At 64.8% G+C, this 87,138-nt stretch carries 81 protein-coding genes and 3 pseudogenes (1 of these 84 cut by a window edge); 44 read left to right on the plus strand and 40 right to left on the minus strand.

Annotated features, from left to right (window positions below; translation table 11 throughout):
- Both EPN59_RS19745 and EPN59_RS15900 read left to right on the plus strand, forming a co-directional pair.
- Positions 1-188, plus strand: a pseudogene (locus EPN59_RS19745) (tetratricopeptide repeat protein); its annotated part reaches 187 nt to the left of the window's first position; the annotation flags it as partial.
- Between the two features lie 195 nt (positions 189-383).
- Positions 384-1,757, plus strand: coding sequence for a tetratricopeptide repeat protein (locus tag EPN59_RS15900; protein WP_293046362.1), 1,374 nt, complete (start codon positions 384-386; stop codon positions 1,755-1,757).
- A 250-nt stretch (positions 1,758-2,007) separates the two neighbouring features.
- Here the strand turns inward: EPN59_RS15900 and EPN59_RS15905 are convergent, their stop codons facing one another.
- From EPN59_RS15905 to EPN59_RS15985, 17 genes are all read right to left on the minus strand, one after another.
- Positions 2,008-2,763: a class I SAM-dependent methyltransferase gene (locus tag EPN59_RS15905; protein ID WP_293034307.1), complete on the minus strand. Its 756-nt coding sequence runs from the start codon at positions 2,761-2,763 to the stop codon at positions 2,008-2,010.
- A gap of 95 nt (positions 2,764-2,858) precedes the next feature.
- Positions 2,859-3,914, minus strand: a complete 1,056-nt coding sequence (pseI, locus tag EPN59_RS15910) for a pseudaminic acid synthase (RefSeq protein ID WP_293034306.1) — start codon at positions 3,912-3,914, stop codon at positions 2,859-2,861.
- Between the two features lie 26 nt (positions 3,915-3,940).
- A complete protein-coding gene (locus EPN59_RS15915; protein ID WP_293034305.1) occupies positions 3,941-4,615 on the minus strand; it encodes an HAD family hydrolase in 675 nt (224 codons plus the stop codon).
- The gene (locus EPN59_RS15920) at positions 4,593-6,509 is read right to left on the minus strand and encodes an NAD-dependent epimerase/dehydratase family protein (RefSeq protein WP_293034304.1); all 1,917 of its coding nucleotides are present in this window, start codon (positions 6,507-6,509) and stop codon (positions 4,593-4,595) included. Before EPN59_RS15920 ends, EPN59_RS15915 begins: the two co-directional genes overlap by 23 nt.
- Positions 6,499-7,068 carry a GNAT family N-acetyltransferase gene (locus EPN59_RS15925; RefSeq protein WP_293034303.1) on the minus strand — a complete coding sequence of 190 codons (570 nt, stop codon included), beginning with the start codon at positions 7,066-7,068 and terminating at the stop codon, positions 6,499-6,501. The genes EPN59_RS15920 and EPN59_RS15925 overlap by 11 nt, the downstream gene beginning before the upstream one ends.
- On the minus strand, positions 7,065-7,946 hold the full coding sequence (locus tag EPN59_RS15930; RefSeq protein WP_293034302.1) for a class I SAM-dependent methyltransferase: 882 nt from the start codon (positions 7,944-7,946) through the stop codon (positions 7,065-7,067). The genes EPN59_RS15925 and EPN59_RS15930 overlap by 4 nt, the downstream gene beginning before the upstream one ends.
- Entirely contained in the window at positions 7,946-8,665 is a 720-nt protein-coding gene (gene pseF, locus EPN59_RS15935) for a pseudaminic acid cytidylyltransferase (protein WP_293034301.1), read from the minus strand. Before pseF ends, EPN59_RS15930 begins: the two co-directional genes overlap by 1 nt.
- 64 nt (positions 8,666-8,729) lie before the next feature.
- Positions 8,730-10,772, minus strand: coding sequence for a class I SAM-dependent methyltransferase (locus EPN59_RS15940; RefSeq protein WP_293034300.1), 2,043 nt, complete (start codon positions 10,770-10,772; stop codon positions 8,730-8,732).
- On the minus strand, positions 10,769-12,058 hold the full coding sequence (locus EPN59_RS15945; RefSeq protein WP_293034299.1) for a class I SAM-dependent methyltransferase: 1,290 nt from the start codon (positions 12,056-12,058) through the stop codon (positions 10,769-10,771). The genes EPN59_RS15940 and EPN59_RS15945 overlap by 4 nt, the downstream gene beginning before the upstream one ends.
- 115 nt (positions 12,059-12,173) lie before the next feature.
- Complete coding sequence (gene pseC / locus EPN59_RS15950; protein WP_293034298.1) at positions 12,174-13,340, minus strand: UDP-4-amino-4,6-dideoxy-N-acetyl-beta-L-altrosamine transaminase; 1,167 nt, start codon at positions 13,338-13,340, stop codon at positions 12,174-12,176.
- Complete coding sequence (gene pseB, locus EPN59_RS15955) at positions 13,337-14,332, minus strand: UDP-N-acetylglucosamine 4,6-dehydratase (inverting) (RefSeq protein ID WP_293034297.1); 996 nt, start codon at positions 14,330-14,332, stop codon at positions 13,337-13,339. The genes pseC and pseB overlap by 4 nt, the downstream gene beginning before the upstream one ends.
- 388 nt (positions 14,333-14,720) lie before the next feature.
- A complete protein-coding gene (locus EPN59_RS15960; RefSeq protein WP_293034296.1) occupies positions 14,721-15,575 on the minus strand; it encodes a hypothetical protein in 855 nt (284 codons plus the stop codon).
- Positions 15,572-18,271: a tetratricopeptide repeat protein gene (locus EPN59_RS15965; protein WP_293034295.1), complete on the minus strand. Its 2,700-nt coding sequence runs from the start codon at positions 18,269-18,271 to the stop codon at positions 15,572-15,574. The genes EPN59_RS15960 and EPN59_RS15965 overlap by 4 nt, the downstream gene beginning before the upstream one ends.
- Positions 18,268-20,838, minus strand: coding sequence for a tetratricopeptide repeat protein (locus EPN59_RS15970; protein ID WP_293034294.1), 2,571 nt, complete (start codon positions 20,836-20,838; stop codon positions 18,268-18,270). The genes EPN59_RS15965 and EPN59_RS15970 overlap by 4 nt, the downstream gene beginning before the upstream one ends.
- A 166-nt stretch (positions 20,839-21,004) precedes the next feature.
- Entirely contained in the window at positions 21,005-21,304 is a 300-nt protein-coding gene (gene fliT, locus EPN59_RS15975) for a flagellar protein FliT (protein WP_293034293.1), read from the minus strand.
- Positions 21,305-21,321: 17 nt separating this feature from the next.
- Positions 21,322-23,202 (minus strand): flagellar filament capping protein FliD, encoded by a 1,881-nt coding sequence (gene fliD, locus EPN59_RS15980; protein WP_293034292.1) that lies wholly within the window; start codon positions 23,200-23,202, stop codon positions 21,322-21,324.
- A gap of 201 nt (positions 23,203-23,403) precedes the next feature.
- On the minus strand, positions 23,404-24,897 hold the full coding sequence (locus EPN59_RS15985) for a flagellin (protein WP_293034291.1): 1,494 nt from the start codon (positions 24,895-24,897) through the stop codon (positions 23,404-23,406).
- A 256-nt stretch (positions 24,898-25,153) separates the two neighbouring features.
- On the opposite strand from EPN59_RS15985, the gene EPN59_RS15990 reads away from it, so the two are divergent.
- Together EPN59_RS15990 and rpsU are read left to right on the plus strand one after the other, a co-directional pair.
- Positions 25,154-26,095: an aldo/keto reductase gene (locus tag EPN59_RS15990; RefSeq protein ID WP_293034290.1), complete on the plus strand. Its 942-nt coding sequence runs from the start codon at positions 25,154-25,156 to the stop codon at positions 26,093-26,095.
- 300 nt (positions 26,096-26,395) lie between these two features.
- Positions 26,396-26,608: a 30S ribosomal protein S21 gene (rpsU, locus tag EPN59_RS15995; protein WP_124151438.1), complete on the plus strand. Its 213-nt coding sequence runs from the start codon at positions 26,396-26,398 to the stop codon at positions 26,606-26,608.
- Between the two features lie 112 nt (positions 26,609-26,720).
- Here rpsU and EPN59_RS16000 read toward each other — a convergent pair whose 3' ends face one another.
- Entirely contained in the window at positions 26,721-27,344 is a 624-nt protein-coding gene (locus tag EPN59_RS16000; RefSeq protein ID WP_293034335.1) for a DNA-3-methyladenine glycosylase I, read from the minus strand.
- A gap of 177 nt (positions 27,345-27,521) precedes the next feature.
- Here EPN59_RS16000 and EPN59_RS16005 point away from each other — a divergent pair, with 177 nt between their 5' ends.
- Together EPN59_RS16005 and EPN59_RS16010 are read left to right on the plus strand one after the other, a co-directional pair.
- Positions 27,522-28,406 carry a BadF/BadG/BcrA/BcrD ATPase family protein gene (locus tag EPN59_RS16005; RefSeq protein WP_293034289.1) on the plus strand — a complete coding sequence of 295 codons (885 nt, stop codon included), beginning with the start codon at positions 27,522-27,524 and terminating at the stop codon, positions 28,404-28,406.
- Between the two features lie 162 nt (positions 28,407-28,568).
- Positions 28,569-29,390, plus strand: coding sequence for a Cof-type HAD-IIB family hydrolase (locus EPN59_RS16010; protein WP_293034288.1), 822 nt, complete (start codon positions 28,569-28,571; stop codon positions 29,388-29,390).
- A 10-nt stretch (positions 29,391-29,400) separates the two neighbouring features.
- On the opposite strand, the gene EPN59_RS16015 is transcribed toward EPN59_RS16010, so the two are convergent.
- Complete coding sequence (locus EPN59_RS16015) at positions 29,401-30,075, minus strand: histidine phosphatase family protein (RefSeq protein ID WP_293034287.1); 675 nt, start codon at positions 30,073-30,075, stop codon at positions 29,401-29,403.
- A 218-nt stretch (positions 30,076-30,293) separates the two neighbouring features.
- On the minus strand, positions 30,294-31,007 hold the full coding sequence (gene aqpZ / locus EPN59_RS16020; protein ID WP_293034334.1) for an aquaporin Z: 714 nt from the start codon (positions 31,005-31,007) through the stop codon (positions 30,294-30,296).
- A gap of 287 nt (positions 31,008-31,294) precedes the next feature.
- On the opposite strand from aqpZ, the gene EPN59_RS16025 reads away from it, so the two are divergent.
- Entirely contained in the window at positions 31,295-31,591 is a 297-nt protein-coding gene (locus EPN59_RS16025; RefSeq protein WP_293034286.1) for an H-NS histone family protein, read from the plus strand.
- Between the two features lie 269 nt (positions 31,592-31,860).
- Here EPN59_RS16025 and EPN59_RS16030 read toward each other — a convergent pair whose 3' ends face one another.
- Positions 31,861-32,925: a glycosyltransferase family 4 protein gene (locus EPN59_RS16030; RefSeq protein WP_293034285.1), complete on the minus strand. Its 1,065-nt coding sequence runs from the start codon at positions 32,923-32,925 to the stop codon at positions 31,861-31,863.
- A gap of 588 nt (positions 32,926-33,513) precedes the next feature.
- Here EPN59_RS16030 and flhD point away from each other — a divergent pair.
- From flhD to EPN59_RS16130, 20 genes and pseudogenes are all read left to right on the plus strand, one after another.
- Entirely contained in the window at positions 33,514-33,828 is a 315-nt protein-coding gene (gene flhD, locus EPN59_RS16035; protein ID WP_293034284.1) for a flagellar transcriptional regulator FlhD, read from the plus strand.
- Between the two features lie 107 nt (positions 33,829-33,935).
- Positions 33,936-34,556, plus strand: a complete 621-nt coding sequence (gene flhC / locus EPN59_RS16040) for a flagellar transcriptional regulator FlhC (protein WP_293034283.1) — start codon at positions 33,936-33,938, stop codon at positions 34,554-34,556.
- Between the two features lie 183 nt (positions 34,557-34,739).
- Positions 34,740-35,600 carry a flagellar motor stator protein MotA gene (motA, locus tag EPN59_RS16045; protein WP_293034282.1) on the plus strand — a complete coding sequence of 287 codons (861 nt, stop codon included), beginning with the start codon at positions 34,740-34,742 and terminating at the stop codon, positions 35,598-35,600.
- Between the two features lie 33 nt (positions 35,601-35,633).
- A pseudogene (gene motB / locus EPN59_RS16050) lies at positions 35,634-36,581 on the plus strand (flagellar motor protein MotB); the annotation flags it as partial.
- Positions 36,582-36,858: 277 nt separating this feature from the next.
- Positions 36,859-37,233 carry a response regulator gene (locus tag EPN59_RS16055; RefSeq protein ID WP_293034281.1) on the plus strand — a complete coding sequence of 125 codons (375 nt, stop codon included), beginning with the start codon at positions 36,859-36,861 and terminating at the stop codon, positions 37,231-37,233.
- A gap of 64 nt (positions 37,234-37,297) precedes the next feature.
- Positions 37,298-39,598 carry a chemotaxis protein CheA gene (gene cheA / locus EPN59_RS16060; RefSeq protein ID WP_293046366.1) on the plus strand — a complete coding sequence of 767 codons (2,301 nt, stop codon included), beginning with the start codon at positions 37,298-37,300 and terminating at the stop codon, positions 39,596-39,598.
- A 74-nt stretch (positions 39,599-39,672) separates the two neighbouring features.
- Complete coding sequence (cheW, locus tag EPN59_RS16065) at positions 39,673-40,206, plus strand: chemotaxis protein CheW (protein WP_293035499.1); 534 nt, start codon at positions 39,673-39,675, stop codon at positions 40,204-40,206.
- A 159-nt stretch (positions 40,207-40,365) separates the two neighbouring features.
- A complete protein-coding gene (locus EPN59_RS16070; RefSeq protein WP_293035446.1) occupies positions 40,366-42,180 on the plus strand; it encodes a methyl-accepting chemotaxis protein in 1,815 nt (604 codons plus the stop codon).
- 160 nt (positions 42,181-42,340) lie between these two features.
- A complete protein-coding gene (locus EPN59_RS16075) occupies positions 42,341-43,306 on the plus strand; it encodes a CheR family methyltransferase (protein WP_293035448.1) in 966 nt (321 codons plus the stop codon).
- On the plus strand, positions 43,303-44,076 hold the full coding sequence (gene cheD / locus EPN59_RS16080; RefSeq protein WP_293035450.1) for a chemoreceptor glutamine deamidase CheD: 774 nt from the start codon (positions 43,303-43,305) through the stop codon (positions 44,074-44,076). The genes EPN59_RS16075 and cheD overlap by 4 nt, the downstream gene beginning before the upstream one ends.
- A gap of 5 nt (positions 44,077-44,081) precedes the next feature.
- The gene (locus tag EPN59_RS16085; protein WP_293035451.1) at positions 44,082-45,179 is read left to right on the plus strand and encodes a chemotaxis response regulator protein-glutamate methylesterase; all 1,098 of its coding nucleotides are present in this window, start codon (positions 44,082-44,084) and stop codon (positions 45,177-45,179) included.
- A 122-nt stretch (positions 45,180-45,301) separates the two neighbouring features.
- Complete coding sequence (gene cheY, locus EPN59_RS16090) at positions 45,302-45,697, plus strand: chemotaxis response regulator CheY (RefSeq protein WP_293035452.1); 396 nt, start codon at positions 45,302-45,304, stop codon at positions 45,695-45,697.
- 94 nt (positions 45,698-45,791) lie between these two features.
- Positions 45,792-46,484, plus strand: a complete 693-nt coding sequence (gene cheZ / locus EPN59_RS16095; protein ID WP_293035500.1) for a protein phosphatase CheZ — start codon at positions 45,792-45,794, stop codon at positions 46,482-46,484.
- Positions 46,485-46,760: 276 nt separating this feature from the next.
- Positions 46,761-48,053, plus strand: a complete 1,293-nt coding sequence (flhB, locus tag EPN59_RS16100) for a flagellar biosynthesis protein FlhB (RefSeq protein WP_293035453.1) — start codon at positions 46,761-46,763, stop codon at positions 48,051-48,053.
- On the plus strand, positions 48,050-50,146 hold the full coding sequence (gene flhA / locus EPN59_RS16105) for a flagellar biosynthesis protein FlhA (RefSeq protein WP_293035454.1): 2,097 nt from the start codon (positions 48,050-48,052) through the stop codon (positions 50,144-50,146). Before flhB ends, flhA begins: the two co-directional genes overlap by 4 nt.
- Before the next feature lie 170 nt (positions 50,147-50,316).
- Complete coding sequence (locus EPN59_RS16110) at positions 50,317-50,568, plus strand: type II toxin-antitoxin system prevent-host-death family antitoxin (RefSeq protein ID WP_293035456.1); 252 nt, start codon at positions 50,317-50,319, stop codon at positions 50,566-50,568.
- Positions 50,568-50,879 carry a type II toxin-antitoxin system RelE/ParE family toxin gene (locus tag EPN59_RS16115; RefSeq protein ID WP_293035458.1) on the plus strand — a complete coding sequence of 104 codons (312 nt, stop codon included), beginning with the start codon at positions 50,568-50,570 and terminating at the stop codon, positions 50,877-50,879. Before EPN59_RS16110 ends, EPN59_RS16115 begins: the two co-directional genes overlap by 1 nt.
- A gap of 308 nt (positions 50,880-51,187) precedes the next feature.
- Positions 51,188-53,182 (plus strand): flagellar biosynthesis protein FlhF, encoded by a 1,995-nt coding sequence (gene flhF / locus EPN59_RS16120; RefSeq protein ID WP_293035460.1) that lies wholly within the window; start codon positions 51,188-51,190, stop codon positions 53,180-53,182.
- Positions 53,175-54,143 carry an AAA family ATPase gene (locus EPN59_RS16125; RefSeq protein WP_293035462.1) on the plus strand — a complete coding sequence of 323 codons (969 nt, stop codon included), beginning with the start codon at positions 53,175-53,177 and terminating at the stop codon, positions 54,141-54,143. The genes flhF and EPN59_RS16125 overlap by 8 nt, the downstream gene beginning before the upstream one ends.
- Before the next feature lie 49 nt (positions 54,144-54,192).
- Positions 54,193-54,924 (plus strand): RNA polymerase sigma factor FliA, encoded by a 732-nt coding sequence (locus EPN59_RS16130; protein WP_293035464.1) that lies wholly within the window; start codon positions 54,193-54,195, stop codon positions 54,922-54,924.
- Between the two features lie 9 nt (positions 54,925-54,933).
- Here the strand turns inward: EPN59_RS16130 and EPN59_RS16135 are convergent, their stop codons facing one another.
- From EPN59_RS16135 to flgA, 5 genes are all read right to left on the minus strand, one after another.
- Complete coding sequence (locus EPN59_RS16135) at positions 54,934-55,311, minus strand: type II toxin-antitoxin system VapC family toxin (RefSeq protein WP_293035466.1); 378 nt, start codon at positions 55,309-55,311, stop codon at positions 54,934-54,936.
- Positions 55,311-55,547 (minus strand): type II toxin-antitoxin system Phd/YefM family antitoxin, encoded by a 237-nt coding sequence (locus tag EPN59_RS16140; protein WP_293035468.1) that lies wholly within the window; start codon positions 55,545-55,547, stop codon positions 55,311-55,313. Before EPN59_RS16140 ends, EPN59_RS16135 begins: the two co-directional genes overlap by 1 nt.
- Positions 55,548-55,687: 140 nt before the next feature.
- Entirely contained in the window at positions 55,688-56,137 is a 450-nt protein-coding gene (locus tag EPN59_RS16145) for a flagellar protein FlgN (RefSeq protein WP_293035470.1), read from the minus strand.
- Positions 56,138-56,168: 31 nt separating this feature from the next.
- Positions 56,169-56,522 carry a flagellar biosynthesis anti-sigma factor FlgM gene (flgM, locus tag EPN59_RS16150; RefSeq protein WP_293035472.1) on the minus strand — a complete coding sequence of 118 codons (354 nt, stop codon included), beginning with the start codon at positions 56,520-56,522 and terminating at the stop codon, positions 56,169-56,171.
- Positions 56,523-56,621: 99 nt separating this feature from the next.
- Entirely contained in the window at positions 56,622-58,025 is a 1,404-nt protein-coding gene (gene flgA, locus EPN59_RS16155) for a flagellar basal body P-ring formation chaperone FlgA (RefSeq protein WP_293035474.1), read from the minus strand.
- Positions 58,026-58,228: 203 nt separating this feature from the next.
- Here flgA and EPN59_RS16165 point away from each other — a divergent pair, with 203 nt between their 5' ends.
- The 12 genes and pseudogenes from EPN59_RS16165 (at position 58,229) to flgL (ending at position 70,641) form a co-directional block, all read left to right on the plus strand.
- Positions 58,229-58,852: a flagellar basal body protein gene (locus tag EPN59_RS16165; protein ID WP_363928571.1), complete on the plus strand. Its 624-nt coding sequence runs from the start codon at positions 58,229-58,231 to the stop codon at positions 58,850-58,852.
- A gap of 181 nt (positions 58,853-59,033) precedes the next feature.
- Positions 59,034-59,459: a flagellar basal body rod protein FlgC gene (gene flgC / locus EPN59_RS16170; protein WP_293035476.1), complete on the plus strand. Its 426-nt coding sequence runs from the start codon at positions 59,034-59,036 to the stop codon at positions 59,457-59,459.
- A 94-nt stretch (positions 59,460-59,553) separates the two neighbouring features.
- Positions 59,554-60,264 carry a flagellar hook assembly protein FlgD gene (locus tag EPN59_RS16175; protein ID WP_293035478.1) on the plus strand — a complete coding sequence of 237 codons (711 nt, stop codon included), beginning with the start codon at positions 59,554-59,556 and terminating at the stop codon, positions 60,262-60,264.
- A gap of 26 nt (positions 60,265-60,290) precedes the next feature.
- Positions 60,291-61,556, plus strand: a complete 1,266-nt coding sequence (gene flgE / locus EPN59_RS16180) for a flagellar hook protein FlgE (protein WP_293035480.1) — start codon at positions 60,291-60,293, stop codon at positions 61,554-61,556.
- A 35-nt stretch (positions 61,557-61,591) separates the two neighbouring features.
- Entirely contained in the window at positions 61,592-62,350 is a 759-nt protein-coding gene (flgF, locus tag EPN59_RS16185; RefSeq protein ID WP_293035482.1) for a flagellar basal-body rod protein FlgF, read from the plus strand.
- Between the two features lie 46 nt (positions 62,351-62,396).
- Positions 62,397-63,185: a flagellar basal-body rod protein FlgG gene (flgG, locus tag EPN59_RS16190; RefSeq protein WP_293035484.1), complete on the plus strand. Its 789-nt coding sequence runs from the start codon at positions 62,397-62,399 to the stop codon at positions 63,183-63,185.
- Between the two features lie 44 nt (positions 63,186-63,229).
- Positions 63,230-63,898: a flagellar basal body L-ring protein FlgH gene (gene flgH, locus EPN59_RS16195; RefSeq protein ID WP_293035502.1), complete on the plus strand. Its 669-nt coding sequence runs from the start codon at positions 63,230-63,232 to the stop codon at positions 63,896-63,898.
- 122 nt (positions 63,899-64,020) lie between these two features.
- Positions 64,021-65,103, plus strand: a pseudogene (locus EPN59_RS16200) (flagellar basal body P-ring protein FlgI); the annotation flags it as partial.
- Positions 65,104-66,105: a flagellar assembly peptidoglycan hydrolase FlgJ gene (gene flgJ / locus EPN59_RS16205; protein ID WP_293035488.1), complete on the plus strand. Its 1,002-nt coding sequence runs from the start codon at positions 65,104-65,106 to the stop codon at positions 66,103-66,105.
- 266 nt (positions 66,106-66,371) lie between these two features.
- Positions 66,372-67,130, plus strand: coding sequence for a flagellar brake protein (locus EPN59_RS16210; RefSeq protein WP_293035490.1), 759 nt, complete (start codon positions 66,372-66,374; stop codon positions 67,128-67,130).
- Between the two features lie 218 nt (positions 67,131-67,348).
- Positions 67,349-69,361 (plus strand): flagellar hook-associated protein FlgK, encoded by a 2,013-nt coding sequence (gene flgK, locus EPN59_RS16215; protein ID WP_293035492.1) that lies wholly within the window; start codon positions 67,349-67,351, stop codon positions 69,359-69,361.
- 11 nt (positions 69,362-69,372) lie between these two features.
- Positions 69,373-70,641: a flagellar hook-associated protein FlgL gene (gene flgL, locus EPN59_RS16220; protein WP_293035494.1), complete on the plus strand. Its 1,269-nt coding sequence runs from the start codon at positions 69,373-69,375 to the stop codon at positions 70,639-70,641.
- Between the two features lie 92 nt (positions 70,642-70,733).
- Here flgL and fliR read toward each other — a convergent pair whose 3' ends face one another.
- From fliR to fliF, 13 genes are all read right to left on the minus strand, one after another.
- On the minus strand, positions 70,734-71,525 hold the full coding sequence (fliR, locus tag EPN59_RS16225) for a flagellar biosynthetic protein FliR (protein ID WP_293035496.1): 792 nt from the start codon (positions 71,523-71,525) through the stop codon (positions 70,734-70,736).
- 34 nt (positions 71,526-71,559) lie between these two features.
- On the minus strand, positions 71,560-71,829 hold the full coding sequence (gene fliQ / locus EPN59_RS16230) for a flagellar biosynthesis protein FliQ (protein ID WP_293035497.1): 270 nt from the start codon (positions 71,827-71,829) through the stop codon (positions 71,560-71,562).
- A gap of 12 nt (positions 71,830-71,841) precedes the next feature.
- A complete protein-coding gene (gene fliP / locus EPN59_RS16235) occupies positions 71,842-72,699 on the minus strand; it encodes a flagellar type III secretion system pore protein FliP (protein ID WP_293035498.1) in 858 nt (285 codons plus the stop codon).
- Positions 72,700-73,323 (minus strand): flagellar biosynthetic protein FliO, encoded by a 624-nt coding sequence (gene fliO, locus EPN59_RS16240; protein ID WP_293046370.1) that lies wholly within the window; start codon positions 73,321-73,323, stop codon positions 72,700-72,702.
- Entirely contained in the window at positions 73,320-73,787 is a 468-nt protein-coding gene (gene fliN / locus EPN59_RS16245) for a flagellar motor switch protein FliN (RefSeq protein ID WP_293033028.1), read from the minus strand. Before fliN ends, fliO begins: the two co-directional genes overlap by 4 nt.
- The gene (fliM, locus tag EPN59_RS16250) at positions 73,780-74,778 is read right to left on the minus strand and encodes a flagellar motor switch protein FliM (RefSeq protein WP_293033053.1); all 999 of its coding nucleotides are present in this window, start codon (positions 74,776-74,778) and stop codon (positions 73,780-73,782) included. The genes fliN and fliM overlap by 8 nt, the downstream gene beginning before the upstream one ends.
- A gap of 97 nt (positions 74,779-74,875) precedes the next feature.
- Positions 74,876-75,391, minus strand: coding sequence for a flagellar basal body-associated protein FliL (gene fliL / locus EPN59_RS16255; RefSeq protein WP_293033030.1), 516 nt, complete (start codon positions 75,389-75,391; stop codon positions 74,876-74,878).
- A gap of 416 nt (positions 75,392-75,807) precedes the next feature.
- Positions 75,808-77,394 (minus strand): flagellar hook-length control protein FliK, encoded by a 1,587-nt coding sequence (locus tag EPN59_RS16260; RefSeq protein ID WP_293033032.1) that lies wholly within the window; start codon positions 77,392-77,394, stop codon positions 75,808-75,810.
- A 25-nt stretch (positions 77,395-77,419) separates the two neighbouring features.
- Positions 77,420-77,872 (minus strand): flagellar export protein FliJ, encoded by a 453-nt coding sequence (fliJ, locus tag EPN59_RS16265; RefSeq protein WP_293033035.1) that lies wholly within the window; start codon positions 77,870-77,872, stop codon positions 77,420-77,422.
- Complete coding sequence (gene fliI / locus EPN59_RS16270) at positions 77,869-79,536, minus strand: flagellar protein export ATPase FliI (protein WP_293033037.1); 1,668 nt, start codon at positions 79,534-79,536, stop codon at positions 77,869-77,871. Before fliI ends, fliJ begins: the two co-directional genes overlap by 4 nt.
- Positions 79,530-80,222, minus strand: a complete 693-nt coding sequence (gene fliH, locus EPN59_RS16275) for a flagellar assembly protein FliH (RefSeq protein WP_293033039.1) — start codon at positions 80,220-80,222, stop codon at positions 79,530-79,532. The genes fliI and fliH overlap by 7 nt, the downstream gene beginning before the upstream one ends.
- A complete protein-coding gene (gene fliG / locus EPN59_RS16280) occupies positions 80,209-81,204 on the minus strand; it encodes a flagellar motor switch protein FliG (protein ID WP_293033041.1) in 996 nt (331 codons plus the stop codon). Before fliG ends, fliH begins: the two co-directional genes overlap by 14 nt.
- A complete protein-coding gene (gene fliF / locus EPN59_RS16285; protein WP_293033043.1) occupies positions 81,194-82,978 on the minus strand; it encodes a flagellar basal-body MS-ring/collar protein FliF in 1,785 nt (594 codons plus the stop codon). The genes fliG and fliF overlap by 11 nt, the downstream gene beginning before the upstream one ends.
- A 334-nt stretch (positions 82,979-83,312) precedes the next feature.
- Between fliF and fliE the strand changes: the two genes are divergently transcribed.
- The 5 genes from fliE to EPN59_RS16310 all read left to right on the plus strand — a co-directional run bounded on the left by fliE (position 83,313) and on the right by EPN59_RS16310 (position 86,643).
- The gene (fliE, locus tag EPN59_RS16290; RefSeq protein WP_293033045.1) at positions 83,313-83,648 is read left to right on the plus strand and encodes a flagellar hook-basal body complex protein FliE; all 336 of its coding nucleotides are present in this window, start codon (positions 83,313-83,315) and stop codon (positions 83,646-83,648) included.
- 140 nt (positions 83,649-83,788) lie between these two features.
- Positions 83,789-84,235, plus strand: coding sequence for a flagellar export chaperone FliS (gene fliS, locus EPN59_RS16295; protein WP_293033047.1), 447 nt, complete (start codon positions 83,789-83,791; stop codon positions 84,233-84,235).
- Positions 84,232-84,561: a flagellar protein FliT gene (locus tag EPN59_RS16300; protein ID WP_293033049.1), complete on the plus strand. Its 330-nt coding sequence runs from the start codon at positions 84,232-84,234 to the stop codon at positions 84,559-84,561. The genes fliS and EPN59_RS16300 overlap by 4 nt, the downstream gene beginning before the upstream one ends.
- A gap of 76 nt (positions 84,562-84,637) precedes the next feature.
- Complete coding sequence (locus tag EPN59_RS16305; RefSeq protein ID WP_293046373.1) at positions 84,638-86,236, plus strand: flagellar hook-length control protein FliK; 1,599 nt, start codon at positions 84,638-84,640, stop codon at positions 86,234-86,236.
- Positions 86,236-86,643 carry an EscU/YscU/HrcU family type III secretion system export apparatus switch protein gene (locus EPN59_RS16310; protein ID WP_293034336.1) on the plus strand — a complete coding sequence of 136 codons (408 nt, stop codon included), beginning with the start codon at positions 86,236-86,238 and terminating at the stop codon, positions 86,641-86,643. The genes EPN59_RS16305 and EPN59_RS16310 overlap by 1 nt, the downstream gene beginning before the upstream one ends.
- On the opposite strand, the gene EPN59_RS16315 is transcribed toward EPN59_RS16310, so the two are convergent.
- On the minus strand, positions 86,621-87,138 hold a 518-nt coding region (locus EPN59_RS16315), incomplete at its 5' end, for an aldehyde dehydrogenase family protein (protein ID WP_293046376.1). The genes EPN59_RS16310 and EPN59_RS16315 overlap by 23 nt on opposite strands.

The following is an 87,138-nucleotide window of genomic DNA, read 5'->3' on the forward strand; positions in this document are numbered from 1 at the left end:
GGCACGCACTCGCGCTGCGCTCCGACTATCTGGAGGCGCACTACAACCTCGCGCTCACATTGCAGGCGACGAACCGTCTGCACGAGGCTGAAGCCGAATACCAGCAAGCGCTGACGATTCAACCCGCGCACGCCGAGTCGCATCACAATCTCGGCAACGTGATGAAGTCGCTCGGGCGTCTGCACGAGGCAGAGATTGCATATCGGCGGGCGATCGAAATTCGTCCGCACTATCCGCTTGCGCTGAATAATCTCGCGAGCGTATTGAAGCTGCGCGAGCGTTATATCGAGGCCGAACTCGCGTGTCGCTGTGCGCTGACGATTCAGCCGCGGTATCCCGAAGCGCTCAACACGCACGGCACGATCCTCGAAAAGCTCGGGCGCTTGCCCGAAGCCGAAACGGCCTATCGTCATGCGATAGCCATTCGCCCGGATTTCGCCGAAAGCCATTACAACCTCGGGATCGTGTTTCACGCGCTGGAGCGTCTCGATGACGCGGAAGCGAGCTATCGCGAGGCGCTTGCGCTGCGCCCGGAGCGCGTCGAAATACTGAACAATCTCGGCGGCGTGCTACAGGCTCGCGGGTTGCCCGCGCAGGCCGCGGAGCTTTACCGCAGGGCGCTGGCGCTGCGCCCGGAACTGAGCGTGACGCATTACAACCTCGGGACGGTGCTCAAGAGCCTCGATTGCCTCGCCGAAGCCGAAGTCGAATATCGTGCGGCGCTTGCGCTCGATCCGCGTTATGCCGATGCGCGTTTCGGGCTCGCGACGCTGCTGCTGAGTTTTGGGCGGTATGAAGAAGCGTGGGTCGAATACGAGGCGCGTTACGAACCGGAGCGTTTCGTTCATCGCAGGAGCGAGGTGGTGCTACAGCCCTGTCCGCGTTGGCGCGGCGAGTCGTTGCAAGGCCGCTCGCTGCTGGTCTGGCAGGAGGATGGGCTCGGCGATATGGTGCAGTTCGGCCGTTATCTGGCGCGCTTGAAGTCGCTCGGGGTTTCACGTTTGACGGTGGCGTGTTTGCCGCCGCTGCACCGGTTACTGCGTGCCGTGGATGGTGTGGATGAGGTCGTCGTTCATGCAGATGCTCAGGCGCGCGTGGCCGAATTCGATTGCTGGATCAGCCTGATGAGCGTGCCGCTGCGTCTGGGGATGGTCGATCATGCGCAAGACGAGGCGCTTTCGCCGGCGGTGTATCTGAAGCCCGATCCCGTTCTGGTCGAGCACTGGCGTGCGCGTCTCGATGCGTTGCCGCCCGGGTTGCGCGTGGGTCTGGTGTGGAAGGGCAATCCGAAGCATCACAACGATGCACATCGGTCACTGCCTTCGCTTGCCGTGCTTGAACCGCTGTGGCAGGTGCCGGGCGTTCAGTTCGTCAGTTTGCAGAAAGGGCAGGGTGAGGACGAGGCCGCCATGCCGCCAGAGGGACAGCCGCTGCTGCATCTGGGATCTGAAGTGGCCGATCTGGCCGATAGCGCCGCGATCGTCGCGCAGCTCGATCTGGTGATTTGCGTGGATACCGCGATGGCTCATATCGCGGGATCCGTTGGCACGCCGTGCTGGGTGCTGCTGCCCGCGCAGGATATCGACTGGCGCTGGATGCATCAGCGGGAAGATTCGCCCTGGTATCCGGGCGTGCGATTGTTCAGGCAGGGAGCGCAGGGGCAGTGGGCGGCGGCGGTGGAGCAGGTTCGGGCGGTGTTGCGCGGGAGGATGCCGAGGCCTTGCGATTCCGCGCGCGCAAGTCGATTGGAACCATGACCGTAACGTGGCGCCGGGCGGGGCGCTTAGCTTAGGATCGCAGCGTGATTCTCCACTGAGTGCATGTCAATGTCTGAGCGCACAGTTGCCACAGTTGCGATATACACGTTACAGCCTGGGGGCGCCGGCAGTCATCCGCGTTTCAGGCATTGCCGCTTTCGCAGCGGGATTACTGTCCTCTATCTCCGAACATACTCGCTACCCAATCCAGTCGCGCAAGAATGAAGACGATGGATTCCATCATGTAACGTCAATCAATAATGAGGTATGACGTTAGCGGGTTGGACGGGTCGCGTCGCAATGCGTATCTGGACAGTCCCAGCACCTCTCGCACGGCTAACGTCTCTCCCGGGAATTCTGGACAATTCAATTCATCAAATGCCAATACCGTTCCTTTGGTGACGTGCGGCAAAATGGCTTCCAGGCAATCCTTGGTCGGCTTGTAAAGGTCAAAATCAAAATACGCCATGGCTACTACCGTTTCTGGATGTCTCGCCAGATAAGCCGAGATCGTTTCGGTGGCATCGCCTTTGACAAGTTCGTGCTTGGTCTTTTGCGGGATGGGCGCATTTTGCTCGTGAAAATTCAGAATGGCTTCAAGGTGGTCTTCCCATCCAGCGGTCACGGCATAGTCTCCGGTCTTGACCATGCCGCCATCCTGATCCGCTACTCCAGGGAACCCCTCAAACGTATCAAAGCCAATCAGCCTTCGGTTGTAGTTGAAAGGTTCGTGGATTCCGCGCAGCGCCGAGAACAAGGCCATGTTTTGGCCCCACCGGACGCCGAACTCCATAATGACACCATGCACAGGAACGATCAGCTGATACAGCTTCTGCATGAAGTTGATGCGGGCCAATGTCTGGCGCGTCAGAAACAGGCCCAGGTTGTCGAGCAATTCTGAATCCGGCAAAGGCGCCGCACGAAGACTTTCCGCCAAAGCAATCTTTCTGGAAATCTCTGTCTGAGTCGATCCTGAAAGGGTATTAATGGGTTGTTGCGTTTTCATCGTTCAACACTATCCGAATTGTTTTCACCAAGGCCAATTTTGCCGACATTTGCGATGTGAGCGTGATCGGCGTGTCTTTTTCTAAGCGGTGGGTATCAATCCACCATTGCCCAGCGAAGCGCCGTTCCAATTTGTGCATCCACCCGTATTTTTTTTCCCAGCAAACTTTCGTAATGCCGCGGGGCAAGCCCGGCGCCGGGGCGGACGACGCGCAAATTTTCCGTAGTAAAGACATCGCCCGCTTTCATGTCCTTCGCGACATACAACGAACGGCGATGCTCGATCGATTTCATTTCCGCAGGCGTAGGTCCGTAAGTCACCTGCCCCAGTGCTAGCCATGCACGGTGCGTTTCGCTGATCAGGCTCTCCAGTTCCGCGGGTTCGAGCGAAAAGGCACTATCGACGCCGCCGTCTGCGCGGCGCAAAGTGAAGTGCTTTTCAATGACCGTGGCACCCAACGCCACTGCCGCCACCGAAACGCCTACGCCCATGGTGTGATCCGACAAGCCCACCTGACATCCCAGCAATTCCCGCATGTGAGGGATGGTCCGTATATTGGTGTTTTCAGGCGATGCGGGATAAGTGCTGGTGCACTTGAGCAGCACCAGTTCTTTGCAGCCCGCCTCGCGAGCGGTCTGCACGGCCTCGTCCAGTTCCCCCAGCGTAGCCATGCCCGTCGACATGATGATGGGCTTTCCGGTGCGCGCTGCCTTGCGGATCAAGGGGAGGTGATTATTCTCGAATGAAGCAATCTTGAACGCGGGGACTCCGAGCTGATCCAGAAAATCCACGGCGGTTTCGTCGAACGGGGAACTGAAGCAAATCAAGCCATGTGATTTGGCGCGTTCCATGATGGGCGCGTGCCACTCCCAAGGCGTATACGCCTTGCTGTACAGGTCATACAGATTGCTGCCGTTCCACAGGCTTTTTTCGTCGGAGATGTTGAATTCGCCACGTCGGACATTGAGCGTGATCGTATCTGCGGTGTAGGTTTGCAGTTTGATGGCATGCGCGCCGGCACGTGCAGCGGCGTCCACCAGTTCAAATGCCCGCTCAAGAGACTGGTTATGGTTGCCGGACATTTCGGCGATGATGAACGGCGGGTGTTCCACGCCAATCAGGCAGTCTGCAATGCGAATCGTTGAATTCATGATGATGCTCGCCTCGAGATTTTCAATCAACGCCAGTCGATATCTGGCAATACGTCGGGAAGTAGACTGAGATTGTCAATGGTGTGTTGTGCATCGAATCCCGGCTTGGCTAGCATATTGGCGTGCCCGCCTGTTTTCACTCTGACCGTCCTTACCCCGATGGGATTAAGCCCGACGAAATCCTTGGCGGGATTGTCTCCAACATAGATCAAGTCGGTCCAGGCACACCGCTCCCTTTCGAGAATTCTCCGGAAACACAACGTGGACGGCTTTTCATGCCGGACGCCATAGCGATGGGTCAGAAGAACCTTGGCACACTGGTCCTCCAGTTGCAAAGCCTTGACCTTGTTGTATTGGACGATCTTGTGTCCATCCGTTACGAGGTACGGCTTTCTCCCGAGTCTGGCGAGTATGGACCGCGCTTGGGGATAAAGCGAAATCGCAGGCATATGATGCCGGTATACCTGAACGCATCGGAGCACAGCCTTGCGACTGGCAACACCGTTTTCTGCCAGCCATTGATTGAAGACGGCCCCTCTGCCCTTTTCGCCCAGAATCGCGTCCATCCTTCCAAGCGATAACTGATAATCCCAGCCGTACTGTTGCTGCATCCAGCTTGCCACAGCCCTGAAACCGCTGTCTACGAACGATTTCTCTGGATAGAGCGTGTCGTCCAGATCAAAGATCAGAATCGGCGACATATAAATCCTGGGCGACACGAACTTGCCGGAAACGCCCCGGTCGACGATGAAATGGCCAATCGCCAAGATCGGCACCGGCGATCTCCAGCAAAGACCAATGCAGGCCATCCAGCCCCGCAGCCATTCCTGCCGTCGATGCGCCACCGAATCTGGGATTGCACTCGATCACTTGCAGACCACCGGCCTCATCGAGAAACGCCTGCATTACCACCGGTCCGGAAAGTTTCAAGGATTCCAGAATCATGCGGGCCGATGCCTCGATAGCCTCGTCGGAAAAAACCGTGGTGACGCGCGATTCGCCATTGACGACCTGATCCCTCCGCCGCAAAACCAGACCCTTAACCTTGTGCGTCCGATCCAGCCAGGCATCGATGCTGATTTCAATGCCGTGTACCATCGGCTGAAAAATCGGCGCTTCCAGTTCTGTGGCGTGACGTCTCGCTTCTTCCCTGGTCAAATTCAACCCCAGTGAACGTGATCCTGCGCCATATCGTTCTTTGACGACCAGGGTATCTGCCGTGAGTTCGTCGAGATTATCCGAGGCCGGGATGAACGATAAACCGCGCTGTTGGCCGTAACGCGCAAAGGCCAACTTGTCCAGACACAGCGCGATCGAATCGGGCGGAGAAACGATCACCTGTATCCCGGCTTTGGCTAGCTCATCTTTATGTTGTGCCCAAAAGAGCAACTCGCCATCGCGGGTAGGCAACACACAATTAATGTTGCGATTGCGCAGTGCTTCCATGATCTGCGCAAAATTTTCTTTCCGGGTAGGCGGCATTGGCCAGAACTCGTCCGCCACATAGGCTGAAACTGCCCTTGCATCGAGATCGCCAGCCACGACCGCTCCATCCGGGCCAAATTGGCGCACTGCCGCTTGCATGGCGCGAACCAGAGGAACCTTGGCGGCCGCGCTACTGATCAACGCCCTGAATCGAAGGTGCGGCGATGTTGTCCGGCCTGATTGACTGCGCTCATACTCGATGATTTCCGGAATCGCCTTCTCAATGTCGTATTCCGGTTGCCAGCCGATGAGGCTCGTATATCGCGAGATATCGGCTTGGGAGGCCTCGTACGGAATATCGGACTCCTCCATGTTTGCCTGCATTTCGGGGAAATATTTCCGAAACACATTCACCACGTCGGAAACGCTGCGGGCCCTGCCCGTTCCCAGGTTGATGATGCCGGACGCCGTGGGATGCCCGGCCAACCGGATCAGTCCTTCGGCTGTATCGGCGGCATAGATATAGTCGAACTGCCCCTCCGGGCGATATACCGTTACAGGCTTGCCCTGAAGCAAATCTCTGGCCCAGCGGGAAATCACATCCCGCGAATTCCGGCCGTATCCACGGTAAATACGGGCGCACACCGTCGAAAGGCGGTCACCGCAAAACGTATCGATGAAGCGAAGTTCGATTTCGTGCGCGAACTTTGCCATGCCGGTCAGATTGCGAGGATAGACCGGGTCGGTTTCCTTGAGCGAGATTGCGTGATCTCTCGGCGAATCGAACTGGTACAGGTCGGGCGCATAGATCAGATAGCTCGAAGCGAACACCACTTTTTTCAGGTCCACCGCATTTCTTGCGAGGCTCATCAAGTGATGGCTCAACTGGACGTTGTGCAGGAAATTTTCTTCCCAAAACCCGTAGGATTCTTCCGATCGTTCGAACGTTGCAGCCAGATGAATGAATATTTCGGGGGCAAATGTGTCCCATTCAATTTGCGTCATGCAATTGAGATCACCCATCCGATACTGTACCTGGGCGGGAAATCCCTCGGGACGCGGCTTCAAATCAGCGGCCAGCACAATGGCGCCCCGGGCAACTAACCGGGGGATCATCTCCCGGCCAATCACACCGGCTGCACCGCTAACGAATACTCGCTTACCTTTCATATGACCTCAAATATCCATGTACAAGTGCATCGACCGGTTTTTCATCGATAACGACGTGCTGCCTCATCGTTCCTTCGCACCGAAACCCGGATGCTTCAAGCACGGCGATATGGTTGGATCTGGTAGCGTAGGTTTCGGTGAATATCCGGTTTAAACCAAGATCATCGAACGCCAGGCTTTTGACAAGCTGTAGAAATAGCGCAAAATCCCTGCGATAAACCGCATCATCCCCTGCACGCACTGGATCCATCAAAAAGGACACTTCCGCCCTGCGGTGTTCCCACGCAATGTGCACCAATCCGCCGTAGCCGATAAGCTCGCCATCGTTAAGGTAGCCGACCAATAGATTATCCGGCTGAGGCAGCGCCATCGTTGGCCAGATTTGCCGCTCGTAGTACGACTGCTGACTTTCCGCCGTGATAGGTTGCTTTTGGCGCAGAACATCGATTTGCGCGTTGCGCCATAGTCGGATCGCTTCAATGTCGCTATCCTGGACAGGCCTGATCTCTCTCCCGTCGTCCCGAAAAATCTGACTCGAAAGACAAGCGTAGCGCCTCATATCTGGCCTCGAGTAAAAAAAGCCACAACCTGCCGCCCCATTCCCACCTTCGCCATTGCTTCGTAATATGCAATGACGTCATCGATCGGTTTTCTGGCCAGCAGATTATCAAGCTGGATGCGTGCACGGTTCGCGCCGGGGCCGTTTTCCCTGTTCATCACATAATTTGCATTCGGATGCAGGAGAAACCAATCTATCGGAAATTCGCCAAGCACGTTGCGGCAGAAATATCCGGCCGATATCCCAACGGCCCTGAGGCTATCTGCATCGAAATACGACAGATGATCGGGTGTGGCGATCCAGAATTCTCTGTCGATATGTCCACGCTCCAGGCAGAAATTCTGTAGATCGGAGAAGTCGTTCGGAACGGTGACGATGAGCACCCCATCTGTCGATAACAGATCACGCAACTGCGCCATCAGTTCGACGGGCTCCAGGACATGCTCCAGAACATTACTCAGAAAAACTGCGTCATATCGGCGACCATTCTGAACACGGGTGGACAGCAGATCGAATACATCCCCCGTCTCCAGATAGGGCAGGCACGACGGATTCATTTTCTGGACACCGGCCGCACTGAAATCCAATCCCTCGACCTTCCAGTTCTTGGCCAGAAAATACTGCATGGCGAACCCTTCGCCGCATCCCACGTCGAGCATGAGGCCGGGCGACGTGCCACGAATCTTCTCGACGACACGAGCGTATCTGGCGATTCTGGAATTGAAATAATCCAGCTCTTCCTGGTCGTACTGGGCGCGATAATTTCCCTGATTCGTCTGATAATATTTCAGCGCGTAATAGTTTCGAAGCTCTTCCCTGGAAGGCTTTTCGGCAATTTCGTAAAAACCAAGCGGGTGCCTGCGCAGTAGAGCGTTCATTATCCGAATCTCCGTTGATGCTTGATCTCAGCCATCAACCAATCTTCTTCGTTATCGATATCCTGAACCTGCGATTCGGGAACCACGACGGATCCTGTATTTCGTCCCAGCAACGTGCCGTCACGCGCCAATACCTCTGGACGAAACCAGTAGAACTGACCCACGTCGTGATAGGCCGCTGGCAGGTCCTGAGATCGGGTCTGAACGTACTCGGGCCAATTCATCGCTACTTTTCCGCCAGGATCACGTTGCAGCGATCTCAAAATCGGGTAGCTAAACGACGTGACCGGCATTACCACATCGAAATTTTCTTCAAACAGAATCTGTCGCGATTGACGCAATAATTCAACGGTGACGAAAGGCGCAGCGGCATACAGGCAGCAGGCGAGGTCAAATTTCTGCCCGCGATCACCGTAACTTCCCAGCACCTCGGTTAATACATCGGCGGTCGTTGCTACGTCGCTTGCTGTTTCCGCGGATCGCATGAAGGGAACACGTGCTCCCATACTGAGCGCAAGCGCGGCAATTTCTGGCCCATCCGTGCTGACCATCACCTCATCGAACAGGCCCGAATCGAGAGCGGCCTGAAGCGGCCACGCCATCATGGGCCGTTCTCGAAACAGGCGGGTGTTCTTTCCCGGGATGCGTTTGCTACCGGATCGCGCAAGGACGATGGCAATCGATTTCATCGTGCTGAAAGGCGAAATTTCGAGGCTCAAAGGAATTGCCGTATCGAGTTTGCAGTGCCGCATTGCGGCACTGCAAGCTCACGACAGCATGGCTTTAGTTGTGTGTTCGGATGCGTGCGGCATCCGGTGCCTTTTCTATCAGCAAATAATATTGAAGCGTGTAATATTCCAGAAGCTCCTCGCGCGTGACGTTTTTGAGCGTCAGACGGGTGAGGTCGATGTTGAACGGTCCTGTTTGCGTCTGATTCTGCGGCCAGAACGACCTCAACCGGCCGTCGAGCGAATTGGACGTCTGAACGATCCGGTATCCCGTTTCCTCGCAAAACTTCACCATTTCATTGCGGGTGAAGAAGCGAATATGCGTGATGTCGAGTAGCCCGGCATCTGCGTACGACCAGTTGCCCTTGCCGAGCTCTTCCATTATCCAGAGGTTGCGGATGTTGGGAATGCTGAGCACCAGCTGGCCCGTCGGCGACATGTATTCGCGCAGCTTGACCATCACGTCCCACGGGTTGTACATGTGCTCGAGCACGTCGGCCAGCAGTACCGCGTCGAGCGAGCCGCGCGCGATGCCTTCCTTTTCCAGATCGAAGTCTTCGAAGCGTCCAACCATCACGTGGTCGAGTTTCTCGCCTGCGAGCTTCGCCGCCTCCCGATTCATCTCGATGCCGAAGGCACGGCTCCCGGGGAACCGCTCCTTGACCAGTGCCGCGTTGCTGCCGGTTGCACAACCCACGTCGAGGATCACGGACGGCGTGTTCGTCAACATGTTGGCGAGGTCCGCACGACCGGCCGTGTGGTACAGCCCGCGCGTAGAGCTGGATTCGACGTCCAGGTATTCTTGCCAGACATGACGCTTTGCACGCGGCGTCAGGCCGGCAGCCATCCGGGCCATGAGCTCGGCGACACACGTAGCCGCCGTACCATTTTCCGTTGCGTTGTAGTGTTTAACGCGTGCCGCCGCCGCATTGACCGCAGCGGCGCGCACCGTTTCGTTCGTCAACAGCAGGTGTATCGCGCCCGCGAGATTCTGCGCCTCAACCTCGGTGACGCCTGTTTCAGCTTCGAACGATGGCCCCATCACCATGCCCGTCACACTCAGCAAGTTGATGACGGGGGTACGCGCCAGCATCCCCTCCACCAGATAGTTCGAATCGGTTGCGATAAGCAGGTCGCTGCCTGCGGCAAGCGCCTGCGTGTCGTCCATGCAGTAAACGTAACCGGAATCCGCCGCGCCCAAATCACGAAGAATTTGCCGATAGCGCTGCTCGCCAAACGCGCCATTCGACGACCGGTCCTTGATGATTGCATTGAATTGCAGGCCGCTGGCGCGCAACGCTTCACAACTGGCTATAAAAACGGCCAGCGTATCGTCGTAGACGTTTTCGTTACCTTGAGCACTGAAATGCGACGACCACGTCGTGCCAAAAACAATCAGCGGGATACCGCGCCGGATTGGGTATTTGCCGTCGAGATATTGCCGGCAGGCGGGTTTTCGGTTTCGAAGCTCCGCGTAGCAGTCCCATGCAGGGTTGCCCGTCACGACGAAACGTTCTGCCGGATAGCCTTGATCAAGATAGCCTTCCATCCCGCGTTGGCCAAACACAGCGAGTTTGTCGGCGATTACCTGGTCATGTACCGTGTACGGATCCACGAGTGCGATGGCGTGCGCGACGTGCAACGTCGGAATGCCGCGTGCTTTGGCCCAACTGGTCGCGGTCTTGCCGCCGTTCGTCACGTCTTCGCTCGTAACGAGCAATCCGATTTCGTAGCGTTTGGCCGCCTCGGCCAGGCAATACAGGAGACGAACCGCTGCGGGCAATTCTGTCGCCACCGTATCGGCGATGACCTCAGTCATCTGACTTAGCGCGGGGTTCTCGCTTGCGAGCGTGCCCAGATACGTCGCGAACCGGGTGTTCAGTTGCGATGTCTCCGCTACGGAATCCGCGTGGCGGGCGGCGTCCAGCATACCCTGCAGACCGACGACCGTGCTGCCGGTACTGTCGATCACGCTGCGTATCTGCGGCGTGGGCTCTTCCGGAATGATCACGACCATCGGCTCGTGCATCAACAGAAACTGGCGCAACGCTTCAATTTGCGTGCCCCACAGCAGACTGACAATGGCCTTCTGCATCATTGCTGGCCTCCGTTGAAAATACCGAAATACTTTTCCAAAAGCGCCTTGACCAGGTTGTACTCTGTTCCGACCGTTACATCAACGCCGTCTTTGACGCGGAACGGCGCACCGGCTGCCCACTCGCGCGCGATCTGGGTGGCCTGCCGATCGAGATGCGCGTATTGCATCCATCCTTCGAATTGTTCGCACACGTCTTGCGGGAGGACGCCGCGGAAATTGAACTGCGGCAGACGGGTTTTCAGGGTTTTATACAGAAGGTAAAAGAAATGCCGGCTGCGCAGCGGCTGCAGCAATCGCTCGAATTCGGCTGCATATTGTTCACGCGAAAGCGGTAGCCACGGCAGCAGCGCATCGAAGTCGTGCTGGTCGAGCGCCGCGTCGCGAGCGGCAACGTTTGCCGCGTACCGTGCGTTGGCTTCCCGGTCAGGGCAGTTTTCCAGCACGACGAATATACGGCCCGACATGCGAGGGGTGAGGTGCTTGACCAGATATTCCTCGATGAACACACCGAGATCAAAGAGGCCCTTATCGTAGGCGAACCACGACAGCACGCGTCGGTAGCTCTGCTTTCCATCGAGCGCCGGATACGAAAGCCAGTTCACGTTACCGCCGCCCAGAAAGGCGCCGTAGGGTACCGCGGCGACGATTCGAAAGCCGGCCTCATCAGCAAAGTCGACGAGGTCGGCGAGGCTGAGGCGCGACATGTAATTGATGAAATTGGTGCTGCCATCGGTCTGCTTGAGCGCATCGGGCCATCTGGCGCTATCGCTGCCACAAGATGCAAGCACATTGTCGGCGGAGTGAATGTCGAATATCAGGCGTCCGCCTGGACGAATCGCGCGTTTCCATTCAAGCAGCGACTCTCGCCAATTCGGAAAGTGAACGAGTACGTTAAGCGAAACAGCGCAATCGAATGTCTGGTCGCCAACCGGTAATGACGATACGTCGCCGACCTTCAGCGTGATGGGCGCGTCGCCCGCCAAACGGCGGGTTTCGTCAAGCATCGCCCGCGAACTGTCAATGCCGGTCAGGCGATAGCCATCGGCGAGCAGCGGCAACGCAGCGCGCCCGGTGCCAATCCCGATATCGATAATTTCCGGTCCGCATGCGAACTTCCGGATCGTATTGATCTCGATCGTGTTTTTGAGTGCGTTGGTCGAATCGTGCTGGGTCATACGGCCCGAGTACCAACTGACCATGTTCGGATCTTGCCACGCGTCTGTTTTCCAGCGAATGAGCTCCGACTGTTGAAGCTCGGCACTGGGCGTTGTCAGCCTTTGGTTCATTTCAGAAGGATCCTGGAAAGCGGGGTGCCCCGCTTGAGTGATTGCCGGATAGGTATCCGAAGTTCGGTACCGGGATTGGCTGCCGAACAGCGCGCCGGAACGATTGCGATACGTCTCATCTCAGTGCAGCCTTCAGGGTGTCGGCCACCCGGGCTTGCGCGTCGTCGGAAAGTGCTGCGTACATCGGCAGGCTGATTGCTTCCCGGTAGTACTGTTCGGATTCTGGAAATTGGCCCGGCCGGAAACCCAGTCGACGGTAGTAGGGCTGCAAATGCACGGGGATATAGTGCAGATTTACGCCGATGCCGGCCTGCCGCATTCGTTCGAATACGTCGCGATGCGTGAAGCGTATCGCGTCAAGCTTGAGCCGGACGACGTACAGGTGCCAGGCCGACTCATCGAGCACGTCATATTCCGGCAGGACGAGCGGCAGTCCTTCGAGCAGCACGGCGTAGCGTGCGGCAAGCGCCCGGCGACGCGAGAGAAAGGTATCGAGACGATCGAGTTGCGACAAACCGAGGGCGGCCTGCAGGTCCGTCATCCGGTAGTTGTAACCCAGCTCGGTCATTTCGTAGTACCACGGTCCATCGCTTTCGCTTTCCATTCGCGAGACATCGCGCGTGATGCCATGACTGCGCAGGCTTCGCAGCCGCTCATGGAGCGTTGCATCGTTCGTGAGCACGGCACCGCCTTCACCCGTCGTGACGATCTTGACCGGATGAAAGCTAAAGACGGTCATATGCGCATGGTCGCCGCAACCAACGGGACGACCGCAATATCGTGCGCCAACGGCATGCGACGCGTCCTCGATAACGAGGAAGTCAAATCGATCCGCCAGACGCTTGATCGCGTGCATATCGGCGCTACGACCGGCAAACGCAACGGGAATGACGACCTTCGGCAACCGTCCGCTTCGCTCCGCCTCGACGAGTTTGCGTTCGAGCGCGTTCGCGTCAAGGCACCAGGTGTTGCGGTCGATGTCCACGAAATCGACGTCGGCACCGCAATAGCGCGCGCAGTTCGCCGACGCGACGAACGTGTTGGGCGTCGTCCAGAGCAGATCGCCGGGGCCCAGGCCGGCGGCAGTGCACGCAATGTGCAACGCCGATGTCGCGTTGGAAACAGCCACGGCGTACTTCGCTTCGCAACGCGCGGCGAGCGCGGCTTCGAAGGCGGGAATAGCGGGACCCTGCGTGAGCCAGTCGGAATGCAGCACGCGTGTGACGGCGGCGATGTCCGACTCGTCGATTGACTGGCGACCGTATGGAATCGATGTGCTCATGCGATTTGCCGGTCGAGTGCCCGCAATTCTCCGATGCTCAGGAAGTGGTTATTGTTGTCGGAGGTGTAGTTGAATCCTTCGGTCACCAGCTTGCCCGATTCCTGCAAGCCGTTGATTGCGTAATCGCCCTTCACAATGAAACGGATCGACGGCGTGATCACGTAGTGGTCGTCAAATTCGATCGTATTCAGGCTGTCGTCGCGCGTGATCATCATCTCGTGCAGCTTTTCGCCGGGCCGAATGCCGATGATGCGTTGCGAAAATTCCGGCGCCATCGCGCGAGCGAGATCGGTGATCCGCACGGACGGGATCTTCGGGACGAACAGTTCGCCGCCTTGCATGCGCTGAAAGCTCTTCATCACGAATTCGACACCCTGGTCGAGCGTGATCCAGAAGCGGGTCATTCGCTCGTCGGTGATCGGCAATTCTCCGGCGCTTTCAGCAATCAGCTTGCGGAAATACGGTACGACGGAACCGCGTGAGCCGACGACGTTGCCATAGCGAACGATCGAAAAGCGCGTCGGGTGTTTTCCAACGAGATTATTCGCGGCAACGAACAGTTTGTCCGATAGAAGCTTCGTCGCGCCATACAGATTGATCGGGCTCGCCGCTTTGTCCGTCGATAGCGCAACCACTTTTTCGACGCCGTTCTCGATCGCCGCGTTGATGATGTTCTCGGCGCCGTTGACGTTGGTCCGGATACATTCAGTGGGATTGTATTCAGCGGCCGGCACTTGTTTCAGTGCTGCTGCGTGCACGACGTAATCGACATCGCACATTGCCTGCTTCAGGCGTCCGGGGTCTCGTACGTCGCCAAGGAAATAGCGCATGCAAGGTTCGGAGTACACCTGCTGCATTTCGTATTGTTTGAGTTCGTCGCGCGAAAATACGATGACGCGCGCAGGCCGCCATTTCGCGAGCAGAGTCTTGATGAACTTCTGGCCGAACGAACCCGTTCCACCCGTAATTAATATCGATTTATTGTCGAACATCGCCCTATCCTTCCCATCGAGATCGCATACCGCTGGTGCGGGCAGTCCTTTCCCTTATCCCGTTTAATGAGCCAGGCGAAAGAGGCATTCCGTGCGAACGGAGTGGCCGGCGAGCAGTCAGCTCGTCAGTCAGCGAACCATACTAACGGATGAGAAGTAGCGCCTTACTGTAGATCTAGGGGCGTTTTGCCCTTCAAATCACGGAACTGGCCAAAAGGTGCGGCGAGCATTTTCGGCACGACGTGCCAGCCGCTGTTTGCTTTCCGTAATCTGGTTGCGATGACGGTTGAACTGCTGCGCCGATCCGGCCGATGTCCGACTTCCGTTGACTTCGGTTGACTTCGGTTGACTTCCGTTGACTGCTGCTGGCGTCACTTGCTGGCGTCACTTATCCCGCGTTCGGAATTCGTGTGCCTGTCTCCGCCTTATAGCGCTGCAGCAGTCGTTCCCGTGCATTGAGAAACTGGTCGTAGTAAGGTCGCGAACCCGTTCTGATCGCCGCGAATTTCAGCGCATCGAGCACCACCATTTCCTCGCGGTATTTCCCGTCCAGCAGCCCGTTATCGGCGAGCAGCACGGTCGAATCGTAATTTCTGACTTTCCAGCGGTCCGGCTCGGTGCTCAGGATGATCGACACGATGCGTTCGATCACGAACACCTTGGCAGGCGTCGGCAGCACGTAACTGCGGTCGCTGTTCAGTTGCGCGGCAAGCTCGGTGCCGCGCGCTTCCGCAACGTCGAAAATGCGCTCGCACAGCGTGAGCCAGTGCTGCCAGAAGCGCGGTTTGGCAACGAAGTAATTGCAGTACACCGTTCCGGCGGCGCTCATGACGAGGCCGTTCATGAGCGGTTCGCAATCCCGGTGCGGCGCGATCAGTTTCAGCACGCCTGCGAGCGTCGAGGCGATGCCAGGATGCCAGTATTCGGCCTGCTCGAACACGTTTTTGAAGAACGCGATGTTGCTGAAGTACGGCGAAAATGTGACGACGTCCACGTCGTCGGGCGTATCGGCCAGAAACTGCGCGACCTGTGCGGAGGTCAAGCCGGTTTTTTCCGCGAATTTCGGCGAAAAGAAACCGTAGCGCGCATGCGGATCTAACGTGTTTTCCAGCAAAAAGCGGCGGATCGGCCAGTATTCGTACCAGTCGGGACGCTGTCCGGTGTTGTCGAGCGGAATGAAACCCGGGTCGAGCCTCGCACGCGATTCGGGCGAGTAGAAAATCTGATGGAGGTAATGCTTCATCGAAGTCCCGACGTCTGATTGGGCGTGGCGAGTGCTTCGATGCGCTTGAGTACGCCTCGCTGCAGTTCGAGGAATTTACGGCAATACACCTCATTACCCGTATGAATGGCGGCCAGCTTGAGCGCGTCGAGTTCGATCAGTTCGTTTCGGCAGGCACTGGCAATGTTCGCGTCCGGCATGGACATCGAATCGCAAGGCCGGACCTTCCAGGCGGCGGGGTCGAGGCTCAGGAGCAATGACGCGATGCGCTCGATAACCAGCGTGCGCGCGAGCATGGGCGCCGCGCCCTGCACGGGTGCGTTCAGCAGGCGGGCAAGCGCGCTGTCGCTGGCTTGCGCGGCTGCGAAGATCGCCTCGCACACGCTCAGCCAGCTTTGCCAGAAACGCGGCTTGGCGACGAAATAATTGCCGTACACCGTTTCAACGGAACTCGTGACGAGGTTGCCCAGCACCGTTTTGCCGTCGGCACCCGGCGCGATGGATTCAATCACGCCCTCGAACACCGCTGCGATACCCGGGGTGCCATATTCCGCCTGCTCGAACATGTTCCTGAATAGCGCGGCGCGAGTGAAGCCCGGCGAAAACGTCACGATGTCCACATCGTCCGGTGTGGAAGCCAGAAACTGATGGACCTGATTTGCCGTGAGCGACGTTTTCTCGTGGAAGTCCGCCGGGAAAAAGCCGTAGCGCGCCGCCGGGTCGAGCGTGTTTTCGGTCAGGAAACGGCGGATCGGCCAGTATTCGGGCCAGTCGGCCGATGTGGGCCGCTGCGCCGCGTTGTCGAGCGCGATGAAACCCGGATCGAGCACCGCTCGCGTTTCGGGCGATCGATCAATCTGATAGACGAAATTCTTCATCGCGACGTTCGTTTGCAATACGGACGGTTTGAGGAGGGATGCGCCCGCTACGTCGAACGATTGCGGCGGCTGTCCCGTGCACCAGCGTCGCCACATCGTGCGCAACGCTTCGCTGACGCCGCATGCGACTGCTTCGGCCCGAAACATCGATGAGGCGGCGCAGCGCTCGCGCATGCCCGCGCGCAGTTCGGCCAGCGCGGGCAGATCTGCGGCGAGCGCCGCGCCGCGCCGCAGGAAATCCTGCGCATCGCTGGCCACGAAGTGCTGGAGGTTTGCGTGCGCCATCACCGTTGCGCCGCTGCGGCCCGGCACCGTCCGGCCCGGCCAGGTCAAGGTGGGGACGCCCATCCAGAGCGATTGCAGCGCGGTCGTCAGGCCGCCGAACGGAAACGTGTCGAGCGCGATATCGACTTCGTGGTGCAATTGCAGATAGCTGGCGACCGACGTGCGCGGATGGAAATCGAGCCGCTCGCGCGCGATGCCATCTTGCGCGAACCACGCGGCCAGTTGCGCATCGACGTTGCCATTCACGGGTAACGCCGCGATTTTCAGACGGGCCGCCGGTACGGCGTGCAGTAGTTGCGCCCACAGCGAAATCACGTTGCGCTGCAACTTGTTGATGCGGTTGAAGCTGCCGAAGGTCACATAGCCGTTGCGCAGCGCCGGAAGCGCATTCAGCGGCGGTGCTTCCTGTTCCGGCTGAAACGGCGCCACGGCAGGCAGGCAGACGATTTTCTCGCTGAACTGGCTTTCGAATTGCGCGGGCGGTGCCCAGAAGCGATCGGCGAGAAAGTAGTCGATTGCGGTGAGTCCGGTCGTGCCCGGATAGCCGATCCAGCTTGCCTGCACGGGCGCGGGTTTGCGGGCAAGCGCCGGGAGCCGGTTATAGCCGGTATGGCCGGACAGGTCGATCAGGATGTCGATTCCGTCGGCTTCGACCCGTTGCGCAAAGGCCGCGTCGTCCAGATCGCCGATTTCGCGCCATTCGGCAAAATGGCCGCGCAGCCGCGCCGTGACCGCGTCCGGCTGCACGGTATTCGAATACGCATACAGGCGCAGGCCCGGGTCGCGCGCGAGGTGCGGCAAGACGGGTTCGAGGAAGCTGGCGACGGCGTGCCGACGCAGATCGGCAGAAACGAAGCCGATGCGCAGCGTGCGCTCCGGTTCGCGCACATTGGCGTGGTGCGGCCAGTGCGGCTTGAGCGGTGTTTCGAACGTCTGCGCGAAACCGCGATGCGCGTTGAACAATGCTTCCGGATCGACGTTGCTGCTGTGCGTGAGGCAGAGCAGCAGATTGCTCCAGGTCCCGGCACCGCCTGGCGCGCACTCGAGCGAGCGCCGGAATTGCTGCGCGGCTTCCTCGATGCGCCCGAGGCGCTGGTAGAGCGAGCCGAGCGAGTTCCACGCGAGCGCCGATTGAGGCGCGAGTTGCACGGCGCGCAGCAGGTACGGCTCGGCCTCGCCCGCGCGTTCGGCGGCCATCAGGACGATGCCCAGCAGGCGCGTGCCTTCCGCGTGGGCGGGCGCGATGTCGAGCAGCGTGCGGCAGAGGCGTTCCGCGCCCGCATGATCGCCCTGGGCTTCGAGCAGCGCGGCATAGACTTGCAGCACGTCCGGGTCGCGGGGAATCAGTTCGTGCGCGCGCCGCAAATACGCTTCGCACGTCTGATGCCGGCCGAGCCGATACAGCGTGAGCGCGCGTATTTTCCAGCCGAGCGGGTGTGCGGGGAATTGCTCGATCAACGCGCGCCCTGCGGCATCGGCCTCGTCGAGACGGCCCGCATCGAATAGCGCGACGGCCGATTCGCCTTGCTCGCGGGTCGGGAGCAGGGCGCTCATGAGGCCGGGTTTTGCGTCGTCACGTCGAACGTTTCCGCGGGCAACCCGGCGCACCACCGCTGCCACATCGTGCGCAGCGCACGGCTCACGCTTTGCGCGACGACGTCCGGCTGGAACATCGGCGAGGCGAGGCAGCGCTCGCGCGCCGTGGCGCGCAGTTCGGCGAGCGCCGGGATGTCGTTGGCCAGTTCGACGCCGCGCCGCACGAAGTCCTGTTTGTCGCAGGCCACGAAGCGATCGAGCTGCGCATGGCCCATCACCGTCGCGCCGCTGCGTCCGGGCACGGTTTCGCCCGCGAGCGTCAGCGTCGGCACGCCCATCCACAACGACTGGAGTGCCGTGGTCAGGCCGCCGTACGGAATCGAATCGAAACAGATGTCCACCGCGTAATGCTGTTGCAGGAACACCTGAAGGGAACCGCGTGAGCGGAAGCTGATTCGCTCACGCGCGATGCCCTCCTCGTCGAACCAGGCAAGCAGTTGTTTCGAGCCGGTTTCGTCGCTCGGCATTGCACCGATCTGCATGCGGGCAGTGGGTATCGCGCGCAGCAACTGCGCCCACAGGGCAATCGTGTGGCGCCGCAGTTTTTCGAGCCGGTTGAAGCTGCCGAACGTCACATAGCCATTCGACAACGCAGGCAGTGCGTTGATCGGTGGCGCAATCGTCGAGGCATAGAATGGCGCGACGGCCGGCAGGTAAGCGATCTTTTCGGTGAAACGCGCGCGGAACGCCTCGTTCGGCACCCAGAAGCGGTCGCCGATGAAGTAATCGACGGCGCTTAATCCCGTGGTGCCGGGGTAGCCGATCCAGCACGCCGCCAGCGGCGCGGGTTTGCGTGCGAATACGAGGAGCCGGTTCTCGGCGGTGTGTCCGCCGAGGTCGATCAGGATGTCGATGCGGTCGGCGCGAATCTGCCGGATGACGTCGTCGTCGGGTACGCGGGTGATCGTGTGCCAATGCGCGAAATGCTCACGCAGTTTGGTGGTCACTTGATCGCTGCCCGGCGTGTTGGAGTAGGCGTAAAGCTCAAGACCCGGATCCTTCGCGAGACCTGGCAGCACCGGCAGCAAAAAGTTCGCGACTGCATGGGCGCGCAGATCGGCCGAGACGATCCCGATGCGCAGCCTGCGTCCGGGCTCGCGGGTATTGGGGTGCGCGGGCCATTGCGCCCGGAATTTCGATTCGAAGTGCTCGCCGAAGCGTCGATGCTCGGCGAACAATTGATCCGCGCTCACGGTTTCGTCGTGCGCCAGCGTAAACATCAGGTTGCCCCAGGCGTCGCCATTGTCCGGCGTGTGCTGGAGCGCAAGCCGGAATTGGTCGGCGGCGTCGCCGAGGCGTCCTTGCCTGACGTAGAGCGCACCCTGCGCGACGGCGAGGTTCGTCGGGTCGACCCCGAGTCGGCGCGCCTGCGCGAAGCTTCGCTCGGATTCGTCGAGACGGCCCAGCGAAAACAGGACCACGCCCTGCAGCCGGGCGCCTTCGGCATGATCGGGGTGGAATTCCACCAGTTTCTCGCAAACCGCCAGCGCTTCGCTATGCCGGGCCGCTGCTTCCAGCGTGGCCACGTAGGCATGCAGAACATCGGCGTCCTGGGGGTTCAACGCATAGGCTTCGCCTAAACATTGCCGGGCCTCGTCGAGTTTTCCCACTGAAAACAGCGCGACGCCAAGGACCTTCATTCCCAACGCGTGGCCCGGAAATTGTTTGAGGAAGGCGCGCGCATTTTTTTCCGCCACATCGAAGTGCCGGTCGTTGTACGGCGTGGCAAGCGATTCGATCTGTTTGCGCGTGGGATCCCGCTTCTTGCGCGTGGTGTGCGTGGGTTCGGCCGTTGGCTCCGGTTGTGGTTTTGCGCTCTCCTGGTGGGTGGCCTGGACCGTGTAGTCCGCCGCGGACGTGAGCTGGCCCATCAGGTTGATCAGCTGGTCCACCACGGGCCCTTGCAACCCATGGCGCTGCCCGAGTTCCAGAGCCACCCAGGCGGCCTTCAGCCGCTTCGCGTGAATCAGCGCATCGATGTAGTTCGCCCAGTACTGGCCGTTGTTCGGGTTGATGCCGAGCGCCGTTTCGAGCCGTGGCAGCGCCTCAAGCGGCCGGCCGAGCGCAAGCAGGGCCATGGCGATCCCGTGGTTCGCGTCCGGATAGTGCGGATACACCGCCAGTACGGTTTCGAATTGCCGGATCGCTTCTTCATGCTGCCCGGCACGGCTTGCCGCCCCTGCTGCGAACATCGCTTCGGCCGCTGCGAGGTGCGTTGCCAGCTGAGGATCGGGCGGCAGCAGCAGCGCCGCCTGGCGCAGCAGGTCGCGCGAGCCCGGCAGATCGCCGCGGCGCAGGCGGTCGTAGGCGAGCGTCTTCCACCCGTAGCCCTCGTTGGGAAGGATCTGCGTCATCTGACGCGCAATCGCACAGGCGTCGTCGTGCTGTTCGATCGACGTGAGCTTGTCGATCGTGGCGACGAAGTCGTGCACGAGCGCGGCGCGCTGATCGGCGGGGAGCGTGGCGGCGAGAGACGAGATGTCGGCGTTAGCCGAATCGGCTAGGGCAAGCGGCGTGGCGGTCATGGCAGGGCGGACAGAGAAGCATGATCGCCGAGTGTAGCCGCACGCCGGGCGCGGCAATTGACCGAGCAGGCGCTGGTTTGTCCGGCAATTCAGACGCTGCGCGAACCCCGCGCGGACAGGGACGGCGGCGGCCACGGCGTGCCGCCGGGGACCGGCAACGGGAGGTTTAGAGCCGGGCCGCGCGCTGGTAGGCGGCGGCGCCCGAAGCGTTGCTCATCGCCGCGCGGAACTCGGAGGAAAGCACCGAACGAGCCGTCTCGGCCCGCTGGTTGATGGCGATCGTCAGGGTCTGGATCCGCTCGATGGCGGCCCGGACCTCCGGCGTTTTCGGCTCGCTCAGCGACAGCAGAAGCGGATTGCGCTCGCGCGCGAGGCGCGCGGCGCATTCCCAGTCGTCAGTCTGTGCTGCGTGCTCCATCTGAAGCGTCAGATCGAGCACGCGCTCGAGCAGGTCGGGCGCGTTCATGCAATGGTCAGTCCGTCTTACGAGCTCTTGTTCAGCGTGCCCGTGTTGTTGGCGCCGCCGAACAATTGCGTCAGATACTGCGTCTCGTTGTTGGTCGTCGACATGATGCTGTTCAGCAGCGTGAACTGGTCCTGATACATCGACGTGAGCTGCGTAATGTACGTCTGCAGCTTGGTCGTCTGTGTCGTGACGCTCTTCAGATCGTTGCTCAGTGCGGTTTCGCGCAGGGAGATGGCGCCGCCCGTCTGCGTGAACGTCTTGAGCTTCGAATAGAGCTGCTGGCCGATGCCGTTCTTCGAATTGAACACCGCCGCGACTTTCGACGAATTGTTCTGCAGCGCGTTACCGAGCGTCGTCGAGTTCAGTGTCAGCGTGCCGTTCGAGTTCAGCGTGACGCCGAGATCCGAGAGCGTGGCGGTCACGCCCGAGCCCTTGATGCGCCCGCCGATGATCGTGCCGAAGCTCGAGGTGATCGCATTGATCATCGAATCGCCGAGCATCGTGCCGGACCCGGTCGGGTTGGTCGCGTCGAACTGGGTCAGCGAGCTGATCGTGCTGACCACGGTGTTGTAGCTGGACACGAACGTGCTGATCTCATTGGCCATCGTCGTCGTGTCTTGCGCGACGGTCAGCGTCTGGTTCGTGCCCACCGCTGCCGACGAGAGGCTCAGCGTCACGCCGGACAGCGAATTGACGGTGTTCAGCGCGCTCGTGATCTGCGTGCCGTTGATCGTGAGCTGGGCGCTTTGCGCGGCCGACGTCTGGGTCCAGCCGGCGCCGCTGAGCGCGATGATCGACGATGCGCCGACTGACGTGCCGGTGGCCGGCGCGGGGGTCGACGGGGGCAACGCCTTGGCGATTGCCGTGAGCATCGGGTCCGTCGAGGGATTCGCCGTGACCGTCACGGGCGCGGCGGAGCTGCCGCCCGGCTGGGTGACGACGAGGTGCTGCTGTCCGCCGCTGTCCGTGACGACGCTGGCGGTCACCTTCGCGCCAGAACCGGCCGTGTTGATTTCGGACGCGATATTCGCCAGCGTGTCGCCGGCCTTGGGCGTGACCGAAAACGAGCTGCCGCCGACGCTGATGGTCAGGCTGGCGCCGTTGCCGCTCGCCGTCGGCGTGCCGGCAATACCGGCTGACGCATAGGTGCCGCCCTGGATCGTCTGCACGTTGCCGAGCTTGGCGAGTGCGCTGGTGGGGGAGTCCGGCTTGACCGATACGTTGATCGTGTTGGCCTCGCCGGTCAGCGTCGAACTCAGCACAAGGTGCGAGCCGTCCGAGCCGGTCACGATCGAAGCCGAAATGCCCGGGTTGGTGCTCGACGAATTGATGGCCGAAACGATCTGGCTCAGGCTCTGGCTGCCGGAGCCGATCTTGAGCGTCATGGACTGGCTGCCGACCGAAATCGTCATCGAGCCGGTGCCCATCGCCGCGGTGCTGGCGACCGGAATGGCAGCCGACGTGAGGCTCTGCGTCTGGGCGATCTGGCCGACATACACGGCGTATCCGCTGGCCGACGCGCCGGAACCGGCGGTCGCGGCGATGCCGTTGCCGCTCGCGCTGGCCGTGAATGCGTTCATCAGCGCGCCGCTCTGAAGCGGCGTGAGCGCGGCCTGCAATCCCGCCAGCGAGGCGGAGAGCTGGCCGATATTGGAGATTGCGGCGTTGTCCATCGCCGCCTCGATTTGCAGCGACGCCTGCTGGCCGGCCACCTTCGCATTGACGAGCGCGGTGACCATGCTTTGCGGATCGAGAGAAGTATTGCCGGTCGAGCCGCTGATCAGCGATTGCCCGGCTTGTTTCAGCGCCTGCTGCGCGGCGGCCGATGCAGCCTGTGCGGCGGCCTGGGCCGAAGCCACGGTTGGGGTCTGGCTCGACGTTCCGGAAATGGTCGACACGGCATACTCCTCGTCTGGCGCCGGCCGGCGTGCGGTCCGGGCCAAAAATTCGGGATCGGGTGCGCGCGGATCTGCGAATTCTGCACGCGTCCTGGGATGAAGCGAAACCTGAAGCGAAACGGACAAGCGCTGGGAGAACCCGGCCGCTTGTCCGCGCTCGCCCCTGTGAACAGGGGCGAGGAGAGCTTACTGCATGCGGCCTTACTGGAGCAGCTTGAGGATCTGCTGCGGCTGCGAGTTCGCCTGGGCCAGCACCGAGATGCCGGCTTGCTGCAGAACCTGCGCCTTGCTCATTGCAGCCGATTCAGATGCGAAGTCCGCGTCCTGAATCGTCGACTGTGCGCTCGACATGTTCGTCGAAGCAGCTTGCTGAGCCGTTGCCAGACCGGTGAAGCGGGTCTGGACCGAACCGAGCGTGGCGAGCTGGTTGGCGATCGTGGCCAGTGCGTTGTTGACGACTTCGAGGCCGAGGTTCGCGCCTGCAACCGTGCTGACGTTGATGTTGGCAACGTTGGTCGGTGCGTTGTTCTGGTTGATCTGGCCAAGGGTCGAGACCACGCCCGACTTGTCGGCGGTTGCCGTCGTCGAGGCGCCGCCCGTCGAACCCACCTTGCCGTCGAACGTGTTTTCCACGCCCGTGGCGGAGACGAGGCTCATGTTGCTTGCGCCGGCGTTGCTGAACATGCCCTGAACGGCGTTGTTCGAGATCTGGTTGCCGTTCTGGTCAAGGAACAGCATGCCCTTGTTGCCGTCGGATTCGACGGTGATCGACGTGATCACGCCTGCGGTGCCCGGGGTCGTTTCGTCCTTGCCCGTCGACGGATCGATGTTGAGGCCCGAAATCGTGCCGAACACCGTACCCGTCAGTGCCGTGGAGCCTGCGGTGTTGAATGCGGTGTCGATCGACTTGATCGCGTTGCTGGCCAGCAGGCCGCTCGTTGCATTCGAATTCAGTTCGATCGACGTGACACCGCCGCTCGTCACCGTCGAGAACAGGGTGCCCGACGTGCCCGACGACAGAACCTGGTTGTTCTGGTCGGTGTAGATGAAGCCGCCTGCGCCGTTCGACACCACGTTGATCGACGTGATCGAGCCCGGGTTGCCCGACGTGTTCGACGAGCCGTCCGTGTTCAGGTTCAGGCCCGTGAGCTGGCCCAGCGTGTTGCCGGACTGGACATAGCCGCCGCCGATATTGGCAGCCGAGAGGCTTTGGCTCATGTCGAGCGAAACGGTCTGACCGACGTTCACGCCGACTTGCACGTGCAGCACGCCAGCCGTGCCGTTCAGCAGGTTCAGGCCGTTGAACGTGGTTTGCGAAGCGATACGGTTCACTTCAGCGATTTGCTGCGAAACCGTCTTCTGGTACGACTGCATGTTGGCAGCCGTGTTATCCGGTCCCAGTGCATTGTCGGCAGCCTGGTAGATCGACTGGAGTGCGTTCTGGATCTGCATCAGCGTCGAACCGGCCGTCTGGACCATCGAAACCGCGTTGTTCGCGTTCGCAACACCTTGGTTCAGGCCGTTGATCGACGTTTGCAGCGTGCTGGCAATAGCGATACCTGCGGGATCGTCTGCTGCGCTGTTGATGCGCTTGCCCGACGACAGGCGCGTGATCGCTTCCCTGAGCGCGCTGCCGGTGTTCGTCACGTTGTTTTGTGCAATCAGCGACGATACGTTGGTATTGATCGAGAGCATTTAATTCTCCGTTGAGGCTTTAGTCTGTGAACTTGGGCCACGTTGCAATCGGCGGAAGCACACTACTTCATTGCTGGCCGCCTCAGTGAAGGTTGACGGCGCTGGTAAACAAAACTTGAGGCCCGGATGCAAACATTGGTGTGAAGGAAGGGTTATGCACCTTCCAGGCGCCGGCGTCTGCAACCCGCCGGGAGCCGGCGTATGCTCGATATTCCGGGCTTGCAGCGGCCCCGACACTCATATGGAGACATCGTCCATGGAACAGCGCAGGATCGGCACTTCCGCCTTGCAGGTCGCACCGCTCATGTTCGGCGGCAACGTGTTCGGCTGGACCGCCGACGAAGCAACCTCGTTTTCGATTCTCGACGCCTTCACGGACGCAGGCCTGAACTTCATCGACACCGCGGACGTTTACTCGGCCTGGGTGCCCGGCAACCGGGGCGGGGAATCGGAGACGATCATCGGTAAGTGGTTCGCGAAAACCAGCAAGCGCGAGAAAGTGGTGATCGCAACCAAAGTGGCGAAGTCCGCGCAGCGCCCGGGCCTGTCGGCGTCCAACATCGCGGCGGCCGTGGAGGACTCGTTGCGGCGCTTGCAGACGGACTATATCGACGTCTATTTCTCGCACGAGGACGACCAGAAGGTGCCGCTCGAAGAGACCCTGGGCGCGTATCAGCGGCTGATCGACGCGGGCAAGGTGCGCGTGATCGGCGCGTCGAACTACAGCGGCGCGCGTATCGAGGAGGCGCTGGCCGTCGCGCGCAAGAGCGGGTTGCCCGCCTGGCAGATTATTCAGCCTGAATACAATCTGTACGACCGTGCGCACTACGAAGCCGATCTCGAACCGGTCGCGCTCGCACAGCAGCTTGCAGTCGTGCCCTATTACAGTCTCGCAAGCGGCTTCCTGTCGGGCAAATACCGTTCGCGTGAAGATCTGGCCAAGAGCGTGCGCGGCTCGCGCGTCGAGAAATATCTGGACCACCGCGGCATCCGGATTCTGGCGGCGCTCGACCACATCGCCCAGCGGCACGGCGCGACGCTGGCGGCCGTGGCGCTCGCGTGGCTGATCGCGCGGCCCAGCATTACGGCGCCGATTGCGAGCGCGACCTCGCTCGAACAGCTGCAAAGCCTTGCGGCGGCGGTGCGCCTGAAGCTCGATCCCGCCGATATTCAGGCGCTCAACGACGCGAGCGCATAGATGGGTGATTTTCTAAGTGCCTGATCCGAATGGGGAAAAAGAACGAGGCGAGGCGCAATCCTGTGCGAATCCTGATTTTTCAGGTACAATCCCCGGCTCGATGGAATTTTTACCCAAATTTTTTATTCGTCGCGCCTTTAGGGGGTGATTCTTGCTGCGACGAAACAGGTGGGGTAGCGCCCGTAGTATTGGTAGCTTCGGAAGTGGCTCCTCACCGGCATGAGGTGGATGCAGGCAGATGCATGAGGCCCATGCCATTCGTGCAAGACCAACCCGATTCAGTAATTTAAAGGTATAGAAATGACGACGATTCTCCTGAAAGAAAACGAGCCGTTCGAAGTTGCGATCCGTCGCTTTCGCCGTGCAATCGAAAAGAACGGCCTGATCGCTGAACTGCGTGAGCGCCAGTCGTACGAAAAGCCGACGGCTGTTCGTAAGCGCAAGAAGGCCGCTGCAGTCAAGCGCCTGCACAAGCGCCTGCGCAGCCAGCAGCTGCCGAAGAAGCTCCACTAAGCTTTTTCGCGTTTCAAGCGTTCCGCCGACGGCGGCGCATGCTTCGTCAGAAGCTGCGCCGCCGTTTGCATTTGGGGCGGCGGCGCGTCCATCACGAGGGCACGATCAGGCGTTATACGTTACGCGCCGCACGGCGCGGCTTGCCCTGCGCCGCGCAGTTCGCATGGCAGATGCAGTTGCGCTCATGGTCGTTGACCATGCCCACCGCCTGCATGAACGCATAGCAGATCGTCGTGCCGACGAATTTGCAGCCGTATTTCTTGAGCGCCTTGCTGAGCGCGTCCGAGATATCCGTAGAGGCCGGCGCGTCGCGATACGAGGGCCAGTCGTTCTGGATCGGTGTGTCGTCCACGAACGACCAGATGAATTTCGCAAGCGAGCCGTGCTCGGCCTGAATTTCCAGCACCGCACGCGCATTGACGATGGCCGCCTCGATCTTGGCGCGATTGCGCACGATGGATGCGTCCTGCATGAGCGTTTCGACGTGCTTCGGCGTGAAGCGCGCGACTTTCTGGATGTCGAACTGCGCGAATGCACGCCGGTATCCCTCGCGCTTGTTCAGGATCGTGGACCACGAAAGACCCGCCTGTGCGCCCTCCAGCACGAGCATCTCGTATAGATGCTGGTCGTCGCGCGACGGCACGCCCCACTCGGTGTCGTGGTAATGCGCCATCGCTTCGGTCGTCGCCCAGTTGCAGCGCTGCGCTGCCCCGGTCACGTCGCTTACGCCAGTCACGTCGGTCACGTCGATCTCTCCTTGCCGCCAGTTCGTTCAGTTCACGCCAGCATAGCGGATCGCGAATGCCGGGCCACCCTGGTCATCCGGCCAATTGTGCGAACGCCACGGACCCGTTAGTCTCTGCGGCACGGCTCATCACCAAACAGACCCGCAACAGACGCGGCACTCATCATCATGCAGACACACACCTGGCTGATCGGCGTGGACGGCGGCGGCACCGGCACGCGCGTGGCGCTCGGCGACGCGAATGGCGCGGAGCTCGCGCGCGCCGCCGCCGGCCCTTCGGGCCTCGGGCTCGGCATCGCCCGCGCGTGGGAATCCATCGAGTCGGGTTGCCGTGCCGCGTTCGCCAACGCGGGGCTTACGTTCGACTGGTCGCGCTGCGTGCTCGGCTGCGGGCTCGCGGGCGTGAACAACCCGGACTGGCTCGCCGCGTTTCGCCAGCAGGTGCCGCAGGTGGCGGGCCTCGCCGTGGAAAGCGACGCCTACACGACGTTGCTCGGCGCGCACGGCGGCGAGCCCGGCGTGGTGGTTGCGCTTGGCACGGGCAGCATCGCCGCTGCTCTCGACAGTACGGGCGCGTGCCGGATCGCAGGCGGCTTCGGCTTTCCGTCCGGCGACGAGGCGAGCGGCGCCTGGTTTGGCCTGCGTGCAATCGTCCGGGCGCAGCAGGCGCTGGATGGCCGCGCGCCGCTCGATGCCTTCGCACAGGCGCTGCTCGCCCACACCGGCTCGACCGATCGCGACAGTCTCATCGTCTGGCTGTGCGCGGCGAACCAGACTGCCTACGCCAGCCTCGCGCCCGTGGTGCTCGCGCATCGCGAGCATCCGTTTGCCGCGAAGCTACTGGCCGAAGCGGGCGAAGCCATCGCGCAGTTCATCGGCGCGCTCGACCCTACTGCCACGTTGCCCGCGGCGCTCTCGGGCGGGCTTGGCCAGCCGCTGCGCGAATGGGTGCCGCAGGCGGTGCGCGCGCGGCTGCGCGCGCCACTCGCCGATTCGGCGAGTGGCGCGCTGCGGCTCGCGCAGCGCGAAGCCGCACGACTTGCGCAGGCATAGACGTAAGCGCGGCAAGCGTAGTAAGCGTGGACTAGGAGGCGGCGCGCCGGGCGCAACGCCAGTTCGTAATTAGGGAGCAGAAATCGAGCAGGAACGAACGGCGCAGCGTTACTGAGGCGGTGTTAGCATTAAGCGTTTAACATCTGCTGCCCGACGACTCCCATGTACAAGGTCATCGCAACCGATCTTGACGGCACGCTGCTCAACTCCGATCACCAGCTCGATCCGTTCACGGTTGCCACGCTCAATACCCTCGACGCACAAGGTCTGCGGTTTGTCATCGCGACCGGGCGCCACTACTGCGACGTCGCCGGCATCCGGGATCTGCTGGGCATCCGGCCGTATCTGATCACCTCGAACGGTGCGCGCGTCCATGCACCGGACGATACGCTGATCGACGCCGCGAACCTGCCCGAAACGATCGTCCAGCGTCTGGTCGCGCCCGAGGTAACCGGCACGCACGGCCGCGTGATCGTGAGCCTCTTCGCCGACGATGCCTGGTTCATCGACCGCGACGCGCCCGAACTGCTCGCTTTTCACCAGGATTCGGGCTTTACCTATCGTGTGACCGATCTGCGCACGCATGACGGCGTGGGCATCGCCAAGGCGCTTTATATCGGCGACCCCGCCGATCTCGCGCAGGTATCGCAGCGGCTCGCGGACGAATTCGGCGACGCGCTCTACGTCACGTATTCGCTGCCGGATTGTCTCGAAGTGATGGTGGCGGGCGTTTCGAAGGGGCGCGCGCTGCGCGTCGTGCTTGAGCGGCTCGGCGTCGCGACGGCGGGCTGCGTCGCGTTCGGCGACAACATGAACGACATCGACCTGCTTGAAACAGCCGGGCATCCGTTCATGATGAACAACGCGAATCCCGATCTCATCGCACGTCTGCCGAAGGTTCCGCGCATCGGCAACAACTTCGAAGCGGGCGTTGCGCGGCATCTGCGCAAGCTTTTCGCGCTCGGCGACGAATCCGTTTCGTAAGCCAGGCGCGTCAGCGCGCGGGCGGCAGTGCGGCACAGGGGCAGTCGTCGGCGCGGTCGTCGAGGTCTTCGTGCTCGTGCGAGAAATGCGCCCGTGGCGTGCCGCCGCTCCAGTCGATGCGCACGACGTAGATGCTGTCGAAATCGTTGCTTTTCCATGACGGTACGTCGCTGGCTGCGCCGCCGTGCGCGCCGACGATCTGCCGCGCCAGCTCCTCGACCTCGCGATGTTCCCAGGCCACGAGCACGGTCCGGTTCGCCCACTTCGGATCGATGAGCGCGCCGCCAAGCTCGCCAATCTGCGAAAAGCCGTACGGCGTCTGCACCGGCAGGCCGAACTGGATCGCGGTTGGCTCGATGGTCGCGAGCGGGCGCACGTAGTAGTATGGCTGGCCGTTGTCGTTTTTGCGCTCGCCCGGGTCCGGTGCGTAGATGGCGTCGGGCTTGCCGTATTTCGCGGCGATCACCGCCGGCAGCGCAAGCGCGCGATTCAATCCCTTGCAGCTGAGCTGGCCGAGACCGGTGGGCGGTTTTTCGGCGTGCCGGACGAATACGAGCGTTTCGATATTGCTTTGCGCCGAGGGTGCTGTGGGCGCTGTGGGTGCAGCGGCCGCTTTCGTGCAGACGCTTAACGCCGCCGCGAAGCACAGGACGATGCGGATAAGCGAGGCGAAGGAGCGCTCCATGGTGCGGGCCGTGGCGGGAAGATCGGTGGGTCGCCCGATTCTAGCAGCGCGTGCGGGCAGCCGGGCCGGAAAGGAAGACGGGCGCCGTGGCGCCCGTTCTCATGTGCGGGCGGCGCCGTCGAGCGCTCCCGCTGGGTGTCGGTGTGTGTCGGTGTGTGTTGCTGGGTTTTGCTGTGCGTTGCCCGGTGCAGTTGTATACAGCAGAAGCAGAATGCCCCTCAGCTTGCCTGGCGGCGGCAAGCCACTGCCGGATAGACCAGACTTGCGACGATCGCGCCTGCGATCGGCGCCACCCAGAAGAGCCAGAGTTGGGAGAGCGCTTCGACGCCGCTGACGAGCGCCGGGCCGGTCGAGCGCGCCGGGTTCACGGACGTGTTGGTGACCGGGATCGAGATGAGGTGGATCAGCGTGAGGCACAGGCCGATCGCAATCGGCGCGAAGCCGGCGGGCGCGCGTGGGTCGGTGGCGCCGAGAATCACGAACAGGAAGAAGCCTGTCATCACCGCTTCGCACAGGAAAGCGGCAATCAACGAATACTGGCCGGGCGAGCGCTCGCCATAGCCGTTCGTTCCAAAGCTGTTCGTGGCAAGGTCGAAATCCGGATTGCCGAGGGCGATGAGGTACAGCGTGAACGCGCCGAGCGTGGCGCCGATCACCTGCACCGCGATATACGGGATGAGATCGCGCGCGGGAAAGCGTCCGGCGACCACGAGGCCGATGCTCACCGCCGGATTCAGGTGACAACCGGAAATGTGCCCGATGGCAAAGGCCATGGTGAGTACCGTCAGGCCAAATGCCAGCGCGACGCCCGCAAAACCGATGCCGAGGCCGTGGTTGCCGAAACTGGCGGCGAGCACGGCGCTGCCGCAGCCGCCGAGTACCAGCCAGAATGTGCCGAACAGTTCGGCGGCAAGCCGTTTGGATAAGTGCATCATGTGACACCTCGAATAGATGTTTTGAAAGGGGCTTACAAAACTGAATCGAGTCTGCGAGTGGTCGATTCTAGGCAGTCGATTGATCGGCGGGTGTCAAAGATTGTCAATTCCGATACCTCGGGTCGCATTATTGCGTACTACAGATCCACGGTTTGACTGCGGGCGATCAATGGTTAAATATTGGAAATATTCCGATAAAGCGGTATTAATAGTGATTGCTAATTCTTGTCGTTACGACTAATCTCGGTGCGAGTTGCTTAGCTTTGTAATCAAAGGGGATCGGAATGTCGCAATATTCAGAACTCAAAGCCCAGATCGCCAGGCTCCAGGCACAGGCCGAAGAAGCGCGGCGTACCGAAATCGCGGATGTGATTGCCATGATTCGCGAAAAGATTGTGGAATACGGGCTGAGCGCCCAGGACCTCGGCTTCGTGGCTGCGGCCCGGCGCGGACGCCCGCCGAAGAAGGCGCCGCTGCCTCCGCGCTACCAGGATCCGAAAACCGGCGCGACCTGGAGCGGGCGCGGCAAGCCGCCTAAATGGATTGCGGGAAAAAATCGCGAACGCTTTCTGATGGCCTAAGCCAGTTCAAGCAGGCTTTAGCCAGCTAAAGCCTGCGATTGCCAGCGATTGCCAGGTTAAGCGGCGTGCGCCAGCGAGGTTTAAGCGCGCGCCCGCAACCCGGCTATTGCGCCGGTTGTGCATGCCGCATGCGTGCATGCGAAAAGCGCCGCATGGTTCCATGCGGCGCTTTTTTATGCGAATAAGGTAATGGCGCTAATCGACAGTACGCACACGATTTGGATGACGTATTCGTCGGTTTTATCTCAGTGTTTCATGTCGGATGCCATTCAACCGGCGGCGACACAGCGCAGTGCCTGACGGCCAACGCCTTCGATGAGTGCGGTATACGCGTCGACGTAATTGCGCGCCATGGTATGCGACGTGAAACGGCGGTCGAACTGTGCGCGAATGGCTTTGCGAGAAAGCGATTCGATTTTATCGAGTGCCGCCACTGCGCCTTGCACGTCCTCGACAATAAAGCCGGTCACGCCCGGATCGATCACTTCGGGCACTGATCCGCGATTGAAAGCAATCACAGGCGTACCGCAAGCCATCGCTTCGATCATGACGAGCCCGAACGGCTCGGACCAGTCAATCGGAAATAGCAGCGCTTTCGCGCCGGACAGGAAGGCCGGCTTTTGCGACTCGTCGATTTCACCGATGAATTCGACGTGCGCCTGCGAAAGCAGCGGCTCGATTTCGGCCTTGAAATAGTCCTGATCCACCTTGTCGACCTTGGCCGCGATCTTCAGCGGCAGGCCGCTTTGCGCCGCAATCCGGATCGCGGTGTCCACGCGCTTTTCCGGGCAGATGCGGCCGAGAAACGCCAGATATTGCGGCTCGCGGCCGGTTTGCGGCGTGAGCAGGCCGGCGGGCAGGCCGTGGTAGATCGTGCCCTGCCAGTTGGCCTGCCGGAGCGGCTGGCGCTGCGAATCCGAGATCGAGATCACCGGCGTGTCCGCGAACGTGTTGAACACCGGCTGCAGCTCGGGCAGGTCGAGGCGGCCGTGCAGCGTCGTGACGAACGGCGTGTCGAGCGTCGAAAAAAGCGGAAACGGCAGATAGTCGAGGTGAAAGTGCAGCACGTCGAACTCGTGGGCGACGCGGCGCACGCGCTCGAGCAGCACCATGTGCGGCGCGAGAGCGTCGCGGATCGTCGGATCGAGCCGCAGCGCACGCGGCCAGGCCGGTTCGAGCTTCGCGGCGGTGACCGAATCGCCGCTCGCGAACAGCGTCACGTCGTGGCCCAGGTCGACGAGCGCTTCTGTCAGGTAGGACACGACGCGCTCGGTGCCGCCGTAGAGTTTCGGCGGGACCGCTTCGTAAAGCGGCGCAATCTGTGCGATTCGCATGGGCATGTTCTCCGTGTGCATAGGCCGGGGCGACGCTACGGGTGAAGGCGAAGGCAGCGCGGACGCTGCGGTATCGGGTTATCCCTGAGGCCGATTATGGGGATGTGGCTCACCGATACGAGTCCTTTTGCAATCGCTTAACGTTGTAACAGCGATCTGTTACAGCGGGCGGGTACAGCAGCGCGACGCGATTCGCAATCCCTATGCCAGCCACACGCCAGCCATCCGCCAGCCATCCGCCACGACCGGTCCGCACGGGAGATCGGCAAATTTGAGCTACAGCAAGGAAACGTCCTATAATTCGCACTCCCTGCAGCACACGCCTCGCGCATCACCGATGCAGCGCACATGGGCGCACGCCCGTCTCGCCTTCCCATTCCCCTGTTGTCAGAAAAATTCCTACGCGATTACGCGGCAATGTCTCGCAGATCGTCGCGGCATTCGTCCAATATCCAAAGCTGCACGGCCTCGCCACAATTGCCCGTTCAATTTATATGAGCCGTTCAGCCAGCTTTTACGGAAGTGAACGGGCAAACGTTTTACGTAGGCCTGACCAGCCGAATCGATACGAATCCCGGGGGGGAATCCATGGGCGCGACGAACAACGAGATGCTCAGTGAGATCAAGGACGTGAACCTGTCGTACCTGTTGCTGGCGCAACGCCTGCTGCGCGAGGACAAGCCGGCCGGCATGTTCCGCATGGGCATTTCCGAGCAGGTCGCCGACGTGCTCGCCGGTCTTTCGATGGCGCAAACCGTGCGGCTCGCCGCGTCGAACCAGATGCTCTGCCGCTTCCGGTTCGACGACCACACCATCCTCGGCACGCTCGCCGACAAGGGCAAGTCGGCTCACACTCACTCCGCCATCCTGATGGCGGGCCAGGCGGTCGCCCAGATCGGCTGAGTCTGCCTGTGGCCCGCCGCGCCGCCCGCGAGGGCCTGGCGCGGCGTTTCGCCGCGGCCGGCCTGGCGGCTGGCGTGACGGCTCATTCCCGTATTCATCGGGCCTCTATGGCGACCAAGAGCGTGGTACTCGAGGTCAGGGAGATCGCGCTCGCGATCGAGCTGATCGAACTCGGCGCGCGGCTGCAGGTGCTCGAAGCGGAGACTTCGCTCTCTCGCGACCGCTTGATCCGTCTCTACAAAGAAGTGAAGGGCGAATCGCCGCCCAAGGGCATGCTGCCGTTCTCGACCGACTGGTTCATGACGTGGCAGCCCAACGTCCATTCGTCGCTGTTTCACGGCACGTACCGGTTCATCGTCCGCGAAACGCGCTGTGAGCCGATTCACGCAATCGTGAAAAGTTACCGGCTCTATCTCGAACACATGCGCCTCCAGGAAGAGGCGCCCGTGCTCAGTCTCACGCGCGCGTGGACGCTCGTGCGCTACTTCTCGTCGGGGCTCTTGCAGGCGAGCCCGTGCTGCCGTTGCGGCGGCCGCTTCGTCGCGCATGCGCACGATCCGCAGCGCGGCTACGTCTGCGGACTGTGCCAGCCGCCTTCGCGTGCGGGCCGAACGCGCCGCGTGTCCGGCGCAGGCGCTGCCAATACCACGGGCGCCACGGGCACCACGGGCACCACGGGCAGTGCATCCGGCGCGTCCGGCAAGAACGGCGCAGCGACCTTGAACTGACCGGCGCGGACAGGCGTTTCAGCCCCTGAACGACTGGCGCCGAGACCCGTCCCCGAAATCAGCGGCGGTGTGTCGCTGTCCTGCACTCGGCCAATCCCAAAGTTTTTCCCATCCATGCCGTAAACCAGCTAAGGACGCGGGCCGATGGCGGTACGCGGCACATTCTCTAGTGAGGATCCGGCTGTGCTGATTTTCGTGGGAACACTCGTAACGATCCTGTCCGTCTTCGGCGGCTATGTATTGGAGGGTGGCCATCTTGCGGCCATGATGCAGCCCATGGAGCTGCTCATGATCGGCGGTGCGGGCATCGGCGCTTTCGTCCTCGGCAACGGCATCAAGACGATCAAGTCGACCGTACGCGTCATTCCGGCGCTCTTCAAGGGCTCGAAGTACAACAAGGACGTCTATATGGAGCTGCTCGCGCTGCTCTACGTCCTGCTCGCCAAGGCGCGCAAGGAAGGCACCCTGACCCTCGAAGCGGACATCGACGAGCCGCTGAAAAGCCCGATCTTCACGCAATATCCGCGCGTTCTCGCGGATCCGCACGTGATCGAATTCGTCACCGACTACCTGCGTCTGATGGTCGGCGGCAACATGAATGCTTTCGAAATCGAAAGCCTTATGGACGAGGAAATCGAAACCCACCACGCCGAAGGCGCGGCGCCTGCCAACGCGCTCGCCAAGACGGGCGACGCGATGCCGGCGTTCGGCATCGTCGCCGCGGTGATGGGCGTGGTGCACACGATGGCGTCCGCGGACCGCCCGCCCGCCGTGCTCGGCGAGATGATCGCCCAGGCGCTGGTCGGCACCTTCCTCGGCATTCTGCTTTCGTACGGCCTGATCGGGCCGCTCGCGAGCCTCGCCGAACAGCGCGTGACCGAGTCCACCAAGATGTTCCAGTGCATCAAGGTGACGATCCTCGCGAGCCTGAACGGCTACGCGCCTGCCATCGCCGTGGAATTCGGCCGCAAGGTGCTGTTCTCGACCGAGCGTCCGTCGTTCTCGGAACTCGAAGATCACGTGCGCCGCGTGAAGGCGAAGTAAGGCAGACGGGATGAACGAGCAAGGAAGCGCACGATGAGCAAGGACAAGGATCGCACGATCGTCGTGAAGCGCGTCGCGCCCGCGCGCCACGGCCATCACGGCGGGGCGTGGAAGCTCGCCTATGCGGACTTCATGACCGCGATGATGGCGTTCTTCCTGCTGATGTGGCTGTTGAGCTCGGTGACCACGAAGGAGTTGCGCGGCATTGCCGAATACTTCAACCAGCCGTTGAAGGTTGCGCTCTGGGGCGGCGACCGCAGCGCCGAGGATTCGAGCATCCTCAAGGGCGGCGGCCGCGACATCTCGACCGACAAGCAAGGCGTCATGCGCCAGAGCGAAGGCCAGACGCTGCAATCGGAGCGCACCTCGGTGCGCTTTAACGATGAAGAAGCGTCGAAGCAGCAGCAAGGCTCGCTCGAGCGCCGCGAACAGGAGCGCCTGCACGATCTGCAGGTCAAGCTGATGGCCGCGATCAAGGCGAATCCGGTGCTGCGCCAGTACCGGCAGCAGATCCGCATCGACTCGACGCTCACCGGCCTGCGCATCGAAATCGTCGATACGCAGAAGCGGCCGATGTTCGCGACCGCGCGCGACGTGGTCGAGCCGTACATGCGCGACATCCTGCTCGCGATCGGCAAGACGCTCAACGACGTGCCGAACCGCATCGTTGTCCAGGGCCACACCGACGCCGTGCCGTACGCGGGCGGCGAGAAGGGCTACAGCAACTGGGAGCTTTCGGCGGACCGCGCGAACGCGTCGCGCCGCGAACTGGTGGCGGGCGGCCTCGACGACGGCAAGGTGCTGCGCGTGATCGGCCTCGCTTCCACGCAGAACCTGAACAAGGCCGATCCGCTCGATCCGGAGAACCGGCGCATCAGCATCATCGTGCTCAACAAGAAGTCGGAAGATGCGCTGATGCACGACGACACGACGGCGACGCCGCTGTCCGACGACGCTGCGCGTTCCGGCCAGCCGCTTCTGCCGGGAGTCATGCTTCATCCGGCGGCCGGGCAGGCGGCGCCGGTGCGGATCAAGCCCGCGATGAAGGTCGCCGGGATGCCGGCGCCGACCGTAGGGACAACCGCGGGGACAACCGCGGGGACAACCGCGGGGACAACCGCAGGGACGACCGTGGCGGCAACTGCAGGAACGACTGCGGCGGCAACCGCAGGGACAACGGCAACGACAGCGCCGGGTGCGGCGCAGCCGCCCGCCCGATGAAGCATTCGGGCCTGGGTATAGCGCGAGCGAGAAACCGATGATCAGAAACATTCTGGCGATCGACGATTCGGCATCCATGCGGGAGATCCTGCGGGCGGCGCTCGGCCAGGCGGGCTATGAAGTGACGCTCGCGACGGACGGCGACGAAGGGCTCGAGCACGCGCTCGCGCAGCACTTCGACCTCGTGCTGAGCGACCTGCACATGCCGCGCGTGAGCGGCCTCGAACTGGTCCGCAAGCTGCGCGCGAACCCCTCGTATTTCGAAACGCCGATTCTCATTCTCACGACCGAATCGGATCAGACCTTCAAGACAGCCTTGCGCGATGCCGGTGCGACGGGCTGGCTGGAAAAACCGGTGGATCCGGATCTGCTCCTCGATCTTGCGAGCGCGCTCTGCGAGGCGCAGGCATAAGGCGCATCGCACGAGACAGCGGCAACGGCAACCCCCAACAAGTACATATCGCGGTGAATCAGGCATGACACTCGACATCACTCAGTTCTATCAGACGTTCTTCGATGAAGCTGACGAGCTGCTCGCACAGATGGAGCAGCTGCTGCTGAACCTGAATGTCGCCCAGCCCGATCCCGAGGATCTCGCCGCGATCTTTCGCGCGGCACATTCGATCAAGGGCGGCGCGGCGACGTTCGGCTTCACCGCGCTCACCGAAACGACGCACATTCTCGAATCGCTGCTCGACCGCGCGCGCAACAACGAACTCGTGCTGCGCAAGGACATGATCGACACGTTCCTCGAAACGAAGGACGTGCTCTCGGGCCAGCTCGCCGACTACCGCGCGAGCGCCGAGCCCGATGCGGCGGCGGCTGCCGCCGTGCGCGCGAAGCTCGAACGGCTCTACGCGGAAAGCCGCGGCGCGGCTCCTGCGCCCGCGCCCGCAGCGCCTGCAGCGCCTGCTGCCGCTCCCGCGCCTGCTGCACCTGCCGCTGCGCCTGCCGCACCCGCTGCGGCAGCACCCGCCGCACCGGCTGCATCGGTAAACGGCGCGCCCGAGCACGTCGTCGATGAAGCGATGACCGCAAGCGGCGCAACCGCCACAAGCGGCGGCGGCGCGGAGAACGGCCCGCATCTGCGCATCACCTTGCGCCGTGTCGATGCGAAGGATCAGGAGCTGCTCGCCGAAGAACTCGGCAACCTTGGCCGCGTGGTCGCGCAGGTGAAGACCGGCGACGACATCACGCTCTGGCTCGAAACCGAGGTGTCCTCGGACGACATCATCGCCGTGTGCTGTTTCGTGATCGACGATAGCCAGATCTCGATCGGACGCGGCGCGGCGCCCCAGGGCGAAGCCGCACCGGCTGCCGCTGTCGCACAGCCCGAGGCCGTGGCCGAAGCCGCAGCGCCCGTCGCGGCACCGGCCGCAGCGAGCGCGCCCGCAACGGCGCTGGCTGCGCCCGTGGCGCCTGAAGCACAAGTCGCGCAAGCCGCGCCTGCCGCAGCGCCTGCTCATCCCGCTCATCCCGATCACGAAGCCGCGTCGGCCCAGCCAGGCGCGGCGCATGCCCACGAGGCCGAGCGCAAGCAGCGCCCGGCCGCCGCCGCCGCATCGGCGGAGGGCAGCTCGATTCGCGTGGGCGTCGAGAAAGTCGACCAGCTCATCAACCTCGTCGGCGAACTCGTCATCACCCAGGCGATGCTCGCCGAAACGGCCAATGCGTTCGACCCGGCGCTGCACGACCGGCTCTTCAACGGCATGGCGCAGCTCGAACGCAACGCGCGCGATCTGCAGGAAGCGGTGATGTCGATCCGCATGATGCCGATGGACTACGTGTTCAGCCGCTTCCCGCGTCTCGTGCGCGACCTCGCGGCCAAGCTCGGCAAGGACGTGGAACTCGTGACGTTCGGTCAGGCGACCGAACTCGACAAGAGCCTGATCGAGCGCATCATCGATCCGCTCACGCACCTCGTGCGCAACTCGCTCGACCACGGCATCGAAACGGTGGAAGCGCGCCGCGCCGCGGGCAAGGACGCGACCGGCCAGCTCGTGCTGTCCGCCGCGCATCACGGCGGCAACATCGTGATCGAGGTCAGCGACGACGGCGCGGGCCTGCGCCGCGACAAGATTCTCGCCAAGGCGATCAAGCAGGGCATGTCGGTCAGCGAAACGATGCCGGACGAAGAGGTCTGGAATCTCATCTTCGCGCCGGGCTTCTCGACCGCCGAACAGGTTACCGACGTGTCGGGCCGCGGCGTCGGCATGGACGTCGTGAAGCGCAACATCCAGGCGATGGGCGGTCACGTCGAAATCACGTCGTACGCGGGCAAGGGCACGACGACGCGCATCGTGCTGCCGCTCACGCTGGCGATTCTCGACGGCATGTCGGTCAAGGTCGGCAGCGAGATCTTCATTCTGCCGCTGAACTTCGTGATGGAGTCGCTGCAGCCGCGCCTCGAAGACATCTACACGGTGACGAACGGCGACCGCGTCGTGCGCGTGCGCGGCGAATACCTGCCGCTGGTTGCGCTTCATCAGGTGTTCAACGTGGAAGGCGCGCGCACCGAGCCGACGCAGGGCATCGTGACGATCATGGAAACCGAAGGACGCCGCTTCGCGATGCTGATCGACGAACTCGTCGGCCAGCAGCAGGTGGTGGTGAAGAACCTCGAGACGAATTACCGCAAGGTGCACGGCATTTCCGCGGCGACGATTCTCGGTGACGGCAGCGTCGCGCTGATCGTCGACGTGGCGGCGCTCAATCGCGAAACGCGGTTGAGCCACGGCGCGGGGCAGGCCGCGGGCGCATTCGCCGAATTTGCCTGACCGCTTGCGCTTCAGACTTACTTTCGCAACCCAATTCAAACTGTTCAGGGGCTAACGTGGCAGAAGTCCAACCCATCAATGGCAACGGCGGCAACGGCGGCAACGGCGCAGGCGGAGCCCTCGCACACCGGCGCGACGCGCAGCAGGCCGAAGCAGGCGGTCAGGAATTCCTCGTCTTCACGCTCGGCGCGGAAGAGTACGGCATCGACATCCTCAAGGTGCAGGAGATCCGCGGCTACGACAGCGTGACGCGCATCGCCAATGCGCCCGAATTCATCAAGGGCGTCATCAACCTGCGCGGCATCATCGTCCCGATCGTGGACATGCGCATCAAGTTCCATCTGGGCCGCGTCGAATACGACCACCAGACGGTCGTCATCATCCTGAACGTCGCGCATCGCGTCGTCGGCATGGTCGTGGACGGCGTGTCCGACGTGCTCACGCTGCAGCAGGACCAGATCATGCCAGCGCCGGAATTCGGCGCGACGCTCACCACCGAATTCCTCACGGGCCTCGGCACGGTGGACGGCCGCATGCTGATCCTGATGGACATCGAAAAGCTGATGACGAGCCGCGAAATGGCGCTGATCGAGGCGCTCGCCAGGTAGGCGCGGCGGATCCGTATCGGGGGAGCCCACGATGTGGGCTGGCGCGAAAGAGCAGCAAGCCGCCGAAAAGAGCGGCAAGCTGCCCTTTGTTTGGCGCGCTGCAAACAACGATTTGTGCGACGCTCACTGAACCTTTCGCACAGCACAGGAGCCATTGAGATGCTGCACAAGTGGTCGATTCGCGCGACGCTAACCAGCGTCGGCGCCGTACAGATCCTGCTGACCTTCGTCGTCGGTGCGCTGGGCCTTTTTGCGCTCGGTAGCGCGAGCGACTCGCTCAGCGCGATTGCGCACGGCGACGTCGTCGCGATGCGCTCGCTGAACGACGCCTCGTCGTACCTGCTGCGCGCGCGCATCTCGCTTGAGCGCGCGAGCGCGCTTGCCGTGGCGAACCAGGCCGACGAATCGAAGCAGGCGCTCGATCGCGCCGACGAACTGCTCGCCAAGGGCAACGACGCGTGGAAGGCGTTCCAGGCCGCGCCGAAGAGCGGTATCGACGCCGCTGCGCCCGACACGCTCGCGCAAAAGCGCGCGACGCTGCTGCAAGACGGCGTGCAGCCCGAGCTGGCGGCGCTGCGCGCGAACGATCAGGCCGCTTATCACGCGGTCGCGGACGCGAAGATCAGCCCGATGTTCGTCGATTACGACAATGTTGCCGCGCCGCTTGCCCAGGCCCTGCAGAACGGCGCGCAACAGCGCGAAGCCGCTGCGCGCGAGCGGATCGCGGTCATGCGTACGCTGATCGTCGTCATGTGCGCCGTCGCGCTCGTCGTCGTGCTCGTGATCCGCTTCGCGCTGCGCGGGATCATCGTGCAACCGCTCCAGGACGCCGCGGATTGCTGCGAGCGCATCGCGCAAGGCGATCTCTCGAAGTCCATCGTCGTCGACCGCACGAACGAAATCGGCCGCCTCTTCGTGGGCCTCAAGCGCATGCAGGAGAGCCTTGTCTCGCTCGTGGACGCCGTGAACACGGGCGCGGGTTCGATCGACATCGGCGCGCGCGAAATCGCGATGGGCAACACCGATCTGTCGCAGCGCACCGAGCAGCAGGCGGCCTCGCTGCAGGAAACCGCATCGAGCATGGAGCAGCTCACCGGCACCGTGAAGCAGAACGCCGAAAACGCACGCCAGGCGAGCCAGCTTGCGGTCAACGCGTCGGACATCGCGACGCGCGGCGGCGAAGTGGTCGGCGAAGTGGTTCACACGATGCAGGACATCGCGGCCAGCTCGGCGAAGATCGTCGACATCATCAGCGTGATCGAGGGCATCGCGTTCCAGACCAACATTCTGGCGCTCAACGCGGCGGTCGAGGCCGCCCGTGCGGGTGAGCAGGGCCGCGGCTTCGCGGTGGTCGCGGGCGAGGTGCGCAATCTTGCGCAGCGCAGCGCGAGCGCGGCCAAGGAAATCAAGGAACTGATCAACGATTCCGCGCAGAAGGTGCAAAGCGGCTCGCAGCTCGTGGGCCGCGCGGGCACGACGATGGACGACATCCTCCTCGCCGTGCGGCGCGTCACCGACATCATGGGCGAGATCAGCTCGGCCTCCGAGGAACAGGCGGGCGGCATCGAGCAGGTGAACCGCGCCGTCACGCAGATGGATACGGTCACGCAGCAGAACGCGGCGCTGGTCGAACAGGCAGCGGCAGCGGCGGCCTCGCTCGAAGAGCAGACGCGCAATTTGCAGGCCGTGCTCGGAACCTGGCGCACCGACGCGGCGTCCACGCGCTCGCGCACGGCGGCTGCGCGCTCCGCTGCGGCAACGTCAGCAACGTCCGCAGCGTCGGCAGCTCCTGTCGCCACGCAGGCCGCGCCCGCCGCGAAGCGCGCGGCGGCATCCGCAGCACCCGCAGCACCCGCAGCGTCGCCGAAGCCTGCTGCCGATCTGGTTCTGCTGCGGCCGGCGCCGAAGGGTGCGCCGCGCGTCGAGCCGGTCGTGAGCGCCGCATCAGCGGACGCCGACTGGGAAACGTTCTAGATCCGAAGAGTTACGCAATGCACACGCGTGTCCACGGCTGCGATGAAACGTACCGTGCTGCCGTTGACGAAACGGCCGCACGGCGCGGCTCGCATGGCGCTCTGCAAACCGCCGCGCGCGCGGCCGGCCGTGCGGCCAGATCCGGCGGGAGCGCACGACAATGAGCGATCTGCGTTCAAGGCGGGACGATCGCGCCACGCACGCGAGCGCGAGCGCGGCGCCAGCCGAGGGTAACCGCGATTTCGATTTCACCCCGGCGGACTTCGAGCGTATTCGCGCGCTGATCCATCGCCGCGCGGGCATTTCGCTTTCGGAACACAAGCGCGACATGGCGTACAGCCGTCTTGCGCGGCGCCTGCGCGCGCTCGGGCTCGACAGCTTCCGCGACTATCTCGACCAGCTCGAATCGGGTAACGATGCGCTGGAGTGGGAGGCGTTCACGAATGCGCTCACCACGAACCTCACGGCGTTCTTTCGCGAGGCGCATCACTTTCCGATCCTCGCGGAGTTCGTGAAGCGGCGCACGCAGCCGGTTTCGGTGTGGTGTTCGGCGGCTTCCACGGGCGAAGAGCCGTATTCGATCGCCATGACGCTGATCGAGGCGCTCGGCGAGCGCGCGGCGCGCGACGCGCGCGTGCTCGCGACCGATCTCGACACCCAGGTGCTCGCGAAGGCCAATGCGGGCGTCTATGCCTACGACCAGGTGAAGCACCTTTCGGCGGAGCGTCTGAAGCGCTTCTTCCTGAAGGGCACTGGCGCGCACGACGGATTCGTGAAGGTGCGCCCGGAATTGCGCCAGATGATCCGCTTCGAGCAGCTCAATCTCACCGACGCGGACTACGGTTTGCGGCAGCCCTTCGATGCGATTTTCTGCCGTAACGTGATGATCTACTTCGACAAGCCGACGCAGTCGCGGGTGCTCGCGCGCTTCGAGCCGCTGATGAAGCCGGACGGACTGCTGTTCGCGGGTCATTCGGAAAACTTCACTTACGTCACGCAGGCTTTCCGGCTGCGCGGCCAGACCGTCTACGAGCTGGCGCGGAACAGAGCCGCTGCGGCGACCGCGGCTACCGCCGCCACGTCGGCCGCGCGCCGCGCCGGTGACACGATCGGAACGCCTGCATGAGCACCACGCTGCCGATCGCGACCAATCTCTATTACGACAACCACTTCCACCGCCAGGGCGTGAAGCTGTTGCCGAACGAGTTCTATACGACCGCCGAGGACATGGTGCTCGTGACGGTGCTCGGCTCGTGCGTGGCCGCGTGCATCCAGGATCGCACGGCGGGGATCGGCGGCATGAACCATTTCATGCTGCCCGACGACGGCGCCGACGTCGCGCAGGCCGCCTCCGACGCGATGCGTTACGGCGCCTACGCGATGGAAGTGCTCATCAACGAGCTCATCAAGGCGGGCGGGCGGCGCGAGCGCTTCGAAGCGAAGGTGTTCGGCGGCGCGGCGGTGCTCGCGGGCATGACGACGATAAATATCGGCGACCGCAACGCCGAGTTCGTGCGCCGCTATCTCGCAACCGAACGCATCCGCATCGTTGCCGAGGATCTTCAGGGCCCGCATCCGCGCAAGGTCGCGTTCTTGCCGCGTACGGGCCAGGTGATGGTGAAAAAGCTGCGGCTTGCGCAGGATCCGGGCGTCGCCGAGCGCGAACAGGCGCTCGCGCGGCAAACTCCCGAGGCGCGCGCCGAAAGGCTCGCCCAGGCGCGCGCGCGCGTCGAGCTGTTCGGACTCGCGGGCACCCAGGCCGCAGCCCGCGTGCCGCAGCCGGCCTCACCGCAGCAGGCGGGCACGCGCAGCCGCGTCGAACTCTTCGGCGCGGCGGGCGCGTCGCCGCTGCGGCCACTCAGTCAAAACAACGCCAAGACGGTAGAGGAGGCGTGAACACCGTGCAAAAAATCAAGGTTCTCTGTGTCGACGATTCGGCGCTCATCCGTAGTCTGATGACGGAGATCATCAACGATCAGCCGGACATGATGGTCGTCGCCACCGCACCCGACCCGCTCGTCGCGCGTGAGCTGATCAAGCAGCACAACCCGGACGTTCTCACGCTCGACGTGGAAATGCCGCGCATGGACGGCCTCGACTTTCTCGAAAAGCTCATGCGCCTGCGCCCGATGCCGGTCGTGATGGTGTCGTCGCTGACCGAGCGCGGCAACGAAGTCACGCTGCGCGCCCTCGAACTGGGCGCCGTCGATTTCGTGACCAAGCCGAAGGTCGGCATTCGCGACGGCATGCTCGAATACGCGGAAAAGCTCGCGGACAAGGTGCGCGCCGCCGCGCGCGCACGCGTGCAGGCGCGTCACGCCGCACCGGCCGCGGCCCATGCGGGCGCGCCGGGCGCGCCCCCGGCTGCGACCCACGCGCCGATGATCAACAACCCGCTGCTCAGTACCGAGAAGCTGATCATCATCGGCGCATCGACGGGCGGCACGGAAGCGATCCGCGAAGTGCTCACGCCGCTGCCGCCCGATGCGCCGGCCGTGCTGATCGCGCAGCACATGCCGCCCGGCTTCACGAAGTCGTTCGCGCAGCGCCTGAACGGCCTGTGCCGCATCAGCGTGAAGGAAGCCGAGCACGGCGAGCGCGTGCTGCCGGGCCACGCGTACATCGCGCCGGGCCACGCGCACCTGCTGCTCGCGCGCAGCGGCGCGAACTACATTGCCCATCTCTCCGACGACCCGCCGGTGAACCGGCATCGTCCGTCGGTCGACGTGCTGTTCCGCTCGGCGGCGCAGCACGCGGGCAAGAACGCGATTGGCGTGATCCTCACGGGCATGGGCCGCGACGGCGCTGCGGGCCTGCTCGACATGCGCCGCGCGGGTGCGTACACGTTCGCGCAGGACGAGGCGAGCTGTATCGTGTTCGGCATGCCGCGCGAGGCGATTGCGGCGGGCGCCGCCGACGAAATCGCGCCGCTTTCGGACATGAGCCGCCGCGTGATGGCGCGCCTCGCGCAGATGGGAGACCGCGTACAGCGGGTATGATGCGCGCCTGTATTGCGCGCCGCGTGGCGTGGGCGCGCAACGGTGAAAAACTAATTTGACTGGCCCCGTGGCATGCGAGTCTGGATAATTGCGCGGGGCAAGCCTTGAGGAATGGAACTGCGATGGATAAGGGAATGAAGATTCTGGTGGTGGACGATTTTCCGACGATGCGCCGGATTGTCCGCAACCTGCTGAAGGAACTGGGCTACTCGAACGTCGACGAAGCCGAAGACGGCGCAGCGGGTCTCGCACGCCTGCGCAGCGGCAACTATGAGTTCGTGATCTCCGACTGGAACATGCCGAACCTCGACGGTCTCGCGATGCTCAAGGAGATCCGCGCCGATGCGAACCTCAAGCACCTGCCGGTGCTGATGGTGACGGCGGAATCGAAGAAGGAAAACATCATCGCGGCGGCGCAGGCCGGCGCGAGCGGCTACGTGGTGAAGCCGTTCACGGCGGCGACGCTCGATGAGAAGCTGAACAAGATCCTCGAGAAGATGGCGAAAGCGGGGAGCTGACGTGAACGAGCACATCAGCGCGCAGGCGGGCGAGCTGCCGAACGGGCTGCACAACGAACTACCCAGCGAGCTGCCGAACGAACTACCCAGCGAGCTGCAGGAAGGCGCGGACAGCCTGCCGGGCGATCTGTCCGGGATCGCGGGCGACCGCATCCTCGCACGCATCGGCCACGTGACGCGCACATTGCGGGACTCGATGCGCGAACTCGGCTTCGACAAGCACATCGAACGCGCGGCTGAAGCCGTGCCCGACGCGCGCGAGCGGCTGCGCTACGTCGCCAGCATGACCGAGCAGGCCGCGGAGCGCGTGCTCTCGGCGATCGAGGTCGCCAAGCCGTTGCAGGAGCAGCTAGAACGCGACGCGCGCGCGCTCTCGGAGCGCTGGGCGACGTGGTACGACGCGCCGATCGGCCGCGAGGAAGTGCGCGTGCTGATGGACGAAACGCGCGCGTTCGTCGACGGCGTGCCGCAGGTCACCATCGCGACCAACCAGCAACTGCTGGAGATCATGCTCGCGCAGGACTTCCAGGATCTCACCGGCCAGGTGATCAAGAAGATCATGGAGGTCGTGTACCTGATCGAGCAGCAACTGCTCGGCGTGCTGGTCGAGAACATCGCGCCGGAGCGGCGCGAGCAGTTCGCGGCGACGGCGGCGCAGTTCGTCGAATCGCCGACGGGCAGCCCCGCATCGCTGCTGAACGGCCCGCAGATCAACCCCGAAGGCAAGGCCGACGTCGTGCAGGATCAGGAGCAGGTCGACGATCTGCTCGCCAGCCTCGGCTTCTAGCCCTCCCGCACGGGGCGGCGCGCCAGCAGCGTTCGCTGTCTGGCCGCCTGCTATCCGGCCGACTCGCCGTCCTGTGTCTGGCAGACCGGCCGCCGCCCTTGCCGCAGCCGGACGGCCCGAGCAGGCCCGAGCGCCGGTCCGGCCCATTCCCCGAAATACCCCCGTTTCTCCGGCTTACTCCGGCAATCGGCGCTGGTGCGCCACGGCAATAATTGCTGTCACTGAAAAAGGGCGTGTGCGGCCAGGCGAGGCCGTGCGCCACCGACCGGAGCAAGCGTGGCTGAGGACAGCGACCTCGAAAAAACCGAATCTGCCACTCCCAAGCGCCTCCAGAAGGCGCGGGAGGAGGGGCAGGTTGCGCGTTCGCGGGAGCTGTCGACATTCGCACTGCTCTCGGCGGGCTTCTACGGCACGTGGATGCTCTCGACCGCGATCGGCGGGCATCTGCAGGCCATGCTGCGCGGCGCGTTCACGTTCAGCCACGCGAGCGCGTTCGACACCAGCCGGATGCTGAGCGGCGCGGCCGTGGCCGTGCGCGAGGGGCTCTACGCGACACTGCCGGTGCTCGCGCTCACGGGCGTCGCCGCCCTGCTCGCGCCGATGGCGCTCGGCGGCTGGCTCTTTTCCACCAAATCGCTCGAACCGAAATTCAGCCGCCTGAGCCCGATCGAGGGCCTGGGGCGCATCTTCTCGGTGAACGGCCCGATCCAGCTCGGCATGTCGCTCGCGAAGACGCTCGTGGTCGGCGTGATCGGCACCATGGCGGTCTGGCAGCGGCACGAAGAGATTCTGGGGCTCGCGCTGCAGCCCGCGCCGCGCGCGCTCGCCGACGCGTTTCGCCTCGTCGCCGTCTGCAGCGGCACGACCGTCGCGGGGATGTTCGTGGTCGCCGCGCTCGACGTGCCCTACCAGCTCTGGAGCTACTACCGCAAGCTGCGCATGACGAAGGAAGAGGTCAAGCGCGAGCACCGCGAGAACGAAGGCGATCCGCACGTGAAGGGGCGCATCCGCGCGCAGCAGCGCGCGATGGCGCGCCGCCGGATGATGGCGCAGGTGCCCAAAGCCGACGTGGTGGTGACCAACCCGACGCACTTCGCGGTCGCGCTGCAGTACACGGACGGCGAGATGCGCGCGCCGAAAGTGATTGCCAAGGGCGTGAACCTCGTGGCGGCGCGGATCCGCGAAATCGCCGCGGAGCACAATGTGCCGCTCCTCGAAGCGCCGCCGCTCGCCCGCGCGCTCTATCACAACGTGGAGCTGAACCGCGAGATTCCGGACCCGCTGTACGGCGCGGTCGCACAGGTGCTCGCGTGGGTTTACCAGCTCAAACGTTTTCGCGAGCACGGCGGCGACGTGCCGATGGAGCCAACCGATCTCGATGTGCCGGCCGAACTCGACAAGGGCCCCGTGAGCGACGCCGAGGCCGACGAAGAGGCCAACGACGAGGCCAACGACGAGACGGACGAAGAGGCCCGCGACGCGCCCGGCCCGGGCCAGCCGGCGAACGGCCAGACCAGCAGTGGCGGCGCGACGAAACCGCGCCGCGGCAACGAAGGAGCATCTGAATGAACGCCCGCACCGGTTTTCTCTCGCGCCGCCCGGACGTGCTGCAAGGCACGAACCTGCGCGCGCTCGCGGGGCCGATCCTCATCTGCATGATCCTCGGCATGATGATCCTGCCGTTGCCGCCGTTCCTGCTGGATCTGCTGTTCACGTTCAACATCGCGTTGTCGGTGATGGTGCTGCTCGTCAGCATGTACACGATGAAGCCGCTCGACTTCGCCGCGTTCCCGAGCGTGCTGCTGTTCTCCACGCTGCTGCGGCTGTCGCTGAACGTGGCGTCCACGCGTATCGTGCTGCTCGAAGGCCACACCGGCCCGGACGCGGCGGGCAAGGTGATCGAGTCGTTCGGCCATTTCCTCGTGGGCGGCAATTTTGCCGTCGGTATCGTCGTGTTCGTGATTCTTATGGTCATCAACTTCATGGTGATCACGAAGGGCGCGGGCCGTATCGCCGAAGTGTCCGCGCGCTTCACGCTCGATGCGATGCCCGGCAAGCAGATGGCGATCGACGCCGACCTGAACGCCGGCCTCATCAACGAGGAAGCCGCGCGCAAGCGCCGCGCCGAGATCGCCCAGGAAGCCGAGTTCTACGGTTCGATGGACGGTGCGAGCAAGTTCGTGCGCGGCGACGCGGTTGCGGGCCTGCTCATCATGGTGATCAACATCCTGGGCGGGCTGATTGTCGGCGTCGTGCAGCACGGCATGGAATTCGCGGCGGCGGGCAAGACCTACACGCTGCTCACCATCGGTGACGGCCTCGTCGCGCAGATCCCGTCGCTCGTGATCTCGACGGCCGCGGGCGTGATCGTCTCGCGCGTGGCGACCAACGAGGACATCGGCACCCAGCTCACCGGCCAGCTCTTCACGAACCCGCGCGTGCTGATGATCACCGGCACGATCATGGGCATGATGGGCCTGATTCCGGGCATGCCGCACTTCGCGTTTTTGCTGCTCGGCGGCGGCGCGATCCAGCTTGGCCGCGTGCTGAAGAAGAACGCCGAAGCGAAGAAGGCGAGCGCGGTGATCGCCGACGCCGTGCCGACCGCGATGGCGCCCATCGAGACCACCGAGGCAAGCTGGGACGACGTCGCGCTCATCGATACGCTCGGCCTCGAAGTGGGCTACCGCCTGATTCCGCTCGTCGACAAGAACACCGACGGCGAACTGCTCAAGCGCATCAAGAGCATCCGCAAGAAGTTCGCGCAGGAAATCGGCTATCTGCCGCCGGTCATTCATATCCGCGACAACCTGGAACTGCGCCCGAACGCCTATCGCATCACGCTCAAGGGCGTCGAAGTGGGCTCGGGCGAGGCGTATCCGGGCCAGTGGCTCGCGATCAACCCCGGCCAGGTGAGCGCGGTGCTGCCCGGCACGCCGACCACCGATCCGGCGTTCGGCCTGCCCGCGATCTGGATCGACACGAACATGCGCGAGCAGGCGCAGGTGTTCGGCTACACCGTTGTCGATTCGAGCACGGTGGTCGCGACGCACCTGAACCACCTCGTCGTCATGCACGCCTCCGAGCTGCTCGGACGCCGCGAGGTGCAGGCGCTGGTCGAGCGGGTGCAGAAGGACACGCCCGCGCTGGTCGAGGATCTGGTGCCGAAGCTGCTGCCGGTCACGACGCTGCAGAAAGTGCTGCAGTACCTGCTGGAAGAAGGCGTGCCGATCCGCGACATGCGCACGATCATGGAGTCGCTCGCCGAGCACGCGTCGCGCATCACGGACCCGCACGACCTCACGGCGGCGGTGCGCATCTCGCTGGGCCGCGCGATCACCCAGCAATGGTTCCCGGGCACCGGCGACATGCAGGTCATGGGCCTCGACGCGAACCTCGAACGCGTGCTCTCGCAGACGCTGACGTCCGGGCCGAACCCGGGGCTCGAACCGGGCCTCGCGCATACGCTGCTCACGCATACGGAAAACGCGATGGCGCGCCAGCAGGGCATGGGCCTCGCGCCGGTGCTGCTCGTGCAGCACGCGCTGCGGCCGATGCTCTCGCGCTTCCTGCGCCGCAGCCTGCCGCAGTTGAAGGTGCTCTCGTATGCCGAGGTGCCCGATACGCGCAACGTGAAGGTCGTGAATGTGATCGGGGCTTGATCGTGGGCGCTGCGGGTGGAACCGCACGGAGCGAAACGGGCCGCTTCGGTCGGCAATGATTCAACACGATGCCGCTTCCGATGGAGGCGGCATTTTTTCATCGAGGCGCAGTACGGAAGCCTGGGTCAGCGTAAAATAGGTCGAAATTTAGCCCTATTTTGGGATCGCACATGGAACATATCCACAGCCTGCTGACGGTCAGCATCTCGGAGTTCAAGCAAAACCCCGGGAAGGTGGTCGAAGAAGCCCAGGGCCAGCCGGTCGCCGTGCTCAACCATAACCGGCCTGCCTTTTACACGGTCTCGCCGGAACTGATGGCTCAAATGGCCGAACTGTATGACGAGCGCCAGCTTTCGACGCTGGTGGAGTCGCGCCTGAAGTCGGTAGGCCGCGCGGTCAAAGTCAACCTTGACGACCTCTGATGGCGCACGACCTGCGGTTCGTGCCCGAGGCGCTCAAGGACTGGGCGGAACTCGACGGTTCGGTCAAGGCGCAATTCAAGACGGCTCTGAAAAAGCGGCTGGAGATACCGCGCGTGCCGGGCGCTGAACTGCGGGCTCCGCTCGTCGATTGCTACAAAATCAAGCTGCGCGGCGTCGGTTACCGGCTGGTCTATCTCGTTCGTGACGAAGCAAATCCGCCGGACATTGTCGTGCTCGTGGTCGGCCGCCGCGATGGCGGCATCTACGAAGCTGCGGCTGCCGCCTGGGAGGAAGGGCTGCGCCTTTCCTGAATCGCCCGCCAGACCTGGGACGTTACGCCGCGGCGCGTAACTGCTCTCCGCGCCGTGCGCGCCGTGAAGCGCGCGTCCCCCCACGCCGCCCGCCGGACTCCCGCCCTCCCGGCCACCCTGGCGGCATCCCGCCATTGCCCGAATTGCCCGTGTTTCCCCGTTTTGATCCACCGATCATGGCGCGGCTGCCTTCGAAATAATTCAATCATCGGAAAAAGTCCCAGTGCGGCGCCACGGCAACGTTGGTGCGCTGGAACAGCAGCACATGACGGCGGCGTGCGTGCCGCTCACCTCATCGGGGGTTCAGCTTGAACATTCGGAAATTCATCGGCGGCAACAGCCGCGACGCGTTGCGACTCGTGCGCGAAGCGCTCGGCGCAGACGCGGTCGTGCTGTCGAATCGCACCCTCGATGACGGCACGGTTGAAATCGTCGCGCTGGCGGATCGCGATCTCGCGGCGATCACGCCCGCCGATGCTTCCGCAGCAGCTTCCGCCGCCGCTTCTGCCGCATCAGGCGCGCCGAGGTCCGCGCGCACGGCGGGCGGCGCCAACCCCTACGCGAGCGGCATGCCCGATGTGTTCTCGTCGGTATTCGGCGCGAGCCCGGAAGTCGGTGCCCAGCAGGGCGCGGCGCTTGCCTTCTCCGACATGGCGCGCGCCGCGGACGATTCGGGCGATGCCGACGGCAACGCCGACGCCGACGTTTCCGTCGCGCTAGATTCGGTGCGGCCGAACGCGGCACGCAACGCGTCCGCGCCGGGTAACGGTGGTGGAAACGTCGGTGGAAACGGTGGTGCAAACAGCGGTGCAAACAGGAACGCGAAAACCCCCGTCCGCAAGCCGATGAACAGCGCCACGCAGTCGGCGATGCTGCCGCCGCTCACGCCGCGCCACGCGTCGAATCCGCTTGCGCCGCACGAAGCCGCCGCGATGCTCGAACAGGCGGCCACGCACGCGTACGGCGATGCGCTCACCGGCGAGCGCCATCCGACGATGGCCGAATCGAACCCCTGGCTCATCGACCACGCGCGCCGTATCGCGAGCCAGCAGGAAGCCGCGCGCGCCGCGGGCCTTTCGCCGTCGGCGGCGACGGCCAAAGGCCTCGGCATGCCCGCCGATCCCGTGCTGCCGCCCGATGTCGACGCCACGACGCCCGGCTGGGCGCGCGAAGCCGCCGACGTCGCCGCGCGCCGCGCCGCGCAGCGTCTTGGCTACGGCCCCGAAGCGGCCGGCCCGGCGGCCGACGCGGGCAACGCGGGCAACGCCGCACCGCAACCCGCACATACCGTGAGCGAAGCGATTCGCTCGCGCATCGAGCAGGTGGTCAACGAGACCGTGATGAGCGAGCTCGCGTCGATCCGCGGGATGATGGAAGAGCAGTTCGCGGGCCTCGTGTGGGGCGAGCGCCAGCGCCGCAGCCCGCTGCAGGGCGTGCTCACGAAGCAGATGTTCGCCGCCGGTTTCTCGGCGCAGCTCGTGAAGATGGTGATCGACCGCCTGCCCGCCGTCGAAACCGAAGCGGCCGGCATGGAGTGGATCCAGTCGGTGCTCGAATCGAACCTGCCGGTCCTCGAAAACGAAGAGGCGCTCATGGAGCGCGGCGGCGTGTTCGCGCTGATGGGCCCGACGGGCGTCGGCAAGACGACCACGACCGCCAAGGTCGCGGCGCGCTGCGTGATGCGTTTCGGCGCGAGCCGCGTGGCGCTCCTCACGACCGACAGCTACCGGATCGGCGGCCACGAGCAACTGCGCATTTTCGGCAAGATCCTCGGCGTTTCGGTGCACGCGGTGCGCGACGGCGCGGATCTGCACCTCGCGCTGAACGAACTGAAGAACAAGCACATCGTGCTGATCGACACGATCGGCATGAGCCAGCGCGACCGCGCCGTGGCCGACCAGATCGCCATGCTGTGCGGCGCGGGCCGTCCGGTGCAGCGCCTCTTGCTGCTTTCGGCGACCAACCACGGCGACACGCTCAACGAAGTCGTGCAGGCCTACCAGAGCGAGCCCGACCGGGCGCCGCTCACGGGCTGCATCCTCACGAAGCTCGACGAGGCGACCAACCTGGGCGGCGCGCTCGATACGGTGCTGCGCTACAAGCTGCCGGTGCATTACGTTTCGACGGGCCAGAAAGTGCCCGAGAACCTTTATGTGGCCACGCGCCGCTTCCTGATCCGCAGTGCATTCTGCGTGCCGCGCGAGCATTCGCCGTTCGTTCCGCACGAGGACGACATCCCGGCGCTGCTCTCGGCGCTGTCGATACGCACGGGGTCGCAGGCACCCGAGGTCCGGTTTGGATAAGTTCGCCGTTGACCAGGCCGAAGGGCTGCGGCGGCTGCTCGCGCGCGAGGGTTCGCGCGTGATCGCCGTGACGGGCGGCCCTGGCGCGGCGGGTCGCACGACCACCGTGGTCAATCTCGCCGCCGCGCTCACCGCGCTCGGCAAAGACGTGCTCGTGATCGACGAATGCCTCGGCCCGCAGTCGGTGTGCGCGACGCTCGGCGCCGTGCGCGGCACGGGCAAGTTCGCCGCGTTCATGCGCGGCGAGACGTCGCTCGCCGAGGCCGTGGGGCACCATGCGCTCGGCTTCGGCGTGCTGGTGGCCTCGCGCGAAAACCGCGCGCATTACACCGCCGCGCAGTTGCGCGAACTGGTGGCCGGGCCCGCCGACTTCGTGCTGATCGACGCCGAGCTGGACGCCGATGGCGCCTTGTCGCCGCTCGCCATGCACGCGCATGACGTGCTGATCGTGATGCGCCTCGCCGCGCAGTCGATCACCGATACCTACGCGTGCCTGAAGCGCCTGCATTTCGCGCATGCGATCAGGCAGTTCCGCGTGCTGGCGACGCACGTATCGAGCGCAGCCGACGCCGAGGCCGTACTCGAAAACCTCGCAGGCGTCGCGAGCCGCTACCTGAACGTCTCGCTGGAAGTCGCGGGCCCCATTACCGCCGAGCCGCACATGCATCGCGCGGTGCAGCTCGAGCGCTGCATCGTCGACGCCTTTCCGTCGACGGCCGCCGCGCGCGACTACCGCCGCCTTGCCGCCGAACTGCAGAACTGGCCGATGCGCCCCGCGCTGTCGTCGCACGCGCAGTTGTCGGGCGCGTCGGGCGAACCGGGCGAGCCGCGCCTCGCGCGCGCAGTGGACGACGACGCATTCGATTCCGCCGTTGCAGGTGTTTCATCCGAGCGCGCGCCGGCCCAGCAGGGCTGGCGGGCCGACCCGCCCGCGCCGCGGCCCTCGACGCAGCACGCGTGACGCGGGCGCCGAGAGACCTTGCAAGGGATACGAGAAGCAGGAGAGCACGATGTACAACGCTCAAGGAAAAATCGCGCAGGCCGACGTGCTGGCGAAATACGCGCCGCTCGTGCGGCGCCTCGGACTGCAGCTCGTGGCCAAGATGCCCGCCAGTGTCGACCTCGACGATCTGATCCAGGCCGGCATGATCGGCCTGCTCGATGCGGCCAACCGCTACAAGGAAGACCAGGGCGCGCAGTTCGAGACCTACGCGAGCCAGCGCATTCGCGGCGCGATGCTCGATGAACTGCGCAGCAACGACTGGCTGCCGCGCAGCCTGCGCCGCACGTCGCGCGAAGTCGAATCCGCCGTGCACCAGGTCGAGCAGCGCCTTGGCCGCGCCGCGAGCGAGACGGAGATCGCCGGTCATCTGAACATGCCGCTCGACGAATATCAGTCGATGCTGCAGGACCTGCACGGCAGCCAGCTCATCTACTACGAGGATTTCGACCGCTCCTCCGAAGACGAGCCGTTTCTCGACCGTTACTGCGTCGATCACACGGACCCGCTTTCGGCCCTCCTCGACGACAGCCTGCGCGGCGCGCTGATCGAGGCGATCGAGCGCCTGCCCGAGCGCGAGAAGCTGCTGATGTCGCTCTATTACGAGCGCGGCATGAACCTGCGCGAGATCGGCGCGGTGCTGGAGGTGAGCGAATCGCGCGTATGCCAGCTGCACAGCCAGGCGGTCGCACGGCTGCGCACGCGGCTGCGCGAAATGGCGTGGGCGGGGACGGAGAATTAGGGGGGGCGCTTAGATCTCGATAACGAGATCCGTGTATCTGGCGATCTGCCGGTCTGCGGTTACGAGCCGCAACGGCTCCGTCATGGCCTGTGCAACGAGAAGCCGGTCGAACGGGTCGCGATGAATGTCGGGCAGATTCCGCACCATCGCAGCATGCGCGGCGCGCACCGGCAGTTCCGCAAAACCGGCGGCCGAAATCTCCGCGACAAGTTCGTTTATGTCGGCGTCGAGTTTCCCCAGGCCGACTTTGATCGACGCTTCCCAGATTGTCGCGGCGCTGACGAAGACCTCGTCGGCGTCCAGGATGAGCTTGCGAGCGGCCTGGGACAGCTTGGGGTCGTCAAGGACAGACCACAGGTAAACGTGCGTATCCAGAAGCAGCCGCATTAACGTCCCTCGAACGAAGCCAGCACGTCGTCGGGCAGGGGCGCGTCGAAGTCTTCTGCGATCCGTACCTTGTGTTTCAGGCCGCCGAAGCGCCGTTGCGGCTTGACCGGCTGGATGGGAACAAGACGCGCCGCAGGCTTGCCTGCCTTGGCAATCACAATCTCTTCGCCAGCAGCCGCTGCGTCGACGAGGCGCGAGAAGTTGGTTTTCGCCTCGTGGATATTGACCATATGCATGATGTGCCCCATGTGGACTAAACCGGACCAGGTTTGGCCATGCTAGTCCACCTTGGTCCGGCGATCAACCGGGGCTCAACCGGGGCTCAACCGGGGCGCGTGATGTGCTGCGGAAATCCTGAGCAGAATCCGGGGGCGGCTCAGTATCCGAACGACGGCATCCGGCCATCCGGGCCGTACAGCATCTGCGTGCTCTTGCCGCCGGTATCGCCGCGCAGGATCGCGATCGAGCGGCGGTTATGTTCCATGCGCGTCTGAATCATCATGCCGACCGTGATGTTCGCGCGGCGCGCGCGCTCGGTCGAACTCTTCAGCAGCGCCCATTGGCCCGCAAGCCGCGTGTCGTTTTCGCACGCCATCTCGATGCCTTTGCGGCCCCCCGGCAGCCCGAGTCCGGCAAGCTCGGCGTCGCGGACCTTTTCGAGGCCCGCGAGACGCTGCGTGAGCACCGTCTTCTGCTCGACGATCTGCGGCAGCGTGTCTATGCCGTCCACGCTGGTGAGCGCTTTCTGTTCGACTGCGAGCAGCGAGGCGAACGCCTCGACCGCGGCGTGTTCGTCGATCAGCGTGGCTAGCAGGGCGTCTTTCATGGTCGAGAAAAAATCAGTTGCGGCGGCGCGTTCAGTTCGCCGTCCGCGCCGAAAGCAGATTGCGCGCGGTTTCCAGCACGCCGTCCGCGATCTTGCCCGTGTCGATTTGCAGGGTGCCGTTGCGGATCGCGTCCTTGATCGACTCGACGTGCGCCACGTCGATGTCGGCCGCGCCGCTCGCGGGGAGCGAACGCAGGGTCGACGACATCGCCGAAAGGCTCACGTTCGCGTCGCTGCCGGCGCTGCTCTGCGCACGCGCGCCCGTGCTTGCGCTGCCGGTGCTGCCTGCATTTGCGGTGCTCGCGGATTCGCCTTGCTGCTGCGCGCGCGCGAGGCCGTTTTGCAGCGAACGTGCGCTGTTGCGGGTGGTGGAGTCGACTTTCACGATGGGCTTCCTGATCGATTTGATCCTGATATCGGCAGGCGAAGGCCGAAACTTTAGCCCAAAACCTCAACCGTTACATGCTGTTACGTGCGCAAACGATCATATCTGGACCTGCACCGTGCCCGCGTCTTTCGCGACGCCCGTGATGATCTGGCCGCCGGCCGTGCGCACGCGCACCTGCTGGCCGGGCGCGGCGTTGTTGAGCGCGCTGCCTTCGGCGGAGATCGTGAAGTTGGCGCCCTCGGCGATCACTCTCACGGTCTGTCCGATGGTCACCGACTGCGCGCTGCGCAGCATGTCGGTGCGCAGCGGCAGGCCCGCCGAGATGCGCAGGAGCGCGAGCGCGCCCGTGGCCTGTGACGGATCGGTGATGACGGTGCGCGGCAGCGACGCGAGATCGCCCTCGCGCGGCACGAGATCGGCGACGGTCAGCACCTGGCTGGGCTCGATCTGGTGCGCGGCCGTGTAATAGGTGATGGCGACGGCCACGCGCGCGCTGACGAACAGCGTCCACGGCTTCTCGCCGATGCAGCGCACGCCCACGGTCGTTCGGCCCCACGTGCGCGCGCCGGGCGGCATGAACGGTTCGAGCTGCGTGCAGGCGGCGAGGCCGCGCGGGAAGACCGGCGCGACGGTGACCGTGATGCGGCCCGGCAGGCCGACCGATTGTTGCTGAAGGAACTTGAGCGCGGCGGCGCGGATCACCTCGCCGTCCTCCTGGCCGGGCGGAACCGGCGCGGCCTGGGCGTTGTTCACGGCGTTGGCGTTCGCGCCTTTTTGAGCGAGCGCGGCGGCTGCGTAGCGCTGTATGGCGTTCGCGCGCGCGTTGGCTGCGTTGATCTCCGCCGCGCCGTTGGCCGGGCTGCGGGTGGCGCTTGCGGCAGCGTTTGCCGTGGTGTTCGCTGCACCCTCGCTGGCCGATGCGTCGACCACGACCGGCGCCACGCGGCTCGACGCCGTGCCGACGTTCACGCGCGGCAGCGGCGGCAGCGGTGGGAGCGGCGGTACGGCGCGGCGCGCGGCGACGGCAGGCGTCGCCGGTGTGCCGGGCGCGGGAATCGTGACGATGTTGGGCGCTTCGCCCGGCGCTTGCGCCGCCTGGCGCTCGCCCGGACCGGGAATCGCGATCATGCCGGGGGGCACGGCGTTCTCGCGGGCGGCGGCGGGCGCATAAGCAGGCGCATAAGCAGGCGCATACACGCTCGCCGCAGGCGCGCTCGGGTTGGACGCCGCGCTGCCGCGCCCCGGTGCATCGAGCATTGCGCCCATTTGCGCGGCATCGGCGCCGCCGCGCTCGCCCGGGCCCGCAATATAGATCTGGCCGCCCGGCGTCTGCGCGAGCGCGCCGCCACTGCCGCCGCCAGCAAGCGCGCAGCACAGCGCAAGGAGACGCACCGCAAAGCGCGCGCCACGTACGCCGCGCAGGCCACACATGCCGCACACGCCGCGCAGGCGACGCTGCGCGCCGTTACCGGGCGCGCGGGCGGAGGCAGTCTGCGGCATCGTCGTTCTCCATCTAATGCATTGACACGCATCGCATTCTAGGCGGCCTGCCCCGCATGTTCGCGTCGAATAGAGGGGCGCTTCCCCGGCTATTCGTCCGATTGGTTCTTGCCACCCGCCCCTAAGATTCCACTCCATGCGAAAAGGTCTGCGCATTGCGCGCACGCCTGCCGCCTCTCATTTCGTGTAACGGAGAACGCACGATGCTGGACAAACTCGACGCCGAATTCGCGTTCGGCCGCGAAGCGCTCGACGTGCGCGCCACCCGCCAGGCGCTGCTGTCCGCGAACATCGCGAACGCCGATACGCCAGGCTACCTCGCGCGCGACGTGGATTTTTCGGCGTCGCTCTCGGGCGCGCTGCGGCGCGCAGGCGCGGCCGGCGCTGCGGGTGCTTCGGGGATGGCAGGCACGGCCGGCATGGCGACTGCCACGGGCTCGATGGGCAGCGTGGGTCTCGCGGGCACGTCGAACGGCTCGGGCATTTCGGGTGGAGCGGGCACGGCGGGCATGGGCGGCAGCAACGGCGTGCCGCTGGCGATGTCGCAGCCCGCGGGCGTGACGAGCGGGATGACGATGGCGTCCACGGAGTCCGGCCACATGGCGGGCAACGCGAAGCTGATCCCGACGGGCGGGCCGACCGAGCAGTACGCGAGCCCGGTGATGTACCGCAACCCGACGCAGCCCGCGCTCGACGGCAACACGGTCGATCTCGACACCGAGCGCGTGCAGTTCGCCGACAACGCGCTGCACTTCGAATCGGGCATGACCGTGCTCTCGCAACAGATCAAGACGATGCTTTCGGCGATCACGTCGGGTTCGAGCTAACGGGTTCGACATGAGGCGCCCGGTGTGTCGGGCAGCAGCAGGACAGCAAAGAACGGCAGCAAGGCGGTAACCAGCGGGCAGTAACGAGCAGACAGCGCAGCCGGCAGCGCCACAGACGGCGCAGCAGGTAGCGCAGCAGACAGCGCGACAGGAATACGTATTCCGTGAGGTCAATGAAACCATGCCATCCCTGATGAACATCTTCAGCGTTGCGGGCTCCGCCATGACGGCCGAGTCGCAGCGCCTGAACGTGACGGCGTCCAATCTTGCCAACGCCGGCTCCACCACCGGCCCGGACGGCAAGCCGTACAAGGCCAAGCAGGTGGTGTTCGCGGTCGATCCGCTCGGCGGCTCGCGCACGGCGTCGGGCCAGCAGGTGGGCGGCGTGAAGGTGACGGGCGTGGTCGACGACCCGACGCCGATGAAAGAGACCTACGACCCGAGCAACCCGGCAGCGAACGCCGACGGCTACGTGACCATGCCGAACGTCGATCCGGTCCAGGAAATGGTGAACATGATCTCGGCGTCGCGCTCGTACCAGGCCAACGTGGAGACGCTGAACACCGCCAAGGCATTGATGCTCAAGACACTGACGATCGGCACCTGAGCGGCGTTTTTTTCGCCCGCTCAGGCAAACGTTAAGCCACACCCCGCGCCGACCCCTGCGCAACGGCACCAGAAACGCATCCGAGGAGAACACGTTGACCTCCAGCACCACTATCGGCGGCTCTTCCGCCACCGTGTCGCCGCAACTGCTCGACACGATGAACGGCACGAGCGCCAGTTCGGCCAGTTCGGCTTCGAGCAGCACGAGCGCAAGCAACCTGCAGACCACGTTCCTGCAACTGCTCGTCGCCCAGCTGAAGAACCAGGATCCGACCAATCCGATGGACAGCTCGCAGATGACCTCGCAGCTTGCCCAGATCAACACGGTGTCGGGCATCAGCCAGCTCAATACGTCGCTCTCGTCGCTCTCGACGCAGCTTTCCGCAGGCCAGAACGCCCAGGCTGCACTGCTGATCGGCTCGTCGGTGCTCGCTCCGAGCAACACTGTGACGGTGTCGGGCGGCACGGTGCCGCAACTCGGCGTCTCGGTGCCCGCGGCGGCCTCGGATGTGAAGATCACGGTCAGCGACGCGTCGGGCAAGATCGTCGGCTCGATCGACCTCGGGCCGCAGGCGGCAGGCACCGTCCCGGTCACGTGGAAGGCGGCGGACGCGTCGGGCAACACGCTCGCGGACGGCACTTACAACATCACCGCGACCTCCACGATCAACGGCAACCAGGGCACGGCCACCGCGCTCGTCGCGAGCCAGGTCCAGGCCGTGATGCAGCAGGCGGACGGCACCCCGAGCGTGTCGCTCGCCAACGGCAAGACTGTCCCGCTCACGAGCGTGGCCGGCATCCTCTGATCAAGACATAACGCGGAGCAGAAAACATGGGTTACCAGCAAGGTCTGAGCGGTCTCGCCGCGGCGTCGAACGATCTCGACGTGGTCGGCAACAACATCGCCAATGCGAACACCGTGGGCTTCAAGTCGAGCACGGCGCAGTTCGCGGACGTCTATGCGAACTCGATCGCGACCTCGGTCAACATGCAGATCGGTCTCGGCGCGTCGCTGGCGGAGGTTGAGCAGTCGTTCTCGCAGGGCACGATCAACACGACGGGCCAGGCGCTCGACGTCGCGATCAACGGCAACGGTTTCTACCAGATGTCGAACAACGGCTCGATCACGTACTCGCGCAACGGCGTGTTCAACCTCAACAAGAACGGCTTTATCGTCGATGCCGCGGGCAACGATCTGATGGGCTACGCGGCGGGCTCGACCGGCATCATCAACACGGCCCAGACGGTGCCGCTGCAGGTGCCGACCACCAACATCGCGCCGCTGGCGACGTCGAACATCAAGGCGCAGCTGAACCTGAATGCGCAGACCAAGGCGCCGACCGTCACGACGTTCAACCCGGCCGATTCGAACAGCTACAGCTACTCGACTGCGATCACGGCCTACGACACGCTCGGCGGCTCGGAGCAGGTCAACATGTACTTCGTGCAGAGCGCCGTCGGGCAGGCCGAAGCCTACGTGACGTCGAACGGCAAGACGACGGACCTCGGCCAGATCGCGTTCAACTCGTCGGGTCAGATCTCGGGCTCGACGCTCGGCACCGGAGCCGCCGCGCTCGCGCCGGTCTCGCTCGCGACCGCGACGAACGGCGCGGGCTCCTTCACGTTCACCACGACGCCGACCGACGGCGCCGCCAATCCGCAAACCCTCACCATCGACTTCAAGGGCACGACCCAGTACGGCGGCGCGAGCGGCGTGAACTTCCTTTCGCAGAACGGTTACACGAGCGGCACGCTCTCGAACTTCTCGATCGGCGCGGACGGCACGATCACCGGCAACTACTCGAACGGCCAGACCATGGCGCTCGGCCAGATCGTGCTCGCGACGTTCAATAACCCGAACGGGCTCGTGAACCTCGGCGGCAACCAGTTCGAGCAGACGACCCAGTCGGGCGTCGCGCAGATCTCCGCGCCGGGCAGCACGAACCACGGCTCGCTGCAGGGCGGCGCGCTGGAGCAGTCGAACGTCGACCTCACGAACCAGCTCGTCGATCTGATCACCGCGCAGCGCAACTACCAGGCGAACGCGCAGACGATCAAGACGCAGCAGGCCGTCGACCAGTCGCTGCTTCAGCTGTAAGCCACCCATCAGGCACTTGAGGCTCCGGGCGAACCATGGACCGATTGATCTACACCGCAATGACGGGCGCCACCCAGGCGCTCGAACAGCAGGCCGTCGTGGCGAACAACCTGGCGAACGTCTCGACCACGGGTTTTCGCGCGCAGCTCGCCAACTTCCGCGACGTGCCGATGTCGTTCGGCGACGGCTCGTCGGTCAACGACCAGACGACGCGCACGTTCGTGCTGTCGGCCACGCCCGGCTCGGACATGACGCCCGGCGCGATCTCGCGCACCGGCAATCCGCTCGACATCGCGATCCAGGGCTCGGGCTTCTTCGCCGTGCAGACGGCTGACGGCAACGAGGCCTACACGCGCGCGGGCGATCTGCACGTCGATCCGAACGGCCAGCTCGTGACCGCCAACAACCTGCAGGTGATCGGCAGCGGCGGCCCGATCGCGGTGCCGCCCGGCTCGGCCGTGACGATCGGCTCGGACGGCACGGTTTCGGCCCTCGCGCCCGGAAGCCAGCCCATGGCGATTGCGATGATCGACCAGATCAAGTTCGTCAACCCGCCCGCGGGCACGCTCACGCGCAGCGACGACGGTCTCTTCCGCACGGCCGACGGCAACCCGGCCGATGCCGACCAGACCGTGCAGATCGCGACGGAATCGATCGAAGGCAGCAACGTCAATCCGGTCGCGGCGATGGTCTCGATGATCACCAACGCGCGCCAGTTCCAGATGCAGACGAAGCTGATGCAGACCGCCGACCAGAACGAACAGACCGCCAACCAGCTGCTCCAGTTCACCTAAGCATTGAGGGCCGCGTGCCGCGCGCCCCGACCGGGAGAAAAACACCGTGAATCGATCGCTTTACATCGCCGCTACCGGCATGAATGCGCAGCAGGCGCAGATGGACGTGATCTCGAACAACCTCGCGAACGTGAGCACCAACGGCTTCAAGGGTTCGCGCGCCGTGTTCGAAGACCTGATGTACCAGACGCTGCGCCAGCCCGGCGCGAACTCGACGCAGCAAACCGAACTGCCCTCGGGCAGCCAGGTCGGCACCGGCGTGCAGCAGATCGCCACCGAGCGCCTGTACACGCAGGGCAACCTGCAGCAGACCGGCAACTCGAAGGACCTCGCGATCAACGGCGCGGGCTTCTTCCAGGTGCAGATGCCGGACGGCACGACCAACTACACGCGCGACGGCTCGTTCCAGACCAACTCGCAGGGCCAGCTCGTGACGGCGAGCGGCTACCAGGTGATCCCGGCGATCACGGTGCCCTCGAACGCGACCTCGCTCACCGTCGGCAGCGACGGCGTGGTCACGGTCACGACGGCCGGTTCGAGCGCCAGCACGACGATCGGCTCGCTGCAGCTGGCGATGTTCATCAACCCGACCGGCCTGCAGTCGAACGGCGAGAACCTCGTGTCGGAAACGGCTTCGTCGGGCGCGCCCACGATCACGACGCCCGGCCTGAACGGCTCGGGCACGCTCAACCAGGGCTACATCGAATCGTCGAACGTGAACGTCGTGCAGGAACTCGTGAACATGATCGAGACCCAGCGCGCTTACGAAATCAACAGCAAGGCCGTCAACACGTCGGACCAGATGTTGCAGACGCTCACCCAGATGCAGGTTTGACGCTGAAGACGGTGAAAAGCATGGCGGCACGTATCAACCTTTGCATGCGCGCGGCGGCCCTCGTGGCCGGCGCTGCCCTGCTTGCGCTCGGCGGTTGCGCGTACATCCCCAACCGGCCGCCGATTACGCAGCAGCCCATGACGGCGGTGCCGCCGCCGCCGCCCGTGAACACGTCGCCGGGTTCGATCTTCAACCCGGGCTACGCGGGCCGGCCGCTCTTCGAAGACCAGCGCCCGCGCAACATCGGCGACATCCTGACGATCGTGATCGCCGAAAACATCAACGCGCAGAAGTCCTCGGGCGCCAACACGAAGCGCGGCAGCAGCACCAACTTCACCGTGCCGAACGCGGGCTTCGCGCCGGGCGTCTTCTCGCGCATGAATCTGGACGCGACGGGCGCGAACCAGTTCGACTCCACGGGCGGCGCGAAGGCGTCGAACACGTTCAACGGCGTGATCACCGTCACCGTGACGAACGTGCTGCCCAACGGCAATCTCGTCGTGTCCGGCGAGAAGCAGATGCTCATCAACCAGGGCAATGAATTCGTGCGCTTCTCCGGCGTCGTCAACCCGAACACCGTTGCCGGCGACAACTCCGTGCTTTCCACCGACGTCGCCGATGCGCGCATCGAATACTCCGCGAAGGGCGTGATCGACGAGGCGGAGACGATGGGCTGGCTGCAACGCTTTTTCCTGAACATCGCGCCATGGTGACGATCCGCATCAAGCAGGCGCGCCGCTCGCGCGCGAAAGACCTGTTCGCCGCGCTGCGCGTAGCGGCCGGCTGCCTTTCCTGTCTTTTCGCGTGCGTGGCGCTCTTCACGCTCGCCACGCCCGCGCGCGCCGAGCGCGTGAAGGATCTCGCGTCGTTCCAGGGCGTGCGCGACAACCCGCTGATCGGCTACGGCCTCGTCGTGGGCCTCGACGGCACCGGCGACCAGACCACCCAGGCGCCGTTCACGACGCAGACGCTCGCGAACATGCTCGCGAACCTCGGCATCTCGATCAACAACACGTCGAGTGCGAACGGCCAGGCGTCGCAGACGCTCAACAACATGCAACTGAAGAACGTCGCCGCCGTGATGGTGACGGCGGTGCTGCCGCCGTTCGCACGGCCTGGCGAGCCGATCGACGTGACGGTTTCGTCGCTCGCGAACGCGAAGAGCATTCGCGGCGGCACGCTGCTGCTCACGCCGCTCAAGGGCGCGGACGGTCAGGTGTACGCGCTCGCGCAGGGCAACGTGGCGGTGGGCGGCGCGGGCGCGTCGGCCAACGGCAGCAAGGTGCAGGTGAACCAGCTCGCGGCGGGCCGCATCGCGGGCGGCGCCATCGTGGAGCGCGCGGTGCCGTCGCCCGTCTCGCAGCAAGGCGGCATCCTGCAGCTCGAAGTGAACGACATGGATTACGACACGACGCAGCGCATCGTGGCGGCCATCAACAACATGTTCGGCTCGGGCACGGCCACGCCGCTCGACGGACGCACGATCCAGGTTCGCGGCCCCGCCGATCCGTCCGCGCAGGTGGGCTTCATCGCGCAGATCCAGAGCCTGAACGTGCGCCCGGCCCAGCCTGCGGCGAAGGTGATTCTCAACGCGCGCACCGGCTCGATCGTGATGAACCAGATGGTGACGCTCGATAGCTGCGCGGTCGCGCACGGCAACCTCTCGGTCGTCATCAATACGCAGACCGTGGTGAGCCAGCCCGGCGCGTTCTCGAACGGCAACACGGTGGCGGCACGCCAGTCGCAGATCCAGATGAAGCAGGACAACGGATCGCTCAAGCTCGTGACGGCGGGCGCCAATCTTGCCGACGTCGTCAAGGCGCTCAACGCGCTCGGCGCGACACCGGCGGACCTGATGTCGATCCTGCAGGCGATGAAGGCGGCGGGCGCACTGCGCGCCGACCTGGAGATTATCTAAATGGACAGTTCCAAGGTCGATAACAATCTTGACATCACCAACCGCTTCGCGCTCGACGTCCACGGTTTCGATGCGATGCGCGCGGCCGCGAACGCCGCGCCGCAGCAGGGCGTCAAGATGGCGGCCAAGCAGTTCGACGCTGTCTTCACGCAGATGATGCTCAAGAGCATGCGCGAAGCGACGCCCGACGACGGCCCGCTCGACTCGCGCGACGGTAATACGTTCATGTCGATGCTCGACCAGCAGCTCGCGCAGCAGATGTCGAACAAGGGCATCGGCGTCGCGAACGCGATGCTCAAGCAGCTCACGCGCAGCATGGGCGGCGCCGCGCTAGGCGCGGACGGCGGCCAGGGTGCGGGCACGGGCGGCGTGGCCAATACGCTCACGGGTCTCGCAAATTCCGGTGCCAACGGCAGCGCGGGCAACCTCGCGATGCTCAACGCGCTCGGCCGCGCGTACGGCAACGCGGCGGCCAACGGCGCGCTCGCGAACGGCCGGAGCTACGGCGGCAACAGCGCGCTCATGCCCGCGATGCACGGCAACGGCGACGCCTCGGCCGACGCGTTCGTCGACAAGCTCGCCAACGCCGCGCAGCAGGCGAGCGCCTCGACCGGCATCCCGGCGCGCTTCATCATCGGCCAGGCCGCGCTGGAATCGGGCTGGGGCAAGCGCGAGATCAAGCGGGCGGACGGCTCGGCGAGCCACAACGTCTTCGGCATCAAGGCGTCGAAGGACTGGACCGGCAAGACCGTCTCGACGGTCACGACCGAATACGTGAACGGCGAGCCGCACCGCGTGGTGGCGAAATTCCGCGCGTACGACTCGTACGAAGACGCAATGGCGGACTACGCCACGCTGCTCAAGAGCAACCCGCGTTATGCGTCGGTCATCAACAATTCGCACAGCGCGGAAAGTTTCGCGCACGGCATGCAGCGCGCGGGTTATGCGACCGATCCGCACTACGCCGAGAAGCTTCTCTCGGTCATGCAGCAGATGAGCTAAGGCCGGTTCGCATCGGCAACGGGCCCGCGAAAACCCCTGGCCGGTCGCAAACGTTGCCTGCGCGACGATCCCGGCACGATGGCCGCAAAGCCATGCCAGGTGGATCTTTTGCCGGATTTTTTTGTGGCGCGCCCTAAATTTTCCCGTCATCCTGCCGCTAATGCAGACGAGATGGGTAAGTACAAGGGGCGGCGCATGCCGTCCGAATGGCGCGCTCTGGGTCCGTCTCACGCGCGCCGGCACGTCCACGAAATACCGGCAGGCCGATGAATACCGTTCAGTCGAATCAACAGGAAGAAGTGGGGGGCGAAGAAGACGTCCCCGAATTCGCGCGACGCAATCCGCTCGAAGTGGGCGTGCAGTTGCGCAACCTCGTCAATCGCGGGGACTTCCTGACTCTTCAGTACCGCGGGGGGCAGATCGTCACCCGCATCCTCGATGTCGATACGCGAAACCGGACGTTCGTGTTCGACTGGGGTGCGCTCGCCGAGCAGAACACCGGCGTGCTCAATGCCGATCAATGCGAATTCCATGCGTCGCCCGAGGGCGTGCGCGTGCAGTTCACGACGCGCACGCCGCAGCGCACCGACTACGAAGGGCGGCCCGCATTCGTCGCGTCGTTCCCCGAGGTGCTCTACTACATCCAGCGCCGCGAGTACTTCCGCGTCGATACGCCGGTAATGGATCCGTGCATCTGCCGCGGCGTGCTGCCCGACGATTCGCCTTTCACCTTCGTCGTGCACGACATCTCGCTCGGCGGCGTGGGCCTGCGCACGACCGATCCGCGCGCCGAGGCGATCGGCATGGGCGTGCATATTCCGGACGTCGAACTGGATCTGCGCGCGAACGGCAAGCTGCGCGTCGATCTCGCGCTCGTCGTGCGGCGTTTCATCGACCTGCCGAATGGCGAGCGCCGCTATCACCTCGGCTTTCGCTTCGAACTGCTGCCCGGCTCGACCGAAAACAGCCTCCAGCGCTACATCACGCAACTCGAGATGAAGCGCCGCTCGCTCGCGCGCGCCTGACGCCCGCATCGAGGCACGCTGCCGCAGTCCTGGGCGGCGCGCGTGCCTCGACCTCCGCTTCGACATCTTGACCTCCGCTTTGATCTCCGCCTTGATCTCTTCCGCGCCAAACGTTTTCCGCGCGTCCGGGCACTCAATTTTCGCGACGTCCTGCCGTTATACGGGGTAGTCCACCACGCGGTCGCATTGAGGCGGCCGGAGGTTCACGAGGATCACGCATGACCACGAATATCTTTTCGATCGGCTTGAGCGGTTTGCAGGCGGCCCAGATCGGCATCGCGACGTCGAGCGAGAACATCAGCAACTCGGCGACCGCCGGCTATAACGTCGAACGGCCGGACTATGCCGAGTCGAATGGCCAGAACCTGGGTTCGGGTTATGTCGGCAACGGCGTCACCACCCAGTCGGTGGAGCGCGCCTACAGCCAGTACCTCACGACGCAGCTGAACAACGCGCAGGCCACCAGCAGCTCGATCACGGCTTCGTACACGCTCGCGCAGCAGCTTTCGAATCTCGTCGGCAGCCCGACTTCGGGCATCGCCGCGTCGATCACGTCGTTTTTCTCGGGACTTCAGAACGTCGCGAACTCGCCGAACGACAGCGCGGCGCGTCAGACCGCGCTCTCCGATGCGCAGACGCTCGCCGACCAGATCAACTCCGCGGGCCAGCAGTACAGCCAGATGCGCCAGAGCGTGAATACGCAGCTCTCGGAAGCGGTCACGCAGATCAACACCTACTCGAAGCAGATCGCGGACCTCAACACGCAGATCACGACCGCGAGCGCGACGGGCCAGCCGCCGAACCAGTTGCTGGACCAGCGCGACCTGGCCGTGGCGAACCTCTCGAAGGTGGTCGGCGTGTCGGTGGTGCAGAGCAGCGGCAGCTACAGCGTGTTTCTCGGCAACGGCCAGCCGCTCGTGGTGAGCGCCCAGAACTACAGCCTCACGGCGCAGCCCTCCAACAGCAACGGCGCCGAACTGAGCGTGGCCTGGGCCGGCGGCGCGGGATCGGCCACCACGCCGCAGCCGCTCACGTCCGCCGCGCTGCAGGGCGGCACGCTCGGCGGTCTCGTCTCGTTCGTCACGCAGACGCTCGATCCGGGCGAAGCGAAGCTCGGTGCGATTGCAACCAGTTTCGCGGGGCAGGTCAATGCGCAGAACGCGCTCGGCCTGAACCTCGGCGGCACCGCCGGCATTGCGCTTTTCAACGTGAACCCGGCGCTCGTCACCGGCCACGCGACCAACACCGGCAACGGCGTGGTGACGGCGGCGCTCACCAACGCATCGCAGCCGTCCACGGACACCTTCACGCTGGGCTACAGCACGGCCTCGGGCACGGGCACGTACACGCTCACCGACACGACGACGAACCAGACCTGGACGACCACGACCGCGCCGAGCACGATCACGCCGTTCGCACCGGCGGGCAGCGGTCTGAGCCTCACGTCGACGGGCACGATGAACAGCGGCGACGCCTACACGATCCAGCCGACCGGCAACGCGCTCGACAGCTTCTCGCTCGCGACGACCGATCCTGCGGCGATTGCGGCGACGGCGCCCGTGCTGGTGTCGGCGAGCGTGGGCAACACCGGCTCGGGGAGCGTCACGGGCGGCACGGTCACGGCGGGCTATACGGTGCCCGCGACGCCGTTCAAGCTCACCTACAACGCCGCCACGGGCACGCTCACGGGCTTCGCCACCGGCACGACGATCACGTATTCGACGCCGGGCTCGACGACGACGACCTCGGTGACGATCAACCCGCCCGGCGTGACGGGCGTGCCGTACGCGCCGGCCACCGGCAACGCGTACACGATCACCGATCCGACCGACGGCGTGACCAACGTGAGCTTCACGATGACGGGCACGCCCGCCAACAACGACAAGTTCACGATCGCGGCGAACCCCGGCGGCGCGCAGGACGGCCGCAATGCGCTGCTGCTCTCGAACCTCGCGTCCAGCACGACGTTCAACGGCTCGGCCACGCTCACGAGCGCTTACGCGAACTACGTGAATTCGATCGGCAATACGGCGACGCTGCTCCAGGCGAACAGCACGTCGCAGCAATCGCTCGTTTCGCAGATCACCTCGCAGCAGCAGTCCGTGCAGGGGGTGAACATGGACGAAGAGGCCGCGAAGCTGCTTCAGTACCAGCAGCTCTACCAGGCCAACAGCAAGGTCATCCAGACCGCGGCTTCGCTCTTCCAGACCCTGATCGGCATCATCCAGTAAGGCGCTGACCCATGCGTATCGCAACTTCCGAGTTTTACTCCACGAGCCTCGCGACGATGGAGAACCAGCAGTCCCAGCTTCTGCAGATCGAGCAGCAGGTTTCGTCGGGCGTGGCGATCTCGAACCCCGCCGACAACCCGCTCGGCGCAGCCCAGGCCGTGCACCTCTCGTCCACGAGCGCGACGCTCACGCAGTACGCGTCGAACCAGAGCACGGCGCTCACGTCGCTGCAGATCGAGGGCACCGCCCTCACCAGCATCACGACCACGCTGCAGGGCATCAATTCGATCGCTTCGGAAGCACTCGGCGGCGCGTTGAACGATACGAACCGCGCAGCGCTCGCCAAGCAGATGGAGGGCTACCGCAACGAGCTGCTCTCGTACGCCAACGCCAACGACGGCCAGGGCAACATGCTGTTCGCGGGCTTCCAGAAGACGTCGCAGGTGTTCACCGACACGGCCGGCAAGGGCGCCCAGTACAACGGCGATTCGGGCCAGCGCGTGATTCAGGTGAACGATACGCGGCAGATCGCGGTGGGCGACTCGGGCAGCTCGGTGTTCATGAGCGTGCAGCCGCTGGGTTCGCAGCAAGTCCCGGCGGGCAGCTCGACCAACATCGGCACGGGCGTGATCGGCGCGGTCACGGTGACCGATCCGACCGCGGCCACGAACAACGACAGCTATTCGATCGCGTTTGCGAACGACCCCGTCACGAACGCCCTGAACTACACCGTGACCGACAACAGCGCCGTTCCGCCGACGACCACGGCGGCGAAGCCGTACACGGACGGTGCGGCGATCTCGCTCGGCACCGGCATGAACGTGACCATCTCGGGCACGCCTTCGGGTGTCGTCACTCCGCCCGCCACCACGGGCGATTCGTTCACCGTGACGCCGGCCACGGCCGCCGCCAACACCAACGTGTTCACCACGATCGACAACATGATCGCGGCGCTGAACCAGCCGTCGCAGGACAACGCCACGGCCACGGCCACGTACACCAACGCGATGACGACCGGCATGGCCGCGCTCAGCAATTCGCTGTCGAACGTGATCACGATTCAGGCTTCGGTGGGCGGACGCGAACAGGAACTGCAGGCGCTGCAGACCGTCACGTCGAACAACGCGCTGCAGACCACGACGAACCTCCAGACCCTCATGAGCACGGACATGACGGCGGCGATCAGTCAGTACACGCAGGTCCAGAGCGCGCTCTCGGCGTCGCAGAAGACGTTCGCGCAGACCCAGCAGCTTTCGCTGTTCCAGTACATCAATCCCTGATCTTTGGGTGGGCGCGGCGCGTGCGGCATGCGCGCGCGGCGACGACCGCGGCGGCGACCGCTGGACGACCGCTGGACGACCGCTGCGTGCGCTCAGCCAGCGGGCCGCAGCGCGGCGGCCACGCGGCCCATTTCGTCGAGGCCGCTGTCGAACAGGCGCGCGAAGAACGGAATCATGTTCGGCACCATCATGACGATCAGCAGCATGCCGGTCATCATCGTGAGCGCGAAGCCGATCTGGAAAATACCGATCTGGGGTGCTGCGCGGTTCAGGATGCCGAGCGAGAGGTTGGTGATGAGGAGCGCGACCACGACCGGCAGCGCGAGCAGGAGGCCCGAGGCGAACACGACCGAACCCCAGTTCGCGAGAATGCGCCAGCCCGGCGCGCCGAGGATGTTGGCCGAAACGGGCACCGACTCGAACGACGCGACGAGCGCCGCGAGCATCTGCAGATGGCCGTCGAGGATCAGGAACGTCAGCATCGCGAACATGTTGAGCAGGCTCGACAGCGCGGACGTATTGGCGGAGGTCTGCGGATCGAAGAAGGTGGCGAAGCCGAGGCCCATGCCGAGCCCCATGATGTCGCCCGCCGCGGTCACGGCCGCGAACACCACCTGCATCGTGAAGCCGAGCGCGATGCCGATCAGGAACTGGTTCACGATGATCCACACGCCTTCGGCCGAGAAGACCGTCACGTGCGGCATCGCGCCGAGCGTGGGCGCGACGATCAGCGTGATGAAGCCCGCAAGGCCGATTTTCACGCGCGTTTGCAGCACGCGCTGGCCGAACACGGGCGCGACCGCGATGAGCGCGAGAATGCGCGTGAACGGCCAGAGAAACGCGGTGAGCCAGCCGTTCAGCTGCGCATAGGTGACCGAGAACATCGCGCGAAAAACCCCGGGCGGCGGCGTGCGCCGCCTAGTTGGCGAGCGACGAAATGCTCGAGAACATGCGGTGCATGTAGTCGAGCATCGTCGTGAGCATCCACGGCCCGGCGATCACGAGCGTCACGAGAATCGCGATGAGCTTCGGGATGAACGAGAGCGTGGATTCGTTGATCTGCGTGGCCGCCTGGAAAAGGCTCACCACGAGGCCCACCGTGAGCGACACGAGCAGGAGCGGCGCGGCCAGCATGATCGAGATGAGCATCGCCTCGTGGGCGAGCGTCATGACCGATTCGGGCGTCACAGGCAGTCCTCCTTACACGAAACTCTGCGCGAGCGAGCCGAGCAGCAGTTGCCAGCCGTCGACGAGCACGAACAGCATCAGCTTGAACGGCAGCGATATGGTTGCGGGTGAAACCATCATCATCCCCATCGACATCAGCACGCTCGCCACCACCATTTCGATGATCAGGAACGGGACGTAGATCGTAAAGCCGATCTGGAAGCCGGTTTTCAGCTCGCTGGTGACGAACGCCGGCACGAGCAGCGTGAGCGGCACGTCTTCTGGGCCCTGCATCGGCGCGGCGTGCGAGATGCGCGCGAAGAGCGCGAGATCCGATTCGCGCGTCTGGCGCAGCATGAACGTCTTGAACGGCGCGACGCCGCGCGAAACCGCCTCGTCCATCGGCAGCGTACCGGCGGAGAAGGGCTTGTAGCCGTCGTTATACGCCTTGTCGAGCACCGGCGACATCACGAACAGCGTCAGAAAGAGCGCAAGGCCCACGAGCACCTGGTTGGGCGGCGTGGTGGTCGTGCCGAGCGCCTGGCGCAACAGCGACAGCACGATGATGATGCGCGTGAAGCTCGTCATCATCAGCACCATCGCGGGCAGGAACGACAGCATCGTGAGCAGCAGCATCGTCTGCACGCTCAGCGAGTACGTCGTTCCGCCGTTCGGGCCGGGAGCCGAATTGAAGGCGGGCAGGCCGGCGGCCTGCGCGTGCGCGACATGCGGCAGCACGAGCGCCAGCGCGGCGGCGCCGAGGACCAGCGCGAACGGCAGGGCCGATTTCACGAACGATCCGGCGAATGAGTTGATGAACGACGGGCGGCGCGCACGGGTGGCCGTCTGAAGCGCACGCCCTTGTGCTGCGTCGAGGGAACTGCTGTCCATTTACTGCGCTCCGCCGTCGTGACGCCTGAATCGTTTACCCGCTTCGCTTTTCAGCGCGTCACGAAAGCGCTGTCCGAAGCCGCCCTGCAGTGCGGGGCCGGTTTGCGCCGCATCCGGCAGGGTGCCGGCGGGCATGGTGTGCAACAGACGCACGTTGCCGGGCGCGGTGCCGAGCACGAGCCAGGTGTCGCCGATCTCGACGACGGACACGCGCTCCTTGCCGCCGAGCGACGCGCCGCCCACCGTCTTCACGAGCGTGCCGCCGGCCATGCCGTGCAGGCCGAGCCGGCGCGCGAGCCACGCGCAGCCGAACACGATGCCGATCACGAGCACGAGGCCGAACACGGTTTGCAGCACGGCGCCGAAGCCGAGCGAGGGCACCGCGCTGCCCGCGCCGAGCGCATTGGCGGCAACGGCGGCGGAAGCGGCGGAAGCACCCGAAGCGCCCGAAGCGGCGAGGGCGGCGGCCTGGTTCACCGCATTGAGATCGGCGGCGCGGGCGGCGAGCGGCGACGCCGCGAGCGCAGCGATGAGCACCGCGGCGAGCACCGTGGCGAATGCGAGCGGCGAAGCGAATGCCTGCGCGGCGCGGCGAACCGCGCCATGCCCTGCCAGCGGGTTCATCGATTGAGCTTCCGGATCCGCTCGGAGGGCGTGATGATGTCGGTCAGGCGGATGCCGAACTTGTCGTTGACCACCACGACTTCGCCCTGGGCGATGAGGCAGCCGTTCACGAGCACGTCCATCGGCTCGCCTGCGAGACCGTCGAGTTCCACGACCGAGCCCTGCGCGAGCTGCAGCAGGTTGCGGATCGCGATCTTCGTGCGGCCGAGTTCGACGGTCATCTGGACGGGAATGTCCAGAATCATGTCGATGTCGTTGTGCGTCGTGGTCGACGTCACTTTCGAGAGCGGCTGGAATACGCCGGCGGCCTCCGTGGGCTGCGTCGTGGCGATCTCGTTGCCGTTCTGCTCGGCGAGCGCTGCCGCCCAGTCGTCGAGCCCCTGCTCCTCGTCGGGCTGCACGGCGGCTCCGGCACCGGGTTCGAGCATCGGCTCGTCTGCGGGCGTGGCGTTCACGTCACTCATCTCTACCTTCCTTCGTCGTGTCGGCTGCGCTGATCATTTTCTGGACCCGCAACGCATATTGACCATTGAAAATTCCGTAGCCGCATTCCATCACCGGCACGCCGTCGACCTTGGCGACGATGTGCTCGGGAATGTTGAGCGGCAGCACGTCGCCCACCCGCATGTTCAGGATCTGCTCGAACGTGATCGGGCACTCGGCGAGATCGGCGGTGAGTTCGACTTCCGCGGCCTGCACCTGCTGCGAGAGCACGCGCACCCAGCGGCGGTCCACGTCGAGCACGTCGCCCTGGATCGGCGAGGACAGCACGTCGCGCATCGGCTCGATCATCGAGTAGGGCAGGCAGATGTGCAGCGTGCCGCCCGTCGGCCCGAATTCGATCGAGAACTGCGTGACGATCACGATCTCGTTGGGCGTGGCAACGTTTGCGAACTGCGTGTGCATTTCGGAGCGCACGTGTTCGAAATTCAGCGGCCGCACGCTCTTCCACGCCGTCGTGTAGTGCTCGAACACGAGGTTGAGCAGCTTGCCGATGATGCGCTGCTCGGTCTGCGTGAAGTCGCGCCCCTCGACGCGCGTATGAAAGCGCCCGTCGCCGCCGAACAGGTTGTCGACCACGAAGAACACGAGGTTCGGGTCGAACACGAACAGCGACGTGCCGCGCAGCGGCTTGACCTGCACGAGGTTCAGGTTCGTCGGGATCGGCAGATTGCGCGTGAACTCGCTGTACTTCTGCACGCGCACCGGTCCCACCGAAATCTCGGCGGTGCGGCGCATGAAGTTGAAGATGCCGACGCGCAAAAGACGCGCGAAACGCTCGTTGATGATTTCGAGGCCGGGCATCCGGCCGCGCACGATGCGTTCCTGCGTCGCGATGTTGTACGGCCGGACGCCCTTGCTGTCTGAACTGTTCGACTCGTTGTCGACTTCACCGGTCACGCCCTTGAGGAGGGCATCGACCTCCTCCTGGGACATGAACTCGCTGTGGCCCATGCTCATGATGCGTGGTTCTCCCCGCAGTGGACGCGGCGCGCCAGCACTTCGCGCAGCGTGCGTGGCTGACAGGCTTGCTGGGTCATCGGGTTCACGCTCACTGCACGACGAATTCGGTGAACAGCACGTCGTCGATGCGCGTGAAAGGCTCGCGCGGGTCGGACGGCTGGGAGATCAGCACGGAGAGTTCGGTGGCGAGCGCGCGCTTGCCGTCGAGCGTCGCGAGATCGGACGGCTTCTTGGCCGACAGCGCCAGCAGCACGCGGCTGCGGATCTCCGGCGTGTGATCCTTCAGCGCGTCCTGGGTCGCCTGGTTGGGCACCTTCAGCGTGAGGCCGATGCGCAGGTAATGCGCTTCGCCGTCGTCGGACTGCAGGTTCACGGTCATCGGTTCGAGCACGAAATACACGGGCGTCGGCGATGCGGCGGCGGGCGCGGCGCTGGCGGCGGCTGCGGCCGTGCTTGCGCCGTGTCCTTGCATGAAGAACCACACGCCGCCTGCGGCGGCGCCTGCGGCGAGGATCGCGATGAGGGCGGGGGCAAGATAGCGCTTCATCGGGCCTGGTTTCTCGCTTTCGATTGCGGCTTGCTTGGATGCGTTCGTTGTCGCCATGTCAGTTGAGCGCCTGCTGTACGTGCAAAAGGGCCGTTAATTCCGGTAGCTTGCATTGTTCTGGCTTTTGCCTTGCGGCGATGGGGGGAATAGAAGGGGGATTTGCGGCTATCTCGCGCTTTTGTTGCGCAACGTGTGCAAGCCTTCGGTCAGGCATGCGCACGCCGTTGCGCGTGCAAGGCGCCGATTGTGCGCAAGGCCGGTGAATGCTTTATCGATGGCGCCCGACGCGCTGGCGTGCAACCGTCGGCATCGGCGGCAAGGGTGCCTGAAGGCGCCGGGCGTTGACTGAACGTGTCTGAAGGTGCCGGGTGAAGCGGCGCGCGCAGGGCGCGCCGCTTCACTGGCTCATGTCATGGGCTGACTGCATGGACCAACGCGCGGATTCGCGGTGTTGCCGCGCGCCGCGTTGCGTCTCAAGCGAACGTATCGATCAGGCCGACGCTGCGTTGCGTGACGGTCGGCGTGGCTGCGGCGACGATGCTGTCGTCCGCCTCGCCGACCGTGCCTGCCGTGCGCGAGCCACGGCTGCTGCCGCTTTCCTGCTGCGCCTGCTGGTTCATCTGCCGCGCGAAGCCGTCGCTCACGCTCGCGCTGCCAAGGCCGATGCCGTTTTGCTCCATCGCCTCGCGCAGCTTCGGCAGCGCCGCCTCGACGGCTTCGCGCACCTGCTGGTGCTGCGAAACGAAGAGCGCGTGCGCGTGGCTGTCCGCGACCTGGAGCACCACCTGCAGCGGGCCGAGGTCCTTCGGATTCAGCGTGAGCTGGGCGCTCGTCTCGTGTGCGTTCGAAAGGAACACGACTTTCTGGCTGAGCGCATCTTCCCAGTCGGCCGTGCCCACTTGCGGTGCGAGGGCCGTTGCGCCCGCCGCCGACGAGGCCGCGACGGTCGATGCCCCTGCGCTTGCCTGGCTTTGCGCCGCTGCTGCCGCTGCCGCCTGGGCGGCAGCGAGCGCATCGGGTGTGTTCTGGCCGGCGCTGGCCGCTGCTGTCTGGTCCGGCGTCGCCTGTGCCACGGCCGCTGCCGCTGCGGCGGCCGGGTCGTTCGTCGTGCCCGCAGCCGCCGTCTTGTCGCTGGCCAGGGCGGCGGCGTTCTCGCCCGCGCCCCTGGCTGCCGTGTGGGCCGCGAGGTGCGAGGCGAAGTTGCTTGCTGCGCCGGAGGACGGCGTGAGGGAAGCGCCCGGGTGCGTGTTCAGGCTCGTGGCGGTGCCCGCCGTCGTGCTGGCCGGTGTGGTCGTCGCGGCGGCGTGTCCCCCCGCTGTGGCCGAGCCGTCGCGCAGTGCGGCGAACGCAGCCTGCAGCGCGTCGCGCACCGATTTCGGGTTGCCCGAGGTACCGGCGCCTGCTGCGGCGTTGCCCGCAGCGGTCGCAGCCGTACGGGCCGCGGTGGCTGCCGTCGTGGCCGCGAGGTCCGCAAGCGCGGCATTGGCGCCGGCCTGCGCGCTGGTGGCATCGCCGACGGCGGCCTGGCCCTGCGCCTGCGCCTGGGCCTGCATTTGCATCTGCAACTGCATCTGCGCCTGAACGGCCGCCGCTGCGGCTTGTGCGCCTGCGGCATCGGTCTGGTTCTGATCGGGGCTGGCGCTGCCGCTGGGGTTGCCGCTGGGGTTGCCGCTTTGCTGCTGGGCACCGCTCGATGCCTGTTGCGCGCCATGCGAATGCGAGGTCGAGCCCGGCGACTGCGCCGTCTGGCTGGCCGCTGCGCTTTGCTGCGCGCTGGCGTTGCTGCTGGTGTGGAAGCCGCTGTTGCTGTTGACACTGTCGTTCACGCTGCTGGCGGCGCTCGCAAGCGCGGTGCTGGCCGTCGACACGGATGCCGTCGTTGCCGGTTGCGGCAGCGGGGCGGCCTGCACGGGCATTTGCGCGTTAATGCTTTGCTGAAGGCTTTGCTGAAGCGTCTGTGCGAAGCTCTGGCCGGCCTGCTCGTCCTGGCTCGGGGACGTCGCCGATGCCGCGTCCCCGAGGCTCCCGAGCAGCGCGCTGATTCCGGTAAGTATCGACATGCTTGCGGTCCCGAAAATTGTGCTGTTACAGATGTTGCGGCGCGCGCATGCGCAGGATGCGCGCGGCGTATTCATCGGAGTCGCGCTGCTCGCGCCGCGCCTCCTTGCGCGCCGCAACCTGATCCTGGCGCGTCTGCAGGACTTCATACGAGCCGAGCTTCTGCTTGCAGCGCTGCCACTCGGGCTTCGCGGCTTCGACACGCGTCGTGGCCTGGTCGAGCAGGCGCCGCTGCTGGTCGATCGCCGCATCGAGCGTGTCAATGAACGCCTGGAAGTTGCGCACGTTGCCCGCCGCCATGCCCTGGCGTGCCGTTTCCGTGAAACGCGTATGGTACTCGTCCCGGTACGTAATGAGTGCCTGAAGCTGCTTTTCGACTTCGCCGCGCTCGCGCTGCAGGCGCCCGAGCCGCTGTGCGGCGGCGTCGACCTCGTCCTGAGCGAGTCCGATCAGGGTTTGCAGCGGTGTGGGGTTCGTCATGTCCTGGCTCCTTGTCCGTTGGCCTGCCCGAGAAGTGTCCCGAGTGCCTGGAGGCTTGCCTGATAGCTCGCGGTCTCGCGAAAGCCTTGCTGGAGGAACGCTTCGATACGCGGATACAGCGAAATGGCGCGGTCGAGCACCGCATCGCGGCCGCTCACGTATGCGCCGACGTTGATGAGGTCGCGGTTGCGCTGATAGCGCGAAAGCATCTGCTTGAACTGGCGCGTGCAGTTCAGATGCTGGTCGTCGATCAGCGCGGTCATCGCGCGGCTGATCGAAGCTTCGATGTCGATGGCCGGATAGTGGCCCGCTTCGGCCAGCGTGCGCGAAAGCACGATGTGGCCGTCGAGAATCGCGCGCGCGGCATCGGCGATCGGATCCTGCTGGTCGTCGCCTTCGGTGAGCACCGTGTAGAACGCGGTGATCGAGCCGCCGCCCGCGGGGCCGTTGCCCGTGCGCTCGACGAGCGCGGGCAGGCGCGCGAAAACCGAAGGCGGGTAGCCTTTGGTCGCGGGCGGCTCGCCGATGGCGAGCGCGATTTCGCGCTGCGCCATCGCGTAGCGCGTGAGCGAATCCATGAGCAGCAGCACATGCTTGCCCTGGTCGCGGAAATATTCGGCGAGCGTCGTGGCGTAAGCGGCGCCCTGCATGCGCAACAGCGGCGAGACGTCGGCCGGCGCGGCCACCACGACCGAGCGCGCGAGCCCGTCGGGCCCGAGAATCTGCTCGATGAATTCCTTGACTTCGCGGCCCCGCTCGCCGATCAGGCCGATCACGATCACTTCGGCGCTCGTTGCGCGCGCCATCGTGCCGAGCAGCACCGATTTACCGACGCCCGAGCCCGCGAAGAGGCCCATGCGCTGGCCGCGCCCGACCGTGAGCAGCGCGTTGATCGCGCGCACGCCGACGTCGAGCACATGGTGGATCGGTTCGCGGTTGAGCGGGTTGAGCGAGGCGGCGGTGAGCGGCGCATCGGCTTCGGTCGCGAGCGCACCGAGTCCGTCGAGCGGCTTGCCCGAGGCGTCCACCACGCGGCCGAGCATGCCCCAGCCGACCGGCAGGCGCTTCGCGCCCGACATCGGATCGGCGATGGGCGCGGCTTCCAGCGGCCACACGCGCGCGCCGGGCAGCAGGCCCGCCACTTCGGTCGTCGGCATCAGGAACAGCTTGTCGCCGCCGAAGCCCACCACCTCGGCTTCGGCCATCGGCAGCGTGCTGCCGGGCGGCAATTCGATCATCACTTCCGCGCCCACCGAAAGGCGCAGGCCCACCGCTTCGAGCACGAGGCCCGCCGCGCGCGTGAGGCGTCCGCATGCGCGCAGCGGCAGCGCGAGCGTGTTGCGCTCGCGCACGCCTTCGAGAAACGCGTTCCACGCCTGCAGATGCTCGTTCGCGGGATCGTAGTGCGGCGGCGGGACGTAGTCGGCAAACGCGGGGGCAAGCGCGGGGGCAGAGGCGCTTGCTTCGCCGTCGGCGTGGGTGGGTTCGTCCGTGACTGGCCCGGCAGCCGAGTCCGCGAGGACGTCGGCGGGCTGCGCGGCGTCGTGCGCCGCGCCGTGCGCGGCGTCGTGCGCGAGCGGACCGAACGACGCGAGCGCGAGTTCCTGTTCGAGCGCCGTGAGGCCGCTCGTGTGGATCGTTCCGGCCGCCTGCGGCGTCACCATGGCCGTACCTTGCCGAGCGCGGCGGCCACGCGCTCCCAGCGCGAGCCCACGGTCGCGTCCACTTCGCCGGTCGCGGCCTGCGCGCGGCAGCCGCCGCGCTCCAGCGCCGGGTCGGTGCGCACGGTCCAGCCGCGCGTCTGGAGTTCTTCCTGCAGATAGGCTTCGACCACCGGCAGATCGGCGGGGCTCACCACGAGCTGCGGCGCGCCCGCGAGCGCCGGTTCGGCGGCGAGCACTTCGCGCGCCACGGCGAGAAGCGCGGTCGGATCGTGCTGGACCTGCTGGCGCACGACCTGCTGCGCGATATCGAGCGCGAGTTCGACGAGCGTTTCGGCCACGCCTGCCTGCACGGTCGTCAATGCTTCGCTAAAGCGCTGCGCGACGAGCGCGAGCTGCTTGGCCTGGGCGCGCGCATCGGCGAGACCCTGCTCGAAACCCTGCTTGTGGCCCTGCTCGTGACCGGCCTGGTAGCCGAGCGCCTGGCCCGAGACGTGGCCCGAAGCGAGACCTTGCGCGTGCGCGTCGTCGCGCAGGCGCTGCAGCTCGGCGACGAGCGCGGCTTCTTCGTCGGGCGACGGCGGAGGAGGAGGCGGCGGCGGCGGGGGCGGCGGATCGAACGACGCCATCTCCCAGCGCCGGTACGCCGCGCCCTTCAGCTTGGCCGACGCGTCGTCAGACATACGCATCTTCCGCCTTGCCGCCGATCACGATCTGACCGCTTTCGGCCAGATTGCGCACGATCTGGAGGATCTGACGCTGCTGCGACTCGACTTCCGAGACGCGCACCGGACCGCGTGCGTCGAGGTCTTCGGCGAGCAGTTCGGCCGCGCGCTGCGACATGTTCGAGAGGAACTTCTGACGCAGCGGGGGCGGCGCGCCCTTGAGCGAGATGATGAGCGATTCCGACTCGACTTCCTTGAGCAGCAGCTGGATCGCGCGGTCTTCGAGGTCGAGCAGGTTTTCGAAGACGAACATCTGGTCGATGATCTTCTGCGCGAGTTCGGCGTCGTACTGGCGCACGTTTTCGAGCACGCCTTCCTCGAACTGCGCGGGCATGAAGTTGAGGATTTCGGCTGCCGTGCGGATGCCGCCCATCGGGCTGCGCTTGAGATTGTCGCTGCCCGAGAGCAGGCCCGTGAGCACGTCGTCGAGTTCGCGCAGCGCGGCGGGCTGGATGCCGTCGAGCGTCGCGATACGCAGCAGCACGTCGTTGCGCAGACGCTCGGCGAAGCACCCGACGATCTCGGAGGCCTGGTCGCGGTCGAGGTGCACGAGGATCGTCGCGATGATCTGCGGGTGCTCGTTCTTGATGAGCTCGGCCACCGAGCTCGAATCCATCCACTTGAGCCCTTCGATGCCGCTCGTGTCGCCGCCCTGCAGGATGCGGTCGATGATCGCCCCGGCCTTGTCCTCGCCGAGCGCCTTGTTCAGCACGTTGCGGATGTAGTCGTTCGAGTCGAGCGAGAACGCCGTGTGCTGCTCGGCTTCCTTCACGAACTCCTGCAGCACGGCTTCGATCTCTTCGCGCTTGACGTTCTTGAGCGACGCCATGGCGGCGCCGATCTTCTGCACTTCGCGCGGTCCGAGGAACTTGAAGACCTCGGCGGCCTCTTCCTCGCCGATCGACATCAGCAGCAATGCACTCTTGACAGCACCTTCAGCGCTCATCGTTCACCCAGGTCTTGACGACGGTTGCGACGATCTTCGGATCCTGGCGCGCGATCGTGCGCGCGTAGTCCAGATTCCGCTCGAATTTCAGTTTCTCGCTTTCGAAGGCGGCCAGCGCGGCGTCGTTCTCCTCGTCGACGACCGGCGTCACGACCGGGAGGCCGTCCAGCAGCAGCGGCTCGCCGTCCAGGCTCTCCGGCAGGAGCGGGGCGGGCGGCTCCGGCGGCGGGAACGCGCGGCGCAGCGCCGGCTTCACCATCCAGAAGTACAGGACCACCGCCACCGCCGCGATGCCGAGCCACAGCGCGATCTGTTTGGCGAGCGCGATGATGTCCGGCTGGCGCCACCATGGCAGGTTCGCGTACGGATCGACGTCGGTCTGGAACGCGGCGTTCACCACGTTGATCGAGTCGCCGCGCTTCGCGTCGTAGCCCATCGCGTCCTTCACGAGCTGCTCGACCTGCGCGAGCTTCTGCGCGTCGAGCGGCTGCATGCTCGCATGGCCCTTCGCATCGACCTTCGGCTGATAGTTGACGATCACCGCCACCGAAAGCCGCTTGATGTCGCCCGGCGCCTGCTGGTAGTGGCGCACGGTCTTGTCGAGCTCGTAGTTGGTCGTCGTGTCGCGATGGTCCGAAACCGGCGTCGTGGCGGGCTGGCCGTTCGCGCCGGCCGGTGCGTTGACCGGCGCCGAAGCGGGCTGCGGCGGCTGGTTCGACAGCGCGCCCGGCACGCCCGAGGCGCCGCTTTGCTGCAGTTCCTGCGCGACGCTCTGCTGCTGGCTGCGGATCGCGGCCTGCTGCGGGTTGCCGTTCGGGCCGTACGCTTCGGAGGTCTGTTCGAGCTTCGAGAAGTCGATGTCGGCGCTCACCTGGGCGCGCGCGTTGCCCGAGCCGAAGAGCGGCGCGAGGATCGCATCGATGCGCGCCTGCGTGTCGCGCTCGATCTGGCGCACGTACTTGATCTGGGTGGCGTCGAGACCGGCGCTCGCGGCGTTCTGCGTGAGCAGGTTGCCGTCCTGGTCGACCACGGTGACGTTGTGCGCGGTCAGATCGGGCACGGCCGAGGCGACCATGTGCGTGATCGATGCGACCTGGCCTTCGTCGAGCATGCGGCCCGGATAGAGATTCACGAGCACCGATGCGGTGGGCGCTTCGTGCTCGCGCACGAACACGGAGGGCTTCGGAATCGCCAGATGCACGCGGGTCGACTTCACGCTCGCGATCGATTCAATCGTTTGCTCCAGCTCGCCCTCCAGCGAGCGCTGATAGTTCACCTGCTCCGCGAACTGGCTGATGCCGAACTTCTGGTTGTCCATCAGCTCGAAGCCGACCGAGCCGTTCTTCGGCAGGCCCTGGGTGGCGAGCCGCAGGCGCATTTCGTTGACCTGGTCGGTCGGCACGAGAATCGTGCCGCCGCCGTTGCTGAGCTTGTAGGGAACGTTTGCGGCCTGCAACGCGGTGATGATCGCGCCGCCGTCGCGGTCCGACAGGTTGCTGTAGAGCACCTTATAGTCGGGCGCGCGCGACCACAGCACGAGCGCGGTCACCACGGCAAGCAGCACGGCGACGGCGAAGACCAGCGGCGCACGCGGGTTGCCGCGCATGGCGCGCAGCGACGGCAGCGCGCCAAAGCGCTGCGCGAAGCCGCTCGCGCCGCCGAGGTCGTCAGCGGCGCCCGGCTGCGCAGCGCCGGCGGCGCCCGCCGCGGCACCGCCGGTGGCGAGGCCCGCGCGGGCGTCGGGGTTGATCAAAGAGTTGGCTGACGAATCCATGCGTCGGGTTTCTCCGGGAGGCCTTCAGCGTCCGCCGCCCGCACTGCGGCGCGCGGCCCGGGCCGCCCCGGCGCAAGCGCTACCCGGGAGCGGTTCCGGCCCGGCGCGGCGCGCTGGCGACAGAGACTTTCACGCTAGGGATTATCCGCAGCCGCGCGCAAGCCGATTGCGCGAATAGAGCCGGGTTTTCCCCCTAGTTTCGGCGGTCTCGCCGATGCCCCGCTGCTATTCTGTGCACCAGTCTCGGCGGCCTGTGCGTGCGCCGGGCGCAGCGGGCGGCGCAACCATGCTTCGCGCCGGCCCCTCGCGTCACTTTCCTTACCGTGGAGCAATCATGACCTTGCCAGTATCTCCGCTCACGTCCGCACTCGCGCAGATGCAGTCGATGGCGACGCAGGCGGCCAGCGGGCCGAGCGCCGCCGACCAGGCCTCGGGCGCCGCGACGGCAGGCGGGTTCGCAGCGGCGCTCAAGTCGTCGCTCGACAAGATCAGTGACGAGCAGCAGAAAGCCGTGGGCGAGTCGCAGGCGTTCGAACTGGGCGCGAACAACGTCTCGCTGAACGACGTGATGGTCGACATGCAGAAGGCGAACGTCGGCTTCCAGTTCGGGCTGCAGGTGCGCAACAAGCTCGTGACTGCGTACACCGACATCATGTCGATCCAGGTCTGATTTCGGGCGGATTGCCGCGCATGCAGCGCTAAAGCTTCTCCTGCAAATTCCGATAACCCGGCTAAGGCCGGCAGGCGCTTCTCGGCGCCGCACGCCGGATACAACGTATTCACAGCCGCAAGTATCGAGGAGAAGCACCCATGTTTTCGTCTTCACGCTCTGGAGCCAACGCGTACGCACACGTTGGGGTCACGACTGGAGTCATGGGTGCAAGTCCGCACAGGCTCATCGCGATGCTGTACGAAGGTGCGCGCAAGGCCGTGGCGCAGGCGCGCATGCACATGCAGATGGGCAATATCGCGGGGCGGGGCGAGGCGATCGGCAAGGCCATCCAGATTGTCGAAAGCGGGCTTCAGCAGGCTTTGAACATGGAGGCGGGCGGGGAAATCGCACAGCGGCTGAATGCGCTGTACGACTACATCGCGCGTCGCCTGCTGGAAGCGAATATTAAACAGAGCGAGCCCATGCTGGTCGAGGTAGACGGCCTGCTGGCGACGCTCGAGGAAGCCTGGCTGGGTATCGGGCCAGAAGCCGAACGGCTGGCTGGAGCGCCTGGCGCTCCGGGCGCCGGTCCAATGATGAGATGACGAACGCAGACTACTTCGCCCGCTACGAAGCGATAGCGGCAGTCTCAGAGCGGATGCTCTGCGCAGCACGCGGTGCGCACTGGGACGATCTGATCGATCTCCAGGAGGAGTATCGCCACCTCGTCGACGCGCTGAAGGCGGCGGACGGCGGCACGCAGCTTTCCACTCACGAGCGCGCACGCAAGTTCGAGTTGATCCGCCAGATCCTCGCCGACGACGCGGCGATCCGCGAGCTGGCGAGCCCGTGCATGACGCGCCTTGCGGTGCTCTTTGCCGGCAAGACGCGCCCCGGGCGGGTGTTGCAGGAACTCTACGGCGTGCGCTAGGCGCGCCGTGCCCGATCGACATTGATACCTGGGCGGAGCGCGACGCGCGCGACGACCCGCCGGCCTCGGGGAATGCATGAACGGAATCGACACGGGAAGCGCCGCGCTGGTCGCGAACCGCTCGAGCGCGCTCAATCCGGTGGGGTCGCAAGGCAGCACGGGCGCGACGCAAACGGATGTATCGGCGCTGGCGACCGGCACGCCCGCGCTGCCCGATGCGGTCGCGGGCGCGACGCCGCAGGCCTCGGCGCAAACCGTGCTCTCGGCGGTGGCGCTTACGCTCGACGCGATTATCCGTTCGGGCGGCGAAGCGACGCCTGCGGTGGTCGGCAACGCGCCGGTCTGGAGCGATCCGGGCGCTGCCACGCAAGCCGGGGCGAATGCGTTGCCGGGTTCGGCCGCCGGTTCGGTCACTGGTTCGGTCGCCGGTTCGGCCACATTACCGGGCGCAGCCGATGCCGCCGCGCAGGCTGCGGTGATCGAAGCCGGGCTACTCGCGGGCGACGCAGCCGCACTGACGCAAACTGAAACGCCATTGGGTGCGAGCGGCAATCCAGCCGGTTCCGGCACGGCAGACGCCGCGCAGGCCGCCACGACGGCAGGCGCGCAAAACGGCGCGGCGGCTTCCGCTGCTGCTGCTGCTGCCAGCCAGGCCGCGGCGGCAACCCCGGTCGCCGCGCTTGCCGCCGCGCTCGCGCAGACTGTCGCGGACAGCGGCCTCTTCTACGAATCCCATCTCGCGCAATGGCTGCAAGGCCAGCGCACGCCCGCGTCGCTCGCCGCCGAGCCGCAGAACCGGCTCGTCGATGGCGCCGTCCAGTTGCCGCACGACTGGAGCCTCGCCGCGAGCGACGCAGACGACGTGTTCTGGACCGAAACGCCCGCAGCGGGTGCGCGCGAGCCGCAGGCGGACAGCGCGAACGCGTCGTCCGCACGCAATGCGGCTGCCCAGACCGGCCCGGCCGCGCTCACGGCGAATGCCGTGCTCGTGCAGGCGAACGGCGCGCTTTCCGAAGCCGCGCTTTTGCCTGCGTTGTTGCCTGCATCGCCGCCCGCGTCGCACGACGCGCAGGCGGCAAGCGCTTCGATTCATCCGGCCGTGATTCCGCTCGTGCGGCAACAGCTCGATCTGCTGGCGACCGGCGAATTCCGCTGGACCGGCGAGGCCTGGGCGGGCGTGCGGCTCGACTGGAGCATTCAGCAGGACCGCGTCGACGCACGCGATGCACGCCACGGCGCAGCCGATCCCGACGACGCGCAATGGCGCACGCGGGTCACGCTCGCGCTGCCGTCGCTCGGCACGGTCGATGCCGAACTGACGCTCACCGGCCAGTCGCTCGCCGTGCGGGTGCAGGCGAACCCGGACGGCGCGTCGCGCCTGGTCGAAGGCGGCGATGCGTTGAAGGGCCGCCTCGAAGCGCTCGGTCTCGCGCTCACGGGATTCTCGATTCGCGAGGTCGGCAGCGGTGCGACGGGTACGGCCGAAGCCGCGAAAGCCGCGAGCGCGTATGCGCGCGCCGCCGCGCAGGAGGCTCAAGAGGCGCAGGCGGCTCAAGCTGCGCAAGCAGCACAGGCTGCACAGGCAGCAGCGCAAGCGGCGGCGCAGGCCCGCCCGGCCGAGCCGCAGGCGAGCGCCGCCGTGGCGGGCGCAGGCTATCTCGACTGGGATCTGTAATGAGCCGCATGCATCGCAAGAGCGCCGCCGCGCTCGCCTACGACGCCCCCGCCGCCGACGGCGCACCGCGCGTCGTCGCGAAGGGCTACGGCCTCGTCGCGGACATGATCATTGCGCGCGCAAAGGAAGCGGGCCTCTACGTGCACGAGTCGCCGGAGATGATGTCGCTGCTGATGCAGGTCGATCTCGACTCGAAGATTCCGCCCCAGCTCTACCAGGCCGTGGCCGAACTGCTCGCGTGGCTGCATCAGCTCGAAGCCGTCAGCAGCGCGCCGCCGCCCGCACCCGAACCCGCGCCCGATTCTGCCTCTGAATCCGCTGCTGCCGCGCCGGATCGCGCCGCCGCGCAGCGACGCGCGTCGCCGTTCCTGTCGCTTCCGCCGCTCAGAACTTCATCATCAGATTGACCAGGAAGCGAAAGATCCGGCCATAGGGCGGCGCGATCAGCCCGCGCGCATTGAGCCGCGCCTGCGTGAACACCGGCTTCAGCTTCGAAAAGGTCGCGAAACCCTCGTAGCCGTGATACGCGCCCATGCCGCTTGCGCCGACGCCGCCGAACGGCAGGCCCTCGGCGGCGATGTGCATCAGCGTCTCGTTCACCGACATGCCGCCCGCGATCGTCTCGCGCGTCACGCGCTCGATGGTGCGTGCGTCGTCGGCGTAGAGGTAGAGCGCGAGCGGGCGTGCGCGCGAATTTACGTAGCGCAGCGCTTCGTCGAGCGTGTCGTAGGGCACGAGCGGCAACAGCGGCCCGAAGATTTCCTCCTGCATGAGCGCCGTGTTCGCCGGAGCGTTCGTCACGATGACGGGGGCCATGCGCCGCGCCGCCTTGTCCTGGCCACTGAGTTGGCCACTGAGTTGGCCACTGAGTTGGCCACTGAGTTGGCCACTGAGTTGGCCAC

Origin of the sequence: Paraburkholderia sp., from assembly GCF_004298475.1 — a bacterium.
GTDB lineage: Bacteria > Pseudomonadota > Gammaproteobacteria > Burkholderiales > Burkholderiaceae > Paraburkholderia > Paraburkholderia denitrificans.

Coding starts and splice junctions, on each gene's coding strand:
- flgE (WP_293035480.1), top strand. CDS start 60,291: ATGGGTTACCAGCAAGGTCTGAGCGGTCTCGCCGCGGCGTCGAACGAT.
- EPN59_RS16075 (WP_293035448.1), top strand. CDS start 42,341: ATGAGCGATCTGCGTTCAAGGCGGGACGATCGCGCCACGCACGCGAGC.
- flhC (WP_293034283.1), top strand. CDS start 33,936: ATGGCGACCAAGAGCGTGGTACTCGAGGTCAGGGAGATCGCGCTCGCG.
- flhD (WP_293034284.1), top strand. CDS start 33,514: ATGGGCGCGACGAACAACGAGATGCTCAGTGAGATCAAGGACGTGAAC.
- EPN59_RS16135 (WP_293035466.1), bottom strand. CDS start 55,311: ATGCGGCTGCTTCTGGATACGCACGTTTACCTGTGGTCTGTCCTTGAC.
- EPN59_RS15970 (WP_293034294.1), bottom strand. CDS start 20,838: ATGACCGCCACGCCGCTTGCCCTAGCCGATTCGGCTAACGCCGACATC.
- flgK (WP_293035492.1), top strand. CDS start 67,349: ATGACCACGAATATCTTTTCGATCGGCTTGAGCGGTTTGCAGGCGGCC.
- EPN59_RS16130 (WP_293035464.1), top strand. CDS start 54,193: ATGTACAACGCTCAAGGAAAAATCGCGCAGGCCGACGTGCTGGCGAAA.
- cheA (WP_293046366.1), top strand. CDS start 37,298: ATGACACTCGACATCACTCAGTTCTATCAGACGTTCTTCGATGAAGCT.
- fliN (WP_293033028.1), bottom strand. CDS start 73,787: ATGAGTGACGTGAACGCCACGCCCGCAGACGAGCCGATGCTCGAACCC.
- EPN59_RS16070 (WP_293035446.1), top strand. CDS start 40,366: ATGCTGCACAAGTGGTCGATTCGCGCGACGCTAACCAGCGTCGGCGCC.
- EPN59_RS16115 (WP_293035458.1), top strand. CDS start 50,568: ATGGCGCACGACCTGCGGTTCGTGCCCGAGGCGCTCAAGGACTGGGCG.
- EPN59_RS15915 (WP_293034305.1), bottom strand. CDS start 4,615: ATGTCGCCGATTCTGATCTTTGATCTGGACGACACGCTCTATCCAGAG.
- fliG (WP_293033041.1), bottom strand. CDS start 81,204: ATGAGCGCTGAAGGTGCTGTCAAGAGTGCATTGCTGCTGATGTCGATC.
- aqpZ (WP_293034334.1), bottom strand. CDS start 31,007: ATGCACTTATCCAAACGGCTTGCCGCCGAACTGTTCGGCACATTCTGG.
- EPN59_RS15940 (WP_293034300.1), bottom strand. CDS start 10,772: ATGATGCAGAAGGCCATTGTCAGTCTGCTGTGGGGCACGCAAATTGAA.
- EPN59_RS16055 (WP_293034281.1), top strand. CDS start 36,859: ATGATCAGAAACATTCTGGCGATCGACGATTCGGCATCCATGCGGGAG.
- fliF (WP_293033043.1), bottom strand. CDS start 82,978: ATGGATTCGTCAGCCAACTCTTTGATCAACCCCGACGCCCGCGCGGGC.
- rpsU (WP_124151438.1), top strand. CDS start 26,396: ATGACGACGATTCTCCTGAAAGAAAACGAGCCGTTCGAAGTTGCGATC.
- EPN59_RS16145 (WP_293035470.1), bottom strand. CDS start 56,137: ATGAAAGACGCCCTGCTAGCCACGCTGATCGACGAACACGCCGCGGTC.
- EPN59_RS16165 (WP_363928571.1), top strand. CDS start 58,229: ATGCTGGACAAACTCGACGCCGAATTCGCGTTCGGCCGCGAAGCGCTC.
- EPN59_RS16110 (WP_293035456.1), top strand. CDS start 50,317: ATGGAACATATCCACAGCCTGCTGACGGTCAGCATCTCGGAGTTCAAG.
- fliL (WP_293033030.1), bottom strand. CDS start 75,391: ATGGCGACAACGAACGCATCCAAGCAAGCCGCAATCGAAAGCGAGAAA.
- EPN59_RS16210 (WP_293035490.1), top strand. CDS start 66,372: ATGAATACCGTTCAGTCGAATCAACAGGAAGAAGTGGGGGGCGAAGAA.
- pseB (WP_293034297.1), bottom strand. CDS start 14,332: ATGTTCGACAATAAATCGATATTAATTACGGGTGGAACGGGTTCGTTC.
- EPN59_RS16025 (WP_293034286.1), top strand. CDS start 31,295: ATGTCGCAATATTCAGAACTCAAAGCCCAGATCGCCAGGCTCCAGGCA.
- pseI (WP_293034306.1), bottom strand. CDS start 3,914: ATGAATTCAACGATTCGCATTGCAGACTGCCTGATTGGCGTGGAACAC.
- fliM (WP_293033053.1), bottom strand. CDS start 74,778: ATGGGCCACAGCGAGTTCATGTCCCAGGAGGAGGTCGATGCCCTCCTC.
- flhA (WP_293035454.1), top strand. CDS start 48,050: ATGAACGCCCGCACCGGTTTTCTCTCGCGCCGCCCGGACGTGCTGCAA.
- EPN59_RS16310 (WP_293034336.1), top strand. CDS start 86,236: ATGAGCCGCATGCATCGCAAGAGCGCCGCCGCGCTCGCCTACGACGCC.
- EPN59_RS15905 (WP_293034307.1), bottom strand. CDS start 2,763: ATGAAAACGCAACAACCCATTAATACCCTTTCAGGATCGACTCAGACA.
- flgL (WP_293035494.1), top strand. CDS start 69,373: ATGCGTATCGCAACTTCCGAGTTTTACTCCACGAGCCTCGCGACGATG.
- pseC (WP_293034298.1), bottom strand. CDS start 13,340: ATGAGCACATCGATTCCATACGGTCGCCAGTCAATCGACGAGTCGGAC.
- cheY (WP_293035452.1), top strand. CDS start 45,302: ATGGATAAGGGAATGAAGATTCTGGTGGTGGACGATTTTCCGACGATG.
- EPN59_RS16260 (WP_293033032.1), bottom strand. CDS start 77,394: ATGTCGATACTTACCGGAATCAGCGCGCTGCTCGGGAGCCTCGGGGAC.
- fliP (WP_293035498.1), bottom strand. CDS start 72,699: ATGGACAGCAGTTCCCTCGACGCAGCACAAGGGCGTGCGCTTCAGACG.
- EPN59_RS15930 (WP_293034302.1), bottom strand. CDS start 7,946: ATGAACGCTCTACTGCGCAGGCACCCGCTTGGTTTTTACGAAATTGCC.
- flgA (WP_293035474.1), bottom strand. CDS start 58,025: ATGCCGCAGACTGCCTCCGCCCGCGCGCCCGGTAACGGCGCGCAGCGT.
- EPN59_RS16140 (WP_293035468.1), bottom strand. CDS start 55,547: ATGCATATGGTCAATATCCACGAGGCGAAAACCAACTTCTCGCGCCTC.
- flgJ (WP_293035488.1), top strand. CDS start 65,104: ATGGACAGTTCCAAGGTCGATAACAATCTTGACATCACCAACCGCTTC.
- EPN59_RS16005 (WP_293034289.1), top strand. CDS start 27,522: ATGCAGACACACACCTGGCTGATCGGCGTGGACGGCGGCGGCACCGGC.
- EPN59_RS16010 (WP_293034288.1), top strand. CDS start 28,569: ATGTACAAGGTCATCGCAACCGATCTTGACGGCACGCTGCTCAACTCC.
- flgC (WP_293035476.1), top strand. CDS start 59,034: ATGCCATCCCTGATGAACATCTTCAGCGTTGCGGGCTCCGCCATGACG.
- flgH (WP_293035502.1), top strand. CDS start 63,230: ATGCGCGCGGCGGCCCTCGTGGCCGGCGCTGCCCTGCTTGCGCTCGGC.
- EPN59_RS15985 (WP_293034291.1), bottom strand. CDS start 24,897: ATGCTCTCGATCAATACCAACGTATCGTCGCTGATTGCACAAAACAAC.
- fliR (WP_293035496.1), bottom strand. CDS start 71,525: ATGTTCTCGGTCACCTATGCGCAGCTGAACGGCTGGCTCACCGCGTTT.
- EPN59_RS16030 (WP_293034285.1), bottom strand. CDS start 32,925: ATGCGAATCGCACAGATTGCGCCGCTTTACGAAGCGGTCCCGCCGAAA.
- EPN59_RS16305 (WP_293046373.1), top strand. CDS start 84,638: ATGAACGGAATCGACACGGGAAGCGCCGCGCTGGTCGCGAACCGCTCG.
- EPN59_RS15990 (WP_293034290.1), top strand. CDS start 25,154: ATGGAACAGCGCAGGATCGGCACTTCCGCCTTGCAGGTCGCACCGCTC.
- fliI (WP_293033037.1), bottom strand. CDS start 79,536: ATGGTGACGCCGCAGGCGGCCGGAACGATCCACACGAGCGGCCTCACG.
- fliJ (WP_293033035.1), bottom strand. CDS start 77,872: ATGACGAACCCCACACCGCTGCAAACCCTGATCGGACTCGCTCAGGAC.
- EPN59_RS15945 (WP_293034299.1), bottom strand. CDS start 12,058: ATGAACCAAAGGCTGACAACGCCCAGTGCCGAGCTTCAACAGTCGGAG.
- flgF (WP_293035482.1), top strand. CDS start 61,592: ATGGACCGATTGATCTACACCGCAATGACGGGCGCCACCCAGGCGCTC.
- EPN59_RS15960 (WP_293034296.1), bottom strand. CDS start 15,575: ATGAAGCATTACCTCCATCAGATTTTCTACTCGCCCGAATCGCGTGCG.
- fliH (WP_293033039.1), bottom strand. CDS start 80,222: ATGCGTATGTCTGACGACGCGTCGGCCAAGCTGAAGGGCGCGGCGTAC.
- EPN59_RS16015 (WP_293034287.1), bottom strand. CDS start 30,075: ATGGAGCGCTCCTTCGCCTCGCTTATCCGCATCGTCCTGTGCTTCGCG.
- cheD (WP_293035450.1), top strand. CDS start 43,303: ATGAGCACCACGCTGCCGATCGCGACCAATCTCTATTACGACAACCAC.
- fliE (WP_293033045.1), top strand. CDS start 83,313: ATGACCTTGCCAGTATCTCCGCTCACGTCCGCACTCGCGCAGATGCAG.
- EPN59_RS15925 (WP_293034303.1), bottom strand. CDS start 7,068: ATGAGGCGCTACGCTTGTCTTTCGAGTCAGATTTTTCGGGACGACGGG.
- fliS (WP_293033047.1), top strand. CDS start 83,789: ATGTTTTCGTCTTCACGCTCTGGAGCCAACGCGTACGCACACGTTGGG.
- EPN59_RS16300 (WP_293033049.1), top strand. CDS start 84,232: ATGACGAACGCAGACTACTTCGCCCGCTACGAAGCGATAGCGGCAGTC.
- fliO (WP_293046370.1), bottom strand. CDS start 73,323: ATGAACCCGCTGGCAGGGCATGGCGCGGTTCGCCGCGCCGCGCAGGCA.
- fliT (WP_293034293.1), bottom strand. CDS start 21,304: ATGAACGCGCCCGACCTGCTCGAGCGCGTGCTCGATCTGACGCTTCAG.
- EPN59_RS15965 (WP_293034295.1), bottom strand. CDS start 18,271: ATGAGCGCCCTGCTCCCGACCCGCGAGCAAGGCGAATCGGCCGTCGCG.
- EPN59_RS15920 (WP_293034304.1), bottom strand. CDS start 6,509: ATGAAAGGTAAGCGAGTATTCGTTAGCGGTGCAGCCGGTGTGATTGGC.